Origin of the sequence: Salinicola sp. MH3R3-1 (assembly GCF_001937155.1) — a bacterium.
Lineage (GTDB): Bacteria > Pseudomonadota > Gammaproteobacteria > Pseudomonadales > Halomonadaceae > Salinicola > Salinicola halophyticus.
On sequence record NZ_MSDP01000007.1, the window covers coordinates 1 to 115,343 of the forward strand.

At 61.8% G+C, this 115,343-nt stretch carries 103 protein-coding genes, 1 tRNA gene and 1 other RNA gene; 48 read left to right on the forward strand and 57 right to left on the reverse strand.

Annotated elements, in window-relative coordinates; translation table 11 throughout:
- Both BTW08_RS19110 and BTW08_RS04705 read left to right on the forward strand, forming a co-directional pair.
- Positions 1–288: hypothetical protein (locus tag BTW08_RS19110; protein ID WP_168170635.1), on the forward strand; the 288-nt coding region annotated here is incomplete at its 5' end.
- A 235-nt stretch (positions 289–523) separates the two neighbouring features.
- Positions 524–898, forward strand: coding sequence for a hypothetical protein (locus BTW08_RS04705; protein ID WP_139313578.1), 375 nt, complete (start codon positions 524–526; stop codon positions 896–898).
- 288 nt (positions 899–1,186) lie between these two features.
- Here BTW08_RS04705 and hmpA read toward each other — a convergent pair whose 3' ends face one another.
- Positions 1,187–2,401 carry an NO-inducible flavohemoprotein gene (gene hmpA, locus BTW08_RS04710; RefSeq protein ID WP_075561377.1) on the reverse strand — a complete coding sequence of 405 codons (1,215 nt, stop codon included), beginning with the start codon at positions 2,399–2,401 and terminating at the stop codon, positions 1,187–1,189.
- Positions 2,402–2,512: 111 nt separating this feature from the next.
- Here hmpA and BTW08_RS04715 point away from each other — a divergent pair, with 111 nt between their 5' ends.
- Both BTW08_RS04715 and BTW08_RS04720 read left to right on the forward strand, forming a co-directional pair.
- Entirely contained in the window at positions 2,513–2,959 is a 447-nt protein-coding gene (locus tag BTW08_RS04715) for an Rrf2 family transcriptional regulator (RefSeq protein WP_075561378.1), read from the forward strand.
- 301 nt (positions 2,960–3,260) lie between these two features.
- Positions 3,261–3,713, forward strand: a complete 453-nt coding sequence (locus BTW08_RS04720; protein WP_075561379.1) for a GNAT family N-acetyltransferase — start codon at positions 3,261–3,263, stop codon at positions 3,711–3,713.
- A gap of 227 nt (positions 3,714–3,940) precedes the next feature.
- Here BTW08_RS04720 and BTW08_RS04725 read toward each other — a convergent pair whose 3' ends face one another.
- Both BTW08_RS04725 and BTW08_RS04730 read right to left on the reverse strand, forming a co-directional pair.
- A complete protein-coding gene (locus BTW08_RS04725; RefSeq protein ID WP_075561380.1) occupies positions 3,941–6,547 on the reverse strand; it encodes an AAA family ATPase in 2,607 nt (868 codons plus the stop codon).
- Between the two features lie 576 nt (positions 6,548–7,123).
- The gene (locus BTW08_RS04730; RefSeq protein WP_075561381.1) at positions 7,124–7,522 is read right to left on the reverse strand and encodes a helix-turn-helix domain-containing protein; all 399 of its coding nucleotides are present in this window, start codon (positions 7,520–7,522) and stop codon (positions 7,124–7,126) included.
- Between the two features lie 65 nt (positions 7,523–7,587).
- On the opposite strand from BTW08_RS04730, the gene BTW08_RS04735 reads away from it, so the two are divergent.
- A complete protein-coding gene (locus tag BTW08_RS04735; protein WP_075561382.1) occupies positions 7,588–8,289 on the forward strand; it encodes a cation diffusion facilitator family transporter in 702 nt (233 codons plus the stop codon).
- Between the two features lie 91 nt (positions 8,290–8,380).
- Here the strand turns inward: BTW08_RS04735 and BTW08_RS04740 are convergent, their stop codons facing one another.
- The 5 genes from BTW08_RS04740 to rep form a co-directional block, all read right to left on the reverse strand.
- Positions 8,381–9,058, reverse strand: coding sequence for an RES family NAD+ phosphorylase (locus tag BTW08_RS04740; protein ID WP_075561383.1), 678 nt, complete (start codon positions 9,056–9,058; stop codon positions 8,381–8,383).
- A complete protein-coding gene (locus BTW08_RS04745) occupies positions 9,055–9,456 on the reverse strand; it encodes an MbcA/ParS/Xre antitoxin family protein (RefSeq protein WP_075561384.1) in 402 nt (133 codons plus the stop codon). The genes BTW08_RS04740 and BTW08_RS04745 overlap by 4 nt, the downstream gene beginning before the upstream one ends.
- A gap of 173 nt (positions 9,457–9,629) precedes the next feature.
- Positions 9,630–9,706 (reverse strand) — tRNA-Arg (locus BTW08_RS04750).
- A gap of 210 nt (positions 9,707–9,916) precedes the next feature.
- Positions 9,917–10,759, reverse strand: a complete 843-nt coding sequence (cysE, locus tag BTW08_RS04755; RefSeq protein ID WP_075561385.1) for a serine O-acetyltransferase — start codon at positions 10,757–10,759, stop codon at positions 9,917–9,919.
- Between the two features lie 56 nt (positions 10,760–10,815).
- Positions 10,816–12,864 carry a DNA helicase Rep gene (rep, locus tag BTW08_RS04760; RefSeq protein ID WP_075561386.1) on the reverse strand — a complete coding sequence of 683 codons (2,049 nt, stop codon included), beginning with the start codon at positions 12,862–12,864 and terminating at the stop codon, positions 10,816–10,818.
- A 64-nt stretch (positions 12,865–12,928) separates the two neighbouring features.
- On the opposite strand from rep, the gene BTW08_RS04765 reads away from it, so the two are divergent.
- On the forward strand, positions 12,929–13,390 hold the full coding sequence (locus BTW08_RS04765; RefSeq protein WP_075561387.1) for a GNAT family N-acetyltransferase: 462 nt from the start codon (positions 12,929–12,931) through the stop codon (positions 13,388–13,390).
- A gap of 11 nt (positions 13,391–13,401) precedes the next feature.
- Here BTW08_RS04765 and trmL read toward each other — a convergent pair whose 3' ends face one another.
- The 3 genes from trmL to pyrE all read right to left on the reverse strand — a co-directional run bounded on the left by trmL (position 13,402) and on the right by pyrE (position 15,556).
- Positions 13,402–13,872 (reverse strand): tRNA (uridine(34)/cytosine(34)/5-carboxymethylaminomethyluridine(34)-2'-O)-methyltransferase TrmL, encoded by a 471-nt coding sequence (gene trmL, locus BTW08_RS04770; protein ID WP_075561608.1) that lies wholly within the window; start codon positions 13,870–13,872, stop codon positions 13,402–13,404.
- 216 nt (positions 13,873–14,088) lie between these two features.
- Positions 14,089–14,658 carry a YfaZ family outer membrane protein gene (locus BTW08_RS04775; RefSeq protein ID WP_246837640.1) on the reverse strand — a complete coding sequence of 190 codons (570 nt, stop codon included), beginning with the start codon at positions 14,656–14,658 and terminating at the stop codon, positions 14,089–14,091.
- Positions 14,659–14,851: 193 nt separating this feature from the next.
- Positions 14,852–15,556, reverse strand: a complete 705-nt coding sequence (gene pyrE / locus BTW08_RS04780) for an orotate phosphoribosyltransferase (RefSeq protein ID WP_075561388.1) — start codon at positions 15,554–15,556, stop codon at positions 14,852–14,854.
- Between the two features lie 124 nt (positions 15,557–15,680).
- On the opposite strand from pyrE, the gene BTW08_RS04785 reads away from it, so the two are divergent.
- Positions 15,681–16,448: an exodeoxyribonuclease III gene (locus BTW08_RS04785; RefSeq protein WP_075561389.1), complete on the forward strand. Its 768-nt coding sequence runs from the start codon at positions 15,681–15,683 to the stop codon at positions 16,446–16,448.
- A 132-nt stretch (positions 16,449–16,580) separates the two neighbouring features.
- On the opposite strand, the gene BTW08_RS04790 is transcribed toward BTW08_RS04785, so the two are convergent.
- The 3 genes from BTW08_RS04790 to BTW08_RS04800 form a co-directional block, all read right to left on the reverse strand.
- Entirely contained in the window at positions 16,581–17,306 is a 726-nt protein-coding gene (locus BTW08_RS04790) for a 16S rRNA (uracil(1498)-N(3))-methyltransferase (protein ID WP_075561390.1), read from the reverse strand.
- A gap of 9 nt (positions 17,307–17,315) precedes the next feature.
- The gene (gene secB, locus BTW08_RS04795; RefSeq protein ID WP_075561391.1) at positions 17,316–17,801 is read right to left on the reverse strand and encodes a protein-export chaperone SecB; all 486 of its coding nucleotides are present in this window, start codon (positions 17,799–17,801) and stop codon (positions 17,316–17,318) included.
- Positions 17,802–17,905: 104 nt separating this feature from the next.
- Positions 17,906–18,328 carry a rhodanese-like domain-containing protein gene (locus BTW08_RS04800; RefSeq protein ID WP_075561392.1) on the reverse strand — a complete coding sequence of 141 codons (423 nt, stop codon included), beginning with the start codon at positions 18,326–18,328 and terminating at the stop codon, positions 17,906–17,908.
- Positions 18,329–18,726: 398 nt separating this feature from the next.
- Between BTW08_RS04800 and gpmI the strand changes: the two genes are divergently transcribed.
- From gpmI to BTW08_RS04825, 5 genes are all read left to right on the forward strand, one after another.
- Complete coding sequence (gene gpmI, locus BTW08_RS04805; RefSeq protein WP_075561393.1) at positions 18,727–20,301, forward strand: 2,3-bisphosphoglycerate-independent phosphoglycerate mutase; 1,575 nt, start codon at positions 18,727–18,729, stop codon at positions 20,299–20,301.
- A gap of 45 nt (positions 20,302–20,346) precedes the next feature.
- Entirely contained in the window at positions 20,347–21,525 is a 1,179-nt protein-coding gene (locus BTW08_RS04810; protein WP_246837641.1) for a peptidoglycan DD-metalloendopeptidase family protein, read from the forward strand.
- Positions 21,526–21,678: 153 nt separating this feature from the next.
- On the forward strand, positions 21,679–23,073 hold the full coding sequence (locus BTW08_RS04815) for a S41 family peptidase (protein WP_246837642.1): 1,395 nt from the start codon (positions 21,679–21,681) through the stop codon (positions 23,071–23,073).
- A gap of 75 nt (positions 23,074–23,148) precedes the next feature.
- Positions 23,149–23,439 carry a nucleotidyltransferase family protein gene (locus BTW08_RS04820; RefSeq protein ID WP_075561395.1) on the forward strand — a complete coding sequence of 97 codons (291 nt, stop codon included), beginning with the start codon at positions 23,149–23,151 and terminating at the stop codon, positions 23,437–23,439.
- A complete protein-coding gene (locus BTW08_RS04825) occupies positions 23,420–23,824 on the forward strand; it encodes a DUF86 domain-containing protein (protein WP_246837643.1) in 405 nt (134 codons plus the stop codon). The genes BTW08_RS04820 and BTW08_RS04825 overlap by 20 nt, the downstream gene beginning before the upstream one ends.
- A gap of 20 nt (positions 23,825–23,844) precedes the next feature.
- Here the strand turns inward: BTW08_RS04825 and BTW08_RS04830 are convergent, their stop codons facing one another.
- The 4 genes from BTW08_RS04830 to BTW08_RS04845 form a co-directional block, all read right to left on the reverse strand.
- A complete protein-coding gene (locus BTW08_RS04830) occupies positions 23,845–25,143 on the reverse strand; it encodes a UbiH/UbiF/VisC/COQ6 family ubiquinone biosynthesis hydroxylase (RefSeq protein ID WP_075561397.1) in 1,299 nt (432 codons plus the stop codon).
- Positions 25,144–25,169: 26 nt separating this feature from the next.
- Positions 25,170–26,450, reverse strand: a complete 1,281-nt coding sequence (ubiH, locus tag BTW08_RS04835; protein ID WP_075561398.1) for a 2-octaprenyl-6-methoxyphenyl hydroxylase — start codon at positions 26,448–26,450, stop codon at positions 25,170–25,172.
- A gap of 117 nt (positions 26,451–26,567) precedes the next feature.
- The gene (gene pepP / locus BTW08_RS04840; protein WP_075561399.1) at positions 26,568–27,905 is read right to left on the reverse strand and encodes a Xaa-Pro aminopeptidase; all 1,338 of its coding nucleotides are present in this window, start codon (positions 27,903–27,905) and stop codon (positions 26,568–26,570) included.
- A gap of 181 nt (positions 27,906–28,086) precedes the next feature.
- Positions 28,087–28,704, reverse strand: a complete 618-nt coding sequence (locus tag BTW08_RS04845) for a UPF0149 family protein (protein WP_075561400.1) — start codon at positions 28,702–28,704, stop codon at positions 28,087–28,089.
- Between the two features lie 157 nt (positions 28,705–28,861).
- Between BTW08_RS04845 and BTW08_RS04850 the strand changes: the two genes are divergently transcribed.
- The 3 genes from BTW08_RS04850 (at position 28,862) to BTW08_RS04860 (ending at position 30,120) form a co-directional block, all read left to right on the forward strand.
- A complete protein-coding gene (locus BTW08_RS04850) occupies positions 28,862–29,182 on the forward strand; it encodes a cell division protein ZapA (protein WP_075561401.1) in 321 nt (106 codons plus the stop codon).
- A gap of 62 nt (positions 29,183–29,244) precedes the next feature.
- Positions 29,245–29,428, forward strand: a non-coding RNA gene (gene ssrS, locus BTW08_RS04855) — 6S RNA.
- Positions 29,429–29,484: 56 nt separating this feature from the next.
- A complete protein-coding gene (locus BTW08_RS04860) occupies positions 29,485–30,120 on the forward strand; it encodes a 5-formyltetrahydrofolate cyclo-ligase (RefSeq protein WP_075561610.1) in 636 nt (211 codons plus the stop codon).
- Between the two features lie 472 nt (positions 30,121–30,592).
- Here the strand turns inward: BTW08_RS04860 and ilvA are convergent, their stop codons facing one another.
- Positions 30,593–32,110, reverse strand: coding sequence for a threonine ammonia-lyase, biosynthetic (gene ilvA, locus BTW08_RS04865; protein WP_075561402.1), 1,518 nt, complete (start codon positions 32,108–32,110; stop codon positions 30,593–30,595).
- A 240-nt stretch (positions 32,111–32,350) separates the two neighbouring features.
- Here ilvA and rpiA point away from each other — a divergent pair, with 240 nt between their 5' ends.
- Positions 32,351–33,022: a ribose-5-phosphate isomerase RpiA gene (gene rpiA / locus BTW08_RS04870; protein WP_075561403.1), complete on the forward strand. Its 672-nt coding sequence runs from the start codon at positions 32,351–32,353 to the stop codon at positions 33,020–33,022.
- Positions 33,023–33,062: 40 nt separating this feature from the next.
- On the forward strand, positions 33,063–33,998 hold the full coding sequence (locus BTW08_RS04875) for a histone deacetylase (RefSeq protein ID WP_075561404.1): 936 nt from the start codon (positions 33,063–33,065) through the stop codon (positions 33,996–33,998).
- Here BTW08_RS04875 and BTW08_RS18790 read toward each other — a convergent pair.
- The 3 genes from BTW08_RS18790 to BTW08_RS04885 form a co-directional block, all read right to left on the reverse strand.
- Positions 33,932–34,357, reverse strand: coding sequence for a glycosyl transferase family 90 (locus BTW08_RS18790; RefSeq protein ID WP_083627688.1), 426 nt, complete (start codon positions 34,355–34,357; stop codon positions 33,932–33,934). The two genes, BTW08_RS04875 and BTW08_RS18790, sit on opposite strands and share 67 nt — an antisense overlap.
- A gap of 18 nt (positions 34,358–34,375) precedes the next feature.
- The gene (locus tag BTW08_RS18795; RefSeq protein WP_083627689.1) at positions 34,376–34,990 is read right to left on the reverse strand and encodes a hypothetical protein; all 615 of its coding nucleotides are present in this window, start codon (positions 34,988–34,990) and stop codon (positions 34,376–34,378) included.
- Between the two features lie 190 nt (positions 34,991–35,180).
- Entirely contained in the window at positions 35,181–35,576 is a 396-nt protein-coding gene (locus BTW08_RS04885; RefSeq protein WP_075561405.1) for a helix-turn-helix domain-containing protein, read from the reverse strand.
- Between the two features lie 112 nt (positions 35,577–35,688).
- Between BTW08_RS04885 and BTW08_RS04890 the strand changes: the two genes are divergently transcribed.
- A complete protein-coding gene (locus BTW08_RS04890; RefSeq protein WP_075561406.1) occupies positions 35,689–36,702 on the forward strand; it encodes a zinc-binding alcohol dehydrogenase family protein in 1,014 nt (337 codons plus the stop codon).
- A gap of 4 nt (positions 36,703–36,706) precedes the next feature.
- Here BTW08_RS04890 and waaA read toward each other — a convergent pair whose 3' ends face one another.
- From waaA to BTW08_RS04905, 3 genes are read right to left on the reverse strand one after another with little or no spacing between them, the layout of a single operon-like run.
- Complete coding sequence (gene waaA, locus BTW08_RS04895; RefSeq protein WP_075561407.1) at positions 36,707–38,002, reverse strand: lipid IV(A) 3-deoxy-D-manno-octulosonic acid transferase; 1,296 nt, start codon at positions 38,000–38,002, stop codon at positions 36,707–36,709.
- Between the two features lie 6 nt (positions 38,003–38,008).
- A complete protein-coding gene (gene hldE, locus BTW08_RS04900) occupies positions 38,009–39,439 on the reverse strand; it encodes a bifunctional D-glycero-beta-D-manno-heptose-7-phosphate kinase/D-glycero-beta-D-manno-heptose 1-phosphate adenylyltransferase HldE (RefSeq protein ID WP_075561408.1) in 1,431 nt (476 codons plus the stop codon).
- A complete protein-coding gene (locus BTW08_RS04905) occupies positions 39,436–40,536 on the reverse strand; it encodes a glycosyltransferase family 9 protein (protein WP_075561409.1) in 1,101 nt (366 codons plus the stop codon). The genes hldE and BTW08_RS04905 overlap by 4 nt, the downstream gene beginning before the upstream one ends.
- A gap of 57 nt (positions 40,537–40,593) precedes the next feature.
- Between BTW08_RS04905 and BTW08_RS04910 the strand changes: the two genes are divergently transcribed.
- The gene (locus BTW08_RS04910; RefSeq protein ID WP_075561410.1) at positions 40,594–41,916 is read left to right on the forward strand and encodes a glycosyltransferase family 4 protein; all 1,323 of its coding nucleotides are present in this window, start codon (positions 40,594–40,596) and stop codon (positions 41,914–41,916) included.
- A 6-nt stretch (positions 41,917–41,922) separates the two neighbouring features.
- Here BTW08_RS04910 and BTW08_RS04915 read toward each other — a convergent pair whose 3' ends face one another.
- A complete protein-coding gene (locus BTW08_RS04915) occupies positions 41,923–43,062 on the reverse strand; it encodes a glycosyltransferase family 4 protein (RefSeq protein WP_075561411.1) in 1,140 nt (379 codons plus the stop codon).
- 202 nt (positions 43,063–43,264) lie between these two features.
- Here BTW08_RS04915 and BTW08_RS04920 point away from each other — a divergent pair, with 202 nt between their 5' ends.
- The 6 genes from BTW08_RS04920 (at position 43,265) to BTW08_RS04945 (ending at position 50,903) form a co-directional block, all read left to right on the forward strand.
- Positions 43,265–43,999 (forward strand): 3-deoxy-D-manno-octulosonic acid kinase, encoded by a 735-nt coding sequence (locus BTW08_RS04920; protein WP_075561412.1) that lies wholly within the window; start codon positions 43,265–43,267, stop codon positions 43,997–43,999.
- A gap of 14 nt (positions 44,000–44,013) precedes the next feature.
- Entirely contained in the window at positions 44,014–45,855 is a 1,842-nt protein-coding gene (locus BTW08_RS04925) for a DUF3413 domain-containing protein (RefSeq protein ID WP_075561413.1), read from the forward strand.
- Positions 45,856–46,022: 167 nt separating this feature from the next.
- On the forward strand, positions 46,023–46,826 hold the full coding sequence (locus tag BTW08_RS04930) for a glycosyltransferase family 2 protein (protein ID WP_075561414.1): 804 nt from the start codon (positions 46,023–46,025) through the stop codon (positions 46,824–46,826).
- 4 nt (positions 46,827–46,830) lie between these two features.
- On the forward strand, positions 46,831–47,907 hold the full coding sequence (locus BTW08_RS04935; protein ID WP_075561415.1) for a glycosyltransferase: 1,077 nt from the start codon (positions 46,831–46,833) through the stop codon (positions 47,905–47,907).
- Positions 47,908–48,036: 129 nt separating this feature from the next.
- A complete protein-coding gene (ddlA, locus tag BTW08_RS04940; protein ID WP_075561416.1) occupies positions 48,037–49,134 on the forward strand; it encodes a D-alanine--D-alanine ligase in 1,098 nt (365 codons plus the stop codon).
- Between the two features lie 206 nt (positions 49,135–49,340).
- Positions 49,341–50,903: a sulfatase-like hydrolase/transferase gene (locus BTW08_RS04945; protein ID WP_075561417.1), complete on the forward strand. Its 1,563-nt coding sequence runs from the start codon at positions 49,341–49,343 to the stop codon at positions 50,901–50,903.
- Between the two features lie 67 nt (positions 50,904–50,970).
- On the opposite strand, the gene BTW08_RS04950 is transcribed toward BTW08_RS04945, so the two are convergent.
- The 5 genes from BTW08_RS04950 to rfaD form a co-directional block, all read right to left on the reverse strand.
- Entirely contained in the window at positions 50,971–51,795 is an 825-nt protein-coding gene (locus BTW08_RS04950; RefSeq protein ID WP_075561418.1) for a hypothetical protein, read from the reverse strand.
- A gap of 223 nt (positions 51,796–52,018) precedes the next feature.
- Positions 52,019–53,197: a glycosyltransferase gene (locus BTW08_RS04955; RefSeq protein WP_168170637.1), complete on the reverse strand. Its 1,179-nt coding sequence runs from the start codon at positions 53,195–53,197 to the stop codon at positions 52,019–52,021.
- Positions 53,184–54,077, reverse strand: a complete 894-nt coding sequence (locus BTW08_RS04960; protein ID WP_075561419.1) for a hypothetical protein — start codon at positions 54,075–54,077, stop codon at positions 53,184–53,186. The genes BTW08_RS04955 and BTW08_RS04960 overlap by 14 nt, the downstream gene beginning before the upstream one ends.
- Before the next feature lie 54 nt (positions 54,078–54,131).
- Positions 54,132–55,157: a lipopolysaccharide heptosyltransferase II gene (gene waaF / locus BTW08_RS04965; protein WP_075561420.1), complete on the reverse strand. Its 1,026-nt coding sequence runs from the start codon at positions 55,155–55,157 to the stop codon at positions 54,132–54,134.
- Positions 55,150–56,133, reverse strand: coding sequence for an ADP-glyceromanno-heptose 6-epimerase (gene rfaD / locus BTW08_RS04970; RefSeq protein WP_075561421.1), 984 nt, complete (start codon positions 56,131–56,133; stop codon positions 55,150–55,152). Before rfaD ends, waaF begins: the two co-directional genes overlap by 8 nt.
- Positions 56,134–56,314: 181 nt before the next feature.
- On the opposite strand from rfaD, the gene glyQ reads away from it, so the two are divergent.
- The 4 genes from glyQ to BTW08_RS04990 all read left to right on the forward strand — a co-directional run bounded on the left by glyQ (position 56,315) and on the right by BTW08_RS04990 (position 62,816).
- Positions 56,315–57,277 (forward strand): glycine--tRNA ligase subunit alpha, encoded by a 963-nt coding sequence (gene glyQ / locus BTW08_RS04975; RefSeq protein ID WP_075561612.1) that lies wholly within the window; start codon positions 56,315–56,317, stop codon positions 57,275–57,277.
- A gap of 2 nt (positions 57,278–57,279) precedes the next feature.
- Entirely contained in the window at positions 57,280–59,346 is a 2,067-nt protein-coding gene (gene glyS / locus BTW08_RS04980) for a glycine--tRNA ligase subunit beta (RefSeq protein WP_075561422.1), read from the forward strand.
- A 634-nt stretch (positions 59,347–59,980) separates the two neighbouring features.
- Positions 59,981–60,520 (forward strand): D-glycero-beta-D-manno-heptose 1,7-bisphosphate 7-phosphatase, encoded by a 540-nt coding sequence (gmhB, locus tag BTW08_RS04985; protein ID WP_075561423.1) that lies wholly within the window; start codon positions 59,981–59,983, stop codon positions 60,518–60,520.
- Between the two features lie 229 nt (positions 60,521–60,749).
- Entirely contained in the window at positions 60,750–62,816 is a 2,067-nt protein-coding gene (locus BTW08_RS04990) for an AsmA family protein (RefSeq protein WP_075561424.1), read from the forward strand.
- Between the two features lie 274 nt (positions 62,817–63,090).
- On the opposite strand, the gene BTW08_RS04995 is transcribed toward BTW08_RS04990, so the two are convergent.
- Complete coding sequence (locus BTW08_RS04995) at positions 63,091–63,492, reverse strand: hypothetical protein (RefSeq protein WP_075561425.1); 402 nt, start codon at positions 63,490–63,492, stop codon at positions 63,091–63,093.
- Between the two features lie 218 nt (positions 63,493–63,710).
- On the opposite strand from BTW08_RS04995, the gene BTW08_RS05000 reads away from it, so the two are divergent.
- On the forward strand, positions 63,711–65,231 hold the full coding sequence (locus BTW08_RS05000; protein ID WP_075561426.1) for an aldehyde dehydrogenase family protein: 1,521 nt from the start codon (positions 63,711–63,713) through the stop codon (positions 65,229–65,231).
- A gap of 149 nt (positions 65,232–65,380) precedes the next feature.
- Here BTW08_RS05000 and BTW08_RS05005 read toward each other — a convergent pair whose 3' ends face one another.
- Both BTW08_RS05005 and BTW08_RS05010 read right to left on the reverse strand, forming a co-directional pair.
- Positions 65,381–66,418: a zinc-dependent alcohol dehydrogenase family protein gene (locus BTW08_RS05005; RefSeq protein WP_075561427.1), complete on the reverse strand. Its 1,038-nt coding sequence runs from the start codon at positions 66,416–66,418 to the stop codon at positions 65,381–65,383.
- Positions 66,419–66,506: 88 nt separating this feature from the next.
- A complete protein-coding gene (locus BTW08_RS05010) occupies positions 66,507–66,752 on the reverse strand; it encodes a hypothetical protein (RefSeq protein WP_075561428.1) in 246 nt (81 codons plus the stop codon).
- 147 nt (positions 66,753–66,899) lie between these two features.
- Between BTW08_RS05010 and BTW08_RS05015 the strand changes: the two genes are divergently transcribed.
- Positions 66,900–67,634 carry a Crp/Fnr family transcriptional regulator gene (locus BTW08_RS05015; protein ID WP_075561429.1) on the forward strand — a complete coding sequence of 245 codons (735 nt, stop codon included), beginning with the start codon at positions 66,900–66,902 and terminating at the stop codon, positions 67,632–67,634.
- 65 nt (positions 67,635–67,699) lie between these two features.
- Here the strand turns inward: BTW08_RS05015 and BTW08_RS05020 are convergent, their stop codons facing one another.
- On the reverse strand, positions 67,700–68,680 hold the full coding sequence (locus tag BTW08_RS05020) for a threo-3-hydroxy-L-aspartate ammonia-lyase (RefSeq protein ID WP_075561430.1): 981 nt from the start codon (positions 68,678–68,680) through the stop codon (positions 67,700–67,702).
- A gap of 145 nt (positions 68,681–68,825) precedes the next feature.
- Between BTW08_RS05020 and BTW08_RS05025 the strand changes: the two genes are divergently transcribed.
- Positions 68,826–69,299 carry a GNAT family N-acetyltransferase gene (locus BTW08_RS05025; RefSeq protein ID WP_075561431.1) on the forward strand — a complete coding sequence of 158 codons (474 nt, stop codon included), beginning with the start codon at positions 68,826–68,828 and terminating at the stop codon, positions 69,297–69,299.
- Between the two features lie 100 nt (positions 69,300–69,399).
- On the opposite strand, the gene gabT is transcribed toward BTW08_RS05025, so the two are convergent.
- Positions 69,400–70,677, reverse strand: a complete 1,278-nt coding sequence (gene gabT, locus BTW08_RS05030; RefSeq protein WP_075561432.1) for a 4-aminobutyrate--2-oxoglutarate transaminase — start codon at positions 70,675–70,677, stop codon at positions 69,400–69,402.
- A gap of 89 nt (positions 70,678–70,766) precedes the next feature.
- A complete protein-coding gene (locus BTW08_RS05035; protein WP_075561433.1) occupies positions 70,767–72,188 on the reverse strand; it encodes an APC family permease in 1,422 nt (473 codons plus the stop codon).
- Positions 72,189–72,388: 200 nt separating this feature from the next.
- Here BTW08_RS05035 and BTW08_RS05040 point away from each other — a divergent pair, with 200 nt between their 5' ends.
- The gene (locus tag BTW08_RS05040) at positions 72,389–73,825 is read left to right on the forward strand and encodes a PLP-dependent aminotransferase family protein (protein WP_075561434.1); all 1,437 of its coding nucleotides are present in this window, start codon (positions 72,389–72,391) and stop codon (positions 73,823–73,825) included.
- 18 nt (positions 73,826–73,843) lie between these two features.
- Here BTW08_RS05040 and BTW08_RS05045 read toward each other — a convergent pair whose 3' ends face one another.
- From BTW08_RS05045 to dnaA, 8 genes are all read right to left on the reverse strand, one after another.
- The gene (locus BTW08_RS05045) at positions 73,844–74,998 is read right to left on the reverse strand and encodes an ABC transporter ATP-binding protein (protein ID WP_075561435.1); all 1,155 of its coding nucleotides are present in this window, start codon (positions 74,996–74,998) and stop codon (positions 73,844–73,846) included.
- Positions 74,999–75,005: 7 nt separating this feature from the next.
- Positions 75,006–75,881 carry a carbohydrate ABC transporter permease gene (locus BTW08_RS05050; RefSeq protein ID WP_075561436.1) on the reverse strand — a complete coding sequence of 292 codons (876 nt, stop codon included), beginning with the start codon at positions 75,879–75,881 and terminating at the stop codon, positions 75,006–75,008.
- A complete protein-coding gene (locus BTW08_RS05055; protein WP_075561437.1) occupies positions 75,878–76,783 on the reverse strand; it encodes a sugar ABC transporter permease in 906 nt (301 codons plus the stop codon). The genes BTW08_RS05050 and BTW08_RS05055 overlap by 4 nt, the downstream gene beginning before the upstream one ends.
- Positions 76,784–76,837: 54 nt before the next feature.
- The gene (locus BTW08_RS05060; protein ID WP_075561613.1) at positions 76,838–78,046 is read right to left on the reverse strand and encodes an ABC transporter substrate-binding protein; all 1,209 of its coding nucleotides are present in this window, start codon (positions 78,044–78,046) and stop codon (positions 76,838–76,840) included.
- 604 nt (positions 78,047–78,650) lie between these two features.
- Positions 78,651–81,065, reverse strand: a complete 2,415-nt coding sequence (gene gyrB / locus BTW08_RS05065; protein ID WP_075561438.1) for a DNA topoisomerase (ATP-hydrolyzing) subunit B — start codon at positions 81,063–81,065, stop codon at positions 78,651–78,653.
- Between the two features lie 19 nt (positions 81,066–81,084).
- A complete protein-coding gene (recF, locus tag BTW08_RS05070) occupies positions 81,085–82,170 on the reverse strand; it encodes a DNA replication/repair protein RecF (protein WP_075561439.1) in 1,086 nt (361 codons plus the stop codon).
- Positions 82,171–82,357: 187 nt separating this feature from the next.
- Positions 82,358–83,461 carry a DNA polymerase III subunit beta gene (dnaN, locus tag BTW08_RS05075; RefSeq protein ID WP_075561440.1) on the reverse strand — a complete coding sequence of 368 codons (1,104 nt, stop codon included), beginning with the start codon at positions 83,459–83,461 and terminating at the stop codon, positions 82,358–82,360.
- A 184-nt stretch (positions 83,462–83,645) separates the two neighbouring features.
- Positions 83,646–85,121, reverse strand: coding sequence for a chromosomal replication initiator protein DnaA (gene dnaA, locus BTW08_RS05080; RefSeq protein WP_075561441.1), 1,476 nt, complete (start codon positions 85,119–85,121; stop codon positions 83,646–83,648).
- A 616-nt stretch (positions 85,122–85,737) separates the two neighbouring features.
- Here dnaA and rpmH point away from each other — a divergent pair.
- The 4 genes from rpmH to mnmE all read left to right on the forward strand — a co-directional run bounded on the left by rpmH (position 85,738) and on the right by mnmE (position 89,626).
- Positions 85,738–85,872 (forward strand): 50S ribosomal protein L34, encoded by a 135-nt coding sequence (gene rpmH, locus BTW08_RS05085; protein ID WP_011508608.1) that lies wholly within the window; start codon positions 85,738–85,740, stop codon positions 85,870–85,872.
- An 11-nt stretch (positions 85,873–85,883) separates the two neighbouring features.
- The gene (gene rnpA / locus BTW08_RS05090) at positions 85,884–86,267 is read left to right on the forward strand and encodes a ribonuclease P protein component (protein WP_075561442.1); all 384 of its coding nucleotides are present in this window, start codon (positions 85,884–85,886) and stop codon (positions 86,265–86,267) included.
- A 105-nt stretch (positions 86,268–86,372) separates the two neighbouring features.
- The gene (gene yidC / locus BTW08_RS05095) at positions 86,373–88,070 is read left to right on the forward strand and encodes a membrane protein insertase YidC (RefSeq protein WP_075561443.1); all 1,698 of its coding nucleotides are present in this window, start codon (positions 86,373–86,375) and stop codon (positions 88,068–88,070) included.
- Positions 88,071–88,234: 164 nt separating this feature from the next.
- A complete protein-coding gene (gene mnmE, locus BTW08_RS05100) occupies positions 88,235–89,626 on the forward strand; it encodes a tRNA uridine-5-carboxymethylaminomethyl(34) synthesis GTPase MnmE (RefSeq protein WP_075561444.1) in 1,392 nt (463 codons plus the stop codon).
- A gap of 6 nt (positions 89,627–89,632) precedes the next feature.
- Here the strand turns inward: mnmE and BTW08_RS05105 are convergent, their stop codons facing one another.
- Positions 89,633–89,845: a DUF6356 family protein gene (locus BTW08_RS05105; RefSeq protein WP_075561445.1), complete on the reverse strand. Its 213-nt coding sequence runs from the start codon at positions 89,843–89,845 to the stop codon at positions 89,633–89,635.
- A 113-nt stretch (positions 89,846–89,958) separates the two neighbouring features.
- On the opposite strand from BTW08_RS05105, the gene BTW08_RS05110 reads away from it, so the two are divergent.
- On the forward strand, positions 89,959–90,426 hold the full coding sequence (locus BTW08_RS05110) for an Lrp/AsnC family transcriptional regulator (RefSeq protein ID WP_075561446.1): 468 nt from the start codon (positions 89,959–89,961) through the stop codon (positions 90,424–90,426).
- Positions 90,427–90,489: 63 nt separating this feature from the next.
- Here the strand turns inward: BTW08_RS05110 and BTW08_RS05115 are convergent, their stop codons facing one another.
- Positions 90,490–91,392: a glycosyltransferase family A protein gene (locus BTW08_RS05115; RefSeq protein WP_075561447.1), complete on the reverse strand. Its 903-nt coding sequence runs from the start codon at positions 91,390–91,392 to the stop codon at positions 90,490–90,492.
- Between the two features lie 249 nt (positions 91,393–91,641).
- On the opposite strand from BTW08_RS05115, the gene BTW08_RS05120 reads away from it, so the two are divergent.
- Positions 91,642–93,249 carry a hypothetical protein gene (locus BTW08_RS05120; protein WP_075561448.1) on the forward strand — a complete coding sequence of 536 codons (1,608 nt, stop codon included), beginning with the start codon at positions 91,642–91,644 and terminating at the stop codon, positions 93,247–93,249.
- 101 nt (positions 93,250–93,350) lie between these two features.
- Here BTW08_RS05120 and BTW08_RS05125 read toward each other — a convergent pair whose 3' ends face one another.
- Positions 93,351–94,769, reverse strand: coding sequence for a PLP-dependent aminotransferase family protein (locus BTW08_RS05125; RefSeq protein WP_075561449.1), 1,419 nt, complete (start codon positions 94,767–94,769; stop codon positions 93,351–93,353).
- A 194-nt stretch (positions 94,770–94,963) separates the two neighbouring features.
- Here BTW08_RS05125 and BTW08_RS05130 point away from each other — a divergent pair, with 194 nt between their 5' ends.
- From BTW08_RS05130 to ggpS, 4 genes are all read left to right on the forward strand, one after another.
- The gene (locus BTW08_RS05130; RefSeq protein WP_083627692.1) at positions 94,964–95,224 is read left to right on the forward strand and encodes a DUF1127 domain-containing protein; all 261 of its coding nucleotides are present in this window, start codon (positions 94,964–94,966) and stop codon (positions 95,222–95,224) included.
- Positions 95,225–95,335: 111 nt separating this feature from the next.
- On the forward strand, positions 95,336–96,415 hold the full coding sequence (locus tag BTW08_RS05135) for a biotin/lipoate A/B protein ligase family protein (RefSeq protein ID WP_075561450.1): 1,080 nt from the start codon (positions 95,336–95,338) through the stop codon (positions 96,413–96,415).
- Between the two features lie 208 nt (positions 96,416–96,623).
- Positions 96,624–97,919, forward strand: coding sequence for an MFS transporter (locus BTW08_RS05140; RefSeq protein WP_075561451.1), 1,296 nt, complete (start codon positions 96,624–96,626; stop codon positions 97,917–97,919).
- Positions 97,920–98,019: 100 nt separating this feature from the next.
- On the forward strand, positions 98,020–100,299 hold the full coding sequence (ggpS, locus tag BTW08_RS05145) for a glucosylglycerol-phosphate synthase (RefSeq protein WP_075561452.1): 2,280 nt from the start codon (positions 98,020–98,022) through the stop codon (positions 100,297–100,299).
- Positions 100,300–100,360: 61 nt separating this feature from the next.
- On the opposite strand, the gene rlmJ is transcribed toward ggpS, so the two are convergent.
- The 4 genes from rlmJ to rdgB all read right to left on the reverse strand — a co-directional run bounded on the left by rlmJ (position 100,361) and on the right by rdgB (position 103,930).
- On the reverse strand, positions 100,361–101,212 hold the full coding sequence (rlmJ, locus tag BTW08_RS05150) for a 23S rRNA (adenine(2030)-N(6))-methyltransferase RlmJ (protein ID WP_075561453.1): 852 nt from the start codon (positions 101,210–101,212) through the stop codon (positions 100,361–100,363).
- Positions 101,213–101,322: 110 nt separating this feature from the next.
- Positions 101,323–102,003, reverse strand: coding sequence for an OmpA family protein (locus BTW08_RS19435; protein WP_075561615.1), 681 nt, complete (start codon positions 102,001–102,003; stop codon positions 101,323–101,325).
- 140 nt (positions 102,004–102,143) lie between these two features.
- Positions 102,144–103,319, reverse strand: coding sequence for a radical SAM family heme chaperone HemW (hemW, locus tag BTW08_RS05160; RefSeq protein ID WP_075561454.1), 1,176 nt, complete (start codon positions 103,317–103,319; stop codon positions 102,144–102,146).
- Complete coding sequence (gene rdgB, locus BTW08_RS05165) at positions 103,316–103,930, reverse strand: RdgB/HAM1 family non-canonical purine NTP pyrophosphatase (protein WP_075561455.1); 615 nt, start codon at positions 103,928–103,930, stop codon at positions 103,316–103,318. Before rdgB ends, hemW begins: the two co-directional genes overlap by 4 nt.
- 426 nt (positions 103,931–104,356) lie before the next feature.
- On the opposite strand from rdgB, the gene BTW08_RS05170 reads away from it, so the two are divergent.
- A complete protein-coding gene (locus BTW08_RS05170) occupies positions 104,357–105,034 on the forward strand; it encodes a LuxR C-terminal-related transcriptional regulator (RefSeq protein ID WP_075561456.1) in 678 nt (225 codons plus the stop codon).
- Positions 105,035–105,117: 83 nt separating this feature from the next.
- Here the strand turns inward: BTW08_RS05170 and BTW08_RS05175 are convergent, their stop codons facing one another.
- The 5 genes from BTW08_RS05175 to BTW08_RS05195 all read right to left on the reverse strand — a co-directional run bounded on the left by BTW08_RS05175 (position 105,118) and on the right by BTW08_RS05195 (position 111,696).
- The gene (locus BTW08_RS05175) at positions 105,118–106,680 is read right to left on the reverse strand and encodes a bifunctional aminoglycoside phosphotransferase/ATP-binding protein (RefSeq protein WP_075561457.1); all 1,563 of its coding nucleotides are present in this window, start codon (positions 106,678–106,680) and stop codon (positions 105,118–105,120) included.
- Between the two features lie 31 nt (positions 106,681–106,711).
- Positions 106,712–108,001, reverse strand: a complete 1,290-nt coding sequence (gene hemL, locus BTW08_RS05180; protein ID WP_075561458.1) for a glutamate-1-semialdehyde 2,1-aminomutase — start codon at positions 107,999–108,001, stop codon at positions 106,712–106,714.
- Between the two features lie 21 nt (positions 108,002–108,022).
- On the reverse strand, positions 108,023–108,721 hold the full coding sequence (gene thiE, locus BTW08_RS05185; protein ID WP_139313579.1) for a thiamine phosphate synthase: 699 nt from the start codon (positions 108,719–108,721) through the stop codon (positions 108,023–108,025).
- Between the two features lie 87 nt (positions 108,722–108,808).
- Positions 108,809–109,636 carry a hydroxymethylpyrimidine/phosphomethylpyrimidine kinase gene (locus BTW08_RS05190; RefSeq protein WP_075561616.1) on the reverse strand — a complete coding sequence of 276 codons (828 nt, stop codon included), beginning with the start codon at positions 109,634–109,636 and terminating at the stop codon, positions 108,809–108,811.
- Positions 109,637–109,881: 245 nt separating this feature from the next.
- A complete protein-coding gene (locus BTW08_RS05195) occupies positions 109,882–111,696 on the reverse strand; it encodes a chloride channel protein (protein WP_083627694.1) in 1,815 nt (604 codons plus the stop codon).
- A 252-nt stretch (positions 111,697–111,948) separates the two neighbouring features.
- Here BTW08_RS05195 and erpA point away from each other — a divergent pair, with 252 nt between their 5' ends.
- The 4 genes from erpA (at position 111,949) to BTW08_RS05215 (ending at position 114,930) form a co-directional block, all read left to right on the forward strand.
- A complete protein-coding gene (gene erpA, locus BTW08_RS05200; RefSeq protein WP_075561460.1) occupies positions 111,949–112,302 on the forward strand; it encodes an iron-sulfur cluster insertion protein ErpA in 354 nt (117 codons plus the stop codon).
- A 249-nt stretch (positions 112,303–112,551) separates the two neighbouring features.
- Positions 112,552–113,325: a transporter substrate-binding domain-containing protein gene (locus BTW08_RS05205; RefSeq protein WP_075561461.1), complete on the forward strand. Its 774-nt coding sequence runs from the start codon at positions 112,552–112,554 to the stop codon at positions 113,323–113,325.
- Between the two features lie 148 nt (positions 113,326–113,473).
- The gene (locus BTW08_RS05210; protein WP_075561462.1) at positions 113,474–114,142 is read left to right on the forward strand and encodes an amino acid ABC transporter permease; all 669 of its coding nucleotides are present in this window, start codon (positions 113,474–113,476) and stop codon (positions 114,140–114,142) included.
- Positions 114,139–114,930, forward strand: a complete 792-nt coding sequence (locus BTW08_RS05215; protein WP_075561463.1) for an amino acid ABC transporter ATP-binding protein — start codon at positions 114,139–114,141, stop codon at positions 114,928–114,930. Before BTW08_RS05210 ends, BTW08_RS05215 begins: the two co-directional genes overlap by 4 nt.
- Positions 114,931–115,343 lie beyond the last annotated feature (413 nt).

Genomic DNA, 115,343 nt, shown 5'->3' on the forward strand with positions numbered 1-115,343 from the left:
CACTTCGACCAGCAGAGCGAAGCGCTCAGCATCGAGCAGACCGCGCAGTATCATGCGCTGCCGACTCGCTACAGCGTCGACACCGTCAACGGTGGCCATAGCGCCGCGGCAGACCAGGCTCTGCAGCAGGTCGCCAACACCACCCAACTGGCAACCGACATCGAAGCGTCCCACAGCGACTTGATCGGTGAAGGTCAGAGCGACGCTGCTGCTCAGGCGCTGCAAAACGCCACGCAGACCGTCAGCAATGACAACGGCAACGTCGAAGTGAATTTCGCCAGCCTGTAAGTCTTCGCCTTCGGGCGCAGTCTCACCGCTAGTCGAAAAAGGGAGCCATCGGCTCCCTTTTGGTTTTATATCCTGCAAAAACGAATGGGTTCAGACGCTACAACCACCATCATTCCTGTCGATAGTTTATTTCGCGCCATTCGATTTTTGTTAGACGGCTAACAGATCAATAATGACATCACCGGTTGAGGCCAAGAGCCCAACACCAAAACAGATGATCATTGGAGGCAACACCATGAAAACTCGCATTCTCGCCGCTATCGCCATTGCCGTCGCTCTACCCACCATCGCCCAGGCCAACAGCCTCGTGACCGAACGTCACTTCGACCAGCAAAGCGAAGCGCTCAATATCGAGCAGACCGCGCAGTATCACGCGCTACCGACTCGCTACAGCGTCGATACCGTCAACGGTGGTCATAGCGCGTCTGCAATTCAAGCGTTGGAGAACGTGGCCGATGCCACTCAGTTGGCTACCAATATCCCGGCGAGCCACAACGCCCTGATCGGCCAAGGCCAGAGTGAAGCCGCCGCCCAGGCGCTGCAGAATGCCACACAGAATGGCGGCAACGACCGCGGCAATGTCGAGATGGACTTTGCCAGCAACAGCTAAGCTGCTGATTGACGGAAAATGAGGGCCTGCGGGCCCTTTTTTGTGGCAGATACACGGCTATCGGCGGATCGTGACATTATCCATTCAGCACATGGCTCTTGTTCGCCCTCGAACTCTCTGCTGGTGGGCGGCTTCGTTCGAGACCGAAAGCACAAGAGAATTCGGCCGGGGCCGAACGGCACTCGAGCCGAACGACACCAGGATTAACGACACAGCCCCGATCGGTATCGCCGATCGGGGCTGTATTATAAGGAACTCACGTATCGTCTTTCTCGCGAGATGGCGACCTCAGGTCGCCAGCGGTTGCTGCGGTCCGAAACACTCGTAGCGCCGGTTCTCGGCCGGTACGCCCTGCGCAGCCAATAGCTGATCGACCTGCTGCATCATCACCATCGGGCCGCAAAAATAGTAAGTCGCCTGCCGATCGCCGACCCAGGCCTTCAGATCCTCGGCTTCGATTAGGCCCCGCTTGTCGAAGTCGGTATCCTCGGCACGAGGTTCATCGAAACAGAGGTGAAGCCGGAAATTGGCGTGCTCTGCCGCCAACGCTTCCAGCTCCGGCCCGAAGGGCCGTACGCCGCCGTGCCGCGACGCCTGGACGAAAATGATGGGGCGAGCCGTAGACTTTTTGAGCGCGGCGTGCGCCATGGAGATCAGCGGCGTAACGCCGACACCACCGGCAATGAGTACCAGCGGTTGCGCCTCCGCCTCCGGCAACTGCAGCGTGAACTCGCCACAGGGCGGAGACAGTTCGACCCGATCCCCGACGGCAAGGAAATCGTGAATCCAATTCGACGCATTGCCGGCCGGTACATCTTCGCCCTCGCCCGCCTCGCGTTTGACGCTGATGCGAAAGGCTGCCTCACCGGGCGCGTTGGAAAGGCTGTAATTGCGCATTGAGAGCCGACCATCCGCGGTATGAAGCCGGATCGAGACATACTGCCCCGGCTGGTGTTCGGCCAGCGGCTGACCATCGACGGGTTCGAAATAGATCGATACGATGTTGTCGCTCTCGACCTGGCGCCGGGCCACCACGAACGGCTTGAACCCCGACCAGCCATAGCGTTCGTCCTGCCCGGCGTAGATGTCTTTTTCCCGCTGAATGAAAACATCCGCCAGTTGCCCGTAAGCCGCTGCCCAAGCATCGATGACGTCATCCGTCGCGGCATCTCCCAGCACTTCACGGATCGAGGCCAGCAGATTTTCGCCCACGATGGGATAGTGCTCCGGCTGAATCGTCAGCGAGGTGTGCTTCTGGGCGATGACCTCGATCGCCTGCCCCAGTACGACGGGATTATCGATATGCTGGGCATAGGCGAGAATCGCACCGGCCAGCGCCCGCTGCTGAGTACCGGAACGCTGGTGCGCCGGATTGAAGTAGGTTTTGACCTCGGGATTGTGTTTGAACATCCGGGCATAGAAATGCCGGGTCAAACTCTCTCCGTGGGCCTGTAGCACGGGAACGGTCTGTTTGATAATAGCGGTCTGTGCGGGGGTGAGCATGGCGTACTCCTGGCGGAAAATGCGATCGAGATGGCTCGGGCACCAAAAGGGTATGTAACATACCTTTTTAAATAGGAGTATCATTTACCAAATTTAACTTGTCAAGGTATCATGAAGCTCACTACGCACACCGACTATGCGCTGCGCCTGCTGATCTATCTGGCAGTGAGAAGCGACGAGATGCCCGCCACGGTCCAGGCGGCGGCAACGCATTACGGTATTTCCAGCAATCACCTGGCCAAGGTCGCCCAGACACTGGTGCAACTGGGCTACGTCACCAGCCTGCGCGGTCGTGGTGGTGGATTACGCCTGCAACGACCCGCCGAGGAAATCAACATCGGGGCGCTCGTCCGTCAAACGGAGAATCTGGAACTGCTCGAATGCTTCGGGCCCAACTCCAGCTGCCCCATCGAACCCGGCTGCCGCCTCAAGAACGTATTGTGGAAGGCACAGCAGGCATTTCTGGAAATTCTCGACGGCTATGTCCTGGCGGATCTGGCCGGTAACGAGCAGGAATTACGAATATTGCTGTCGGCGCGACCTGCGCAAAGCCCCTGACGAAGAAAAGCAGGCACATCTTGCATTGAGAAAGCCCCGAAACAACCGTCAAAGAAAACCGCCGCTCAATCAGTGGCGTGAGGGCGGTTTTAGGGTTCTTTAACCACATGTAAATGATTGTTTTCCAAGTATTTTTTATAATGTCGACAATCTAAGTATACCTCCGATATACCTTTCAGCCTCGTAAGCTAACCGTGTGGCTGCTCATCGCACGGCCACTCAGCTACGTTCGTCTATGGGCACTGTGTGCCCCAAAACGATCGCCCATGGGCTTTTCAATCGCTGCCAAGGGTATCGATATATGCCAATTCAAGTAAGAGAAGCTAGCAAGGCGGATATCGGCGAGATCTTCGCCATCCGCACCAGCGTAGCCGAGAACCATCTCTCGCTTGAGCAGCTCGCCGAAATGGGTATCACACTAGAGACCATCGCCGCCATGCTCGACCAGGGCCCTAGTCTCTGGGTTGCGGAGTTTGATCGAGTACCCGTGGGCTTTTCGATGGTTCGCTATGAAACCGGGAGCGTATTTGGTCTTTTCGTCCGAGCCGATTACGAAGGGAGAGGTGTGGGCCGCTTACTTCTTGAGAAAGCCGAGCGCCATCTATTCGCCAAATTCGACGAGATCTGGATGGAAACCGAGATCGGCAGTCGAGCCTATGCATTCTACGAGCGTGCCGGCTGGCTTCCCGTTGAGAAGCGGTGTCGTGGCTTGATGAAGTTCGTCAAAGCCCGATCCGCGGCGGGTGGCCGGTGAGTGACAGTATTCGGTCAAAAGCGGAAATCTCTCTATGGCAACACCTAGCCCCAAGCTGACGTCATCTACTGGATGATGCGTGCTACAGACTCCAAGGCGGTGGGCGTCTCCCATCCCCAAGCCATCTTCTAAAAAACACGACTCTTCCTCGTCACTGGTCCTACGAACTTGTAGCGCCCCGCCTTCTGAGTGACGCGCTGCGGTTGAGTCCATGCTACCGCTCTTCCCTATGCGGCGGTTTTCGTTCGCTTATCGAAATCATTGATCCAATCTCGTAGCTTGCTTGCGTCGGCGATGATCTCGTCGATATCGGGCAGGTGGGTGGGAGTTTCGTCTGGCTGGGAGTGCTCAAAGGCGGAATACTTCGACATTAGATCGTCGATGACGATGCAATCCGCTGGCTCGATGGCTGCCAGTTTCTTGAGTACCCCCATCGTTTTGATCTCGCGGCGGAAGCGCCCAACGATGTTCGCACACAAGTGAACTTCCACTGTGCGCTCCACCAAAATGCGGAAGGGGCTGCAGGCATCCTTCAATGCCATCTGCCTGAGCTTTGGCTCCAGCCGCTTAGCGGCGCCCATCTCACTGATGAGCTGGCCAAGGCCAGGTTTGGGCTTCAGTGAGAACGTGTTGACCAATGACGGTACGCCCGTCTGGTGACCTTCCCGCCCGATCGCAATGACCTTGCAGCGAGCCTTGAAACCTTTCCCGATGCGCTTCTCGTGAGCGTCTTGCAGTAGGGCCAAGAGAGACAAACGATGGGTGAAAACGATGACTTGGCGACTCTCTGCAAGCTCGGCGATCCGCGCGGCCACTGCCTCCTCGAACCGCTGGTCAAGCGATGAGATGGGGTCATCGAATACGATAGGAATGGAACGATCGCTTCCGGTAGCATCGGCTAAGAACGCGGCCAAGGCAATGAGCCGCTGCTCGCCCTCGCTCAACACCTCGCAGTTTTCGACGCGCTGTTTGGGAGCTAGAAGTTCCGCGCAGAACGTGAACCTGCCTTTCCCTTGAGACTTATGTTTCATTACCACGGGCAACCCTTTGCCACCCAACTTCCCCATCTCGGCGTTGAAGCGATCGCAGAAACCTTGGGCCAACTCTGCACTTGCGATCTCGTTGTTCTTCGTTGTTAGCGTTTTCGTTGACGTCAAACGGATGGCCGCATCAAACTTCGCGACCGCAGTCAGGCGCTTGACCTCGGCCTTAATGGCGGAAACGTTTGCAGCTAGCCACTCTTTACCACGTAGGTCGAGCAGCCGCTCCTGACTGGCTCTCCTGCCTTCCACGTCAATTAGCCTAGCAAGCTGATCACGTTCCAGCTCAAGATCTGCGATCCGTTTGGCATGAGCGACGTGCCAAACCGACCAATCCACGCTGGGGACGTCTGCCAAGTCTGACGCTACCTTCAAAGCAGTGGTTCGCGCGTCCACGGCCACTCGCAGTGATTCGCCAACCGCAACGTCCAAGCCAATGGTTTGGCTTACGGTGGCCCACACCTGCTCGTCGGGCACTGACTGCAATGCCTTGACCTGGTCGTTTAGGTACGTTTCGGCGGCCGCTGCATCGGCTTGGAGCTTGTTCTGGATAAACTCGGAGAACCCGAGCATGCGCGCCTTGGCGTCAGCGCCGAGTTCCTGTTGGCACAACACGCACCTCGCTCCTTCTTCGACGTTCGGGTGCTCGTGATCCGGGTAGGCCGAGGCCGTTGAATACGCCTCTGCAGCTACCCATAAGCGGCGCCAAACCTCTTCTCCAACGCCTCTTAGTGGCACCTTGTCGAAGAACGCCATGGCGTGCGTACTAGCGGCCTCTCGCTTGCCGATGGCATCTGCTCGAGCAGCGATGATTGCATTGACTTGGTCGACGGAGGTCGCGGCTTCTCGATCCAGCGCCGATTGCTTGTGCTTGGCGAGCTGATCCAGTTGCTTGACCACCTTGGTATGGAGCACGGACGGGTTGGGCTGTGCCAAGGCCGCCTCCAATGTCACCCGTTCCACGCGTTCCTGATCGGACACGCCGCAAGCCGCGTCAATGGCCGCGTCTTGGGCTTTAAGCTTCAGAAGCTCCCGAAGCGTCGCAGCCGCCTTCGATTGGGACAAATCTGCATTGAGTTGCGGCAGCTGGTTCACCAGCAGATCCGCGCGCTGTCGCAGGTTGGCGCCGACGCGATCGGAAATCTCGATGAGACGCCCCATGAACACCATGGGCCGAGGCATGTGGGTTGCAGATGTCGCTTTGTCACCAAATTCTACGGACGTCGCGGAGTCGAACACAGGGATCGCTTTCAGCTCGGGTAACGGGCCCTTGCCCATGTCCCACGTCAGCTCTGACGCTTGAGACGCTGGCCCTTTTTGATCCATGGCCCTAATTTTCACCGCTGCAGTTGGGTTCTCGGTGGCGTCCAGAAAAACGTGGCCATACATGGGGCCTGCTATGCGCGCCCCGCACAAGTGTTTGGTCAAGCGCGCGTAGCCGGATTTGCCGGATCCGTTGGGGCCATACACGACCGCCAGGTCCGCCTCTCCTAGCTCGAGATGGGCTTGGTCGCCCAACGCGTTGACACCGCGGATGTCGAACAATCGTTCAAGTCGCAGTCCGCCGCGCCCTGGGGTGCCAGCAATTGCGCCGGGTACCAGTGGAGCGGAATCTTGGCTCAACTCCTTTGCGGCTTCTTGCAGGCAGTGATCTGCTAGCGCGTCGATGCCCGTCACGTCTGGCATGCGCCGGTAGGTGATCAGATCATGCGCGGCCGCCCGCAACCAACTGGCTTTGCTGTTCAACCACGCCTCAATCTCAATCGGCGCGGAGTCTTCATTTTGGCTCGTCATTGCTCCCCCCAGAGAAAATTTTCAGGCCAGTGGGCTCAAAGCCTGTCACGGGTTGTTGTTACTATGTTGCACCGCTTTTTGCGGGATTTCCCTGCAGGTCAATCCGGATCTGGGGGTGGGTCTTAAGCCGAGATCCAACTAGCTTGCCATACTCGCCCTTCGATGGCAGTGAGTCGGGTTTTACCGTGTATGACTCACTGGACCGAATGAATTGCATTTAAAATCGAGGGCAGCCCCCTTCCTAAGTCTGCTCTGGGTCGGAACCCGTCAGCCTTCTCAACCCCTGTCAGGAATACCTTTCGTATCAATCTGCCACACTCCGTTTCATTTCTCTATCCAACATCCCCCACCTTTCGTCGGGCTGGTTGCAAAACGCATTATTCCGCATCATTTTTCCGGCCCCATAATCGCCCTGCCGCCCCAGTAGCGGCGCGGCTTGGAGCCACCTGCGACGCTGCATCAAAATCGACCCATTTAGCGCGCAGGCGGGGCGGGGAGTCGACAGCGCGCCGGCAGCTTGCGGCGAGATAAGGGCAGGATGGTGGCCACAGGGACGTGGCCACCCATTCGCCGCTGTTACCGCGACAGCGACTCGATGATTTTGCAGTCGGCCACCGTATCCGCCTGGCAGCATTGCTCGAGCCGGTCGAGTTCCCGTTCCAGCTGCTGTAGATCCTTCAGCCTCGACCTGACCCGCTCCAGTTGCTCGTGGATGATCGAGTCGACCTGTCGGCACGGTGCGTTCTCGTCATCGGCGAGTCCAAGCAGCGATTTCACATCCTCCAGGCTCAGGCCCAAGTGACGCGCGCGCTTGATGAAGATCAGGCGATCTCGCTCACGATCCGTGTAGAGCCGATAACCGCCCTGTGTTCTGGTCACCGGCGAGAGTAGCCCCGCGCTTTCGTAATAGCGGATGGTCACCGCCTTGGTGTCGGTGGCCTTGGCAAGCTGACCTATGGTTATCCGGGTATCCATGATGCTTGACCCTATAGCGGCTAGAACCTTCATGCTATCAGCCAATCATTCGAGGAGGCACTGGCATGGATTCCTGCTGCGAGAACAAGGCTGGCGAGCTGGCGCAATTGCGAGGCGCGCAGGCCAAGGTGCTGTACTGGGTACTCGGTATCAACGGCTCGATGTTCGTGATCGAGTTCGTGGCGGGTTGGCTGATCGGGTCGACGGCGCTATTGGCAGACTCGCTCGATATGTTCGGCGACGCCACCGTCTACATACTGACGCTGTACGCGCTGAACCGAAGTGATCGAACGCGGGCCGGTGCGGCGTTGGTCAAAAGCCTGTTCATGTTCGTCTTTGGTTTGGCGGTCATTGCCGAGGCAGTTCACAAGAGCGTGGTAGGCAGCGTGCCAGAGGCCGGCGCGATGGGGATCATGGGGCTGCTGGCGCTGGCCGCCAACACGGTCTGTTTCATCATGCTGCTGCGCTACCGCTCGGCGGATCTCAATATGCGTTCGACGTGGCTCTGCTCGCGTAACGATCTCATCGCGAATACTAGCGTGGTGCTGGCAGCGGTGGCCGTCGGCATGACCGGCACGGTTTGGCCGGATGTGGTGGTTGGCCTGGCCATCGCTGCGCTCTTCCTGCATTCGGCCTGGCAAGTTTCGACCGAGGCGATTGTCGAATGGCGAGTTACAGGGCAGGCCAAGGCAGATGCTTCTTCGCCGCCTTCTGAAACGGTAAGCACCGGGAATTGCTGTGAATCGAAATCGTCATGCTGTGACTAATGGGGATTCCAACGCGTCACGGAGGGCATCCGATCTGTTGCGAATACCGGGTCGAGACGATGACGGGCGAAAACGACCACTGAATGGAAATCTACTCGATCAGTTTGAGCTCGAGGACATGGCGAATGCGCTCGCCATCCCACTCGTAGCCCAAATGCCGGCCCTGCCGCGTGGCGGACATGACCGGCGGACGTAGCACCGCCGCGCATTCGCCATCGGGGTCGCGCACGCTGGGGTACACGATGCCGTTCCCGCTGGCTTCCCAGACTTGCCGGCCGAACGCCTGCCCTGCGCTCCAATCATCGGGATCTAACAGGGGTGCGGCGCTTGGCTCGCCACGTAGGTCATGCAGCGTGCCAACCAGGTCCGAGAGATAAACTCGCTGCTGTAGCTGCATGGGCGGCTCGCTGGAGTCGTGCAGGAATCGTTCAGCGTGGTAACGCGTCTCGGCGATGGCTGTGGCCTCGCTCAAAGCGCAGTAGTAGACCCCGAAAGCCCCATCGCTGAAACGTGACCCCTGACCCGTGAAGTGGCAAAAAGCTGCCATGACGGGCGTCCAGCCTAGACCGTAGCGGCGATCTTCCTCTCGGACCATGTGAATCGCGCCGGCTTCCTCCCGTAACCGGGTGGAGGTCTGGCCTTCCAGCCGATTGAGAAGATTCCAGTCGCCAGGCGCGGCGACACGCTCGAATAGGTCGATAGGCGGAAACCGGGAAGGCACGACGCGATAGCTTGGCCGCCAATGTACGGTCGAGAGTGGAAACGTCATGCGTGGCTGCCACCGCGTGCGGCATCGAGGTACTGACGCACCACGTAGAGATCGGACACCAACCCGCTACGCAGTCGTTCGAGAGGCGCCTGCCCTGAGAACAGTGGATTGCTGTTCGGCCGGCGCAGCCAGCTATCCGCTGCATCGCTGCGCGGCAAAAGGATCTGCAACGCCTTGTAGATTCCCAGGATCAAAGACATGCGCTCTAGCTGGTTTACGTCCAAGGTGGCCTTGCCGGGCTGCTTCTGCCAGCGGCGATAAGTCGAACCCGGCACGCCAAGCAGCAACGCGGCCTCCTGCTCCTTCAACTGCCAATCTCGAGCGATGTTGGGATAGGTGCGCATGGCCGCCGCGCTCATATCCTGGCGCTGGTCGCGTGACATCTGAGTGATAGCCATATCGCCTCCTCGTGCCATTTGGCGGTTTTTATAGATTATCCGCCACTTGAACACAATTGTCATTATGGAACCATTGCTCGCGCGCCATGCGGCACAATGATCACGGACTGAAACGGCAGGCAAAGAAAAGCCGCCGTTCGAAGCGTTTCGAACGGCGGCTTTCGCAGGATTCTTGGCGCGCCCAGTAGGATTCGAACCTACGACCCCTGCCTTCGGAGGGCAGTACTCTATCCAGCTGAGCTATGGGCGCGTATGACGGGAGTCATGCCGGTTCGCGTCGATGACCTAGGATGGCCCGCAAGCGGCGCGGCCATCCTACCCGCTCGGTCAATGGCTGTCCAGCGGCGGCGGGGCCGCGGCGGATTATACTGAAGCCGCATCAACACGATAACGACAAGTGACCGATAGGGATGAGGGCGACATGAAACCGAGACGTTTTCTGGTGTTTGCAGCCGCTATACTAACGCCCGCAGCCGAGCCGGTTGGTCGTCAGGCCTGTGTGTTTCGACTTCGCCCCGCCTTGATCCCCGTCAAAGCAGTGCTGCATTTCCCGCGATGGCGCATCGCAGCCTGCATCGCCAATGATCCTCGCCGGCACGCCCACCGCCGTGGTGTGCGGCGGTATCGCCTTGAGCACGACCGAGCCCGCACCGATTCGTGCCCCTTCGCCGATCTCGAGATTGCCGAGTATCTTCGCGCCGGCGCCGATCAGCACACCGCGGCGAATTTTGGGATGGCGATCTCCCGTTTCCTTGCCCGTACCACCCAGCGTGACGCCTTGCAGCAGCGAGACTTCATCCTCGATGACGGTAGTTTCGCCGATCACTACGCCGGTGGCGTGATCGATGAACACACCGTTGCCGACCCGTGCCGCGGGGTGGATATCGGTCTGGAACACTTCCGAGCTGCGGCTCTGCAGATAGCGCGCCATCTGCCGGCGGCCGCTCTGCCACAGCACGTGGGCGAAGCGATGCACGGTCAAGGCGTGGAACCCCTTGAGATAGAGCAGCACTTCGGTGACCTGGCGAATCGCCGGATCGCGTTCAATCACTGCGGTCAGATCCTGGCCGATGCCTTCACCGACCGAGGGATCGCCGGCCAGCAGCTCGTCGAACAGCTTGATCAACTGATTGGCCGCCAGATCGGGATGCGCCAGGCGTTGGCCCAGGCGATAGGCCAACCCCGCGCCCAGTGTCGAGCGATTGAGCACCGCGCCCAGCATCAAGGGGGTCAACAGCGGCTCCTGCCGCGAGATCGTCATCGCCTCGTCGCGGGCCTGCTGCCATAGCTCGATCGTGTTCATCGTCTCTCCCTGAAGTGCCTACCCGCGACTGTCGCCACCGGCGCCAAGTGGAATCTCTAGCCTAGCAGCGAACGCAACCCGGCGATGGCGCTCTGGCCGCGTTCCTGCTTCTTCTCCGGGTTTTCCTTGTCGGCGCGCCCTTCCCATTCGAGATCGTCCGCCGGCAGTTCGTCGAGGAAGCGGCTCGGGGTGCAGTCGAGCAGTTCGCCGTAGGCCTTGCGCTGGCGGGCGAGCGTCAACGTGAGCGTGCGTCGGGCACGGGTGATGCCGACATACGCAAGACGCCGTTCCTCTTCCACGGTGCCGGACTCGATCGAGTTACGGTGCGGCAGCAGTTCTTCCTCCAGCCCCATCAGGTAGACATGGGGAAATTCGAGGCCCTTAGAGGCGTGCATGGTCAACAGCTGAACGCGGTCGGAGTCGTCCTCCTCGGCCTGCTGCTCGAGAATGTCGCGCAGCACCAGACGCGAAATGGCCGACTGCACGTCGTCGGTCTCCTCGGAGGCCTCGCCGTCTTCGTCGTCGCGATGCATCGACTTTTCGAGCTGGTCGATCAGCGTCCAGACGTTGGCCATGCGGCGCTCGGCGATGGTCGGCGCGCTGGCGTTTTGATACAGCCAGGCTTCGTAATCCATATCGCGGATCATCTCGCGAATGGCGGCAATGGCATCGCCCTGGTCCATGCGCTTGCGCACGCCGTCGATGAAGTGGGCGAAACGTCCGAGACGCTCGACGGCGCGGGTCGGCAGCACCTGCTCGAGCCCCATTTCCTGGCAGGCCGATAGCAGTGAAGCACCCCGTTCACTGGCATAGTTGGCCAACTTTTCCATGGTGCCGGGGCCGATCTCGCGGCGCGGCACGTTGACGATGCGCAGGAAGGCGTTGTCGTCGTCAGGGTTGATCAACAGCCGCAGGTAGGCCATCGAATCCTTGATCTCGTTGCGGGAGAAAAACGAGGTGCCGCCGGAAAGCTTGTAGGGAATCTGGTGGTGCTGCAGCTTGAGTTCGAGCAGCCGGGCCTGGAAGTTGCCACGGTAGAGCACGGCGAAATCGCGCCACTCGGCGCTCTCCTTGATGCGCCGCGTCAGAATCTCGCCGGCCACGCGTTCGGCCTCGGCCTCTTCATGGCGATTGACGATCACCCGAATCGGATCGCCCGGCCCCATGTCCGACCACAGAGTCTTCTCGTAGACGTGGGGGTTATTGGCGATCAGGGTGTTGGCGGCGCGCAGGATCGTGGCGGTGGAACGGTAGTTCTGCTCCAGCTTGATCACGTTCAAGCGCGGGAAATCCTCGCCGAGGGTCACCAGGTTCTCCGGCCGGGCGCCACGCCAGGCGTAGATAGACTGGTCGTCGTCGCCCACCACGGTGAACGTTGCACGTTCGTCCATCAGCATCTTGACCAGCTGATACTGACTGACGTTGGTGTCCTGATACTCGTCAACCAGCATGTACTGGATCCGCTTGCGCCAGCGCGCCAGCGCCTCGGGATCGGTCTTGAGCAGCACCACCGGCAGCATGATCAAGTCGTCGAAATCGACCGCGTTGTAGGCCTTGAGATGACGGTTGTAAGCTTCGTAGATCCGCGCGGCGTACTGCTGGTCTTCATCTTCGGCGTGAGAAATCGCCGGCCCCGGTAGCACCAGGTCGTTCTTCCACTGGGATATCTGACTCTGCACCCCGTTGATCTGCTCGGCGTCAGTGTCGGCTTCTTTCTGCATCAGGTCCCGCAGCAGCGCCTTGGCATCTTCCGGGTCGAACAGCGAGAATCCCGGCCGGAAACCCAGCGCCTTGAGCTCGCGGCGGATGATATTGAGCCCCAGGTTATGGAAGGTGGAGACGGTGAGCCCGTGACCCTCACGCCCCTTGAGCATCTGCCCGACGCGCTCCTTCATCTCGCGGGCCGCCTTGTTGGTAAAAGTGACGGCGGCGATCTTGCGCGCGCTCATCCCGCACTCCTGAACCAGGTAGGCGATCTTGGTGGTGATCACGCTGGTCTTGCCGGAACCGGCGCCCGCCAGCACCAGGCACGGGCCGTCGATGAAGCGAACGGCTTCCTGCTGACGCGGGTTGAGCTTGGCGAGACGTTGGCGAATATCGGACATGAGGGCAGAATCGCAGAGGTAGAAACGGAGACATCAAAACAACAGAGCGAGAATGATACACCTCATGCGCATCGTAAGAGACGATTTACGCGGTCCCGAAATCGCCGCCATGCTGGAAGCGCATCTCAAGGACTTCGAGCCAAATTCGCCGCCGGAAAGTCGCCACGCGCTGGATCTCGATCGTCTGCGCCGCCCGGAAATCCATTTCTTTAGCGCGTGGGAAGACGGCCAGCTGCTCGGCTGCGGCGCGTTCAAGCGTCTGAACGACGAGCACGCCGAGATCAAATCGATGCGTACCGATCCGGCTCATCTGCGCAAGGGAGTGGCGACAGCTCTGGTGGCCCATCTGATCGAGGAAGCACGGGCAGCGGGATTCGAACGCCTGAGCCTGGAAACCGGATCAGTGGCCCACTTCGCCCCGGCCAGAAAACTTTATGAGGCGTTTGGCTTCGCTTACTGCGAGCCGTTTGGCAGTTACCGCGAAGATCCGTATAGCGTCTATATGACGCGGCGACTGGATAACTGAAGACCCAAAGTCTAGACATCCACCGCGCCGACGAAATCCATCTGACGCCACGCCTCGTAGACGATGAGCGCGCAGGCGTTGGAAAGATTGAGGCTGCGGCTGTCCGCCAGCATGGGAATGCGCAGACGCTGTGCCGGTGGCAGGGCATTCAGCATTTCTTGCGGCAGCCCGCGGGTTTCGGGTCCGAAGACCAGCGCGTCGCCTTCACGATAATGGATATGGTTGTAACCGTGACGGCCGCGGGTCGAGACACCGAAGACGCGTTCCGGCCCTACGGTTTCGAGAAAGGCAGCCCAGTTGGCATGGACCTGGACTCGCGCCCATTCGTGATAGTCGAGCCCGGCGCGGCGCAGACGCTTGTCGTCGAGTTCGAAAGCCATCGGTTCGATGATATGCAGGCGAAATCCGGTATTGGCGCATAGCCGGATGATATTGCCGGTATTGGGCGGGATTTCCGGTTCATAGAGCACGATATCAAGCATGGCGGCCGGCTCGGATGCGGGTAACTCTCGCATCATACGCAATCGGCACAGCTTTCTACAGCGCCCCGCTCTCTACAACGCCCGAGAAGGGCGCCGGCATCTTCTGTAACAACTGGGAGACGGCGCCGCTTTCCACCGCGCCTCTAACCCGGCGCGGTCGTAGCTCGTAGCTCGTAGCTCGTAGCTCGTAGCTCGTAGCTCGTAGCTCAGTAAGGTCTAGAAACCGACGCTGACGCCCAGCACCGGACCGCTATCCAGCGTGCGGCCGTTGTCGTTGTCGAAATCGGTACGCATGTAGCGGTAGCCGCCGTAGACGTAGGTCTGCGAGATGATGTTGACCCGCGCCTGCGCGCCGTATTCGTAGCTCTTTTCCACGTCACCGCTGGTCAGGCCATCCGGCGTGTAGAAACCGTAGGCGCCGATCGAGGTCAACGGAATCGGCGTGTCGACGAACGCGGAACCGCCGAGCCCTAGACCGCCACCGTTACCGTAATAGGTATCCTGGTACTGATAACGACCACCGACGGAGAGATCGATACCCGGCAGCCACGGCGTGAACATCAACGAGCCCGAGTAGGCCTTGGCATTGTGGCCGCTGTCATCGGTATTCAGGTAACCAACCCCGGCCCGCAAGGTGGGAAAGATGGTCTGACTGGCTTCGACACCGAAAGACTCGTCGCCGCCGTTGGCGGAAACGCTCAGCGCCATCGCCTGCTGACTGGCAAAGACGAAGCTCGCCGTGGCAAGGGCAAAGCCCCATGGCTTCATTCCGCGGTTCTTGATCATGATAGGTCTCCCGGCATTCGTGCCAAATCGCGTTGGACTAACGGCGTAAGCGTGGCATAATTTCCGCGTTTATCAAACGGTGTTTTTAAACCATTTGTAACGCCACTCGCCAACGATCTTGCTGCGGCTAATCGTAGCAGGCGCGAGCATCGACCATCAGCGCCGGGAACCGACGGCCGGGTGGAGCGATAGATCAAGGAGTGTTGGTAACGCCGTACCGGTCGCGGTAGGCGCGGATCGCTTCCGCGTGCTGGGCGACGGAAGAGCCGTCTTCGCCGCCGCGGGGTTGGCGGGTTTCCAGGTAGGCAAGCAGTTGATCGAGGTTGACGATGCTCACAACCGGCATATTATACGTCGCCTCGACTTCCTGGATCGCGCTGTGTGGCTTGAGGCCATCGGCGTCCTGGCCCCGTTCCTGACGATCGAGTGCGATCACGACTCCAGCAGCATTGGCACCGGCGTTCTGGATGATCTGCATGACTTCGCGGATCGCCGTCCCGGCGGTGATGACATCATCGATGATCAGGATGTTGCCGCGTAACTCGGCACCGACGATATTGCCGCCCTCGCCGTGAGTCTTGGCTTCCTTGCGGTTGAAAGCAAAGGGCATGTCGCGCTGATGATGGTCGGCCAGTGCAACGGCTGTACTCGCCGCCAGCGGTATACCCTTGTAAGCTGGACCAAATAGTACATCGGCCGCGATGCCGCTGTCGGCAATGGCGCTGGCATAGAACCGTCCCAGGCGGGCCAGGGCACGGCCGGAACGGAACAAACCGGCATTGAAGAAGTAGGGACTGACACGACCGGACTTGAGCGTGAACTCACCGAAGCGCAACACCCCTTCGGCGATGGCGAATTCGATGAACTCCTGTTGATACGGCTGAATCTCGACGCTCACCCCAGGCCTCCCTATTGCCTCATGTTTGATGACGGCCGCTACCGTTTTGATCAAACGCAGCAGTCATTTACCTAAACCTTTCAAGCTCGGGTATCATACACGCGCGACAAAGAAGGAACACTGTATGAAAATCGCCAGCATCAATGTGAACGGAATCCGAGAGGCCGTCGAGCGGGGCTTTCTCGACTGGCTGGCCGAACAGGATGCTGACGTCGTCTGCGTGCAGAACCTGAAGGCCAAGAGCTTCGAGCTCGATGACAGCATTCTCTATCCGGAAGGCTACGAAGGCTACTTCCTGGACGCCGAACAGGATGGCTTTTCCGGGGTCGGGCTCTACTGCCGCAAGATTCCCAAGGCCATCATGTACGGTCTGGGTTTCGAGCAGTGCGACAACGAAGGTCGCTTTCTGCAGGCGGACTACGATCGCTTCAGCATCGCGACGTTCCTGATGCCCGAGGGTGACGATCCGGCCACCAAGCAGACATTCATGACTCAGTATCTCGAGTACTTGAGCAAGATGGCTCGCAAGCGTCGCGAGTACATCATCTGCGGCACCTGGCACATCGCCCACAAGACACTCGATCTCGCCAACTGGACCGACAACCAGACGACACCCGGCTTCAAGCCCGAAGAACGCGCGTGGATGGATCAGGTCTTCGGCCCGACCGGCTTCATCGATACCTTCCGTGAAGTCAATCGGGATGCCGGCCAGTACACCTGGTGGCCCAAGCTGGATCAGGAAGTGTCACGCTCTCGTCAGGAAGGTTGGCGTCTCGACTATCAGATCGTCGGCCCCAACTTCCGTCGCAACGTGAAAGACGCCTGGATCGATACCGACGCGACCTTCAGCGAGTTCGCCCCGCTGATCGTCGAGTACGATCTCGAGCTGTAATCGCCCGACCCAGCCGCACGCCAGCAGCCGTCAGCGATTCACAACGAAAACACCCCGCCAACCGGATAACGGCTGGCGGGGTGTTTTCGTTGCGAGATCGGCAAAAGCCGTCGAGAGCTAGCGACGACCCGTCTACAAATCGCCGAAATGGTACTGCAGCAGCGTCATCGCGACCACGGGGGCGGTTTCGGTGCGCAGAATGCGCGGGCCGAGAGTCAGCGCCTGAAAGCCGGCACGTCGGGCGGCGTCGACTTCAGCATTGCTGAGCCCGCCTTCGGGGCCGATCAATAACGCCGCAGACTCGACTGAATCTGCCTGCTGCCAGCTATCGTCGGTGGCGGGATGCAGCACCAGCCGCAGGCTCTCGTCGCGCTCGCCGAGCCATTCGGACAACGATCGTGGCGGATGAATCACCGGCACGCTGGCGCGCCCGCACTGCTCGCAGGCACTGACCGCGACGCCCTGCCAATGCGCCAGTTTCTTGGCCTCGCGCTCGCCCTTGAGGCGCACGTCACCGTGTTCGACGTAGAGCGGCGTGATCGCGGCCACGCCGAGTTCGACGGATTTCTGGATCGCGTAGTCCATGCGATCGCCCTTGGAGATCGCCTGGCCCAGATGCACGCTCAACGGTGACTCGCCGCCGCCTTCGGTCAGCGTCTCGATCCGGGCAACGACCCGCTTGCGGCCGACCTCGATCAGCGTGGCCTGGGCCTCGTGGCCGTTACCGTCGAACAGCGTCAGTGCTGCGCCCTCGCGCAGGCGCAACACCAGCGAGACGTGGCGAGCCGGCCCGTCGGGCAGAACGATGTCGCCGCCAGCGAAGAAGCTGGCGGCGACATGAATACGCGGTTTGGCCATGGCTCGAATTTACTGCGTGGTTTCGCTGGCCTGGGCGGTGCGCTGCTTCTTCTGGGCGTACATCGCTTCGAAGTTGACCGGCGCCAGCATCAGTGGAGGGAAGCTGCCACGGCTGACCAGGCTGTCGATGCACTCACGCGCGTAGGGAAACAGCACGTTGGGGCAGAACGCGCCCAGGGTGTGGTCGAGCTGATCGCCGGCGAGACCGGAGATGCGGAACAGCCCGGCCTGCTCGACTTCGACCAGAAACGCCGTGGCGCCGTCTTCGTTGTTCGACACCTGCGCCGTCACCTTGACCACGACCTCGTAGAGATCTTCGCCCACCGACTGGCTGGTGGTATCGAGATCCAGACCGACCTTGGGCTTGAACGGCTGCTGGAACACGCTGGGCGCATTGGGTGATTCGAACGAGATGTCCTTGACGTAGATGCGCTGCAGGGAGAACTGCAACTGCGGCTTATCCTGAGAACCCTGCTGATTGTTGTCTTCCGCCATGATGCGTTTCCTGTACGTTCCTGAATGACTAGGAGCGTTCCTGAGTGAATAAGAGCGTTCCTGACTGACTAGCCTGATTGACTATGAGTCTCGATGGCCGGCGCCTAGCGCCGTACCACCGGAAGGCCATCGGCCTGCCACTGCGCCATGCCGCCCTTGAGCTTGTAAACCCGGGAAAATCCGGCCTGGCTGAGCTCGGTGACCGCGGCGGCCGATGTCTGACCCTGCTTGCAGACCACGATGACCGGTGTGTCCTTGTGCTTTTCGATCTGCGGCAGCCGCTCCTTGAGACGCGACTGGGGAATGTTCTTGGCGCCAGCGATGTGGCCCGCCTTGAACTCGTTGCTCTCGCGGATATCGATCACCACACCGTCTTCGCGGTTGATCAGTGACGTGGTCTCGGTGGTGGAGACGCCGGAGGCGCCGCCGCGCTTGGCCTCGAATGCCAGCCATGCCAGCAGCACGACCAGAAAGGCGCTGACCAGCAGCGGATGATTTTCGACGAATTCGAACAACTGATCGATCATGGGTCTGCCGACACTCTAAATCTGGGGCCAATGGGATCGCAAAAACGCCTTATGGCGTGCGACTCCGCCCTTGGCGCGTCTGCATCAAATCGCGTCCGCAACCTGGCATGTGAAGCCTTCGTTGCTCGGGACGCGAGCGGCTGAAATTCCTGGCCCGCTAGCGGGCGCCGGCCATTATACACGAGGCCGCCGTTGAAACGAGGAAGGCGCGGGCGCTCGCGCATTCCAAGGCAGGCGGCTGACCCGACTCACTCGGTGCGCTATCCTTCAGGATTCTGATTCAGAACGCTAGATTCCAGAACGACAGATTCCAGGACGACAGACTTCAGGACGAAGCATTCCGCCGCCGCTGGTTTCGACACGACTCACTCCGTTCATCCGATTTTTCGAGGCTTGTCATGGCAGATACTTCCAGCATCCCGCGTCCCGTCGCACTGTTGATTCTCGATGGCTACGGTCAGAACGACGATACCGCCAATAATGCCGTCGCCGCCGCCGATACCCCGGTGATGGATCGTCTCAAGCGCGATTTCCCCAACACCCTGATTCATACCGATGGCCCTTACGTCGGCCTGCCGGACGGACAGATGGGCAACTCCGAAGTCGGCCACATGAACATCGGCGCCGGGCGGATCGTCTATCAGGACTTCACCCGCGTCACCAAGGCGATCGCCGACGACGCGTTGAAGACGAACGAGGCGCTGACCGCACCCATCGATGACGCCGTCGCCAACCACGGCGCCGTGCATCTGATGGGTCTGCTCTCTCCCGGCGGCGTGCACAGCCACGAGGACCACCTGCTGGCGATGGCGGAACTCGCCGCCAGCCGTGGCGCCAAGCGGATCTACCTCCACGCTTTCACCGACGGCCGCGATACCGCGCCCAAGAGTGCCGGCGCCTCGATCGAGCGAGCCAACGCCAAGCTGGCCGAGCTGGTCGGTGCCGACCATGGCTTCGTCGCGTCGGTGGTGGGTCGTTACTTTGCCATGGACCGCGACAACCGCTGGGATCGTGTCGAGAAGGCCTATCGCGTCGTGCGCTTCGGCGAGGGCGAGTACGTCGCCGACAGTGCCGAAGCCGGGCTGGCAGCGGCGTACGAACGCGGCGAGACCGATGAGTTCGTCGGTGCGACTGCCGTGCGCCCCAACGGCGACAAGATCGTCATGGCCGACGGCGATGCCGCCCTGTTCCTGAATTTCCGCGCCGATCGTGCCCGCGAGCTGACCCGCGCCTTCGTCAATCCGGATTTCGACGACTTCGATCGTGGCGAGCGGATCAAGCTGGCCGGCGAGGGTCTGGTGACGTTGACCCACTACGCCGACGACATCGACACGCCCGCCGCTTTCCCGCCCAACGATCTGGTCAACACCCTGGGGGAGGTCGCGGAGAGTCATGGCCTGACCCAGCTGCGTATTGCCGAGACGGAAAAATACGCCCACGTGACGTTCTTCTTCTCCGGCGGTCGCGAGGCCGAGTTCAAGGGTGAAGATCGCGCCATGATCCCGTCGCCGAAAGACGTCAAGACCTACGACGAGAAGCCGGAGATGAGTGCCTACGAGCTGACCGAGACGTTGGTCAAGGCGATCGAGGCCGGCAAGTACGACCTGATCGTCTGCAACTACGCCAACGGCGATATGGTCGGCCACTCCGGCGACCTGAAAGCGGCCACCAAGGCGATCGAGACGGTAGACGTATGTCTCGGTCGCGTGGTCGAGGCGATCCAGAAGGCCGGCGGCGAATGCCTGGTCACCGCCGATCATGGCAATGCCGAGATGATGGTCGACCCCAAAACCGGCAATCCGCATACCTCTCACACCACCTTCATGGTGCCGCTGGTCTATGTGGCCCGGAGTCAATCCGCCAAGCTCAAGTCGGATGGTCGGCTGTGCGATCTGGCACCGACCCTGCTGCACATGCTGCAGAAGCCCGCGCCCGAAGAGATGACCGGCAATGTGCTGATCGACGATGCGTGACGCTGACTCGCGAGTCGTCACCGTCCACGCGGGAGTCCGTCCAACGTGAGTCGTAGGCAAGTCAGGCGTCTCTCTCGGTGCGGACTCGGTAGCGGTACGATTACATTGTTGCTGGCCGGCAGTCTGCTGCTGGCCGGCCCCGCGCTGGGTCAGGCCAATCCGCAGGAAGCCCGGGCCAGGCTGGACAGCCTGGCGACCGACATCCAGGCGCTGCAGGGCAAGCTGGAAAATACCCAGGCCGCTCGCGGTGATGCCCAGGACGAGCTGGAACAGGTCGAGACGGCGATCGGCCAGACTCACAAACGCCTGGATACTCTCCAGACCGAGCGCCATAAGCTCGATGGCGAAGTCGACAAGCTCCAGCACAAGCGCCAGACCCTGGCAGCCGATCGCGACCAGCAGCGCGAGGCACTGGCACGCCAGTTCGACGCGCTCTATCGTCTCGGCACCACGCCCCAACTGAAGTTGTTACTCAATCAGGACGATCCCGCCGAGGTCGATCGGCTCCAGCACTATCTCAATGCGCTCTCCTCGGCGCGGCGCGAGAAGCTCGAGCAGCTGCGCGCGCTCAACCAGCAGTTGGACGACAATCTGGCGGCGATCGATCAGCGTCGTTCGCGCCTGGACGAGGTACAGACCGATCTCGAGCAGCAGCGCCAACGGCTGGCGTCGAACCTCGAGGAACGTCAGGCGCTGGTGGCCAAGCTCAGCGGTCGTTACGACAGCGAGCAGTCTCGACTCGAGGATCTCAACCAGGACAGGGCTCACGTCGAACGTCTGCTGGATCGTATGCAGAAAGAGCTCGCCAACCTGAAGAAGCCGCCGCCCTCGACCGCGATTCGTCAGACCCGCGGCGGCCTGCCCTGGCCGGTACAAGGGTCGATGCTGTCGAGTTACGGCAGCGGTGACGGGGTCAATCGCAACGGTATTCTGATCGGCGCGCCGGAAGGCACCGCGATCAAGGCGGTGCATGCCGGCCGGGTGGTCTTCGCCAACTGGATGCGTGGCTTCGGCAATCTGCTGATCCTCGATCACGGCGACGGCATTCTGACGCTGTACGCCCACCTTCAGCAGATCGACGTCGACCCCGGACAGCAGGTGGACAACGGCCAGACGGTTGGCGCTGTCGGCAATACCGGCGGCCAGTCGCGCTCGGCACTCTATTTCGAGGTGCGCCAGAACGGCAATCCGATCGACCCGAGCCGCTGGATCGGACGCCGCTGATCGGTCCGGCACTCTGTAACCACCGGTTGCGCTGGATCATCGCCCCGCCGAAACGCTATGCTGGGTTATCAAACGCCGTTCCGTCATCGGAGTGGCAAGGTGTCGGGCTCAGCGGCGCCAACCAATCCTTTCTGCTCGAGTCGCGGAGACCGCATGAATTCAAGTCGTCTGAAGACAAGGCCTCTCGCCAGCACGCTCATCGGCTCGTTGCTGCTCGCGCTAATACCCATCATGGGGTTGGCTCCGGCCGCTCAGGCGCAGACCGACAGCGCTGCTGGCGCGCCCGCTCAGACTCAGGGCGATGCTCTCAGCCAGGCCGAACGGGATGCCGCCAACGGCCTGCCGGTGGAGGACGTCCAGACCTTCGCCGAGGTCTTCGAGCGTATCAAGCGCACCTATGTGGAAAAGGTCGACGACAAGACGCTGCTGCGCAACGCCATGCACGGCATGCTCAGCCAGCTCGATCCGCACTCGGAATATCTCGATGCCGATGCCTTCCAGAACCTGCGTGAAACCACCGAAGGCGAGTTCAGCGGCGTCGGGATCGAGGTTGGCCTGCGCGACGATCAGCTCACCGTCATCGCACCGATCGACGATACTCCGGCCGCCCGCGCCGGCGTTCAGCCGGGCGATCGTATCGTCGCCATCGACGGCACCCCGACCAACAATCTGAGCCTGCAGGAAGCCGTGGATCTGATGCGCGGCGATGCCGGCTCCGATATCGAATTGACGCTGTTGCGAGACGGCGAGCAGGAGCCGCGCGACCTGACACTGACGCGCGAGTCGATCCAGTCCGAGAGCGTGTCCAGTCGTCTCGTCGAGCCCGGCTACGGCTATCTGCGGATCAGCCAGTTCCAGAGCCGCACCGGCGAGCAGACCCGCGATGCGCTGGAATCGTTGACGAAATCGGGACCGCTGCAGGGACTGGTGCTCGATCTGCGCAACAACCCGGGCGGCGTACTTTCCAGCGCCGTCGACGTTGCCGATCAGTTCCTCTCCAGCGGGCTGGTGGTTTACACCAAGGGGCGCCTGCCGGACGACGACATGCGCTTTACCGCGCACGCCGCAACCGTGGCTCCAGACGTGCCGCTGGTGGTGCTGATCAACGGCGGCAGCGCGTCCGCGGCCGAGATCGTCGCCGGCGCGCTGCAGGATCAGGGCCGCGGGGTGCTGATGGGCACGCGCAGCTTCGGCAAGGGCTCGGTGCAGCAGGTGATGCCGCTCGGCAACGGCGACGGTCTCAAGCTCACCACCGCGCGTTACTACACCCCCAGCGGACGCTCGATCCAGGCCGAAGGTATCGCCCCGGACGTTCGCGTGGTCAGGGGGCGGCTGGAAGTGGAAGAGAACAGCGGCCTGCAGCTGCGTGAATCCAGCCTGCGCGGTCATCTGCTGAATGGCGATCCCGCTGCCACCGGCGACAACCCGGATACGCCGGTCGCCGCCGACGATTATCAGCTGAGCGAAGCGCTGAATCTGCTCAAGGCGCTCAATGTGGTGCAGCGGAACCGTTCGGGGGAGCCAGCGCCTCGAGCGCAAGCGGACTGAGTCGAAAGACGGCGCTTTTCATCGGCTCGGGTGCCATGACTGTCCTGGCACTCGGATTGAGAAGGGGTAAACCGGATGAATCGAAAAGAAGTCCTGCGGCGGCTACAAAAGCACCTGCCGACCTTGTCGGCTGAGTTTCAAGTCAAAACACTGGCGCTATTCGGTTCTATCGCGCGTGATCAGGCGACGCCGGAGAGCGATATCGACATTCTGGTAAGCTTCGAGGGTCCGGCAACGTCAGCGCGATACTTCGGCGTTCAGTTCTATCTCGAAGACCTGCTGGAATGCCCGGTCGACCTGGTCACGGAAAAGGCATTGCGGCCGGAATTGAGACCTTTCATCGAACGTGAAGCACTTCATGTCTAATCAACGGCCAGAACGCGAGTGGCGTTTTTACATCGACGACATGCTCAGTTTCGCCGAGAAAATTCTGGCCTATACCGAAGGTCTCGATCAAGACACCTTCGTTTCGAGCGACCTCACCTACGATGCCACTCTTCGCAATCTTGCGCTGATTGGTGAAGCCGCAACTCGCATCCCGGAAGACGTCCGCACTGATCACGCCGAGGTTCCATGGCGGCTGATCATCGCCACTCGCAATCGACTGATACATGCCTATCTGGGCGTGGACAACGACACCGTCTGGAGCATCATTCAGGAAAACATTCCCGAACTCCTGGTCATGCTGGAGCATATCCAGGCCCAGCATCGAGATCCCCCCTCTTGCTGGAACTCAGACACATCGATCTGAATTCATCTCTACGACGCTTATCAACGACACCGCTCGGGCAGATCCCCATATTCGCCCAGCGCCTGACGGATCAGCAGTCGCTTGACCGGCATCAGCCGATCGACACCGGAGAGCCCCCAGTTGCGAATCAGTCGCAGCGCGGGCTGATCACTACCGAATAACCGCTGGAACCCTTGCATGGCGGCGAGCATGGCAGCGTTCTCGCTGCGTCGACGACGTTCGTAACGCGCCAGAATGCGCGAATCACCCGGCTCGGCGCCGCGACGGCGGGCGCGAATCCACTCCTCGGCGAGTACGGCCGCATCCATCAGCCCCAGGTTGACGCCCTGGCCGGCCAGCGGATGCAGACTGTGCGCGGCATCACCGACCAGCGCCAACCCTTCGTCGACGTAGCGCTGAGCATGGCGCTGGGTGATCGGGAAGTGCGGCGCGGCATCGATGACCTCGACGTTGCCCAGCCGGCCATCCAGCCCCTGCGCCAGCTCGATACCCAGCTGCGCCCGGCCCTCGTCGGTTTCGCCCAAGGCCGTAAGGCGCCGAGCCTCGCCGGGCGTGGTCGACCACACGATCGAGCAGTGATCGTCGCGGCCCTCGATGGTCAGCGGCAAAAACGCCAGCGGCCCGGTGGCCAGGAAGGCCTGCCGCGCAATGGCGCCATGGCCGACGGCGGTACGCACGCTGGTCACCATGGCGGCCTGACCGGTGTCGCGCTCGTGAACCGGAATCCCGGCCATCCCGCGCAGCGGAGAATTCGCCCCATCGGCCCCGACGATCAGCGGCGCCCGGCGCTGTTCGCCGTTATCCAGCGTGACCACGGCGCGGCCGGCATCGCGAACGTCTTCGCGGTCAACGTCTTCGCGGTCAACGTCGTTCCCGCACGCCGTTTTCTCACGCACGTAGCTTGTCAGGCGCGCCTCATGCAGCCATTCCACGTTGGGTAGCGCCTGCAATCGCTTAGCCAGTGCCGCCAGCAGCAGGTCGTTCTCGACGATATGTCCCAGCGAATCGACGCCCACGTCTTCGGCATCGAACCGGATTTCGCCGCTGCCTTCGGCATCCCAGACCTGCATACCGCGATAGGCCGCGACGCGACGCGAGGCAAGCCAGGGCCAGACATCGAGTGCCGTCAGAAGCCTGCGGGACGCAGCCGTCAAGGCGCTGACGCGCAGCGCCGGTTTCCCGTGACCCAAGGTGTCAATCTCTTCGGGTGCCGGCGCCGCATCGACGATCGTCACTCGCCAGTTGGCTTCGCCCAGCAGCAGGGCCAAGGTCGAGCCGACCACCCCGCCGCCGACGATCACTACATCGCTGTCATCCATTACGCGTCTTCCCTCCTGGGATTTGCCTAGCGTTCGATTCCCATGGCGCGGCGTGCCAACGTCCGACGCAACGGTCCGAGCGCATTGAGCCCGACCAGCCCGGCGGCGCGGGTGTAGCCGAGTACCGCATGATCGATACCGAACAACCGAATCAGACCGTCGCTGAAGCGCACGATCCGATGGGTGTCGGCCGTGCGGCTGGCTTCGAATGCCGCCAACGTACGGGCATCGCCGGCGGTGCGACCGTTCGCTCGCGCCGTCTCGATGGCGGCCGCGAGATCCATGACGCCACGCAGCGCCAGATTGAAGCCCTGCCCCGCGACGGGATGCAGCGAATGGGCGGCGTTGCCCAGAATGGCCAGATGCGGGCGGATCGTCTCTCGCGCCGTGATCAACGACAGCGGATAGGCGTGCCGCTGGCCCACCCGACGAAAACGCCCGGCACGGTCGCCGAACGCGCGCTGCAGGCGGTCGAGAAACAGACTATCGGGGAGCGCCAGGGCTTCCTCGATGTCGCCCTGCTCATGGGTCCAGACCAACTCCATCCGACGCCCGGTCAGCGGCAATAGCGCCATGGGGCCCTCCTGGGTGAAGCGCTCGAATGCCCAGCCGTCATGCGCCCGACTCATTTCGACGTTGGCGATCAGCGCGGTCTGCTGATAGGGATGATGGTCGCTCTCGATACCCAGACGCTCCTTGAAACCGGAGCGTCCTCCGTCGGCCAGCACCGTCAGGCCCGCCTGGATGATTTCGCCGGTATCGAGCGTGAGGCGATAACCACCGTGCGCGGGCTCGAGCGTCTCGACCCGCGCCGGGCAGTGCCAGTCGATCGGCAGCCGATCGAGCCGCGCGTGCAGCGCTCGCCCCATCCAGGCGTTGGGAATGACGTAGCCCAGCGCCTCGACGCCGAGTTCATCGGCGTGCAGCCGGGTCGCCCCCAGGTGGCCGCGCTCGCTGACATGGATATGCCGGATCGGTGATGCCTGCTCTCGCATCGTCGGCCACACTTTCAACTGCTCGAAATGCCGGCGCGACCCATGGGCGATGGCACTGGCTCGGGCATCGAAGCTGGGCTGATAGGCACCGACCTCGTCGACGCTGGGCAGCGGCTGTGGCTCGATGATCGCGACACGCAACGGCGCTCGCGGCTCACCGTCGGATTCTCGCTCGTCCGCCCGTGCTTGCTCATTCGCCCGTGCTTGCTCGGCTTCTATGAGATCGCCCAGCGCACAGGCGAGGCTGGCGCCCACCAGGCCGCCGCCGATAATTGCCACGTCGACCGTGGTTGGTTGTCGAGTCTGAGCCATCCGTGCCCGCCGCTCCGTTACGATTGGAAATTCAAAAACCCGCCCTTACGCGGCCTACACCGCCTTTACATCATTTACGTAATCTTCGCGCCGTCAACGGCGCCGATCAAAAAACGATCAATCCTGGGCTTTCATCAGTGCTTCGATCGCATCCGCTGCCTTGGGTACCCCTGAGGTCAGTACTTCACCGCCGGATTCCGTCACCACCACGTCGTCCTCGATGCGAATCCCGATGCCGCGATATTGTGGCGGAATATCCTCGGCGTCGGGGATATACAGGCCGGGCTCGACCGTCAGTACCATGCCGGGCTCCAGCGGTCGTGGCTCGCCGTCGACCCTATAGCTGCCGACGTCGTGAACGTCCAGACCGAGCCAGTGCGAGGTCGAGTGCAGATAGAACCGACGGAAACTCTGGGATTCGATGCAAGCTTCCAACTCACCTTCCAGCAAGCCGAGTTCGATCAGCCCGGCTGTAAGATCTCGTACCACGCCTTGGTGAATGGCTTCCAGTGTGGCGCCGGGTTTGACCGCCGCCACGCCCCGCTCTTCTGCCGCCAGCACGATGTCGTAGAGCGCGCGCTGGGCGTCACTGAAACGGCCATTGACCGGAAACGTGCGGGTGATATCCCCGGCGTAGAGATCGAACTCGCCGCCGGCGTCGATCAGGACTAGATCGCCGTCTGCCAGTGGCGCGGCATTTTCGATGTAATGCAGCACGCAGGCGTTGGCACCGCCGCCGACGATGGTGCCGTAGGCCGGCGCCCGCGCCCCGTGCCAGACGAATTCGTGCTCGATCTCCGCCTGCAGCTGATATTCGAAGCGGCCGGGACGGCTGGCGTGCATGGCCCGGCAGTGCGCCAGCGCGCTGATCTGCGCGGCGTGACGCATCAGCGCCAGTTCGGCCTCACTCTTGGTCAGGCGGAGTTCGTGAACCAGGGCGCTGACATCGGCAAACCGGGTAGGCGCGACCGCGCCCCGCCGCGCACGGGCACTCAACTGGGCGCGCACGCCCTCGGCAATGCCCATGGCACCGGCATCGGCCAGCGGCAGATACAGGCTTTGGCGACCATCCAGCAGTTCAGCCAGGCTGGATCGCTGGGTATTGTCGAAAGCCTCATCCATGCCGTAGTCGCTCACGGCCCCTTCGGGGCCGATGCGAATCCCGGTCCAGGCCTCTTTCTCGGGATCCTTCTCCTGGCAGTAGAGAATCGCCTCGCCCGCTTCACGGCCGGGCAACAACAGCAACAGCGCGTCGGGTTCGGGGAATCCGCACAGATAATGGAAGTCGCTGTTCTGACGGAACGTGTATTCGCTGTCGTGATTGCGTGTCTTGAGCGCAGCGCCCGGCAGCAGTACGGCGCTGCCTTCCGGCAATTCGGCCATCAGTCGCTCGCGGCGGGCGGCGAACTCTTCCATCGTGATGGCCGCGAGACGCGGTAACGGCTCGGGTAACATGCCTCTCTCCTTGCGCAGTGCGTCTCGAGACTCGAACGGACGCCTGAAAGTTTGACGATCGTGTCTCTCGTTTTCCGTGGCCTGGTTTTCCGGGGCCTAATTTTCCGGGGCCCGGTTTTCAGGCCTTAGTTTTTCCGAGGTCCTGGTTCTCCGAGACCCAGGCCCCGAAGCACGGGCGGATTCAGTGCAGCGACGGCGGCGTTTCACCGTCGTTGGCGGCCAGGTCGCCGTCTTCGGCCTCGACCTGTTCCACCTGAGGCTCGCCGGGATGCTGCTCGGTATAGAGCAGCATCGCCGCCATCCGGGCGTGCTCGGTCAGCGCGAACAGATCGTTCTCGTTTTCGGGATCGTCGGCGATATCGACATCGATCGCCGAGAGCTGACCGAGATCCTCCAGCGCCTCTTTCAAGGGCGAGGACCAGTTCTCGTAGGTTTCGCCATCCACCTCGTTGACGATCTCGAGAAAGCCCTGCGTCCACTCCTTGAGACCTTGAGCCCGCTCGGAGAGCGAGAACAGCTCATCCGGCAGCATCGGCTCGAAGTTCAGCTCGGCCGCGGACAGCGCATCCAGCGTCTGGCGCCGCCAGCCCAGCAGCACGTCGGCATCGTCACGGCTTTCCGGCTGCTCGACGTTGAGCGCGCGGCAGACTTCCTCGAGCCAGCCTTCGGCGCTGACGTCATGCAGGCCGAGTTCGGCGCACAGGCGGCCGTCGAGGAACGCCGGTGACTGCAGGCTGCCATGCACCAGAAAGACGTTGGCGACGGTGGAAAAATCGAGCTGGTCGTTGATGATCGACATGTCGGCATCCAAGATTGGGGAATCACGAGCGTTGATGTACGTTCAGCGCGACAGGCGCCGCGTTGACCGCCCATAATCGGCTCTCTATAGTGACGGATCAATCGCGATACCCCCATCTTACCGCATCGATCTTCACCGCCCACCCCGGAGCGACACCATGAGCGACACGTCTCGCCCGACGACCGAAGTCACCTTGCTGGGCAAATCCTTCGTGATCGCCTGTCCGCCGGAAGAGCAGGAGCAGCTGAAGCGCTCCGCCCGCTATCTGGATCGCGCCATGCACGGCATCCATTCTCGCGGCAAGGTACTCGGCGCCGAGAAGATCGCGATCATGGCCGCCCTCAACATCACCCACGAACTGCTGACGGCGCTGGATTCACACCGCGCCGGCGAACAGAGCCTGAGTGATCTGAGCGAGAGGCTCGAGCGCGCGCTGGCCAAGGCGGGCGAACCCGGCCAGAAGACGCCGGTATCCTGAAAGCTTTACCCCGTCTCTCAATCCTTCATTGGGCAACGCGAGCCGCTCTGCTACGATAGTGGTGTTTCCTGGAGTGTGCGCCAGTCATAACAGTCCCTCGAGCCTATGCGCAGTACCCAGGGGGCCAAATGCTAGGCAGGCCCGTGTGCATGTCCGCGCGACGGAAAGCCTGAAGGCTTGCCTGCGGCCACCCACCTTGAACCAGTAGGTTCAGGGCCAGAATGACAGCGGCACTCTGGGGAACTCTCTTGTCTTTCAACGAGACCACCGCAACGATCATCACCGAGTTTGCCCAGCCGACCATGACACCGCCGAACGGCGAGTCGGTCGTCAACGGCAGTCTCGATAGACGCGAACTTCGTCGCCAATTGCGCCGACGTCGACGCGCACTGACCCCGCATCAACGACGCAGCGCCTCCCGCGAACTCTGCCGTCGCCTCAAACGTCTGCCCGCGCTGCAACGCGCTCGTCGCGTGGCGCTCTATCTACCCAATGATGGCGAGATCGATCCGCAGCCGCTGATCGACTGGCTGACCTCACGCCGCGCCCACGTCTATCTGCCGGTGCTACGGCCGCTGTCGGATAATCGATTGTGGTTCGTTCGTTATCACGCCGGCACCCGGATGACCCGCAATCGTTTCGGCATTGCCGAGCCGGATACGCGTTTCGGCGCCCATCGTGCCAATCGCCTGCCCGCCTGGGCGCTGGACACGGTGCTGCTGCCGCTGGTGGGATTCGACGATGAAGGGCAACGGATCGGCATGGGCGGCGGCTTCTACGATCGCACTTTTGCCTTTGCCCGCCGTCAGCGCCCGCGGCCACGTCTGATCGGGCTCGCTCACGACTGCCAGAGAGTAGACGCCTTGCCGGTGGCCGACTGGGATGTGCCGCTGGATGCGATCGTCAGCGATCGACGGATCATCCAGCCGCGGCGTTGATCGCCGACTAGGCTCAAAGAGGCAGACCGAGAGCCCAAACGACGACGGCCGGCAGCGTTTCCGCTACCGGCCGTCTCGAGCCACACCCCATTGGCTTTATTCTCTACATCGTCACTCCATGCTACGCCGGCTGTCACCAGCCCGCTGATCCGGAATGCCGACGGGTCTCAAGCGCCTAACAGCGTCTGGGCATAGCCCGTGGCCACGACGCCGACGCCGAAGATCAATACCAATGCCATTACCAAGTCGGGCTTGCGTTTCATGTCGACTCCGCTGCGTTGGGTTCGGCCGCTGCCCCCCGCAGCGACGCGCACGACTATAGGGTCAGGCCAAAATCTTGACAAGAGCGTTTCCGGCCCGGATGACACCTTTTTCGTTACCCGACAGTATCGGCCTTTACACAAAAAGGTTTAAGGCGGATTCAGACCCTTTCGAGGCCTATTTCACGCTTTTGTAGTGACGACACCCGGGGCTAGGCCATGAATAGCCGATACGCCATGTTGTCGGTCTCTTTCCAGTAGCGATAACCGATGCGATCGAAGTGCTCCTCGGCATGGGCGCGGTCGCCATTGGGCATCTGTAGCCCCACCAGCACTCGGCCATAGGCGGCACCGTGGTTGCGATAGTGGAACAGCGAGATGTTCCAGTCCGCCGGCAGATGGGTGAGGAAGTTCATCAGTGCCCCGGGGCGTTCGGGAAATTCGAAACGGTAGACCTCTTCCTCGAAGCGCTCCCTGGGCCGACCACCCCCCAGATGGCGAATATGCAGCTTGGCCAGCTCGTTGTCGGTGAGATCCTCGACCGGATAGTCCGCTTCACGCAACCGGCGGATGACCTCTTCACGATCCTCCCCGCCGGGCTTGACCTGCACACCGACGAAGATGTGCGCGCCGTCGGGGTCGGCGTAGCGATAGTTGAACTCGGTCACCATGCGCCGCCCGATCACCCGGCAGAACTGCTTGAAGCTGCCCGGCCGCTCGGGGATCTGCACCGCCAGGATCGCCTCGCGCTGTTCGCCCAGTTCGGTGCGCTCGGCGACATGCTGCAGACGATCGAAGTTGATGTTGGCGCCGGAATTGATGCACATCAGCGTCTGATCCTGCGCACCAGTCTGCTGGATATACTTTTTCAGCCCCGCCAGCGACAACGCGCCGGAGGTCTCCGCCACCGCCCGCGTGTCGTCGAAGGTGTCCTTCACCGCCGCACACATCTCGTCGGTATTGACCGTGATCACGCCGTCGACGTGATGACGCAGGATCTCGAACGGCGCCTCGCCGATCTGGGCCACCGCGACCCCTTCGGCAAACACCCCGACCTGATCCAGCGTCACCCGCTCCCCGGCTTCGAGCGCCGCCTTGAGACAGGCAGAATCCTCGGCCTCGACACCGAACAGCTTGATCTCCGGGCGTAGATACTTGATGTAGGCGGCGATGCCGGCCAGCAGACCGCCACCGCCGACCGGCACGAAGATCGCATCGAGCGGGCCGGTGTGCTGACGCAAAATCTCCATCGCCACGGTGCCCTGGCCCGCGATCACATCGAAATCGTCGTAGGGCGGGATGTAGGTATAGCCGTGTTCGGCGATCAGCTCCCGGGCGTGGCTCAGCGCCTCGCCGAAGGCATCGCCCCGGAGCACCACCTTGGCGCCCCAGCCGCGTACCGCGGACACCTTGATGTCCGGCGTGACGCGAGGCATCACGATCACCGCCTTGACCCCCATTTGCTTCGCCGCCATCGCCAGGCCCTGGGCGTGGTTGCCGGCGGAGGCGGCGATCACACCCTTGGCCTTCTGCTCTTCGCTCAACTGCGCCATCTTGTTGTAGGCGCCGCGAATCTTGAACGAGAACACCGGCTGCAAGTCTTCGCGCTTGATCAGAATCCGGTTGGAAAAACGGCGGGAGAGCGCGGGCAGCGGGGAAATCGGCGTCTCCCGAGCCGCCTCATAGACGCGGGCCTGGAGGATCTTCTTGACGATGTCTTCGAGTTGCATTCGGGTATGTCCTGGCGAACAGCTGGGGCGCAGCGCTTCCGCCTCGAAACCGGCGGGCACGAGAACGGTGGGTATAGTGGACCCGTATTGTTAGCAGACCCCGGCACCGAGCGTCCAGCGCCATCGGCAGCGCATGCCGCTTGCTTTATAATGACCACCTTCGGTTTCTGTCCGATCACGCGCCCATGCCCGGCTTTCCGACAGAACCTCGATCTTCTCCATCAGCCTGCCGGAACCGACATGACTCAGGACGATCTCAAGCGCGCCGTCGCCGCCGCAGCTCTCGACGACATCGACAATCTGCTGACGCCGGATGCGGTGATCGGCGTGGGCACGGGCTCCACGGCCAACCATTTCATCGACTTGCTGGCCACGCGGCGGCATGATTTCCGCGGCGCGGTGGCGAGCTCGGAAGCCACCGCCGCACGACTGAAATCTCACGGCATCGACGTGTTCGAGCTCAACTACGTCGGCACGGTACCGGTCTATGTCGACGGCGCCGACGAGATCGATTCGAAACTGCGCATGATCAAGGGCGGTGGTGCGGCACTGACCCGCGAGAAGATCCTGGCGGCCTGCGCCGAGCGTTTCATCTGCATCGCCGATGCCAGCAAGCGTGTCGAAGTGCTGGGCGGATTCCCGCTGCCGATCGAGGTGATTCCGATGGCGCGCTCGTACGTCGCCCGCGAGATGGTCAAGCTCGGCATCACGCCGGTCTACCGGGACGGCGTGCTCACCGACAACGGCAACCGCATCCTCGACGGCTACGACAAGCTGTTCGACGAGCCGGAAGCGATGGAAGCGGCACTGGATGCCATCGTCGGCGTGGTCACCAACGGCCTGTTCGCGCGGCGTCCAGCAGATGCCCTGCTGCTCGGCGGCGACAATGGCGTCGAGCGCTTCACGCGCTGAGCGGCGATTGCCCGGTGGCAGACAATGTCGAGCAGATGCCGTGACTCTGCCGATCATTCATCACTCCGGCTACAGCTGCGAGTGGCCCGAACGCCATCCGTTCCCGATGGCGAAATTTCGGGTTCTGCGGGAGCGACTATCGGCGCTGGGCTTCGATGCCCGCGGCGATGTTCGGTGGATAACACCGAGCCCGGCAACCAGCGAAGCGCTGCTGCGCACTCATACCGCAGACTACCTGCAGCGCTTCTATCTGGGCGAAGTCTCGACCACGCGGCGCACGCCGAGCGGCTTCCCCTGGTCGCCGGCGCTGGTCGAGCGCACACTGCTGGAAGTCGGCGGCACGCTGGCCACCGTGGAAGCGGCACTGGAGAGCGGCCTGGCACTCAATAGCGCCGGGGGTACTCATCATGCCTACGCCGATCGCGCCAGCGGCTACTGTCTGCTCAACGATCTGGCGGTCGCGGCACATTGCCTGCTGGCCGAACACCGTCTCGAGCGGATTCTGATCGTCGACTGCGACGTCCATCAGGGCGACGGCACCGCCTGGATCTTTCGTGACGAGCCGAGAGTCTTCACCCTGTCGCTCCACGGCGAGGCCAATTTCCCCTTCGAGAAGCGCCGCAGCGACCGTGACGTCGCGCTCCCGCGCGGTACGGATGACAGCGCCTATATGGCGTGTCTCGAGCGCGAGCTCGACGAGGTTCTGAACGCGTTTCGCCCCCAGTTCGTGCTATTCGACGCCGGCGCCGACGTGCATGAAGGAGATCGACTGGGACATTTCTCGCTGACCACGGATGGACTCTACCGCCGGGACGCTTTCGTGCTGACGCGCTGCCGGCGGTTGGGCATTCCCGTCGCCGGCGTCATCGGCGGCGGCTACGACCGCGATCTCGAGGCGTTGGCGGACCGTCACGCCCAGCTGTTTCTCGCCGCGCTGGCGTTGAATTCCGAGCTCAGAAACGAGGGGCCCGGCTGAGCGGAGAGCTGGCCGGAAAGCTGGAAGTACTTGTGCATGACCAGCAACGAGATCAGTCGTTCACGACGCCCGTCACGAAACTGCGCCACATGCGCGTTGGCATGCCGCACGATGGCTTCGGCCTCCTCCGGGTGCGCAGTGTAGTAGTCCATCTTCGCTTCCAGATCGCTGCAGTCTTCGGCCAATGGCACATAGTGGACGTAGGGCTCGAGCGCGCCCTCCATGAACCAGGTCTCGTAGCGCGGCGGTGGCATCAGGCAGAGCGAGTTCGACGACAGGATCCACTTCAAATTGGTGGCCACGTCCTTGCCCTCGAGACTCAACACGAACTGGTACTGAAGCTGTTCCCCGATCGACAGATACGGCCGGTAATCGGGCTAGTGGCGACGCTTGGCGTGACTCTGGCCGATGTCCATGCGCGGGTGATGACGGAACTGACGCAGCACCGCCGCCCGATGCTCGTGAAAACACTTGCCGCGCCAGACGACACCCGGCTTCTTGTCGGCAAACGGGAGACGATCATTGGCGAAATGGAAGTGGCGCACGCTGTTGAGTTTCAACAGCAGGTTGTTGGCATTGCCGGAGGGCGCCGACTGACCGGAGGGAATCGCGTTCCCCGGCTGCGCTTCGCGACAGATGGGACGACTCTTGACGATCGTCGGCGTCTCGGCCACGCGAGTGACGTCGCCGAACTGGTAGGCAAAGCGTAGATCGGGATCGAAATGGCGCATCACCTGCTTGGCATCGAGAAAATAAGCGCCGCGTTTCTCGTAGCGGAAGTCGCCGATGCGCACGGCTGCCTCGCCGGGGTCGAAAGGACTCGCCAGACGGTTGTAATAGTCGACCCGCGCCAGCAGCGCGGCCATCTCTTCCGCGGGTAGTGACGCCATCAATCGATTCAGACGCTGCCGATAGAAACCGTCGGGTACGAGCAGGCTGGCGATACCGCCTGCGTAAAATCGCAACTTGCGGCTCTTGTAACGAAGGTCCATGGCACGATCCCGAGCGATTGGTGGATGTCGCTGGACGATTGTCGGGGCTATCCATGACAGGCGTCTGACACCTTCGTCCGTCATTCGCGCCGAACGTTCCCTCGATACCGGTCATCGACCGCCACTGATCGACTGACATTACATCGACTGACATTACATCGACTGCCGTTTCATCAGCCGTCTCGCGGCTTCACACCTTGGCTGGGGAGGCGGCCGTGAAGGGCTTTCCCGCGGTGCCGTTGTTGCCGAACAGATCGATGTGCGCGTCGCCCCACGCCTTCAGCGCCATCAGGATCGGCGTCAGTTCCCGTCCCCGCACCGTGAGGCTGTATTCCACCTTGGGCGGAACCTGGGCGTAGACTTCGCGGTGGATCAATCCGTCGGTCTCCAGTTCTCGCAGCTGATTGGTCAACATCCGCTGGGTGATCGTGGCGATGCGCCGACGGAGCTCGTTGAAGCGCAGCGTTTCCTCCTCGAGCAGATACCACAGCACCACGCATTTCCACTTGCCGCTGATGAGGCTGACCGCGGCTTCCACCGAACAGCCCGGCTGGCAGTCGAAACGCGAATAGTGAGTCTTGGCCATCACAGTATCCTTTTTGATACTACCGGCGGTTTTTGTGCGTATTACGCATCGAAGCCCTTACTCTATGATCGAGTCACGAGAGGCACAATCGTCAATCAGAGGAAGAACCGAAATGAAAGCTGTCGCTTACGAGACCCCGGGCGAGATCAACCGCGCCGATTCGCTGATCGATATCGAACGCGAGATGCCCGCGCCTGAAGGCCGCGACCTGCTGGTCGAAATCAAGGCGATATCGGTCAATCCGATCGATACCAAGATCCGCGCGAGCGCATCGCCGGAGCCGGGCGAGTGGAAAGTGCTGGGTTGGGACGCGGCGGGCATCGTCAAGGCGGTTGGCGATGACGTCGACGGCTTCGAACCCGGCGACGAAGTTTGGTATGCCGGCGAACTCACCCGCCCCGGCACCAATAGCGAATTCCATCTGGTGGACGAGCGCCTGGTCGGCCACAAGCCGAAGACGCTGGGGTTCGCCGAAGCCTCGGCTCTGCCGCTGACCACGATAACTGCCTGGGAGATGCTGTTCGATCGGCTGGAGGTCGAGCGTCCGGTCGTCGGCGCCGCCAACGCCATTCTCATCATCGGTGGCGCCGGTGGCGTCGGGTCGATCGCCATTCAACTGCTGCGTGCACTGACCGACATGACCGTCATCGCCACCGCGTCACGCCCGGAGACCCGCGCCTGGGTCGAGAGCCTCGGCGCGCACGCGGTCATCGATCATAGCCAACCGCTCGCCGCTCAGGTCGAACAGCTGGGCCTGGGCGCGCCGGGGTTCGTGTTCTCCACTACCCAGAGCCAGCTCCATCAGGATGAAGTCGTCGAGTTGATGGCGCCGCAGGGTCGATACGGCCTGATCGATGATCCCGAAAACTTCGTCATTAACGATTTCAAGCGCAAGGCCATTTCGGTTCACTGGGAGCTGATGTACACGCGATCGCTGTTCCAGACCCCGGACATGGGGGAACAGGGTGCGTTGCTGAATCGCGTCGCCGGACTGATCGACGACGGCCGCATCCGGACCACCCTGACCGAGACGATGGGTCCGATCAACGCGGCCAATCTCAAGAAGGCGCACACCCTGATCGAAAGTGGCCGCGCCAGAGGCAAGATCGTCCTGGAAGGGTTCTAGAATTCTAATGTTCGGTTGATGCCGCCAGTTGCGCGGTGATCGCTCGGCGAGTCCGGGCGAGCGCCCCGCGATTGGCGGCGACCACCGCCCGCCCCGCTTCACCCAACCGATGACGGCGCTCGTCGTCGCTCAGCAACGCCACGAGCGCCTCGCCCAGCTCCTGGCCGTCTTCGACCTCGACCCGCGCGTCGCTCTGCGCCAGGATGTCGGCGATCTCGCGCAGGTTGTCCAGATACGGACCGCTGACCACCGCGACACCCAGCGCCGCCGGCTCGAGCAGGTTATGCCCCCCGATCGGCGTGAGCGACCCGCCGACGAAAGCGATATCGGCACAGCCGTAGAGCTTCATCAGATCGCCCATGGTGTCGCCCAGCAGCAGTGTCGTTGCATCGGTCAGCGTTGGCCGGGCGCTCAACCGCAGCACCGCCTCGCCAGCGTCGAGACAGCGAGCGTGGACCTCCTCGAAGCGTTGCGGATGGCGCGGTACCAGAATCAGCAGCGCGGTGGGAAGATGACGCCTGAGCAACGCGTGCGCCTCGAGTATCTGTTCGTCTTCTCCCGGATGAATGGAGCCCGCGACCCACACCGGCCGCGCGCCCCAGCTCGTTCGTAGCTGCCGACTGGCCTCACGGGTGGCATCGTCCACATCGAGATCGAACTTCAACGCCCCGGTCACCGCCACCCGCGACGGCAAAGCCCCGAGCGTCTGGAAGCGCTCACTATCGACAGCGGATTTGGCGCCGATCCAGGCGATCGTCTCGAGCATGCCGCGGCTCAATGCCCCAAAGCGTTGATAGAGGCGGAACGCGCCGGCACTCAGGCGCCCGTTGGCGACCACCACCGGTACGTTACGGCGCTGACAGGTGGCCAGCAGATTGGGCCAGAGTTCGGTTTCGGCGATGATAGCCAGACGTGGCTTCAAGCGGGTGATGAATCGCCGCGCGCTGCCGGGAAAATCCAGTGGCAGGAAATGGTGGGAGACGCGGTCGCCGAAGGTCTGGCGCACGCGTTCGGCGCCGGTGGCGGTCATGGTGGTGATGACCAAGTCATGATCGGGATGATCGTCGAGCAGCGCCCGGATCAACGGCGTGGCCGTGACGACTTCGCCCACCGAGGCCGCATGCAGCCAGAGACGGGGGCGATCACCGCTAACCCCAATGAGTCCGAGTCGCTCACGTCGCGGGTGAGTGGGTGCCCACTCACGCCACACCCGCCACCATATGAGGGGCGACAGCAGATAGATCGTCAGCGTATAGAGCCAGCGGGCGAGCCGCGGCGTTACTCCGAGCCGAGAGCGCATCGACGATCAGCGCTCGCGGTCGAGAATGGTGTCGATCATGGTGGTGGTCGACACGCCATCCTCGAAGCCGAGGACCAGAACCTCGCCACCGTTGGCGATCACCGCCTCGCCGCCGGCGATAGCCTCGGGCCGATAGTCGCCGCCCTTGACCAGCCGATCCGGCAGAATCGCCTCGATCAGCCGCGCCGGCGTGTCTTCGCCGAACGGGACGACCCAGTCGACGGCCGCCAATCCGGCTAGCACCTGCGAGCGCCGCGCCAAGGTATTGATCGGCCGCTTGGGGCCCTTGAGCCGCGCCACCGAGGCATCATCGTTGACCGCGACGATCAGCCGATCGCCGAGGCGCTTGGCCTGTTCGAGATAGGCGACGTGACCGGCGTGCAGAATGTCGAAGCAGCCGTTGGTCATCACCACGCGTTCGCCGCGCGCCTGGGCCGCCCGCACGGCCGCGACGAGCGCGCCTTCCTCGATGACGCCGTACTCGGCGAGGCTGTCGCCGTGCAGCGCGGTGTAGAGTTCCGCCACCGACAGCACCGCGGTGCCGGGCTTGGCCACCACCAGGCCGGCGGCCAGGTTGGCCAGCATCACCGCCTCGCCAAAGCCGTGGCCTGCCGCCAGCGCCAGACCCAGCACGCCGATCACGGTGTCGCCGGCGCCGGTCACGTCGAAGACTTCGCGCGCATGCGTCGGCAGATGCAGCGGCGGGTGACCCTCACGAATCAGCGTCATGCCGCGTTCGCTGCGGGTCACCAGCAGCGCTTCGAGTTCCAGATCGGCACGCAGCTGCTCGCCCTTGGCGGCCAGCTGCGCATCATCGTGGCAGGGCCCGACGATCGCCTCGAACTCTGTCAGGTTGGGAGTGATCACGCTGGCGCCGCGATAGCGGCTGAAATCGCCGCCCTTGGGATCGACCAGCACTCGCTTGCCGGCGGCGCGGGCGGCGGCGATCAGCGTCTCGACCCGATTGAGACTGCCCTTGCCGTAGTCGGACAGGATCACCACGTCCGCGTCGCCCAGCGCTGCCTGGACCTTCTCGATCAACGGCGCGGTATCGACGTTCCACAGCGGCGACTCGAAGTCGAGACGGATGAGCTGCTGATTGCGACTCATGACCCGCAGCTTGGTGATCGTCGGCACATCGCCACTGCGCTGGAAGTAAGCAATCACATTGGCCGCTTCCAGCGCGCGCTCCAGATGACCGGCGTTGTCGTCGTCGCCGACAACGCCGGCGAGGCTCGCCCGCCCGCCCAGCGAAGCGATGTTGAGCGCCACGTTGGCCGCCCCGCCCGGACGATCATCGGCATCTTCCACCTTGACCACCGGCACCGGGGCCTCCGGGGAAATGCGCGACGTGCCGCCGTGCCAGTAGCGATCCAGCATCACGTCGCCAACCACCAGCAGGCGGGCGTGCTCCAGTTGCGAAAGGTCGACTTTCATCCTCGTGACTCCAGCGCGTCGTCCTCGCCAGGCGCAGCGGTATCGGCCAGCAGTCGATCCAGGTGCTCGACCACGTCTTCCAGCGTGATCAGCGCCATGGCATCGGCGTGGCGCACCCGCGTGCCCCAGGTGACGGTCTCGACGGATTTGTTCAGGTAGCGGCGTACGGCGTCAGGGTATCGATTGACGACATGGTCTCGCCAGCAATAGGGCGCCGCGCGGTCCGGATTGGTGGTGGCGTAAAGCCCGAGCGTCGGCGTTTTCAGCGCGTTGGCCATGTGGACCGGGCCGGAGTCCGGCGCGATCACGACGCGGGCGCGATCGAGCAGCGCCAGCAAGCCCTTGAGCGAAGTCCGGCCGATGGCATCGATGATTTCGACGTTCGGACACAGGCGTCGAATCTGCTCGCCCATGTCACGCTCCAGGGGGCTACCGCCGCCACTCATGACGGTCTTCAAGCCGTGACGTTGCCAGGCATGTTCGATGACCGCCGCATAACCTTCCGCCGACCAGTTGCGAAAATTGCGCAGACGCGGATTGGCACACGGGCTGATGACCAGATAGGCCTGATCGCCGGTCAACTGACGCGCTTCTTCATAGGCAGCGTCGGGTACCGGCAACGACCAGTCGAGGCGCGTGTCCTCGACACCCAGCAGCCGAGCGAAATCCATGAACGATTCGAGCACATGCGCCCGCGGATGCACCGCCAGCTGGCGATGCGTGAACCAGTGCTGCCAATCCTTGGCCCGCGCCTTGTCGTAACCCACGCGCACGTCGCACTTGAGACCCAGCGACAGCACGCTCGCGCGCAGCGCCTGCTGCATGTGCAGCAGCACGTCGAAGCGAGTGTCCTTGAACTGACGCCATATCTCGCGCATGCCGGCCAGACCGGTGGCCTTGTCATAGATCACCAGATCGACACCATCGAGCCCGCTGAGCAGGCCGTATTCTGCCTTGCCGACGATCCAGGTAATACGGGCCTCGGGCCACCGGCGCTGCAGCGCGCGCACCGTAGGGACCAGATTGCAGACGTCGCCCAGCGCGGAAAGGCGCAGGATGCCGATGTGTCGCGGGCGCTCTGGCAGAGAATGCTTCATGGGCCTGACCGACTTCCCATTGAGTGAAACGCCCATTCTAACGGAAGTTGACCGACGATGACCCGCAGCGCCAGGAACAAGCGGTATAGTGGCCCCGATCAGGAGGTTCGAAGATCAGAATTCGAAGATCCGAAGTCCACGAATGATGACGAGGAAAGTCATATTACCTCCGCCACCGCTTCCGACAGCGACCCCGACATCATCCCCTGTCGTATCGCCCATCTGGTCAGCCTCAAGAATCTGGGTGGGGTCGAGCGTTATTTTTCACGCTTTTTCGACTGTAGCGCTCGACGCGACGACAGCCACGTACTGCTGCAGACCAATGGCATCCATCCTTATCTCGATGACTATTTTCGGGGGCTCGAGAACCGGCTGCATGGCATCAAGGGGCCGAAAGGGCTCAAGTTGCCGGCGCTGGGGAACCTTCGCAGTACCTATCAGCAGCGGTTACTGCGCGAACTGGCGCCCGAGGCCCTGCTGGTCTGGAACAAGATCTCGCGACACCCGCTGACGCTACCCCGGGATATCCCCATCTATCATTTCGAGCGCGGTAGCGCCTGGCTGGCGAAGGATGATCCCAGCTTGAGGCGTTACATCGAGAGGCTCTCCGGCGTGCTGGGGATCTCGCGGGCGGCCCACCGCATTCTGCAGCTCAAGTGGGGCCTCGATCCCGATCTGCCCTCGAAGACGCTCAACAACGCTATCGATCTGCCGGCGCTGGCCTCGGAGCACCCCGAGGGCCGTTTTCGCCTCGGCTTCGCCGGGCGCCTACAGGGACTGAAAGCGCCGATGATCGCCCTCGAGACACTACGGGCGCTCAAGCCACGTTTCCCGGCCGCAGAGCTATGGATCGCCGGTCAGGGGCCGCTCGAACCCGTCCTGAGAGAATGGACACACCGCTGGCAGCTCGAGGAGAGCGTGACGTTCTGTGGCCCGGTGGCAGACATGTCGGGGTTCTACTCGCAGTTGGACGCCTTTGTCTGCCCCTCCTGGCGGGAGCCTTTCGGCAACGTCGTACAAGAGGCCGTGGCCCATGGACTCCCAACCGTGGTGGGCAACATCGATGGCCTGCCGGAATCCATTCTGGACCCACGCAACGGGGCGATTCTCGAACCGACGCGCCCACGCGAAGTGCTGCGGAAGTACGGGGATGCCTGCCTCCTGGGCCCGCGGGAAGTCTACTCACCCGATCAGGATGATCTCGTGCAAGCCAAGGTGCTCGACCCGGAAGCCATTGCCGAGACACTACTGGCCTGGGCCGAGAATCCGCGACTGCGACGCCAGATCGCAACGAGAGCCCGGGAACAGGTGGCACGCGACTACACCCTGGAACGCTACGTCGAGTCGCTGGCCGAATTCTTCAATGCACAACTGCGTTGAGCGAGATCAGTCAGCGGCCGTCAACGTCAGGAAGGAATGCCTCAACTTCTCGTTCTGACAGCGGTAAGAGTAATCACCCACCAACCGCGAGAGCGTCAGCCCCAGGGCTTTGACATCGGACGCTTCCAGCATTCCTTCGAGACGCGCCACCCAGGCCTGGGTATCCCGACTTTCCAGAATCAGGTCGGCGTGGTCGGTTTCGAGCAGCTCCGCAGCGCCAGTCGTCTTGGACAACAATACCGGCGTTCCGCAGGCCATGGCCTCGAGCGAGACGCGGCCGAACTCCCCGATATGGGCCGGCAGCACGAACACATCCAACGCGCCGTAGAGTGTCTCGACGTCACTGACCGTGGTGCGCCAGATAAAGCGCTCGGCAACGCCCGCCTGCTCGGCCTGGCGCTGGTAGGGCGAAAAATCGTCTTTGCCGACCACCAGAAAGCGGCATTTCCCCGCCAGCCGCTGTTCCAACCCGGCAGCCATCTCGACGAAGCCGGCCACGTTGCGTTTGGTGAAGTTGCCGGAGGTAATCAATCCGATCAGCCAGGTCTCGTCGTCGACGCCCAGTTCGCGTCGGCGTGTCTCGCGGCCTACCGATGCGCGTTCGAGATTGAAGACGTCGGGATCATAGCCGGGATAGCTGATCTCGATTCGCGAATCGTCGATGCCGTAGCGCGTGCGAAGATCCTGCGCCATCATGCGCGAGTTGACCGCCACCCGGCGAAACTTGCCGGCCTCGAGTACGTGGTCATGAATGGCCGCCACTTCATGGCCCGCGGGCAAGTCGCGGCCATGAATACGCTGGCTGGCGAGATGCACACAGTTGTGCATGTAGACGACGTCCGGCGTTTCCACGTCACCATGGCTGACCAGCATCGCGGGGGGGTGGCGCCGACACCAGGCCTGCACCCGGCGGTTGAACCAGAAGCGCCGAAAGGGCCCCTTGAACGGCCAGCGTTTCAATCGAATCAACTCGGCACCGGCCGCCTCCGCCAGCTCACGCCGACCGCGCTCGGCGAGAATCACCACCCGATAGCCCAGGGCTTTCAATGCCGCGGCCTGCTCGAAGGCGTTGCGACTGGCGCCGGTGCTTTTTTCCACCTGACGAATGGCGATCACGGCCAGCGGCGCTTGCGAATCTTCAGTCACGAAAGCTTCCTTGATGTTCGATGATGCCCGAATGATCGGCGAGGGCCCGAATGGTCGACGAAGGCGAGCAGCGTGACCCCCCGACATGCGGCGGCAGGTTTGCCCGGTTACAATGCGCCCGGCGGCCAGTCGTCGCCAATCCTGTCTCTCCGCCGGCCGGCGACGTATCAATCCCGCTGCGGCCCAACGTCAAGGACCGGTCATGACGCTTACGACCTACCACCATCGGGACTCGCACATCTTATACGATGATACGCGTCTCGCTCAGCCCGACCTGCCGATTCTGCCGGCGTTCGGTGAGGCCTGGCTCGAGCCGGATGCCTGGGCCGAACGGGGTCTGGTGGTCGGCTCGGCACCGGGCCGCGGGGCGAGCCAGTTTCTCGAGATCGACGAGCACCAATGGGTGCTGCGGCCCTATCGTCGCGGCGGCATGGTGGCCAAAGTCAGTCGGGCCGACTATCTGTGGACCGGGCTCGAGCGCACTCGCGGGTTTCGCGAGATGCGCCTGACGCGCGCCCTGTTCGAACAGGGCCTGCCGGTACCGGCACCGGTGGCGACCCTCGTGGTACGTCACGGCCTGAGCTACCGCGCCGCGCTGATCACCGAGCGCCTGGCGAATAGCCAGGCGCTGGCTGAGCGTCTGGCCGAGGCTTCGCCCGCGCTGCTCGCCGATGTCGGCGCCACCATTCGGCGCTTTCATGATGCGGGCCTCGATCATGTCGATCTCAACGCGCGCAATCTGCTCGTTTCAGCCGACGATAAGATTTGGCTGATAGATTTCGATCGCTGCCGACTACGCCCGCAAGGTGCCTGGCGTCAGCGCAACCTGTCACGGCTCAAGCGCTCCCTGGAGCGTTTCTCGCCTACGGGTGCCCGAGCGTCCTACGATCTCGTCATCGAGGGGTATCATGGCGCGCCCGGCACTCCTTCACGCTAAGGCTCTTCCCGTTCATGCATGACACGCTAAAGCGCCGTTGGCGCAGCACGTTACTCTTTGCCCTGTTTCAACTACCCCTGGCCTGGCTGATCGCGCTGCGTTATTCGCCCTACCTGGCCATGCCGCACGATGCCATGGGGATCGCCTATCTGATCCTGACCTGGATCGGTCACTTCGGCATGCTGATTCTGCTCGGCTGGCTGCCGCTCGCCGTGCTGGCGCTGGTGCTCAAGCCCCGCTGGCTATGGCTGCCGGCGATGCTTCTCGGGGCGCTGGGATTGAGCGCGCTGCTGCTGGATACGGTCGTCTACGCTCAGTATCGCTTCCACGTGAATGCGTTCATGGTGTCGCTGTTCCTGAACGACAAGGACGGCGAGATCTTCAGCTTTGCCGCCTCCACCTGGGTGGCGATCGTAGGTTGCGTGGTCGCCGCACTGGCGCTCGAAGGCTGGATTGCCCGTCGCCTGATCGTGAGTCATCGCGGTCGCCGCCTGCCAGTAGGGCTCGCCTGCGGGATCATCCTGGTGACACTGATCGGCAGCCATGCGCTGCACATCGTGGCCGATGCCCGCTACCAGCGTAGCGTGACCCAGCAGGTGGGTATCTATCCACTGCTGTTCCCGGCCACCGCCAAGGGCTTCATGGAAGACCATGGCTGGCTCGATCCACGCGCTGCCCGTGCCGCGCGAGCCGATACCAACGCCAAGCAGGCGCAGAATCTCGACTGGCCCAAGAATCCGCTGAGCTGCCAGCCCAGCAGCAAGCCCAATGTCATGGTGGTGCTGATCGACTCTTGGCGCGCTGACGAATACGGCCCCAAGAACACGCCGAATCTCTACGCCGCGCTGAACGACAGCGGCCGCCGCTATCTCGATCATTACAGTGGCGGTAACGCCACCCGCAACGGCGCCATGAGCCTGTTCTACGGCCTCACCGGCAACTACTACGCCTATCTGGACGATACCCAGACGCCGCCCCTGCTGATCACCCAGCTGCAGAAGCAGGACTACGCGATGGGCATCTTCTCCTCGGCCAGCCTCGACGGCGTCGGCTTCGATCGCACGATCTTCACCTCGGTCGACCCGCTGCGACTGAGCACGCAGGGCGACTCCCCGGCAGGCCGCGACCGGCAGATGACCGAGGACTGGCTAAGCTGGGTCGATCAGCAGGAGCAGGAAGACGATTCGCCCTGGTTCGGCATGCTGTTCTACGACGCGCCCCACGGCTACGACGTGCCGGACGACGCCGAGCAACCGTATCAGCCTTCGGTGAAAGGGATGGATTATCTCGATCTGGGTCCGGATACCGACCCGACGCCCTATTTCAACCGCCACCGCAATGCGGTGCACTACGACGACGAACTGCTCGGGCGGGTAATCGACGACCTCAAGGCCAAGGGCGAGTGGGACAACACCATGCTGGTGGTCACCGCCGATCACGGCCAGTCCCTCAACGACTTCGGCAAGAACTACTGGGGCCACAACAGCAACTTCGCGTCGCCACAGACCCACGTGCCGATGGTCGTCAACGGCCCCGGCGTCGAGCCCGGGCAGGTCGAGGGCATGACCAGTCACCTCGATGTCATGCCGATGCTGATGCGTCACGCGCTCGGCTGCCGCAATCCGCTCTCCGACTACGCCCAGGGCGAGGATCTGCTCGCGCCGAACATCGACCACCCGTGGGTCCAGTCCAGCAGCTACATCGATTACGGGATTATCGAGCCGGAGCGCATCACCGTGGTCGACGGCACCGGCCAATGGAATATCGTCGATCGGCAGCTAGATCCCATCGAGGACGCCGAGTTCTCCCCGGCGGTGTTCGACGCCATGCAGTGGTTCCGTCAGTTCTACCGATAGCGTTGCCGATGGCACAATGACTGGCGCTACAATGCGCCAGGCGCTGCCAACATTCTGGGCGGGGCGTCGCGATACTCCGCGACGCCCGCTATCGTTTGGCACCGGGTACGACCATTCATCCCCGACCCGCCATCCACGACCATTCATCGACGATCCAGGACTTGCCCATGGCCGCCATTACCGGCGTGGTGATCACGCTCGACGAAGCCGACAACATCGAAGCCTGCCTGGCGTCGCTCGCCCGGGTCTGCGACGAGCTGATCGTGGTCGATTCCGGCTCCCGGGACGACACCGTCGCCCGAGCCGAGGCGCTGGGCGCCCGCGTGATCCATCAGCCGTATCTGGGCGATGGCCCGCAGAAGCGTGTCGGCCCGCAGGCGGCCAGCCATCGCTGGGTGCTGTCGCTGGATGCCGATGAGCGGCTCACCGACGGCGCCGTGGCGGCGATTCAGGCGCTCGATCTGGACGCCGGTGAAAATGGAGAGGCCAGTCACGACGCCTATGCGCTGCGTCGGCGCAACTTCGTCGGCAGCCGCTGGATCCGCCATTGCGGCTGGTATCCGGACTACTGCATCCGGCTGTTCGATCGCGAGCGCTGCGGGTTCTCCGACAGCCGCCAGCACGCCTCCGTCCAGGCGCAGAATACCAAACGGCTCGACGCCGATCTGGAACACTACTCGTTCGCCAATCTCGCCGAGCTTTTCGGCAAGGCCAGCGGACGTTTTTCCAATCGCGCCGCCAAGATCATGTATCTCAAGGGCAAGCGTGCCAACGCCATGTCTCCGGCGCTGCACGGCGCCAACGCCTTCGTACGCAAATACGTGTTCCAGCGCGGCTTTCTCGGCGGGCTCGACGGCATTTCCGTGGCGCTGTCGGCGGCGGTCAACGCCTACCTGAAATACGCCAAGCTGCTCGAACTGCAGCGCGATGCCCAGGTTCGCGAGGCCGAAGACTTCGACCGGATCTGGTGAATCCATGGAAAAACCGACCCTGCATATCCGCCACGTCAATCTGGCCCGCGGCTTTCGCGGCGGCGAGCGCCAGACGCTGCTGCTGATCGAGGCGCTGGCCCGAATCGACGATGACCAGATGACAATAGCGCAGAGCCTCCTCTGTCGGCGCGACTCGCCGATGCGCGAGGCATTGGTCAGTCTCGATATCGGCGTCACGCTGATCGATGCCGATCATGCCCTCGCCGGGCACTCTCATCATGATCGCCATCCTCCGAAGGCGACCCTGACCCATGCCCACGAAGCCAAGGCGGTGCACTGGGCATGGGTCGAACGCCGTCTGCACGGCACGCCCTACCTTCTGACCCGCCGCGTCCCTCAGCCGGTCAAGGACAAGCGCTTCAATCGCTGGACCTATCGCGGCGCAGCGATGGCCGTGGCGATCTCGTCGGTGATCGAGAACCATCTTCGCGAGAGGAACTGGTGTCCCGTCACTCGCATCCCCAGCGTGCTGTCGGGTCAGCCCAGCGATGCGAGCCGGGTCGAGGCGTTGCGCGAGCGTTTTGCCGGACGTCGCGTGATCGGCCATATCGGCGCGCTGGTGGATCGCCATAAGGGGCAGCGGGTGCTGATAGAGGCAGCACGACGGCTGCGCGAGACGCATCCGGATGTCTGCTTCCTGCTGCTCGGCGAAGGCGACGACGGCGCGGCCCTGAAGACCGAGAGCGCGGATCTCGACAACGTGATCTGGGAAGGCTTCCAGCCCAATGTCGGCGACTATCTCGAGATCATGACGCTGTTCGCGTTTCCTTCCCGCAACGAAGGCCTCGGATCGACGCTGCTCGATGCCATGGACCACGGCGTGTCGATCGTGGCTAGTGACGTCGACGGCATCCCCGATCTGATCGAGCACGACGTCAGCGGGCTGCTGGTGCCGCCCGCTGACCCCGATGCGCTGACAGCCGCTCTCACCGCGCTGCTGGAAGATCCGGCGCGCCGGCAGCGATTGGCCACCACTGCCAGTCAGCGCCTGTCGGCGTTCACCCCGGACGCCATGGCCACGGCCTATCGCTGCGTTTATCGGCGGCTCGCCGGCGGCTGATTCTGCGGGCAGGCTCTCCCGGTGGCGCGATACTTGCGCGCCGGGAACGTGGCATCATGACGCCCGAGCGGCATAGAGAGTGATAGCGCCCCAGCGGCGTCGAGATCGTTAGCGAAGTGGAGCAGAACTATGAGCAAGATTCGGGTTGGCGTCATCTGCGGCGGGAAATCGGCGGAGCATGAAGTCTCGTTGCAGTCGGCCAAAAATATCGTCGATGCGCTGGATCGCGAACGTTTCGAGGTCACGGTCATCGGGATCGACAAACAGGGCCAGTGGCATATCAACGATGCCGACAACTTTCTGGTTCATGCCGACGATCCCCGGCGTATCGCCCTCAATCCTTCCGATGGTGACATCGCCCTCGTGCCCGGTCGTGAACAGCGCCAGCTGATCGCCACCGAGACGTCTCAGGGGACCCTGGGCCAGTTGGACGTGGTCTTCCCCATCGTTCACGGCACGCTCGGCGAGGATGGTTCGCTGCAGGGGCTGCTGCGGATGGCCAATCTGCCTTTCGTCGGCTCCGGTGTGCTCGGCTCGGCCGCCGGGATGGACAAGGACGTCGCCAAGCGCCTGCTGCGCGACGCCGGCATACCGGTCGCGCCATTCGTCACCCTGACCCGGCGCACGGCCGTCAGCGCCGATTTCGAGACCCTGAGTGCGAAGCTGGGTACGCCGCTGTTCGTCAAGCCTGCCAATCAGGGTTCATCGGTCGGGGTCAGCCGGGTGGAGAGCGCTGACGAATTCCGCGAGGCACTGACGCTGGCACTGGCGTTCGATCACAAGGTACTGGTCGAGTCGGCCGTGGTCGGCCGCGAGATCGAGTGCGCGGTGCTGGGTAACGACACGCCCGAAGCGAGCGTCTGCGGCGAGATCGTGATCGAAAGCGGATTCTATTCCTACGACACCAAATACATCGACGATGACGCGGCTACGGTTGCCGTCCCCGCCGACATCGACGCCGACGCCGGCGAATCGATCCGCCAGCTGGCGGTGCGGACATTTCAGGTCCTGGAGTGCGCCGGTCTGGCTCGTGTCGATGTCTTTCTCACACCCGAGGGAAAGGTCGTCGTCAACGAGATCAATACCCTGCCGGGCTTCACCCGCATCAGCATGTATCCCAAGCTGTGGCAGGCCAGCGGTCTGACCTACCCGGCTCTGGTGACGCGGCTGATCGAACTGGCCATGGCACGCCACGCCGAGGATCTGGCGCTGAGCCACTCTCGCTGAGGGCTGAGAATTTTGCGCCAGGCGCCGGGGAATTCCCGTCTCAGGCCATGGAATCCCCGAAGCGCAGCCCGAGTCCCGCTACCCGCGCCGGAACTCTCGGGCAACCTGCTTGTCTTGAATTCGTCATGTTAGAGTCATGACGATTGCTCACCCGGTGCCTGGAAGCGGCATCGATAGAACACGACGTTCACGGATCGAAGCCGGTCATGACCATCTCTCGCGACACACGACGTTGGTGTGCACTCACCTACATCGGCCTCTGCATCGGGTACGCCGTCATGGTGATCTGGGTGCTCCCGTGGTGGACACCCCTCGCCATCTCTCTCGTCTGGCTCGCCGCCGGCTACCATTTCCACTGGGGGCACGTCTCGCAGCGCGCCACGCTGCGTAAAACATGGCCGTGGTCGCTGCTGCCATTGGTGCTGTGGTGGGTCTACATCTATCTCGACGACAGCTTCGGCCAGCTCGACCTGGGCGCGGTGATCTTTCATCTGCAGGCCGGCATCGAGGAGAACGGCAGCACCGACCGCCAGATCGCCGGGGTGCTCTATTCCATCGCCGCGATCATCATGCTGTTCGCGGTGACCTGGATGGTGCGTGCCGATCATCGCTGGCGTCTGTGGGAACGCGTACTGAGTCTGTTCCTGCTGGCCTTCAATCCGCTGCTGTTCGGCCTCTCGTTACGCGGCGCCGCGGTGATCGATGACGATGAAGCCTGGCTCAACGATCGCTACCGGCCACCGGAGATCGTCGCCGCGCCGCAGCAACCGCCCAATCTGATCTATCTCTACATGGAGAGCACCGAGCGCACCTACAGCGATACCCAGCGCTTCGGTGACGCCTACGAGGATCTGGCCCAGCTGGGCAAGGAAGGCGTGGTCTTTCATGGCGTCAAGCAGCTCGACAATACCGGCTGGACGATGGCCGGCATGGTTGCCAGTCAGTGCGGGGTACCGCTGATGCCGGCGGGTCTGATGCACGACAACCAGTTCGAACCGCTATCGGACGTGCTCCCCGGCGTCAGCTGTCTCGGTGATCTGCTGCATGAACGCGGCTACGATCTCACCTACATGGGGGGCGCGAGCACCAAGTTCGCCGGCAAGGCAAAATTCTATCGCGGGCACGGTTTCGATACCGTTCTGGGACGTGACGAGCTGGAGGACAAGGCCCCCGCCGACTATCTCAACGACTGGGGACTTTACGACGATACGCTGTTCGGGCTGGCCGAAAAGCGTATCCGGAATCTACATGACAGCCACAAACCCTACGCCTTCTTCGGCCTGACCCTGGCGGCGCACCCTCCGTTCGGCAACCCGTCGCAGTCCTGTATCGACAATCAGGGCCCGTTCGACGGCACCAACATTCTCTATTCGGTCAAATGTACCGGCTGGCTGGTGAAGAATTTCATCGAGCGGCTCCGAAACGAGGGTTTGCTCGACAACACGCTGATCGTGGTGGCCAGTGACCATCTCTCGATGAAAAACTCGGCGTGGGAAGACCTGATCGCTGAAGACCGCGAGAATACGCTGATGATGCTGGGCAATGGTCTGCGCCCGCGGATTGTCGAACGCCCGTCGAGCATGGTCGACGTGCTGCCGACGCTGCTGGTGGCAATGGGTTATACCGTTCCGGATCATCGCGCCGGCCTGGGCGTGTCGCTGTTTTCCTCGTCACCCACGCTGGTCGAGCGCTACTCGCTGGAGGAGATGAACCAGCGCATGCGTAGCGAGAATATCCTTCAGGAGCGGCTCTGGAACGGGGTCAACTGAGGGGATGGAGTCAACTGAAGGAAGCGGGGTCAGCCGAGGGAACGAAGACGACCGGGCGCGGAAGGCGCTAGCGTGGCGCCGGCCAATCGATGGGCCCCAGCTCTTCGCCGGGGTCCAGCTCGCCCGGTTCGGTTTCCGGGGTACAGCGCGTCAACGCCTCGGCGACGCGGGCCAGCGCTGCCTCGCCGCTCGCATCTTTGACCACTCGTTGCCACCACTGCCGGTGCACCGCGCGCACGACGACGGGGATCGACCGTAGTCCCACGCGTTGCGCCATCGCCAGACGATGGAGGCCGCGATTGACCTTGAGCAGCCGACCGTCGCGGGTGACCGCAACACCCAGATCGTCCTTGCCCAGCTCGCTATCGAAGCCGTCGCGGGCCATGGCATCGAGAAACCCCAGATAGGTCTTCAGATATGCCAGGATCGCCTCTTCGGAATCGAGCAGCAGGCCCTGTCGATGCGAGGACCAGGGATTACCCGACTGAAGCCGCGATCGATACTGGCGAAAGCGTTCGGTCTGGGTGAGATCAGCGCGATGGAGATCGAGATCGCTGATGAAGCGGTAGCGCGAACCGCGACGCAGATCGCCACGGCTCTGATCCCAGTCGCCGTCCCAGATGAACGCCGATGAGAACGGGCGTCTACCCCCGACACCCTTGACGTTGAGATCCCGGATCAACTCGCGCGGGTCGACGTGCACGACCAGCGCCGAGCCTAGCCGAGTCTCGACCGAGCGCCGCGGCAGCCCCCGACGTTCGATCCAGCCACCGCCCGCTTTGCCGTCGGCCCAGCGTCGAAACAGTGCTTCCTCCAACGGTACGCCAATGTGGCGCTGAAAAGCGTCACGTAGCTCAGCCTGCCAGCGCGCGCGGCGAACGGCGCCCTCCATTCGGCGATCGACGAGGTCGCTGAAAGCGACCTCGTCAGCGGGCAACCGCGGAGAGGAATGAGGCTGAGAGACGCGCGCCATCGGGAAGCCTACACGTTCGGGTAGTGAAAATGCCGTTATCAAACGCTGTTCGATGAGCATAGCATAGCACATTGATAAGCAGGCTATACAGTTAGTCGCCGATAGCCAACGTCACTTCCCCGTAGCGTCCCGTCCTTCGCGTCTAAGTCGTTGGCAGATCGAGAAACTGCTGCATGATGCGCGTGTCGCGAAAACGCTCGATCAACTCGGGGTCGGCTTCCAATCGAGGCGAATGCGCCAGTCCTTCGCGAATCTTCTGCGAAAGGCCAGATATCGAATTCTCGGCGATCAGTCGCGCCTGATCGTTGATCAGCACGTTGCGCACGCCGCCCGGGCAGTCGACCGCGGCACAAGGCGTGCCACAGATCATGCTTTCGGCCAGCACGATTCCGAAAGCCTCGCTGCGCGAGCTCAGCACGAAGAGCCGGGCGTGTTTCATCCAGGGGTAGGGATTGGGTTGGCTGCCGACGAAATGGATACGCGCGCGAGCCCCGAGTTCATCGACGAGCTGCTCGAGACTTTCACGCTTGGGCCCATCGCCGACAATGACCAGATCTTCCTCGATCGCGGCCTCGAGATAGGCACGAATCAGCCACTCCTGGCGTTTGACATCGGAAAGCCGAGAGACGTGGACAATGAAAGGCCTGGCGGGCAGTTCGACGGGCTCGTCGGCCTGGCGGCGAATGGCCTCGATATCGCACGGATTCATGATGGTCGCCCAGCGGGCGGGGCGAATGCCATGATGGGCGAGCTGCCCTTCCAACTGGGCGCGGACGTTGGGCGTATTGCAGATGATCTGCTTGCCCTCGTAGAGGCGCTTGAGATAAAAGCCCTTTAGCCGGCTTCCGTAGTCGCCGGGCCAGGAGACCGTCACCTGCCACAGGCGCGGATCGCGCCACGACCAGACCGTCTCGAAGGCGCCCTGACCGCGCATGATGACGCGGTCGATGGGACCATGCTCGGCCTCCAGTTTTTCCACGAAGCGATTGAGGTAGTGACCGCCATACCAACCACGCCACAGGAATCCGGAGCCCGGCATGAGGGGCTTCAGAAGTGCTCGCGTTGCCAGATCGTATAGCAACCCGATACCCGTCTTGCGGAAAGACTTGTCGAAATCTACCCGATGGACCGTCACGCCGGCATCCGGCGCCAGCTCGTAGCCGCCCTTGAGCACCAGCACGTGGACCTCGTGACCCTCTCGCGCCAGCACGTTGGCAAGATTCACGGTGACCCGCTCGATGCCGCCGATACTCAGCTTGCGAACAACCAGCAATACCCGTTGGCTCATGTCGTCGTCGCCCGCGTCATCACGTTCTCTCATCATCGATTGGCCGACCAAACATCAGCGGCTTGAGTTCGGGGTAGCGGGCGAGACAATTGGCGAACTGCACATCGTTCCCCCCCTGCTTGATGTTCTCTTCATGCAGCGCGGATTCACCCGCCGCTGGCGTCGGCAGAAAATCGACGTTGCTTGGATTGATTCTGACACAGCGCGTACCGGCCTTGAGCGATGCCATCTTGAACCAGATATCGTCCGCATTGGGCGCCAGCGCCTGAAAGGTTTCAGCGTCGAAGACCATCGCATCCAGTACGCCTGGCGGGTACAGCACGCCTCCGCTGCCGGTCGGCATCAGGGCGAAATTGGGCTGGGTCGCGCCCGCGGCCTGGCGGTTCTTGACCACCCGGTAGGATATTTCACCCGAGCCCGGCGAGCTCTCGCAGAGCATGTGGCCACGATGGCAGACGATACAACCGGGAAAGCGAGCCGCACCGTCCATCAGGCGTCGTGCCCAATCCGCGGGATAGAGCATGTCGTCGTCGGCAGTGATGATCGTCGCTTGCGGATAGGCTTCCAGCGCATGCACCAGTTTGTCATAGGAGCGGTAATCCGCTTCGGTCACCACGATTTTCACCCCACGGCCTTCCAGTCGCCGTAGCGACTTCGGCAGCTCGCCGATCACCTCCTTGTCCCGTCTGGACAAATAGAGATGAACATCGAAAGCATCGATATCCTGCTCGCAGAGCGACTCCAGCGTGGCAAAGACCTGATGGATACGCCGCGGATGGGTGGTCAATGAAATGATGAGCCGATCACCGCTGGTCGGAACGCGGCGGGACGCTCGGGGATTTTTCATTCGATAGTGGAAAAAACGCAGCGCCGAGCGCAATTTTCGCTTTCGCTTGGCAGTCAGTAGCGGCATGGTCATTCTCATTCAGTATGACGGCGGCGAGCCACCGTCGGCCAAGCCTATGAGTTAGCCCTGAATCGACTGCGCGATTCCGGCAGGCGACATCTGTTTGAGGCAGTTGCGATGTCCCAACGGGCAGGTGCGCTCGAAACAGGGCGAGCAGGATAGTGCCAGATAGTGGATATCGGCGTTGCCGGTCAGCGGCGGCGTATAGGCCGGCGAAGAGGAGCCGTAAAGCGCCTGAATCCGCGTGCCGACCGCGGCGGCCACGTGCATCAGTCCCGAGTCGTTGGTGACCACCTGTTCGCAGGCGGCGAGCAGGTCGACGGCGTCCGCCAGTCGGGTCTTGCCGCACAGGTTATGGGCGGATTCCAGGCCGTCGGCGATCACGTCGCCGGCCTCGGTATCCTTGGGCCCACCCAGAACCCATACTGCATAGCCCTTGCCGATCAGCGTCTCGGCCAGTTCGCGAAAATACTCGAGCGGCCACTGCTTGGCCGGGCCATATTCCGCCCCGGGCATCATGCCAATGGCCGGGCGCTCGCCGAGAGACAGCTCGGCGCGCAACTCCGTTTGACGCCCGCGATCGACGCGCAGTCGTGGATACGGAATCTCGAAATCCCCACCCGCGGCCTGTTCGACATCGAGCCCTAGCGCCACGAAACGCTTGACGGTTTGATCCAGCACACCTTTGTCGAGCCGGCGACGATCGTTGAGCAGCACGTAGCGCTGTTCGCCGGTGAAGCCGGTGCGTCGGGGGATGCCGGCCAGAAACGGCACCAGCGCCGACTTCAGCGAACGCGGCAATACGATGGCGCGATCGAAGCGCCCTTTCAACGAGCGTGCGACGTCGCGCCGAGTCTTCCAGCCGAACTCGCCGTGTTTCACGTCCAGTGCAATGGCCTCGTCGACTTCCGGCATGCGCTCGAGAATCGGCAGCGACCAGCCCGGCGCCAGCACGCCGATCCTCGCGCCCGGATGGCGTCGCTTGAGAGTGATGAACAGGCTCTGCGCCATTACCATGTCGCCGACCCAAGACGGGCCGACGACCAGGATTCGTGGTGCCTCGGCACCGACAGCAGCTTCATCCATTCAGCCATTCCAGATAGGCGGAAACGCCTTCGCGCACGGTCTTGAATTCGGCGCGATAGCCCGCCTCGCGCAGGCGACCGATGTCGGCGCGGGTGTAGCTCTGGTAGCGACCCTTGAGTTCATCGGGGAAGTCGATGTACTCGATCTCGACCTTTGCCCCGTCCTTGTCGGAATAGAAATCGATTGCCGTCTCGGCGATCGCCTTGAACGGCTCCGCGCGGCCGGTGCCCAGGTTGAAGATGCCGGAGACCTCGGGGTTGTCCAGAAACCACAGATTGACGTCGACCACGTCGCCGACGTAGACGAAATCGCGGCTCTGCATGCCGGCTTCATAGCCGTCCCAGGCACCGAACAGCTTGGGATTCTCGCCACGCTGGACCTGGCTGTGATGATGGTAGGCGACGCTGGCCATCTTGCCCTTGTGCTGTTCGCGCGGGCCATAGACGTTGAAGTAGCGAAAGCCGACGACCTGGCTGTCGAACTCATCCCAGCGGGCACGCACGTACTGATCGAACAGCAGCTTGGAGTAGCCGTAGACGTTGAGCGGCTTCTCGTGAGCGGGGTCCTCGACGAACACCTCGCTACCGCCATAGGTGGCGGCGGACGAGGCATAGAGAAACGGGATTCGCTTGGCCTGACAGTATTCGAGCAGCACCTTGGAGTACTCGAAGTTATTCTCCAGCATGAAGCGCCCGTCCCACTCGGTAGTATCCGAGCAGGCGCCCTCGTGGAAGATCGCCTCGATCGGTGGCAGTCCGCCGGCTTCGCCGCGCATCTCACCACCCAGTTCCGCCTTCACGCGGGCCAGGAAATCGTCCTTGTCGAGATAGTCACCCAGCGTGCAGTCCGCCAGGTTGACGAATTTGGTGCCGTCGCTGAGATCGTCGACCACCATGACGTCCAGATGGCCGCGTGCGTTGAGTGCCTTGACCAGATTGGCCCCGATGAAGCCGGCCCCGCCCGTGACAACGATCATGTCGTAACTCCTCTTCGATCGACTCGGTTACCGTGAATGGAGACTCCGACCGCGTGCGTCGCCGGACGTTCGATGACAATCCGCCAACGACACGGCCTGATCGTCGACAGTGCCTATAACCGATTGAGCGCTAATTGTATACTTGGCGGCTCACGAATTCATGGGCAACGGTGCGCAGTCAATGACAGACTCGACGGCAGATGCAAAAACCTTTCAGGGGTTGATACTCGCCCTTCAGCAATACTGGGCGGAAAAGGGCTGTGTCGTGCTGCAGCCACTCGACATGGAAGTGGGCGCCGGCACCTTTCATCCGGCCACCTTCCTGCGCTCGATCGGCCCGGAGAGCTGGAACGCAGCCTCTGTCCAGCCGTCGCGCCGGCCCACCGATGGCCGCTACGGGGAGAACCCCAACCGCCTGCAGCACTACTACCAGTTCCAGGTGGTGATGAAGCCCTCCCCCAAGGATCTGCAGGATCTCTATCTCGGATCGCTCGAGCGGCTGGGAATCAACCCGCGGGTTCACGATATCCGTTTCGTCGAGGACAACTGGGAATCGCCGACGCTCGGCGCCTGGGGTCTGGGTTGGGAAGTCTGGCTCAACGGCATGGAAGTGACCCAGTTCACCTACTTCCAGCAGGCCGGCGGGATCGAATGCTTCCCGGTGACCGGCGAGCTGACCTACGGTCTCGAGCGCATCGCCATGTACCTGCAGGACGTCGACAGCGTCTACGACCTGGTGTGGACGATTGCTCCCGATGGCACCCGCATCACCTATGGCGATGTCTACCTGCAGAACGAGCGGGAACAGTCGACCTACAACTTCGAACACGCCGACGTGCCCTATCTGTTCGAAGCCTTCGACCACTGCGAATCCGAGTGCAACAAGCTGCTCGCGGCCAATCTGCCGTTGCCCGCCTACGAACAGGTACTCAAGGCCTCGCATACGTTCAATCTGCTGGATGCACGACATGCGATCTCGGTCACCGAGCGGCAGCGCTACATCCTGAGAGTGCGCACGCTGGCGCGTGAGGTCGCGCACGCCTATTACGCCTCACGTGAAGCCGCCGGATTCCCGCTGGCGCCCGAGGTGCTGCGACGCGAGCTCCTGCAGCAAACTTCAGAAACCACTCAGGGAGACGCATGAGCATGGCAGTCAACACCCTACTGATCGAACTGGGCGTCGAAGAGCTGCCGCCAGGCGCCCTCGCCAACCTGGCGTCCGCCCTGCGTGACGGCGTCGTCAAAGGTCTCGACGACGCCGAGGTTCCCCATGGCGAGGCATATGCCCTCGCCTCCCCGCGGCGTCTGGCCGTGCGCGTTGCGTCGCTCGCCGACAAGCAGCCTGACCGCGAAGTCGAAAAGCGCGGCCCGGCCCTGGCCGCCGCCTTCAAGGATGGCCAGCCCACCAAGGCGGCGGAAGGTTTTGCACGCTCCTGCGGCGTGACGGTGGACGAACTGATTCACCTGGAGACCGACAAGGGCACCTGGCTCGGCTACCGTGAACAGCAGCAGGGAGACAACGTCGAGACGCTGCTGCCGGCAATTCTCAACGCTGCCGTCAACGCCCTGCCGGTTCCCAAGAACATGCGCTGGGGCGCCTCGCGCATCGAATTCTCGCGTCCGGTCCACTGGCTGGTGCTGCTTTACGGCGACCAGATCGTGCCGGCCAGCGTGCTGGGTCTGGAGTCCGGCCGCACGACGCTGGGGCACCGCTTTCATGCCCCGGCGCCGATCGAACTCGCCCACGCCGACGACTATGAAGCCGCACTCGAAAACGCCTACGTGCTGGTGGATCTGGAGCGGCGCCGGGAGCGCATTCGGGAGCAGGTACTGGCCGAGGCCGAAGTTCAAGATGCCCAGGCGGTCATCGACGAGGATCTGCTGGAAGAGGTCAGCGGTCTCGTGGAGTGGCCGGTGGCGCTGACGGGTACATTCGATGAGCGCTTCCTCGAGGTGCCCGCCGAGTGCTTGATCTCCTCGATGAAGGCCAACCAGAAGTATTTCCACCTGCTCGATGCCGATGGCAAGCTCAGGCCGCAGTTCATCACCGTGGCCAACATCGATAGCGAAGATCCGCAACAGGTCATCTACGGCAACGAAAAGGTCATTCGCCCCCGCCTGGCCGACGCGGCGTTCTTCTTCGAGGTCGATCGCAAGCAGACGCTGGAGGCCCGGCGCGAGTCGCTGGCCAACGTCGTATTCCAGCGCGAACTGGGCTCGCTTGCCGACAAGTCCGCCCGCAGTGAAGTCGTCGCCCGGTTCATCGCCGGCAAGATCGACGGCGACTCCCAGGCGGCAGCCCGCGCAGCCCAATTGGCGAAATGCGATCTGGTCACGGAGATGGTGCTCGAGTTTCCCGAGCTGCAGGGCATCATGGGGACCTATTACGCACGTCACGATGGCGAGCCGGAAGCCGTGGCGGAAGCCATTCACGAGCAGTATCTACCGCGCTTCGCCGGCGATGTCATTCCCCAGACATCGACCGGTCAGGCACTCGCGCTGGCCGATCGTCTGGATACGTTGACGGGTATCTTCGGTATCGGTCAGCGCCCCACCGGCGCCAAGGACCCGTTTGCCCTGCGCCGCGCCACCATCGGCGTGCTCAACATCCTGATCAAGGGCGAGCGGGATCTCGACCTGCGCGAGTTGCTGGAACTGGCCGCGTCCCAGCACCGCGACCTGCCCAAGGCCGAAGGCCTGGTCGATGACGTGTTGACCTACATGCTCGATCGCTTTCGCGCCTGGTCGCAGGACGAAGGCTTGCCGGTCGACGTTTATCTGGCGGTACGTGCTCGCCCTGTGACGCGGCCGCTGGATTTCGCCCGCCGTCTGCGCGCCGTGCACCGTTTCAGCCAGCGCGAAGAAGCCGCGGCCTTGGCAGCGGCCAACAAGCGCGTTTCCAATATCCTGGCCAAGCAGCAACACGACGGCAGCACTCAAGTGAAAGGCGACCTCCTCGTTGAGGACGCGGAGATCGCCCTGGCTAACGCCGTGGCCGATTGCCGCGATCAGGTCGAGCCGCTGTTCCAGGAAGCAGACTACGCCCAAGCGCTGGATATTCTTGCCACGCTGCGCGCGCCGGTCGATCGCTTCTTCGACGAAGTGATGGTTGCCACTGACGACTCCGCCGTCCGCGCCAACCGTCTCGCGCTGCTCGCCAGTCTGCAGGCGCTGTTTCTCGAAGTGGCCGACATCGCCGAACTGCAGTCGTAACTCTTGATCGTTTCACGTGAAACATTAGCCCGGCCTTCAGGCCGGGCTTTTTGGTTGTAGTCTTTTATCTGGAGCGGCTAGTCAACGCCACCTCTCTTACCCAGCGGCAATGACGACAAGGGGGTACCGTCAGAGCGATGTTCCACGTGAAACATCGTCCTGATCGAATTAACCCAACCGGGCCACCTACCCGAGCACATCAAGATTTCGGCGTCCAGACCTGATGAACTTGATCTCGGCAGACGATAATCGATGCGGTTATCTCGTTGAACGCGACGGCATGTTTGACGGCTCTCTGCCCGATCTAGATAACTGAGCCATGGGATCTTCTGGTCACGCGGCGATCTCGCCCCATTCTCTTCACGAAGGCCGATATACCCACGGACTTGAGGGGCAATCGCCGCTATCCCATTCCGCTAACGGGCAAGAGTTCGGCCCGCATGACAAGCACAGCCGGTGCAGACAGGCCCACCGATCGACATGTGCAACCTAATTGCTGGATTACCGCTCGCTATTTCGGCAAGCGATTTTTCACGTGGAATATCCGCCTTTGCGCAATCAAGCCTCAAACCAAGTAAAATCGGTTCGTCTTCTGGCCCTTTTCTTTACTCTTTATTTCAGGATCCTTTTTCTGATGACCGGACTCGTCATACTCGACCGTGATGGCGTCATCAACGAAGACTCCGACGCCTATATCAAATCGCTCGACGAATGGCGCCCCCTGCCCCGTTCGATCGAGGCGATAGCCCGCCTATCCCGCGCCGGCTGGCAGGTGGCGATCGCCACCAACCAGTCCGGCATCGGCCGCGGTTATTACGATCTGACTACGCTGCACGACATTCACAGCCATCTCTCGGAGCGTGTTGAACGCGCGGGCGGAAGCATCGCCCTGATCACCTATTGTCCTCATCTACCCGATGACGGCTGCGATTGCCGCAAGCCCAAGCCCGGCATGATCTTCGAAATTCAACAGTCTCTGGGTATCGCGTCGCTCGAACAGAGCTGGATGGTCGGCGACAGCCTCCGGGATATCCAGGCCGGTCAGGCCGCAGGCTGTCTCACCGCGTTGGTCGAAACGGGAAAGGGAGCCGATACTCTAGCCAAGCTTCCTCGGTCCATTCGCCCCGACTGGCTCTGCGCGGACCTTGCCGAATTCGCCGACCGCCTGGTCTAGGCGACGGCCATAGCGAAAACGAGCAGAAGCAAAGAACAAGCGCTCACGTCGCCTTCTAAAATTCCGAGCTGCTCAAGTAAGCCGGCAGCCGAGGGCCCCCGAATTGTTTCACGTGAAACACGCACCTACCGCCTCGTGGGGGATGGCGCTCTGTCCTATGAGGCAAGGCGACGTTCTTCCAGCCCTCGACTATCCTTGAATTCTTCACCACGGAACTTGGGATAGCGTGATGACTCGAGGCAAGAGAGTGGGCGTCTGGATCCTGGCTATTGTCATACTGACGATGGCCGCACTGGTCATCGTGGTCGCGACCTTTGATTGGAATCGGCTCAAGCCGACGATCAACCAGCGCGCCAGCGATGCGCTAAACCGGCAGGTTTCCATAGAAGGCGATCTGAGCGTCGATTGGCAGTGGCCTTCGGGAGACGGCGGCTGGCGGCATTGGTTTCCCTGGCCCGAAGTTCATGCCGAAGATATTCACATTGGTAGCCCTGACGCTATTACCGATGCCGACCTCGTCCGCCTGAAGACACTCGATATCACGCTATCTCCCCTGCCGTTGCTCGGAAAAACTCTCCCCTTGCCAGCTATTGGCTTGAGCGGCGGCGCGGCGAACCTCACTCGTCTCGAGGATGGCCGCAACAATTGGACTTTCGACCTGGGCGGTAATGATCAGAAGGAACAGGCAAAGGAAGACGGCTCGAAAGAGAACGGCTGGACGGTCGATGTAGGGCAAATCGACTTCGATCCCATCGATGTTCATTATCAAGATGCAATATTGGCTGCCAATATAGAGGCAACGGTCCAGCTACTCGGTCAGCCCATCGCATTCAATGAGCTGACTGACGATGATAGCGCCGTCAGCCAGACGGAGGATCGGCAGATCGGCGACTACCGTTTCGGCTGGAAAGCCGAGGGCACCTATCGCGAACAGCCCTTCTCGGGTTCGGGAAAGCTGGGTGGACCCGAAGCGCTGAAGCAGCGGAATATCCCGTATCCCGTTCAGGCCAAACTGGACGCCGGCAATACCCAGGTGGCCGTCAACGGTACGATAACCGACCCGTTATCGCCGAAAACGGTCGATATGGATCTCAGCTTCTCGGGTCAGAACCTGGGCGATCTCTATGGCATCATCGGCGTGACCCTGCCCGACACACCGCCCTATTCCACTCGAGGCCATTTGACCGCCAATCTGAATACCCAGGATGCGCTGTCCTTTCGTTATCGCGACTTCGACGGCCAGATCGGTGATAGCGACATCCACGGTGACCTTACCTATCGCATGGGTGAACCGCGCCCCTCGCTCAAGGGCGAGGTCGTTTCGCGACAGTTGCGCTTCGCCGATCTTGCGCCTCTGATTGGCGCTGATTCGAATGCCGAAAAAGCCGACCGCGGCGAAACCAGCCGTCAGCCGGACGACAAGTTGTTGCCGGTGGAAGAGTTCGATACGGCCAAATGGAAAACCATGGACGCCGACGTCAAGTTCACCGCCAAACGTGTCGAGCACGGTGACTCTCTACCCCTCGAGGACATTTATACCCATGTCACGTTGGAGGACGGGGAGATTCTGCTGGATCCGCTGCGGTTCGGCATGGCAGGAGGCAACCTCAATACCACGTTACGCCTCGACGGCAGTCAAAGCCCGATGCAAAGCCGGGTCGATATGCATATTCGTCATCTGATGCTTAGCCGACTGTTTCCCGACGTGGAGCTGATGAAAAACAGCAGCGGAGAGCTCAACGGGGACGCCACGCTAAGCGGCACGGGGAATTCCGTTGCGAGCATTCTTGGCAGCAGCAACGGCGACCTGCAGATGCTGATCAATGATGGCCTGATCAGCCAGAACCTGATGGAATTAGCCGGCCTCAATGTGGGCAACTACCTGGTCGGTAAACTATTCGGTGACGAGCAGGTTAAAATTAACTGCGCGGCAGCCAACCTCAATGTCAAAGATGGGTTGGCCAAGACTCGCTTCTTCCTGATCGATACGGAAAATGCCCTGGTCAAGATCGATGGCAACATCAACTTCGGTAATGAGGCGCTGGATTTGACCATTGAGCCGGAGAGCAAGGGAGCCCGCGTCTTCACACTACGCTCACCCCTCTACGTCAAAGGGACCTTCAAGAACCCCTCCCCCGGCGTGGACACGGGATCGCTGCTGGCTCGGGGAGCCATTGGTGCATTTCTGGGCACTGTTGCGACTCCTGCCGCGGCCCTGTTGGCGCTGATATCTCCCAGCGCTGACGAGAAGACTCCCTGTAACGATTTCCTGAGTCAGGTCAAGACTGACGGCTAAGCACATGCCAGGATCCCGCAACTCAGGGGAGCTATCGACTCAAGACGGGAAGCGAATGACCTGGATTGTTCCACGTGAAACATCACCCAACAGTGCATGACGTTGGCGGTTGGCATCTCATCGCGTTCTTGAAATCGAAAGCCAGGAATCAAAAAGCCCGACGCGATACCTGGATCGCGTCGGGCTGGAGATGAAGATGTTGGACACTCTTTCGGTGAGTCAGGTCACGTCTTTCTTAGTTCACGTCTTTCTTAGTTCACGAGGGGCGTCGCGACTACCGTGATGCGTTGTCGGCGTACTGCTCACCCAGGGATTCGAGCGCACCGATGATCTTCTCGATTTCCGCATCGAATCGATTTTGCTGCTGGGCATAGAAATGGCGCGTATACGATGCGCCCTTGTGCTTATCCACCAGGTGAGAAAACTGCGCCTCCAGCTGATCGGTGTGAAAGCGCAAACGCTCGGTAAGGAACGCCGCCTGCCCCTGGTGACAAGCCACGTCCATCAGTGCTCTCACCTGGACCGTCAGCAGATATAGCTGCATGACGTTGCGCTCCTGAACTTCTTTCTGCGTGGAGACGCTGTCATCCAGCAGATTGATCGAACTCATCTGGCAGCAGCCGGTGTCGTCGGTCAGCGGGCGATCCTGAACTGCTTTTTCCTGAGTCTGTAACATGGTCAGACCCTCCTCTAGGTCGCTGAACCCTGTCACTCATAGTAACACTGCGATTTATTGTCACCGTTCGCCATTGGTCGAAGTAACGGGTCCCTGCCTATAGAAGATCGCGAAGCCGGATAGGGTCGCCTAAAGCGTAATGGCAGGCGTCCGCCGGGAAGCGCAGATTGGGAGGGGAAATCCAGCGATCGGTCATCGATCCATCAGGAGAAGCCATCATGCATTACGCCAATCCGAACACCTCGGACGCCATCACTCGGTTCGAGAAGCGCTATGACAACTATATCGGCGGCGAGTGGATACCCCCGGCCGAGGGGCGTTATTTCGATAACATCACGCCGGTTACCGGCGAGGTGTTCTGCGAAGTTGCCCGATCGAGCCAGAAGGATATCGATACGGCACTGGACGCCGCCCACAAGGCCGCGCCCGGTTGGGGCAAGACCTCTGTTCAGGAACGCTCGACCCTGCTGCTCAGAATCGCGGACCGGATGGAACAGAACCTGGAAATGCTGGCCGTTGCTGAAACCTGGGATAACGGCAAGGCCGTGCGCGAGACCCTGGCCGCCGACATTCCGCTGGCGATCGACCATTTCCGCTACTTCGCCGGCTGTATTCGGGCCCAGGAGGGCACTACCGCCGAAATCGACGAGAACACGGCTTCCTATCATTTTCACGAACCGCTGGGCGTGGTGGGCCAAATCATTCCCTGGAACTTTCCGATCCTGATGGCGACCTGGAAGCTGGCGCCGGCGCTTGCTGCAGGTAACTGTGTCGTACTCAAGCCTGCCGAGCAGACACCGGTCTCGATCTTCAAGGTGATCGAGATCATCCACGACCTGCTGCCCAAGGGCGTCATCAATATCGTCAACGGCTATGGCGAAGAAGCCGGCCAGGCACTGGCCTCCAGCAAACGTATTGCCAAAATCGCCTTCACCGGCTCCACCCCCGTCGGCTCGCACATCATGAAGTGCGCGGCCGAAAACATCATTCCTTCCACCGTGGAGCTGGGAGGCAAGTCGCCGAACATCTACTTCGAAGACATCATGTCGGCGGAACCCGAGTTCATCGATAAATGCGCTGAAGGCCTGGTGCTGGGCTTTCTCAACCAGGGCGAAGTGTGTACCTGCCCTTCCCGCGCGCTGATTCAGGAGAGCATCTACGACGACTTCATGGCCAAGGTCATCGAGCGGGTCAAGAAGATCAAGCGCGGCCATCCACTGGATACCGAAACCCAGGTGGGCGCTCAGGCATCGCAAGAGCAGTTCGACAAGATCATGTCCTACATGGACGTCGCGCGGGAGGAGGGCGCGGAGTTCCTGTCCGGTGGCAAGCAGGAGTCTCTCGGCGACGATCTTGCACGGGGCTATTACATCCAGCCGACGCTATTGAAAGGCAACAACAAGATGCGGGTGTTCCAGGAGGAGATCTTCGGCCCAGTCGTCTCGGTGACGACGTTCAAGGACGAAGCGGAAGCCCTTGCCATCGCCAACGATACCGAGTTCGGCCTTGGCGCCGGCGTCTGGACTCGCGACATCAATCGCGCCTACCGCATGGGTCGCGGCATTCAGGCTGGGCGCGTGTGGACCAACTGCTACCACCAGTATCCGGCTCATGCGGCCTTCGGTGGCTACAAGAAATCCGGCGTCGGTCGAGAGACCCACAAAATGGCGCTGGAGCACTATCAGCAGACCAAGAACCTGCTGATCAGCTATGACGTCAATCCCATGGGCTTCTTTTAAACCCCTGAAGAAAGCGCTCTGTCGGCATCGGCAGAGCGCTTCATTGATCGTTCGATGAGACAATTTGACAAGCTCATTTCCCGCCGCTGGACACGCGACGTATTTCATCCAGTGACCACGCCTCGTGTGATTCCCATTGCCGCCGCCGCTTACGCATCGATAATGACCTTCAGCGCCTTGGTCTCCGCGGCCCGACCAAAAGTGTCGTAGGCGGTCAGAATCTCGGAAAACTTGAAGTGATGGGTAATCAAACGGGTCGGATCGATCCTGCCCGATTGCACCGTCTTCAATAGCATGGGCGTCGTCACGGCATCGACCAGACGGGTCGTGATCGATATGTTCTGCGCCCAGAGCCTCTCAAGATGGAGATCGACCTTCTGACCATGGACACCGATGTTGGCGATAACGCCGCCGGCAGCAACGATCGCCTCGCAGAGTTCGAAAGTGGCCGGAACACCCACCGCTTCGATAGCCGTGTCGACGCCTTTGTCACCGGTCAGCGCATTGACCTTCTCGACGGCCTTGCCATCGCCGCTGTTGATGGTCCGTGTCGCGCCGAAAGTCAGCGCCATCTCCAACCGGTTGTCATCAAGATCGATCACGATGACCTCGGCCGGGGAATAGAGTTGCGCGGTCAATAGTGTCGCCAGACCAATCGGGCCAGCCCCGACGATCGCTACCGAAGAACCCGGGGCAATCTTGCCGTTAAGCACACCGCATTCGAAGCCGGTCGGCAGAATATCGCTAAGCATGACCATCGCATCGTCATCGGCACCATCAGGAATAGGATAGAGGCTGGTCTCGGCATGCGGGATAAGCACATATTCGGCCTGCGTTCCGTCGATCTGGTTGCCGAGGATCCAGCCGCCAGTGGTGCAGTGGGAGTACATCCCACGACGACAATATTCGCATTTGCCACACGACGAGATGCACGAGATCAGTACGCGGTCGCCTTCATGGAGCGTGGTGACGCCCGCCCCCAATGACGCAATGGTGCCGATGCCTTCATGCCCCAGAATACGACCCGGCGCGCAGGTGGCCACATCGCCTTTGAGGATATGAAGATCCGTACCACAGATGGTGGTCTTGACCATTTTGACGATGACATCGCCTGGATCCCGGAGCTCAGGCATGGGTCGATCTTCAACGCTCTTTTCTCCGGGACCGCCATAAACGAGTGCTTTCATGATCAAGTGCTCCTGTGGTGTGGTGACACCGCTAGCCGCGTTCGCGAAGGGATTTCTTGGTCTGGGCGCATCGAGGCCTGGGACTGTCTTACGCCCTGTTTCGAGGCCTGCGAACGGAATTTCCGCCATCGATGATCCGATTGATCAGATCCGCCACCGCCCGGTGCGTGGCAGCCTCGGATTCGGGGCCACCCGCATTTCCATGCGTCGTTGAGGCGTCCTTGAGAACGCCCATGATTTCGTTTTCGGACAAGACATGACTGTCATTTAACGCCAGCAGCAACGACTCGCAAATTGCCAGCGCGGCCATTCCTGAATAGATGTCGTTTTCCATAGCGTTCTGACTCCTTCCAGGAGACGCACTAGTGCGGATTGTCCGGCAGCGTAGGAAAGAGTCTGTCAAGAATTCGGCTATGCTAAGCTGATCGATATCAGTCAACGGCACGTTTCTCGGCTGTCGATCACAGGGGGCAGAGTCGACGTGTTCAGCATCGAAGACACACCGCTAGTACGAAAGCTGGGCGCCTTTGTGTCCTTATCGGAGGCAGAGCTCCGCGTGCTGGAAACCCTGCACAAGAGACGACGACGCTTTATCGCAGGGCCCGAGCTCGTTCATCAAGGGCAGTCCGATCAAGCAGCCTATATTCTCGCCTCGGGCTGGGCATGTTCTTTCAAGATGCTGAAAGATGGGGGACGACAGATCGTCGATTTTCAGATCCCGGGGGATTTTCTCGGTCTACGCAGCGTATTGCTGCACATCTCGGATCACGGCATCGAGCCCATTACCGATATGGAGGTAACGGAGGTCTCGGCGGCTGATCTACTGGTCGCCTTTGAGCGACATCCTCGCCTAGCCACTGCCATACTCTGGGCCGCCTCTCGCGACGAGGCGATGGTGGTGGAGCATCTGGTGGATATCGGGCGGCGCCATGCGGCCGAGCGCATGGCACATTTCCTGCTGGAGCTCGGAGCCCGGCTTAACCTCGTGGGCATGGGCATCAAGACGGGGTACGCCTGTCCGCTAACGCAGACTCATCTCGCTGATGCCTTGGGACTGACAGCCATCCATGTCAATCGGATACTGCGTCAGCTGCGTGAAAGGGGCCTGGTCACATTCCAGAGCGGCATCGTGACTTTCGACAGTTACAACGAAATGGTAGATTTTGCAGAATTCAATCCGGCTTACCTGAATCAGGGCGGGCCACTACTCAGATAACACCGGTGCCAATCCGAAGGCTTCACGGGGGCGCTGCCGCCCCGTCACGAATCACTGCCCGGCCGTTAGGTTCCGCCTTGCGATGACGAAATCAGCTCGGCAAACCGGATCCAGTCAACGTTTCCTCCAGATAGAATGATTCCGACTCGACGCTCATCGATCGCCACTCGGCCACTGAATGCGGCAGCCGCTGCCAGGCACCCGGTCGGTTCGACGAACTGCTTCATCCGCACGGCCATGAAGCCCATGGCATCAACGAGTTCCGCGTCGGAGACAGTGACGATCTCGTCGACATGCGCCTGGAGTACCGGGAAAGTCAGCGTACCCAGCGCCTGGGTCTGGGCGCCATCGGCGATGGTGCGCGGCGTGTCGATGGAAACGATTTTGCCGCTGGCCAGGCTCCGCTGAGCGTCGTTACCGGCTTCCGGCTCGACGCCGATGATTCGACAGTTCGGATAACGTGCCCTGGCGACCGTGGCACAGCCGGACAATAGCCCGCCGCCACCCAGCGGCACGATCAATGTATCCAGCTCACCGACATCATCGAACAGCTCCTCGGCAACAGTACCCTGCCCCGCCATCACGTGCGGATGATCGAACGGCGGGATCAGCGTCAGCCCTTGGGACTCCGCCAACTCGCGGCCCAACGCCTCGCGATCCTGAGTATAGCGATCATAGAGCACCACTTCGGCGCCATAACCCCGAGTGGCGGCAATCTTGATGGCTGGCGCATCCTCGGGCATGACGATGACGGCACGAATGCCGTGCAGCCTGGCCGAGAGCGCGATCGCCTGGGCATGATTGCCCGAGGAGAACGCGATGACGCCGGCGGCTTTCTGTCTGGTGTCGAACTGGTTGATGGCGTTGTAGCCGCCGCGGAACTTGAACGCGCCGACGCGCTGAAGGTGCTCGGCCTTGAAGTGAAGCGTTGCGCCAGTGCGCGCGTCCGCCGTCGCCGACCGCAGCGCCGGCGTCCAGTGGGCGATTCCTTCGAGCCGTCGATGTGCCGCTACCACGTCATCGTAGTCGATTGCCAGGGTGCTCATGCCGTCATCGTTCTCCCGTTGTCATGGCGTCGTTGTCGCGGTTATCGCGTCCAGCGCTACATTGAAAGCCCTTCAAAATGCTTAAATGAAACACTTGGATAGGGCTTCGATCATGATGGCTGAATGGCCGCGAGGAAAGAGACAGATGGCATCATACGACTGGATGTGGCAGACGGGCCCCGAACTCGATCCTGCCGAACTTTACGCGCTGCTCTCGCTGCGTGAGGCCGTGTTCGTGGTAGAACAGCAGTGCCCCTATCAGGAACTGGATGGTCACGATCTGCACGGTTCGACGCACCATCTGAGCGTACTGGCAGCAGACCATCTCGCGGCGACCCTGCGTCTCAAAGTCCCGGATGAGATCGACCGGCCCGTCTCCATTGGCCGCGTGGTCATCCATCCCGATTACCGCGGCGGCGGGCTCGGTCACGAGCTGTTGCGCGCCGCGCTGACGCGAATCGAATCTCGATGGCCCGGCCGCGACGCCCGGTTGTCCGCCCAGGCGCATCTACAGGGTTATTACGGCCGCCACGGCTTCGAGCCGGTCGGCGAGATCTATGTAGAAGACGGCATCCCCCATATCGACATGCAGCGAGAGTGCGATTCGCAGGGTAAGTAAGCACTCACTTTAACGAAAACGAAAAAGCCGACACTGCAACAGCAGCGTCGGCTTCTTTTCAGCGTATCCGCCCCGCCACGCGGGGCAGAGGCCATTCAGCTCAGGTGCCGAATTCGCTAAGCATCCTCTCGATCAGATCGAGTCCCTCTTCAAGCACCTCGTCACTGATGGTGACCGGCATCAGGAAGCGGATCGTGTTGGCGTAAAGGCCACAGGAGAGCAGGATCAAACCGCGTTCGCGCGCCTCGCGACAGAGCTTGCCTGCCAGCTCGGCATTGGGCACGCCGCTCTTCTTGTCGGTGACCAGATCGAAGGCCGCCATCGCGCCCAGGTTGCGGGCGTTGGCGACACCGGCGTAGTCCTGCTGCCACTTGTCGAAGCGCACTCGGAGCTTCTCGCCCAACGCCTGGCTCTTCTCCAGAATGCGCTCCTCCTCGAACACTTCCAGCACGGCCAGCACCGCGGCACAGGAGACCGGGCTGCCGGTGTAGGTGCCGCCCAGCGAGTTACCACCGGAAGCGTCCATCACCTTGTCAGTGCCCACCACGGCGGAGATCGGCATGCCGTCGGCCATGCTCTTGGCCATGGTGATGATGTCCGGTTCGACGCCGCTATGCTCGATCGCGAACAGCTTGCCGGTCCGCCCGAAGCCGGACTGTACCTCGTCGGCGATGAGCAGGATGCCGTGCTCGTCGCAGATCTCCCGCAGCGCTTTCAGGAAGCTCGCTGGCGCGGCGTGGAAACCGCCCTCGCCCAGCACCGGCTCGATCACGATCGCCGCAGTGTCGTTGACGTTGGCATCCGTCTTCAGCGTCATCTTCAGGTGGCGCAGCGCCTCTTCCTCGCTGACGCCGATGGACGGCACCGGATAGGGCGCACGATAGACCTGGCCCGGCATCGGGCCGAAATCGTTACGATACGGTGCCACCTTGCCGTTCATCGCCATGGTCATGAACGTCCGGCCGTGATAGCCGCCGGTAAAGCAGATCACGCTGGAGCGTCCGGTGGCGGCACGCGCCACCTTGACCGCGTTTTCCAGCGCCTCGGCGCCGGAGTTCGCCAGCATCACCTTGGCGTGGCCGCGCACCGGCGTCACTTCGCTGAGCTTCTGCGCCACCCGCACGTATCCCTCGTACGGCATGACGGTCTGGCAGGTATGCATCACCTTGTCGAGCTGGGCCTTGACCGCTTCGACCACCTTGGGATGACGATGGCCGATGTTAAGCACGCCGATACCCCCGGCGAAGTCGATGAAGCGCTTGCCGTCCTCGTCCCACAGCTCGGCATTCTCGGCGCGAGCAGCGAACTGGCCGGCCGGGCTGGCCGCGCCATTGGCGACGTAGCGCTGCTTGAGTTCGTTGAGTTCTGCATTGGTCATGGATGAACACTCCTCTGACGCGGCATCGGGTGCCGCTAACGTGGGTCGCGCGTCGTCGGGTTCGCAGGCGGCGCGCCATACAATCAAAATCAGGATTTATCGTAGGCAGCCCGAATGAGGCGATCGCCCATCTCTCGACCGTAGTGCTGTCGCGCCCATCCGTACAGTGCCAATCCGGCGATCATCCAGCCACCGAAGATGGACCACTCGATGGGCGTCAGCGCCGACGGGCTGCCTGGCAGGTAGAGACACGTCATGCCCAGCGACAGCAGCACCGCCAGCACGCCGACCAGTTTGCCGGCACCGACATGGTACGGGCGCGGCATGTCCGGCTCGCGATAGCGCAGGATAACGAACGACAGCGCCACGAACAGGTAGGCAAGCACGATGCCCAGGCCGCCGGCATCGACCAGCCATACCAGCGCCGGACGTCCGAAGAATGGCGCCGCGGTAGAGAGCACGCCAATCAGGATGATGGCATGGGTCGGGGTCTTGTAGCGCTGGTGCAGCTTGCCAAGGAAAGCCGGCAACATCCCGGCGTGGGCCAGCGCATAAATGGCCCGCGACCCGCCGATATAGAACGCATTCCAGCTGGTGATGATCCCGGCGATGCCCGCCAGCACCATCAGATTGCCGGCCCAGGATGCATCGAAGACCGCCGTCATCGCGTCCGGCACACTGAGAGAGCTGCCCTGCAGCGCCTCGTTGTCGAGCATCAGGCTGGTGCCGAGAATGATCAGGGTATACCAGCACACCGCCATGATCACCGAGAGGACCAGCACCTTGCCGATATCACGGAACGGCAGATCGATCTCTTCCGCGGCCTGGGGAATCACGTCGAAACCGACGAACAGGAACGGGACCAGCACCAGTACCGCCACGATGCCGCCGAAGGCGCCGTGCTCGCCGCTGGCGAACAGCGGCTGCATGTTGCCGCCGTCGCCGGTGAACAGCGATCCGGTCACGAACATTACCCCCGCCACCAGGATCAGCCCGGTGACGACTTTCTGCAGTAGCGCAGCGGTGGAGATCCCCACGTAATTGACGGCCATCATCGCCAGCGAGCCGAGCACGCCTACCGCGACCCAGGTCGCCTTGACGTCCCAGCCGGCGACGGTCCATAGATCACCGACGGCGTAACCGGGGAACAGATGCTCGACCACCGTCGGCAGCGCCACGGCTTCGAACGACGCAACGCTGACATAGCCCAGCACGATGCTCCAGGTGCAGACGAAAGAGGCAAAGTGGCCGAGCGCTCGATAGCTGTAGACGTGTTCGCCACCCACCTGAGGCATCGCCGACGCCAACTCGGCATAGGTCAAACCCACCAGCAGCACGGCAATGCCGCCAATGACGAAAGCGAGTATCGCGCCCACGCTACCCCCATCGAGAATGGCGCTACCGGTGAGGACGATCCAGCCCCAGCCGATCATGGCGCCGAAAGCCAATGCGAGAACATCGGTACGGGCGAGAACCCGCACGAATTCCGGAGGATGAGGAGCATTCGACATGAGGATTTCTCTTCAGGTTGTTATTGAGAAGGCGAGAGCGTCGTCGATAGACCGGGAACAGCGATCCACCTGTCACGCTACCACTCCGAGCCCTACCCGGGACTAGACCACTTTCCGCTTCGAGTAGACCACCTGCGAGGGCCAGCGCATAATCGACGGATTCCTTTCGCCACCCTTCCGCGTCCCTCACGAGGAGTCGCATGGACGACCGCCACCAGGCGCTGTATCACATCAAGCAGGGTTACCACGCTCAGCCGGTTCACCTGACCAAGCACTGCCGACTCGAGCAGACTCTGCTGACCCTGATCGAGCAGCGATGGCAGGATGGTCAACGACTGCCCGGTCATCGAGCGCTATGCGTCACGCTCGACGTGGCCCGCAACACGTTGGCCGGCGTCATCGAGGGCCTGACCCAGCAGGGGCATCTGATTACCGATCACGGGCGGGGCACCTGGGTTTGCAAGCGCTTACCTCGGCGGGAACGGGAGGCTGTTCCCAGCGGGCCGATTTCTCGCCGCGCACATAAGCTGCTTGGGGATGTCGGTGCCAGTCCGCTGCAGAGCGGCGCCTTCGTGCCGGGCGTGCCCGATATCGTCCATTTTCCGATCGCCCGCTGGCGCCAGCTCTATTCGCGCATCACCGTGCCCCACAATACGCTGCTGCTCTCCTACGCCGCGGGCGGCTACGGGCCGTTGAAGCGCGCCATCGCGGGCTATCTGTCACGGTGGCGGGGCATCGACTGCGAACTCGATCAGATCGTGATTACCGAAGGCGCCCACCACGGCCTTCAGCTGTGCGCCCTGACGCTGGCTGACCACGGCGATCGCGTGGTCATGGATTCCCCCTTCTACTGGGGCGCTCGGAACGTCTTTCACGCTGGCGGACTCGAGATCGAGCACGCCAAGTGGGAACCGCGGGAAGGTTACGTGGGCACGTTGCCAAGCGCTCGCCCCAGACTGCTCTACTTCACCGGATCTCACCATTATCCGTTAGGCATGAAGTCAGTGAGTGCTCACAAACATTCACTGGTTCGACATCTTGAACCGGACTGGATCCTGGAAGACGACTACGAATTCGGCGACGGCTGTCATCGGGAACTGGCGTTCGATACCGTCTCCGACAACCAGATTCTGATCGGCTCGTTCTCCAAGCTGATGTTCCCGGGTCTGCGGCTGGGTTATCTGGTGGTACCGAGAGGGCTGAGTGCCGCGATCAACCGGGTGCGTACCGGCGTCTTTCGCGAAGGAAGGCTACTCGATCAGGCGGTGCTCGCCACCTTCATCGATGATGGCGATCTGGATAGCTGGTGTCAGCGCATGGCCCGCGAGTATCTGCAGCGCCAACAGCAGCTGCAGGGGCTGCTCGCCGGGACACCCGGCATCATCGGCATTTCGCCGCCGGCCGGCAATATCAGTCTGAGTCTGGCGCTCGCCGCGAATCTGGACGACGAGCGTTTATCACAGCATCTGCTGAACCGATACCAGCTGGTCGCCCGGCCGTTGAGCCGAGTGTGCGGCGCGGGCGACCACCGGCGCGGCCTGATTCTGGGCGTCGGCATGGTCGAGGGCGAGGCGCTTGACCGTCAGGGCCTGCGCCTCGCTGCCGGCATTCGCGAGTTCGTCGAGTCGCAACGCTGAGATGGCAACGTCCGGGCCTCAGACCGTCTCCAGAACGTCATCGACGTCGGCAGTACGCTCGTCGCGAATCCGGCCTTCGGTCTCGGGATCGAACACCACCATGCGCGAGACGTCGAAGGCGAATCGCGCCCGCTCGCCCGGACGTAGCGGCGTACCTGGGCGCATGCGGGCGTTGATATGGGCGCCCCCGAGCGACGTCACCACGTAGAGATCGGCGCCGGTCGGCTCGACCAGCTCGACCGGCAGTTCGGCCTCGTGAATGTTGCCCTCACGGTGATTGGCGCTGGCCGGATCGGTGATCGCCTCGGGCCGCAAGCCGATGATGACATCGCGATCGCACCAGTCACGCAGGGCCTGGCGATCGCGCACGATAGGCAGCGTCAGGGTGGTGTCGCCCGCTATCGCCTGCGCTACCGGCACGCCATCGCGCTCGACGATCCGCGCCTCGATCAGATTCATCGACGGCGAGCCCATGAAACCGGCGACGAACAGATTGTTGGGATCGTCGTAGACCGCCTGCGGCGTGCCCAGCTGCTGGAGCTCGCCACCGCGCATGACGGCGATTCTCGACGCCAGCGTCATCGCCTCGATCTGGTCGTGGGTAACGTAGACGATCGTGGTCCCCAGACGCTGATGGAGCTGCTTGATTTCAGTGCGCATGTCGACGCGCAGCTTGGCATCCAGGTTCGACAACGGTTCGTCGAACAGGAAGAGTTGTGGATCGCGCACCAGCGCTCGCCCCATCGCCACGCGCTGGCGCTGCCCGCCGGAAAGCTGCCCCGGCTTGCGATCGAGTAGGTTCTCGATCTGCAGCAGCTTGGCGACTCGGTCGACCGCTTCGCGACGCTCCTTGCGCGGGACCTTGCGCATCTCCAGCCCGAAGCCGATGTTGCCCGCCACCGTCATGCTCGGATAGAGCGCGTAGGACTGGAACACCATGGCAATGTCGCGCCGTGACGGATGCACGTCATTGATACACCGGCCGTCGAGCAGCAGCTCGCCCTCGCTGATCGAATCGAGTCCGGCGATCATGTTCAGGAGCGTCGACTTGCCACAGCCCGACGGCCCCACCAGGACCAGAAAGTCACCCTGCTCGATCGAGATATCGATGCCCTTGAGGACATGGGTCTCGCCGAAGCGCTTGTGAACGTTATTAATATGCAGAAAGCTCATGTGATCCTCAGCCCTTGACCGATCCCGACATCAACCCGCGCAGGAAATACTTGCCCGCGAGGATATAGACGATGAGCGTCGGCACCGCCGCCACCATCGCCGCCGCCATGTTGACGTTATAGGCCTTCACTCCCGTGGAGCTATTGACCAGATTATTGAGTGCCACCGTGATCGGTGCGCTGTCGCCGGAGGCGAACGAGACGCCGAACAGGAAGTCGTTCCAGACGTTGGTGAACTGCCAGATGATCGTGACCACGATGATCGGCACCGACGCCGGCAGCAGAATCCGAAAGAAAATGACGAAGAAGCCGGCGCCATCGAGCTGTGCCGCCCGCACCAGTTCATCCGGAAAGCTGGCGTAGAAGTTGCGAAAGAACAGCGTGGTAAATCCGATTCCGTAGATGATGTGGACCAGCACCAGGCCCCATGTACTGTTGGCCAGATGCAGAACCCCGAGCATGCGGGCCATCGGCAGCAGAATGATCTGAAACGGAATGAAGCAGCTAAACAGTATCAATCCGAAAACGATCTTGTGGCCGCGAAACTTCCACTTGGTCAGCACGTATCCGTTGAAGGCGCCCAGCAGGCCAGAGATCAATACCGCCGGTATCACGATCTTGATGCTGTTGAAGAAGTAGCCGTGCACCCCATTGCACTCGAGACCGATACAGGCGCTGCCCCACGCTTCTCGCCAAGGAGCGAACGTCCATTCGACGGGTAGCGCCAGCATGTTGCCCTGATGGATCTCGTCCAGTGTCTTGAACGACGTGGTCAGCATGACGTAGAGCGGCAGCAGATAGATGACCGCAAACACCAGCAGAATGGCGTAGAGAATGGCACGCGTGGCAGCGCCCTGGCGTGCGGTGGGAAGTGCGGCACTCATGATCGGGGCTCCCGAAGCTCGGAATAGAGATAGGGGATGATCAGCGCCGCGATCACCGCCAGCATGAATACCGCGCTGGCCGCGGCGATGCCCATCTCGTTGCGCGAGAAGGCGTAGGAGTACATGAAGGTCGCCGGCACCGCCGTGGCATTGCCTGGCCCGCCGCCGGTCATCGCCACGATCAGGTCGAAACTCTTGATTGCCAGATGTGCCAGTACCACGATTGCGCTCATGAAGACCGGCCGCAGCTGGGGAATGATGATGCGCGCATAGATCTTCCAGGCCGGCGCGCCGTCGATCTGGGCGGCCTTGATCATCTCGCCGTCGATACCGCGAAGGCCCGCCAGAAACATCGCCATGACGAAGCCCGTCGCCTGCCACACCGCGGCAATCACTACCGTATAGATCGCCATGTTGGAATCGATCAGCCAGTTGAAGCTGAAACTCTGCCAGCCCAGGTCGTGCATGGTCTTTTCCAACCCCAGTCCGGGATTGAGAAACCACTGCCAGGCGGTACCGGTGACGATGAAGGAGAGCGCCATCGGATAGAGATAGATGGTGCGCAGCACGCCCTCGGCACGGATGCGCTGATCGAGCAGTATCGCCAGCACCAGGCCCAGCACGATACAGCTGACGATGTAGAGAAGCCCGAAGACCCAGATATTGTGCAGCGCGATACCCCAGGTCCAGGAGGTCCACAACCGCGACCATTGATGGAGCCCGACCCAGGTGTAATCCGGCATCATGCCGGAATCGCTGAACGAGATGTAGCTGGTCCAGGCGATGAAGCCGTAGACGAAGAACAGGATCAGGACACAGGACGGCGACAGCACCAGCTTGGGCAGCCAGCGCTGAAGCCGTTCCCGCGCTCCACCGTCCCGATCCGGGGAAGCATTGGACATCGGATCACTCTCGATTCGTGAATGAGAAGCCCCGCCAACGGGCGGGGCCGATCATCAGGACGTTGCGCTCTTCACCGCCATCGCCAGCTGCTCGGCGGCGACATCGCTTGGCATGTCACTGTTGACGAAGGAGGAGATGATGTCGAAGACGGCGTTCTTGACCGACGCCGGCGCCGCGTAGCCGTGTGCCAGGCTACCCATCAAGGTGTGGTTCTTCGCGGCCGACTTGACCTGCTCGTAACCGCGCTGAGCGCAGACATCGAGCTTGTCGGCGGAGAGATCCATCCGTGCCGGCACCGAGCCCTTGAACTGGCTGAAGGTGATCTGGAACTCGGGTGAGCCGATGATCTTGGCCATGGTCTGCTGCATTTTCTGCTGTTCGCTGTCATCGGTATCGAACATGATCATCAGATCGCTGTTGAAGGTCACAGCATCCTGCGTGCCCGGGGTGCGGAAGCACATGAAGTCCTTGCCCGGCTCGAGGTTGGCGTTGAGGAACTCACCCTTCGCCCAGTCGCCCATGATCTGGTAGAGCGCCTTGCCGTTGATCACCATCGCCGTGGCCAGGTTCCAGTCGCGGCCGGGCGAGTTGTCGTCCTTGTACTTCAGCAGCTCGCGCAGATGATCGAACGACTGCGTCATGGTGTCGGAATCGAGCGCCTTGGGGTCGAGATTGATCAGTGCCTGGCGATAGAAATCGGCGCCGCCGGTCGCCAGCACCACGTTCTCGAACACCGTGGTGTCCTGCCATGGCTGACCACCGTAGGCCAGACCGGTATAGCCGGCGTCCTTGGCCTTTTTCAACGAGGCAATGAAATCGTCCCAGGTCTTGGGCTGTTCGATGCCCAATTTGTCCATCAGCGATTTATTGGCCCAGACCCAGTTGGTCGAATGGATCTCGAACGGTGCGCCGATCCAGTGGCCTTCGTACTTGGCGAACTCCTGCAGCGGTTGCGGAAAGACTTCATCCCATTTCCCCGCCTTGGCAACGTCATCGAGCGAACTCAAGGCGTCACGCTCGGCCCAGTCCTGCGCGTCGTAACCCAGCACCTGGGCCGCCGTCGGTGGATTGCCCGAGGTGATACGCGAACGGAGAACCGCCATGGCGTTAGTCCCGGCGCCTCCCGCGACCGGCATATTCTTCCAGCCGATATCCTGGTCCGCCAGACTGTCCTTCAATGCGCCAAGCGCCTTGGCCTCGCCCCCCGACGTCCACCAGTTGAGAACTTCGACCTGATTATCCGTCGAAGTATCAGCCGCCATCGTATTCGTGGATAGCGCCAAAGCGAATGGAAGTAACGCAAATCCCAGCCGATTGACGAGGGTTCTGTTGTGATTGCTGTGCATCCCTTAATTCCTCTTCTTGTTGGGGCAACATCTAGTTCTTTTACGAAACGACCCACATCATCTGACGCACCAAGTGGGATAATTGAGACTATTACCTAACTGCATTTACCTAACAATACAACCATGGACGCACACCCATTCGCCCCACGCTCAGTGAAACGACTTGGTGGCGCTAAAAACGCGGTCTGGCGGTAGATAACGCCGGGCTCTACTCCCTAAGTCGCATCGACCAATAGGTAATGTCGCAAGGACGCCTCTACTTGTTCTATCCGTGCGCCAATGGCTGAATAACTGACAATAGATAATGAGTCACTCGTCCTTGGCGACCCATAAAAATCGGCAACGTATAAGAAACTGTGACGCATAAAAACATCGACACATAAAAACATCGACACATAAAAAAGCGGCCCATCCAAAAAGGATGGGCCGCTCTGTTCGCCGAACTTGTCATATCAGGTCGAAGTGGGCTCGACGCAATGATCGTCGCTATCCGGCTCTCGCCCTGTACATCCAGACGTCCCTACACGTCCAGATTGGCCACCAGGGCAAAACGTTCGATGAAGTCGCGCCGCGGTTCGACCTCGTCACCCATCAGCGTATTGAACATCTGATCGGCGGCAACCGCATCCTCGATGGAAACGCGCAACATGCGCCGGAATTGCGGATCCATGGTGGTTTCCCACAACTGATCCGGGTTCATCTCGCCCAGCCCCTTGTAGCGCTGGATACTGAGGCCGCGCTGCGCTTCGAGCATCAACCACTCGAGGGCATCGTAGAAGTTGTCGATCGGCTTCTGGCGCTCGCCGCGGGCAATATAGGCGCCCTCCTCGATCAGGCCGTCCAGGGTTTCGCCCAGATCGGCCAGCGCCCGGTAATCAACACTACGGAAGAAGTCGATACCCCAGATGTAGTCCGTGGTCACGCCGTGGGCGGTCAACGCCACGCTCGGCAGCCACAGGCCGCGTTCGGTATCTTCTTCCAGCTGGAAGGTATAGCGCGGGCCGCCCTCATGGGCGATCAGCGAGTCCATCTCCACCTGCAGCGCGTCGATCCAGGTCTGCATGGTGCCGCGGTCGTCGAGGTTGCTCTCGTCGAGCTTGACGGCATGGACCATCTTGCGCAGCACGGCGTTCGGGTAGACCCGCGACAGACGATCGATGCGCTTCATCACGTCACGGTACTGGTTGACCAGCGACTCCAGATGCTCACCGCCAATCCCCGGGGCATCGGCATTGACGTAGAGCCGACCGCCATCCAGCGCCGTGGCGGTCAGATAGTCGGTCATCGCCTGCTCGTCCTTCAGATACATCTCCTGCTTGCCGCGCTTGATCTTGTAGAGCGGCGGCTGGGCGATGAACACATGACCCCGCTCGATCAGCTCCGGCATCTGGCGGAAGAAGAAAGTCAGCAGCAGCGTGCGGATGTGCGACCCATCGACGTCGGCATCGGTCATGATGATGATCGAGTGGTAGCGCAGCTTGTCCGGGTTGAACTCTTCGCGGCCGATCCCGCAGCCCAGGGCGGTGATCAGCGTGCCAACCTCGGCGGAAGAGAGCATCTTGTCGAAGCGCGCCTTCTCGACGTTGAGGATCTTGCCCTTCAGCGGCAGGATCGCCTGGGTACGCCGATCGCGACCCTGCTTGGCACTGCCGCCGGCCGAATCACCCTCGACCAGATAGAGTTCGGAAAGGCTCGGATCCTTCTCCTGGCAGTCGGCCAGCTTGCCCGGCAGCCCGGCAATATCCAGCGCGCCCTTGCGCCGCGTCATGTCGCGGGCCTTGCGCGCGGCTTCACGCGCCCGCGCCGCATCGATCATCTTGCTGACGATCGCCTTGGCTTCGTTGGGATGCTCGATCAGATAATCGGAGAACTGTCGGCTCAACTCCTGGTCAACGGCCGTCTTGACCTCGGAGGAGACCAGCTTGTCCTTGGTCTGCGAGGAGAACTTGGGGTCCGGGACCTTGACCGAGATGATCGCGGTGAGTCCTTCGCGCGCGTCATCGCCCGCGGTGGCGACCTTGGCCTTCTTCTGGATGTCTTCCGCTTCAATGTAGCTGTTGAGCGTACGTGTCAGCGCCGCGCGGAAACCCGCCATGTGGGTGCCGCCATCGCGCTGCGGAATGTTGTTGGTGTAGCAGAAGACATTCTCGGTGAAGGTGTCGTTCCACTGCATCGCCACTTCCACGGCGATGCCGTCTTCGCGCTGCATCTCGAAGTGGAAGACCGGATTGATGGCGGTGCGGTTGGTATTGAGGTGATCGACGAACGCCTTGAGGCCACCTTCGTAGTGGAACAGCTCTTCGCGGCCGTCGCGCTCGTCGACCAGCCGGATGGCCACGCCGGAGTTCAGAAACGACAGCTCGCGCAGACGCTTGGCGAGGATATCGTAGTGAAATTCGATGTTGGCGAAGGTGTCGCTCGACGGCTTGAAGCTGATCTGGGTACCGGATTTCTCGGTATCGCCGACGATCGCCAGTGGTGCCTGCGGTACGCCGTGCTTGTAGATCTGCTCGTGAACCTGATTGTTGCGCCAGATCACCAGCTTGAGCTGCTCGGAGAGCGCGTTGACCACCGAAATACCGACCCCGTGCAGGCCACCGGAGACCTTGTAGGAGTTATCGTCGAACTTACCCCCGGCGTGCAGCACGGTCATGATCACTTCGGCGGCAGAAACGCCTTCGTCGTGAATGTCCGTGGGAATGCCGCGGCCATCGTCGGAAACGGTGATCGACTCGTCCGGATGGATGACGATCCGGATCTCGCTGCAATGACCGGCCAGCGCTTCGTCGATGGAGTTGTCGACGACTTCGAACACCATGTGGTGCAGCCCGGTGCCGTCATCGGTGTCGCCGATGTACATGCCGGGACGCTTGCGCACCGCGTCCAGTCCCTTGAGAACCTTGATGCTCGATGAATCGTAGGCCTGTTCGCTCATTGCTCACTCCGTGGTGAAATCATTCCGAATGCAGCCGTCCGCCGGCGAGTTGCGACGCCACCACATCCGTGTCTGGCTGCCAGACGTCGGCCAGCGCCTCGCGATCGACGCTGGTGATGAAGACCTGGCAGTTGAGCCGCTCGAGCCATTGGCAGAAGATCCGCCGATGGTCGCCGTCGAGCTCCGCCGGCAGGTCATCGATCAAATAGAGGCAGGTTCGGCCACTCAACTGCTCGAGCAGCTGCCCCTGGGCCAGTTTCAACGCGCTCACGACCAGCTTCTGCTGACCGCGCGACAGCACTTCGACCGCCGCATGGCGTCCGACGCGAATTCGCAGGTCGGCGCGCTGCGGCCCCTGTTGGGTAAAACCCATCTGGCGATCGGTATCGCGTCCAGCTTCGAAGACCTCTAGCAAGGCTCGCTGGCGATCCCAACCCCGCGAGTAGCGCAAGGTCAGATCCGGCAGCGGTAACAGTGCCGCCAGGGTCTCCTCGAAGACCGGCGCGAAGCGCGCCATGTAGTCCTCGCGCAGACTGTCCAGACGCTCGCTCCAGTGCGCCAGTTCGCGCTCCCAGATACGTATCGACTGAGCATCGATTCTATCATGCCTGAGCAGCGCATTCCGATGTTTCAAGGCCCTTCTGACGCGTTTCCAGGCATCCAGAAAGTCGCGTTCGGCGTGGAATACGCCCCAATCGAGAAACTCGCGCCGTGAAGCCGGGGAGCCCTCGAGCAGACGAAAGGCATCGGGGTTGATCAACTGCAGCGGCAGCGCTTCGGCCAACTGGGTTATCCGCGCCGCGCGCTCTCCGTTGACTCGAATGTCGAGTTCGGCGCTATCACGCCGACGACGCACCCCGATCGGCAGCGGCGGATCACCCGCCAACCGGCCGAACAGCGTGGTCTCTTCAGCGTCGTGATCGATCAGCGACTTGAGTTTCTGTGTCCGAAAGGAGCGCGCCATGCCGAGTACATGAATGCCTTCCAGCAGCGACGTCTTGCCGCTACCGTTGGCACCGCTGATCAGATTGATATGCGGCCCCGGCGCCATTTCCAGCGCGCCAAGATTACGCAGGCCTTGGAAACTCAACCGATCAAGCGGCATGGCACATGACAACTCATGGCAAGAGACGAGAGGAAACGCCCGACCACTCGCCCACCGCGGAAGACGTTGGCGAGCGATGATCAGGCGCGGCAAACATCGGCGAACCGGCGGAGCTTATGGGGGTATAAGTGAGCAAGGTTCGCCGATTTTTAACAAAGCATGATCGAGCGCAGCCACGTCCCTGCACTCAAAGGCGCATCGGCATGACGACGTAACGGGCATCACCCCCACCCGGCTCTTCCATCAGCGCGCTGCTGTTGGAGTCCGACAACGTCATCTGCATGCGATCGGCATCCAGCACGTTGAGCACATCGATCAGATAGCCGACGTTGAAACCGATCTCCAGCGCATCGCCGGAATATTCGATGCTGACGTTCTCTTCGGCTTCTTCCTGCTCGGGGTTGTTGGCCATCACCTTGAGGTTGTTCTCCTCGAGGTGCAGGCGCACGCCGCGGTATTTCTCGTTGGAGAGAATCGCGGTACGGGCGAGGTTCTGGCGCAGCTCGCCGCGTTCGGCGATGAAGACCTTGTCGCCACCCTTGGGGATGACCCGGTCGTAGTCCGGGAACTTGCCGTCGACCAGCTTGGAGGTGAAGGTGAATTCGCCGGTATTGGCGCGGATATGGTTGGAGCCCAGCATCAGTTCGACCGGTTCGTCACTGCCGTCGAGCAGTCGGGTCAGTTCCAGCACGCCCTTGCGCGGCACGATCAGCTTGCGCGAGGTTTCCATCTCGATGTCGGCACTGCGTTCACACACCGCCAGACGGTGCCCGTCGGTGGCAACCGTACGTACCAGATGATCGGCCAGCTCCAGCAGCATGCCGTTGAGGTAATAGCGCACGTCCTGCTGCGCCATGGCAAACGACGTCGCATCGATCAGATACTTCAGCGTGCCCCGCGGCAGCGACAGCGTGGTGTCGTTCTGACCGTCTTCGATATTGGGGAACTCGGCCACCGGCAGCGTGGACAGCGTGAAGCGCGAACGCCCGGCGCGCAGCACGACCCGCCCGTCTTCCAGCGAAAAGCTGATGTCCGACTGATCCGGCAGCGACTTGCAGATGTCCATCAGCTTGCGCGCCGGCACGGTCACGGAACCGGGCTCGTCGACCAGCGCCGGCGTCGCGCGGCCGATCAATTCCACCTCGAGATCGGTGCCGGTCAGCGCCAACTGGTTGTCCTGGACTTCGATCAGCACATTGGAGAGAACCGGCAGCGTCTGACGGCGCTCTACCACCCCGGCCACCAGTGTCAGCGGGCGCAGCAGGGCTTCGCGAGAGATGGAAAATTTCATTGGGGCTCCGTAGTTGGAATGAATCTAAGCTGAAGCAATAGTTCCCGGCCGGCTCGATGGACCTGAACGCGAACGATCCCGCATGGGGATCGCCGATGTAAGCTCTCGGACCGCGCCGTCCCATTCTTGCCTCGCCGGACGCCGCCCGCAATCCCTTACGGGCTCGAATTCACGGCGCAGTGGCTCAACTGGTCAACAATCGCATCAGATTCTTGTAGTCCTCGCGAATGTCCGCACTCTCTTCTTTCAGCGCCACGACCTTGCGGCAGGCATGCAGCACGGTCGTGTGATCGCGCCCGCCGAAGGCGTCGCCGATCTCCGGCAGACTGTGATTGGTCAGCTCCTTGGCCAGCGCCATCGCCACCTGACGCGGCCGCGCCACCGAGCGAGAGCGGCGCTTGGAGAGCAGGTCCGCGAGCTTGATCTTGTAGTACTCCGCCACCGTACGCTGGATATTCTCGATACCGACCTGCTTGTCCTGCAGCGCCAGCAGATCCTTGAGCGATTCGCGGATGAAGTCCTGAGTGATCGTCTTGCCCATGAAGTGGGAGTCGGCGATCACCTTCTTGAGCGCGCCTTCCAGTTCGCGCACGTTGGAACGGATCTTCTGGGCGATGAAGAACGCGGCATCGTGGGGAAGATCGACCTTGGCCTGATCGGCCTTTTTCATCAGGATCGCCACACGCGTCTCGAGCTCAGGCGGCTCGATCGCCACCGTCAGGCCCCAGCCGAAGCGGGATTTCAGCCGCTCTTCGACACCGCTAATCTCCTTGGGATAACGGTCCGAGGTCAGGATCATCTGCTGCCCGCCTTCCAGCAGAGCGTTGAACGTATGGAAGAACTCCTCCTGGGAACGCTCCTTGCCGGCAAAGAACTGGATATCGTCGATCAGCAGGGCATCGACGCTGCGGTAGAAACGCTTGAAGTCGTTGATCGCGTTGAGCTGCAGCGCCTTGACCATGTCGGCGACGAAACGCTCGGAGTGAAGATAGACGACCTTGGCGTTGTCGCGAAGCCCAGCCAGATGATTGCCCACCGCGTGCATCAGGTGGGTCTTGCCCAGCCCCACGCCCCCGTAGAGAAACAGCGGGTTGTAGGCACCGCCGGGGTTTTCCGAGACCTGCCGCGAGGCGGCACGCGCCAGCTGGTTCGACTTGCCCTCGACAAACGTTTCGAAGGTGAAGTTCGAATTGAGACCATTGCCGTGCTTGAGCCCACCTTCGACCTGAACCTGGCGCTCTCTGCCTCGCCGGCCGCTCTCTTCGCGGGATCGGTCGAGCTGACGCTCCTCCGCCGCCTCGCTCGAACGCGATTCGGTCTGCACGCTGGGCGCGGCCGCCTGTCGCTGGGACGGACGGCTGGGCGCGGAAACCGGTGCCCCCAGATCCCGCGGCGATACCGCTGCGGCCCGGCGACTGCCGACCGTCAGCTGCACCTTGGGAGGCTTGCTGCTGGACGTGGATTCACGCAACAGTTCATTGATTCGCTTCAGATACTTATCGCTGACCCAGTCACGTACGAAGCGATTGGGGGCGAGAAGACAGAGCTCGTCCATTTCGCCGTCCTCTGCCTGCAGAGGACGAATCCAGGTATTGAATTGCTGAGAGCTCAATTCGTCCTGCAGCGAGTTCAGACATTGTTGCCAGAGAGCGACAGACACACGACCTCACCGAACGTTGGGAAATGGAATCGAAAAAACGGCCGCACATTGTAGCGTCGGCCCGTCAGGTTATCCACACGATGTCGAAATCTCGACCAACTGTGGATAACTGAAGGATAGCAAGGTGACAATCCTGTGGATTCTACGGTATAGGATGGGGAAACATCGACGCAGCGTCGTTCGCCCACGTTTCCCTGAGCGCATTCATCCCCGCACTATACACCGCCTTCACGCACTTTCCCCACAACCTGAAATAAAGCATAACTCATTGTTTTACATGTGCATAAATGAGTTATTAACAACTGTTATCCCCATTGTTAACCACATGGTGTGATTGACAGAGTGGAGAAATCGCGATCTCGCCGCTCGGCCGAGGAATCAAAATCGATCGCTCATCGCGACAACGCCAAGGGCTGCCAGCCGACGAAATCGAGCAGGGCGGGCCGCCATTCGAGCCTGGTCCGGGTGTGGATAATTCACGGAAAAATTGCACCCGAACTACGGATTCACTAGAATTCCCGCTCTTGAGTCGAGTGAGCCCGCTCCCGTTGCGCGTGCCGGGCACCCCGCTTCAACCCGTTTTCTTTAGAAATCAACTAATTGGGAATCAGCAGCTATGAAACGCACCTTCCAGCCCAGCGTTCTGAAGCGTAAGCGCGTCCACGGTTTTCGCGCCCGCATGGCCACCAAGAACGGCCGCCAAGTCCTTGCTCGTCGTCGCGCCAAAGGCCGTAAGCGTCTCAGCGCCTGATCGGACACCGGGTGCCCGATCAGCGTTTTCCCCGGCAGCTGCGTTTGCTGACAGCCGGGGACTACAAGCACGTTTTCGACCACGCTCCCTATAAGGTCCACGGTAAAGGAATACTGGCGTTGGCCCGTCCCAACGCACTGGGCCATCCGCGGATCGGGTTGATCTTCAGCAAGAAGAACGTGCGCCGTGCCGTCGACCGCAATCGCCTCAAGCGTCTTGTGCGCGAGTCCGTTCGCCATCAGCAACATCGTTTACCGGCAGTGGATATCGTCATACTCGCGCGACGAGGATTGCACGAGCAGGATAACGCCAGCGTCTCTCGTCAGCTCAATGGCATGTGGCGGCGTCTGGAAAAATCCGCTCGTCAGACGCAACAGGACGTTTCGTCTTCTTGATCGGACATCCCCGCGTCAAAGGCCGGGGAGCACCGGCAAATGCTGCCGGTCGTCCGCCGATGCCCGGCGCCCACTGACCCATTCCCCTACCGGGCAGACCCCTATATGGATTTGAAACGCCTCCTTTTCGTGATTCCTCTGGCCGTGCTGGCCTATCTGCTGATCATGCAGTGGAATCAGGACTACGGTCAGAACGTCGTGAACAACCCGGCGCCGGAGATGGCGGCTTCATCGGGTGGCAACAATAGCGGTGAAGACGGCGATGTCGGTGCGCTCTCTGCACCTACCGGCAGCGACGGCAAGGCCAAGCCGATTCAGGACGACATGCCCGCCGACGCCGATACCGCGCAAGGCAGCAACCTGATTCAGGTCCAGAGCGATGTGCTCGATCTGCGCATCAATCCCAATGGCGGCGACATCGTCTATGCCGCGCTGTTCGGACATGATCAGGCCCTCGACTCCGACACCCCTTTCGTACTGCTCAGCGACAACAAGGTGCGCAGTTACGTGGCCAAGTCCGGTCTGCAGATCGAAGGCCATTCGGGGCGCATCGCGTTCACTGCCGATCGCAACAGCTACCAGCTCAGCGAAGGTCAGGATTCGATCAACGTCGACCTGCACGGCAGCGTCAACGGCGTCGACATCGTCAAGCGCTTCGTCATCAATCGCGACGACTACGCCGTCAAGGTCGAGTACCGGATCGACAACGAGAGCCAGCAGCCGGTAACGGCACGCTTTATCGGCCAGTTGGCACGCGACCAGAGCCCGGATCCGGCCAGCGGTTCCGGCGTCGGCATGCACTCGTTCCTGGGTGCCGCGTTCTCCTCGCCGGACGAGCACTACAGCAAGGTCAAGTTCGACGATATCCGTGACGGCGACTTCCAGAATCGAGACGTGAAAGGTGGCTGGGTCGCGGTGATTCAGCACTACTTCACCTCGGCGTGGGTGCCGAACCCGGATCAGCAGAATCTCTACTACGGCAATGTCGACAACCGCGACCGTACTGTCGCCGCCTTCGCCGGCCCCAACCAGACGATCGAGCCCGGGCAGCAGACATCGCTCGACGCCACGCTGTTCGTGGGACCGAAGGTGCAGGCGCGCCTCGAAGCGGTAGCTCCGCATCTAGAGCTGACCGTCGATTTCGGCTGGCTGTGGTTCCTGGCCAACCCGCTGTTCTGGCTGCTGACGAAGATCCACGCTCTGATCGGCAACTGGGGCTGGTCCATCGTCCTGCTGACCGTCTGCGTCAAGATCGTGCTGTTCCCGCTCGCCGCCAAGGCCTACAAGTCGATGGCGCGGATGCGCAAGATGGGTCCGGAGATGAAGCGGCTCAAGGAGCAGTACGGCGACGACCGCCAGCGCATGTCGCAGGAGATGATGAAGTTCTACAAGAAGGAGAAGATCAATCCTCTTGGCGGCTGCCTGCCGATGGTCATCCAGATGCCGGTGTTCATCGCGCTCTACTGGATGTTGATGGAGTCGGTCGAGCTGCGCCACGCGCCGTTCATGCTCTGGATTCAGGACCTGTCGGCCAAGGATCCGTACTTCATCCTGCCGATCATCATGGGCGGCACCATGCTGCTCCAGCAGTTCCTGAACCCGACACCGCCGGACCCGATGCAGGCGAAGATCATGAAGATGCTGCCGATCGTCTTCACCTTCTTCTTCCTGTGGTTCCCGGCGGGCCTGGTGATCTACTGGGTCGTGAACAACAGCATCTCGATCCTGCAGCAGTGGTTCATTACCAACAAGGTGATGAAGGACGACGCAGGTGGCGGCAAGGCGGTGAAAGCCAAAGGCTGACGCTCGATCGGAGCCTGCCGCAACGTCCAGACCCTCGCTTCGGCGAGGGTCTGGCGTTTCAGGCCTTGGCGTTTCAGGCTCTGGGTTTCCGCACTGGCATTACACCGAGAGGCCCCGGACAATGCCCGCCAAGCCGGCCACGATATCGATTCTTGGAGAAGCTCATGAACGCCTCGCTCCCCTCTACCGACGCGCCGCTGTACCGCCAGGACACCATCGCCGCCCTGGCGACCCCTCCGGGACGCGGCGGCGTCGGCATCGTGCGTGTCTCCGGGCCCTCGGCGAGCGCCTTGGCGGAAACCATCCTCGGCCACCAGCCGACGCCTCGCTACGCCCACTACGGGCCTTTCCAGGGTGAAGGCAGCGTCATCGACGAGGGCATCGCGCTCTACTTCCCCGGCCCCCACTCGTTCACCGGTGAAGACGTGCTGGAGCTTCAGGGGCACGGCGGGCCGGTGCTGATGGACATGCTGCTGGAGCGCTGTGTGCAACTCGGCGCGCGGCTGGCCCGCCCGGGTGAATTCTCCGAGCGCGCGTTTCTCAACGACAAGCTCGACCTGGCCCAGGCCGAGGCCATCGCCGATCTGATCGACGCCAGCTCCCGCGCCGCGGCTGAAAACGCCCTGCGCTCGTTGCAGGGCGAGTTCTCCCAGCGTGTCTCGCAGCTGGTCGGCGAGCTGATACAGCTGCGCCTCTACGTGGAGGCCGCGATCGATTTTCCCGAGGAAGAGATCGATTTTCTCGCCGACGGCGTGGTCGCCACCAGGCTGGCTACGCTGCGGCAGACACTGGAAGCCGTCCGTGCCGCTGCCAATCAGGGCTCGCTGATGCGCGAGGGAATGAACGTGGTGATCGCGGGGCGGCCCAACGCCGGCAAGTCCAGCCTGCTCAATCGCCTGACCGAGCGCGATAGCGCCATCGTCACCGAGATCGAAGGCACCACTCGCGATGTCTTGCGCGAGCACATCCATCTCGACGGCATGCCGCTGCACGTGATCGATACCGCCGGCCTGCGCGACACCCCGGATGCCGTGGAGAAGATCGGCGTCCAGCGCGCGTGGGCGGAGATCGAGAAGGCGGATCGCGTACTGCTGCTGGTCGACGCGCGCGAAACGGACTCGCTCGATCCTGTCGAGATCTGGCCGGAATTCGTCGAACGGCTACCCGATCCCGGGCGTTTGACACTGGTGCGCAACAAGATCGATCAAAGCGGCGAAGGAAGCGACTTCGATCTATCCACAACTCCTCCGGTGATTCGAATCTCGGCGGAAACCGGAGTGGGTGTGGATAACCTGAAAGCCCACCTCAAGGCCGTGATGGGCTTCGACGCCACCACCGAGGGCCGCTTCTCAGCTCGCCGTCGCCACCTCGACGCGCTGGAACGCGCCGCGCTGGCGTTGGCCAACGGCACCGCGCAGCTCGAAGGCGCCGCTGCCGGCGAACTGCTTGCCGAGGATCTGCGTGACGCCCAGCACTCTCTCAACGAGATCACCGGCGAGTTCACCGCCGACGACCTGCTCGGCGAAATCTTCGGTAGCTTCTGCATCGGCAAGTGAACCGACTCAGGGGCGCCGCTGAAGCCGCGTATGAAGCTGGGTGATGATTCGGCTGGCGGTGGATTCGAACAGGAACGGCAGCACGGCGTGAATCGACGCCGCCAGACCCGCCAGCAGCAGTTGCCCGGCAAAGGCACCGGCGAAGCGCAGGTGTTCGAAGTAGCTTTCCTCCACCGAGGCGGGATGATCGGTAAACAGGCGGGTCAGGCGAAGGGACATGTCTCGGCTCCGGCAGGATCGATGGTCGGTTCTCACCAGCCTATCCAAGTGCGCCGCCGATTTTATCCCGAACTTCCTTCCTGAAACCGAAAATTTGGGATATATATCCCAACATGACACCTGAACTGGATAATTTCGACCACCGCCTTCTCGATGCGCTGCAACAAGACAGCACGCTCTCGGTCGAGGCGTTGTCGGAACGCGTGAATCTCTCCCGCAATGCCTGCTGGCGTCGCGTCAAGGCGCTCGAGTCGCGCGGCGTGATACGCGGGCGGGTCGCGCTGCTCGATCCCGAGCGGGTCGGCTGTGGCCTCACGGTACTGATCCAGATTCGCACCGATCGCCATGATCCGGCGTGGCTGGAAGCCTTCCGAAATGCGGTCGAGACCCTGCCGGAAATCGTCGACGTATGGCGGACCAGTGGCGAACTGGACTACGTGCTGCGCGCTCGTATCGCCGACGTCAAAGCCTATGATCGGCTCTATCAGCGTCTGATCGCTCGGGTGTCGCTGGCCGACGTCTCGGCCTCATTCGTGATGGAAGAGATCAAGAGTACGACGCGCGTGCCGCTTCCCCCCTGATCGATCCACGATGGCTTCGGGATGGCCGCTGTCGCTTCATCAGTTTGAGCCTCGGGAGTGTCTTCAGGCATGCCCCGAGCGCCGGGAAAGACGACGCCGTAGCCGCCGGGACTGCTGACAGACCCAGCTCCATGCCCGCGGCGGCGGGATAGCGGCATCGAGCTGAGGATAAAGGACTTTCAGCGCCTGGAGCTGGCGGCGGTCACGGACCGGACGCTGCTCGACGTAGTGTGTCTTGCCATCGGGACGCTGGCGATACACCGTCCAGTCGTTTTCACCGTGATTGATCACATAGACCGCCATCGCGTCTCTGAAAGGTGCCAGTGGACGTCCTGCCGCCTCGGCGACCTCGGCATAATGGATGTGATTCAAGAAGCGGCTGTAGTAGCGCGATTTGTCGCCTTTCTCCAGTGGCAGCTCATCCGGCTCGAAGTAGATGACCGCGCACGAGCCACAGTAGCGCCAGAAGGGATTTTGCTTTTCGGTACACTCGCGATAATGGCCGGTCGCGGTATTGAACATCCACCCGCGTTCGATCAAATAGCCGCGGCGATTGTCATCACTCAGCACTTTCTCGACCAGCTCCGGATGGATCAGATCGTCGGCATCCAGCGGCATGAAATAGACGCCATCGGTCACCTCCTTGGCAAGTTCATGCCCCAGTCGGCGCTTTTTCTTGTGCTTGTCACTGCGCGGCTTTCCCTGCTCATCCACGGGAGGCGCAAACCCTGCCTGGAGGAAGCGAACGTTCAGCCCCCGGGTATCGATATCCGGAATATCATGACAGGAGATCAGCACTCGGAAATCGTTCCGGGTCTGACGCGCCAGACTATCCAGCGTGCGTGCCAGGTTGTCGCAAACCTGTGTCCAATTCAGCGCGCTGGCACGTGCGCGCAGCGGTATACCGAAGTAAAAACGGATCGGCTGATCCGAGTGATCGGACCCGCCGTGTTCAGGTGCTGACATGTTTCATCCCGGTGTAAGTGGGCCGCCTTGGCGTATTCCAGAGCGCGATGATCGAATAATTCACGGTAACAGTCACGCAGACCGGGGTAAGAGATTGTGGTCGCGATGGAGTGCGCGTACCTGAAGCGCTCGTGATGGCCACTCGTGGCCGACTTCGGTGCCAAGCAAAACGGAAACCGGTGAACGTTTGCCTACGCCGTCAGATACCTTAAGGTGGGCATCGCGGAACATGACAGGGACGATACGACAGTGACGGATTCGGTATTTCTTTTCTCAAGCGCCACCGGGATACCGGATCGCTGGTTCAGCGGCTACTGCTTTGCCGGCCGGGATTTCATTGCGGACGCCGAGGGAGCCCGCCAGTACCGGGAGGCGACCGGTCTCGAGGTACCTTTCGGAGAAGACGGCTGCTACGTCGCCATCGTTCCTCACGGAAATGGTCGGATGATCGGCGCCGACTTCAAGGGCTACAAACATCTGTATTACTACACCCAGGATCGTGTCTGGGCTTTTTCCAACTCCCTGATGGCGCTGGTGAGCCACCTGCGTGAGCAAGGCGTATCGCTCACGGTGGATCGTGCCCAGCTCCGGGCCTGGAGCCACCCCAAGCCTTTCACCGCGCAGCCGGCATCGTTTTCCACGGCAGTCAGCGAGATCCGGATTCTGCCGTCTTTTTACCGTCTCGACCTTGCAGAAGGCCAGTTGAGCCCCGTCGCACGCGAGCTTCCTGAGCCGGGTGCCTATGCCGGCGCGTTGAAGCAGTATCTGGAAATCTGGCTGTCGCGCATCAGCGGCCTGATGCATGAGGGCAGGTTGTCACTGATTGCCGATCTCACCGGCGGGCGCGATTCGCGCGCGCTGCTGAGCTTTTTCCTGGCCGCGCGTGAACGACTGGGCATCGCGCAGGCGACGACGAACCTTTATCTGCGAGCCGATAAAAAGCCGCGGCTGGCCAAAGATCTGGCCATCGCGCAGGCACTGGCCAGGCATTATGATCTGCGACTCAATCAGAAAACGCCCAAGCCGTTGCCGCTGGCGGCTCATCACGCCTACGAGGATTGGAAAGCGCTGTGCCTGGGCATTTATACCCCGGTCTATTTCCCTTACACGCTCAACTCTTCACGCCACATCTATTTCGGCGGCGGGGGTGGCGAGTCTCATCGTCCCTTCTATCCGCTGATCGCGCCGGAACAGTATCTTCGCAGCAAGCAGAAAGGCTTTGCCGAGAAAGCGCTCGTTGCCCGCTGGCAGCAGGACGTGCTCGGGGCAGTCGACACGCTGCAGCGGCGCAACCCGGCTGACATCCATCCGCTGATTCTTCACTACCGGGAGTTTCGCGACCGCTTTCACGTGGGGCGCACGCTGCAGTACTACATCATGTGCGCGCCGCTGGGCAGCCGCTGGCTGATGGCCTGTTCCGACGTCTGTACCCGAGAGCATCTGGAGAGCAACCAGATCCTTTACGACATCATGGCAAACCTGGCTCCCGGCCTTGCCGAGCACCCCTATGACGAAGATTACAAAAGCCCCTCCCCCGACAATCTGGCTCGCGTTACCCGTGTCTCGCTCGACGACGACCTGCCAGTGGGCCGAGTGTTTGGTGGGGAAGCGGAGGCGACGCAGTACACCGGCGAGAGCACGATCAAGCAGTGCATCGCACAGCTACGCGACGATCTGGCGGAACGACGCGCAGATATCCTGGCGGCCGGCATCGAGCTGGCCGAGGTCGAGGAGACCCTGGCCCAGTTGGATGCCGCGGTCGACAAGGGCGGCTTCAATCACTCGAGCGAAGGGCGCCGCGCCGCCTGGCTATTGTTGGCCGGTGAGCTGCACCACCAGATCGGCCGTTATCGATAATGCGACAAGATCGGATGCACCGAATCGTTCGCAAGATGCGTGTCGTCAGCGCCGAACCGGGATCGGGCCGCCCGCAGACCGACGGAGATCCAGCGTCACCCTCAGCCCCCCGCGCTTTCCGGGTCGGAGAGTATTCGCCCTATGCCTCTGATCGCCTGTCGGATCGCGTCGTCGAATAGTGAGTAGTTGATTCTCAGGCAATGCCGATACTTGCCGGTGGCCGAGAACATCACTCCGGGCGCGATGCGGATACCTTCCACCATCAGGCGTTGATTGAGCGCCACCGAGTCGACCCCGGGATCCAGTTCGATCCACAGCATGAATCCGCCCTCGGGATAGCTGACTCGGGTGGAAGCGGGAAACACGTCGACGATAAGATCCAGCGCCGCATTGCGATTGCGCTGGTACTGCGCCCGCATCTTTCTCAGGTGTGGCTCGAAGTGCCCCTCCCGGATGAACTCGGCAACCGCCATCTGCCCTTGCGTGGCGGTGGATCCGGTACCGACGTATTTCATGTGCAAGGCACGTTCGAGATAACGCCCCGGCGCCATCCAGCCGAGACGCAGACCCGGTGCCAGCGTCTTGGAGAACGAGCTGCAGAGCAGCACGCGCCCATCGTCATCGAAGGACTTGATCGTCGGCGGACGCGGGAAGCCATAGGCCAGGTCGCCGTAGACATCGTCTTCGATGATCGCCACGTCGAAGCGTTGCGCCAACGCGTAGAGCGCCCGCTTGCGTTCGATCGACAGCGTATAGCCCAGCGGATTGTTGCAGGTTGGGGTGATCTGGATCGCACGAATCGGCCACTGCTCCAGCGCCAGTTCCAGCGCTTCCAGACTGATCCCGTGTTCGGGGTCGGTGGGTATTTCCATCGCCTTCATGCCGTAGGCCCGTATCGCCTGCAGCGCGCCGTAGAAGCTGGGGGAATCCACGGCGATGATGCCACCGGGCTCGCACACCGCTCGCATGGCGATCGAGATCGCCTCGTGGCAGCCGGTGGTCACGACCAGCTCCTCCGGATGCAGCCGACAGCCGTGGCCGATCGCGAGTCTGGCGATCTGTTCGCGCAACTCCAGGCGACCGTGCAGGGTGTCGTAGTTGAGCCCGACCAGATCCTGACGACGGCTGACCCGCGCAAGCGAGCGCAGCAACGGCTTCAGCGTCGACGCATCGATATCCGGCATACCCCGCCCCAAATGAACGACGTGGGTATCGGGCAAGATGCAGGTCCCCTCGCGCACCTGCTCCCACTGCGATACCTCGACCGGTCGCTGCGCGGTTCGCCCGGCCGGCGGTGGCATCGGCCGCTCCCGCTGGGGCGAGACGAAGTAGCCTGATTTGGGACGCGCCTCGATCAGCTGCGCATCCTCGAGCTGGTGATAGGCCTGCTGAACGGTGGAGAGACTGACGCCGTGGGATGCCGCCAGCGAGCGTACCGACGGCAGGCGATCGGCGGGCTGATAGTAGCCTGCCTCGATACGCTCGCGTAGATGGTCGGCCAGTCGTTCGTAGCGGTGCATGAGGCGTCTCCTTGAAGCTCTGCCTCATTGTGTATGGCAGCTTTCGAGAGAACACGATACAGATTGGAGCGAAATGCGGCATACAGCCGCGTTCCCAGAACATCTGTATCGCAAAACTTTCGAATTCCTGGATCTGTATGGCTGATCCGTCCCGCCGTAGCTTGAACCCATCGTTCAGCGAGCGGGAGTCCGTCATGCGCCTTGCCCTGTTTTCCCCTTTTTCACTAATCGTCGCCCACCGTAAAGGGGCAGCGTCCAGATCGACCGCCATTGCCGGCTCAGATCGTTTACCTGAGCGTCGCCCCTATCGCCCCTATAGCCCCTATCGCCCGAGCCCATGGCAGCGCTGGCGCACACGCCAGCAGCTGGCACGATTGGATGAACGGCAGTTGAAGGATATCGGCCTGACACCAGCCCAGGCTCGACGCGAGAGTCATCGGCCCTTCTGGCGCTAGCTTCCGTACCGGTAAGGTGTCGGTATAGAGCTTCCAAGCTCTGATTCGTCACGTGACTTCGAGCGTGGGGGCTATACTGGCTCCTCGAACAGTGCTGCTCGAGGAGCCGGAATGACGGAGTCGAATGAGGGTCGTGAAACCGTACATCACGGCGAGTACAAGGTGCCGGGCGGGAAACTGCTGGTGGCGGACGTCACGGTACGTGAAGGGCGCTTGGCTTCGGTGCAGCTGTCCGGGGATTTCTTCCTCGAGCCCGACGAGGCGCTGGAGGCGATCAACCGCGCCCTGGTCGGCGCGTCAATCGATGCCGATGCCAATACGTTGATCGCCAGAATTCAATCCGCGCTGCTGCCACAGACCGAAATGGTCGGGCTTTCGGTGCCCGCTATCGCCACCGTCATTCGGCGCGCACTCTCCCGGACTTCGGACTGGCGAGATCATCGCTTCGGCCTGATCCACCGCGCGCCGGAATCACCGCTGCTGCACATGGCGCTGGACGAAGTGCTGACCCGCGAAGTGGCGGCGGCGCGGCGCGGGCCGACCCTGCGCGTGTGGGAATGGGACCGTGCAGCGATCATCATCGGCGTGTTCCAGTCGCTGGCCAACGAAGTCGACGCCGAGGCCGCCGGCCACGCCGGTATCGAGGTCGTGCGTCGTATCAGCGGCGGCGGCGCCATGTTCGTCGAGCCGGGCAACACCATCACCTGGTCGCTGATCGTGCCGGAAACTCTGGTTCAGGGGCTCACCTTCGTCGAAAGCTACGCCTTTCTCGATGAATGGGTAATCCAAGCGCTGGGCGACATGGGCATCACCGCCTGGTACGTGCCGATCAACGACATCACCTCTCCCGGCGGCAAGATCGCCGGCGCCGCCCAGAAGCGGATCAACGGCGCGGTGCTGCATCACGTCACCATGGCCTACGACATCGACGCCGAGAAACTGACCCGCGTGCTGCGGATCGGCCGCGAAAAGCTCTCCGACAAGGGCACCACCAGCGCCGGCAAGCGCGTCGATCCGCTCAAGCGCCAGACGGGTCTCGCGCGTGAGGAGATCATCCAGCGCATGATCGAATCGTTTGCCGCACGTTTCACGCTGGAACCGGATGCGCTGACCGAGAACGAGCGGGATGCAGCGAACATTCTGGCGAACGACAAATTCGCCAGCGAGGCGTGGCTTCGCCGCGTGCCGTGATTCCTTGCAGCGGCATGGCGTTTGGCTGCTAAGCTGAATCGAATCAGCCAATCAGCACCATTCGAGTGCACATGATCGAATAACCTCGATTATGGCTAAGATCATAAAACGATAATATCATCTTATAATAACAACGGTTTTACCGAATTCCAGGGACTTCGGCACGCTTACTGCATGAATGCATTCAAGCCATGGCAAGGAGAAAGCTATGTGGTCGTTGTTACGACCCATTCGTGCGTTGCTGGGCAGCGTGGCGCTGCTGTTGCTCGGCAATGGCCTGATCAACACCCTGCTGACACTGCGCGGCGCCGACGAAGGTTTTTCGACCAGTCTGATCGGCCTCATCATGTCCGGGTACTTCATCGGCTTCATTGGCGGTACCTGGATCAGCGGCCGGCTGATCAAGCGCATGGGGCATATCCGCACCTTTGCGTTCTGTGCCGGGCTCTGCGCCTCGGCGGCCCTGCTTCACCTGATATTCATCAACCCCTGGGTGTGGCTGGGTCTGCGGGTGATCTACGGTCTTTCGTTCATCACGCTGATGACGGTGATCGAAAGCTGGCTCAACAGCCAGGCCGCCAGCCATCAGCGAGGCCGGGTCTTCGCGATCTACATGGTGGTCAACCTGGGCGCGCTGGCCATCGCCCAACAGATCCTGCGCCTGGATAGCCCCGACGGCTTCCTGCTGTTCGCGCTGGCATCGATCCTGATCAGTTGGGCCCTGCTGCCGATCACGATCACCAAACGCAGCCAGCCGGTCATTCCGGCACGACCCAAGAGCAGTCTCAAGGCATTGCTCGGGTTCGCGCCGCTGGCCGTCGCCGCCTCGGCGATGTCCGGTCTTGCCATGGGCGCGTTCTGGACCCTGACGCCGGTCTACGCGCGGAGTGTCGGATTCGATGTCGCCGGCGTCGGCGTGGTGATGAGCTGCGCCATCGTTGGCGGCGCGCTGCTGCAGATACCCATCGGTCGATTCTCCGATACTCACGATCGCCCGCGGGTCATGACCTACGTGGTGATTCTGGCCGCGATCGCTGCCGTCGCCATGCCGTTCGCGCCCAACCAGCTGACCCTGCTCGGGCTATATTTCCTGTGGGGCGGTTTGTCGTTCTCCATCTATCCGATTGCCGTGGCTCAGCTGATCGATCAGTTGCATCCCGACGAAATCGTGGCCGGCTCAGCTGATATGCTGGTGGTTCAGGGAGCCGGGAGCGCCGTCGCGCCGATTCTGGCCGGGGTCATCATGCATAGCGTTGGCGATCAGGGGCTGCCACTCTACATTGCGACAGTCATGGCGCTGCTGGCGGCCTATGCCATCTATCGTCGTCGTCACGTATCGGTGCTGGTCAGCGGGGATACGGCCCATTTCGAACCCATGACACCGACCAGTAGCCAAGCTCTGGAGATGATGTACGACGACGTGCAGAAGGATCTGTTCGCCGACCCCAGTTTCTACGAAGAGCACGAACGCCAGCGAATCGTCGAGATGGCCGGCAGGACCTGACCCTGAATCTGAATCTGGGCCAACGTCACTCGACGAACGCACGAACCGCTCGCGCAGGGAAAATCGCCCCGGTCCACAGAGGCCGGGCAGGAGGAAAAACATGTTACTTGCAACCGATCTCGACGGCACTTTTCTCGGCGGCGATCCCGAAGCCCGCCTCAGCCTCTATCAGACCATCGCCGCGCACCCGGATATCAAGCTCGCCTATATCAGTGGCCGCAGCCTGGAGGCGATTCTGCCGCTGCTGTCGGACCCCACGCTGCCCCAGCCGGACTACATCGTCGCCGACGTGGGCGCCAGCCTCTATTACGGCGACAACCTGCAGTCCATCCAGCCGCTGCAGAACGAGATCGATGCGAGCTGGCCCGGCGAATCTCGCATCGCCAGCGCCATGCAGCGCTTTCCCGATATCGTGCGCCAGGACGAACCGCAGCTACGTCGCTGCTCCTACTACTGCCCGCCCGAGCTCGCCAAGGACCAGGCGCTGACGAAACTGGCCCAGGAGCTGGACTGCGAGATGCTCTACTCGGCCGGCCGCTATCTTGACTTCCTGCCCAAGGGCGTCAACAAGGGCAGCAGCCTGAAGAAGCTGGTCGAATGGATCGAGATCGACGCCGAAGAAGTGCTGGTCGCCGGCGACACCATGAACGATCTCGCCATGCTGACCGCCGGATTCAAGTCCGTGTGCGTCGGCGGTTCGGAACCCGCACTGCTCGAACAGACCCAGAATCAGACTCGCGTGATGCATGCCGAAGAAACCGGCTGTGGCGGCATCATCGAGGCGTTCGCCCATTTCGGCTTTCTCGGCGCCCATGGCGTCGCGGCGGAAAACCGTCGCGACGAGACGCAGACCGGCAAGGCCGAACTGGTGATGGTGTATCACCGGCTTCCTTACGAGGAGTACCGGGTCGACGGCAAGATCCAGCGTCGCCGTCCGACATCGCCCAACGGCATCATCCCGACGTTGCTGAGTTTCTTCGCCAACCAGCGCGGTTCGTGGATTGCGTGGTCGATCTACGAGGAGGATGACGAAGAGGATTTCGTGACTCACACCAGTGTCGACGCCAAGCAGTATCCGCTGCTGACCGCGGCCCGGGTGCCGCTGACCAAGGTCCAGGTCGACACCTTCTACAAGCGCTTCTCCAAGGAGGCCTTCTGGCCGACGCTGCACACCTTCTGGGAGCGGGCGCACTTTCGTGAAGACGACTGGGAAGTCTACTGCGAGGTCAATCGCGCCTTCGCCGAACGCACCGCCGAGGAAGCCGCCGAGGGCGCGCTGATCTGGATTCACGACTACAACCTGTGGATGGTGCCGGCATACCTGCGCGAGATGCGACCGGATCTGCGGATCGCCTTCTTCCACCACACCTATTTCCCGTCGGCGGACGTGTTCAACGTGCTGCCGTGGCGCCGCGAGATCATCGGCAGTCTGCTCCAGTGCGACTACGTCGCCTTCCATATTCCGCGCCAGGTCGAGAACTTCGTCGACGTCGCCCGCGGCGTCGTGCCGCTGACCACGCTCTCCCGGCAGAGCTGCGCGCCGCGCTTTCTGACCTACGGCTGCGCCGTGGGCCTGGAGACGATGACCACCGCAGTCGATACCGGCTCTCGCGTCGTCCGTCTGGGTGCGCACCCGGTCGGATTGGATATCGGCCGGATCCAGAATGCGTTGGAAATGGAGGGTGCCAGCTCGCGCATGGCGGAGCTGAGAGAAGAGTTCAGCGGGGTCAAGCTGATCCTGTCGGTGGAACGCCTCGATTACACCAAGGGGGTTCTCGAGAAACTGCAGGCCTACGAGCTGCTGCTCGACGAGAATCCGGAGCTGCGTGGCAAGGTGACGCTGGTCAGCATCTGCGTGCCCGCGGCCCGGGAAATGACGATCTACAACGAGCTGCAGACGCAGATCGAGCAGACCATCGGCCATATCAACGGGCGCTTCGCCGATGTGGGCTGGACCCCGGTGCAGTTCTATTTCCGCGGTTTCCCGTTCGAGGAAGTCGTGGCCTGGTACGCCATGGCCGACGTGATGTGGATCACCCCGCTGCGCGACGGTCTCAATCTGGTCGCCAAGGAGTTCGCTGCCACCCAGGGTATGACCCAGGGCTGCGGCGTACTGGTGCTGTCGGAATTCGCCGGTGCCGCCGCCGAATTGAAAGGCGCGATTCTGACCAACCCGCACGACCGCCGCGATCTTGCCAGGACCTGCTACCTGGCCCTCAATCTACCGCGGGCCGATGCCGAAGCGCGTCTGCGCCAGCTCAACGATATCGTCAGCTACAACGATATCCGGCGTTGGGGCGACGAATTCATCGCCGCGATCAAGGGCGAGGAACCCGAAGGCACCGAAAGCCCCGCCAACCCGTCAACGAACCTGATCTAGGCATCGCGACGAGTACTGGTTTCGGGGGGCTGTGCAAGCACGGCGGCGCTCGACGCCGCCGTCACGCCTCGCCCGTCCACCATTCGCTATGGTGACTGGCGTCGTCCGCCAGCACCGGGGCCAGTTGGGAGAAGGCCGTGTCGAGGGTCTGATCGAGCTGCCAGGGCGGATTGAGCATCAACAACCCGCTGCCGTACATGCCGCGCTCGGCAGCGGGCTCGCGTAGCTGCAGTTCACTACGCCAGAGCTTGGGAATTCCTGCGTCGCGCAGCGTGGCCAGCATCGTCTGGTGGCGTCCGGCCGGCAGTAGCGGATACCACACCAGCACGACCGCGTGACGGACCTTGCGCACCAGCTGAATCAGCGTGGCGGCAACCTCGTCATATTCCTCTTTTCTCTCGTAGCTGGGATCGATCAGCACGCAAAGTCGTGGCGTGGAAACCGGAACCAGCTTCACCAACCCCTTGAGACCGTCGGCGTGACGGCGTTGCACCGCAGCATCCGCCGGCAATAGCTGATCCGTCAGATGACGATGCTCGCCCGGATGCAGCTCGAACAGGGTCAGCCGATCCTGGGATCGCAGCGTCGATCCCAGCCACCACGGCGAGCCGGGGTAGCGGCTCAACTCGGTGCCGGTCTGCAACGTCTCGAGCGCCGCCAGCCACTCGCCGATCGGCGATTCCACCGGGAAACCGCGGCGACGTTGCCAAAGCCGCTCGACGCCTTGACGGTATTCACCGAGCTTTTGCGTCTCCGCTGCCGCCAACGGATAGAGCCCTCGCCCGGCATGGGTATCGACGAAACTGATCGCCGACACCTTGTGCGTCAGCGCTGCCACGAGCTGGCGCAAACCCAGGTGTTTGTGCACATCGGCGAAGTTGCCGGCGTGGTAGGCGTGCTGATAGGCGAGCATGGGAATCCATCCAATCAAACGGGCGCAACCCGAAGGTTGCGCCCGGAATCGAGATCAAAGCGGCGATCGGCGAACCCGTGGCGGGCCTCGCGATCACGCCATCGATTGCCTCAGGACTGCTGCGTCGGCGTCAGGGTAATCTCGACGCGACGATTCTGCGAGCGACCGGCGTCGGTATCGTTACTGGCGACCGGGTTCGTCTCGCCGTAGCCGACCGCGTTGATGCGCCCGGACTCGACGCCGCCCTGCTCGAGGTAGGTCGCCACCGATTGCGCACGGCGCTCGGAGAGCTTCTGGTTGTAGCTGTCGGAGCCGGTGCTGTCGGTATAACCGCCGACATTGATACGGGTCTCCGGATAGGCGCGCAGCACCGCATTGACGTCGTTGAGCGCCTGACGTGCCGGCGTCTTCAGATCACTGGCATCGACGTCGAAGGTCACGCTGCTCGGCATGTTGAGGATCAGATTGTTGCCGTCGCGCTCGACGCCGATGTCCGTGCCATCGAGGCGGTTGCGCAGCTCTTTCTCCTGCGAATCCATGTAGGCGCCGATCCCGCCACCAGCGGCCGCGCCGGCGGCCGCGCCGATCAACGCGCGATCCCGGGTACTACTGCCGCCATCACCGGTCAACGCGCCGACAACAGCGCCAGCAACGGCACCGATTCCCGCCCCGCTCCAGGTCTTGGTGTTGCCACCACCTTGCTGCTGCTGATTATCGGCACCGCTGGAAGCACAGCCGGTCACGCCGACCGCCATAGCAACCGGAATGGACAACCAGAACGTCTTCTTCATCATCTTCATGCCTAAAGGCTCCTTGCTGGCGACTCGTCACGCCCGCCGCTATCGACGGCAACGCGACGATGGATCCGTTACTACCCGGCTGTCATTCGAGAGTCGAAAGGCTTCGTCTAACGCTCGTCATCGAACTTTCTTCATCGAACTTTTTCGTCGAACAGCGCGAGCAAGTCATTCAAGAATAACAGGCCTTGCGGGGTCGCTTGCAGTCGCGATGGCGACTCCCCCAACAGCCCCTTGCGGCGTGCCGCCTCCAACCGCGGCGTCAGTTCAGACAACGCTCGGCCGGTATGGTTTTGCCAATCGTCGGCATTCACGCCTTCGACCAGACGCAGCGCGTTCATCAGGAATTCCAGCGGCAATGCGCAGGCGTCCACCGGCTGACCACCGGCCACGAAGCCGCGGGGATCATTCAGACGACGCAGGTAGGCTTCGGGCTGACGTGTTTTCCAGCGCCGCTCGATACGCCACTGCCCTGTCGAATCGATGAAAGAGAGCTTGCCATGGGCGCCGGCGCCGATGCCGAGATAGTCGCCGAAGCGCCAGTAGTTGAGATTATGTCGCGCCTGCCGGTCGGGCCGGGCGTAGGCGGAAATTTCGTAGCGCGTCAGCCCCGCGGATTCGATCAGCGCATGGCCGGCGTCCTGGATATCCCATAGCCGTTCTTCATCGGGCAGCGCTGGCGGATGGGAGAAGAATTCGGTGTTCGGTTCCAGTGTCAGCTGATACCACGACAGATGCGTGGGCTCCAGGACCAGGGCCTGTTCGATGTCCCCCAGCGCCGTCTCGAGCGTCTGCCCGGGCAAACCGTGCATCAGGTCCAGATTGACGTTGTCGAAACCGGCGTCACGGGCGCTGCGCATGGCGCGCACCGCCTCTTCGCCACTGTGGATCCGTCCCAGCGCCGCGAGCTGATCCGCCGCGAAGCTCTGCACGCCGATGGATAGCCGGTTGATACCGGCTCGGCGATAGCCCTCGAAGCGGGCCTGCTCCACCGTTCCCGGATTGGCTTCCAGGGTGATCTCGATGTCGGCGGCGAACGTCAGCCGCTGACGCAACCCGTCGAACAGACGTTGATACGCTGCGGCGGAAAACAGGCTCGGCGTGCCGCCGCCGATGAAAATGGAGACGATCTCCCGCCCCTGAACCGCCTCCAGATCATGGTCGAGATCGGCCAGCAACGCCTCGACATAGCGGGTTTCCGGCAGTTCGGCACCACGTCCCACACCGTGCGAGTTGAAATCGCAGTAGGGGCATTTGCGCACGCACCAGGGCACGTGGATGTACAGTGCCAGCGGCGGTAAAGCCCTCATTGATTGAACTGCTCCATCAGCGTCTGCAGCGCACGCCCGCGGTGGCTCAAGCGATTTTTCTCGTCGCCGCTGAGCTCGGCCACGCTCATGCCGCATTCGGGAATCCAGAACAGCGGATCGTAACCGAAACCCCCGCTGCCGCGAGGATAGGCCAGGATGTCGCCTTTCCAGTCGGACTGGACGATCAGTGGCACCGGATCATCGGCATGACGCAGGTAAACCAGCACACACCAGTAACGCGCCGTGCGCTCGCCTTCAGCGACATCCTTGAGTGCGGCCAGCAGCTTGGCATTGTTGGCCTTGTCCTGGGATTCGCCACCTTCGGCCACCCCGGCATAACGCGCCGAGTAGATACCCGGAGCGCCCGACAGCGCATCGACTGCCAGCCCCGAGTCATCGGCCAGCGCCGGTAACCCGCTGGCGCGTGAAGCGGCGCGGGCCTTGAGGATGGCGTTCTCGACGAAGGTCAGCCCTGTCTCTTCGACGCCACTCACGCCGAAATCCGACTGAGGCTGCACGTTCAGACCCAGCGGGCCCAGAAGCTGCTGAAATTCAGCCAGTTTTCCAGGATTGCCACTGGCAATGACCAGATTTTCGCTATCCACACTCATGACGGTTTCCTGACAAAAAGCCCATTCTACGGGCCACGGCGGTTGGGGCAAGCGACCCGCTTCATGGCTCATGAAGTTGCCACTATCGACTGGGGTGAGAAAAGTCATTGCTTTGACTAACCAATATCCCTGCCAAAGATGCAAGGAAGCGTGCTTTTTCTCGCAAAGAAAACGGTGTTCTTTGAGTTTACATTGTAATTTTTCACGCAACAAACTGATTGATAATGACTTTTTTAGAACATTATCGTTATCTTAATTATTTACAGTCTGTCACTTCGTAGAAAACTAGATGCAGTATATTTACAACGGATGGGTTTTATTCACATTATTGAGCTCCCAAAAACACGGGATGCGGTAGGTTTTTCAGCTAGGGGTTGCAACGAAAAAATTAAAACACTAATTAAAATCCTTCGAAGGGATCAGACCATGAACACCGAAAATACCGATATCGTACTTGTTACAGATTGTAACTCACAATCCGTCCTCTTTCTGGACTACATCCATCAGAAAACCGGGTGTCGAGTCTCGGCACTCAGTCCTCAGGAGCGGTTTCCCCTGGCAGAGGGACGCCGAGCTCTCGTACTTCTGGATGGAGACCATGTTCAGGAAAAGGACCTGCTGGCGTGGAACACGCGGGCAGAAGAGAGTGACGCGATCATTCTCTCCGCGTTCAACGTTCGCGATAACAAGCAGGTCATGGAGCTGTTGATCGGCATCCATCTTCGCGGGGTCTTCTACCGCCAGGACAACCTGGAGCTGATCTGCAAAGGAATCGTCCAGTTACTGGGGGGCGAGCTGTGGATATCCCGTCCGCTTTCCGCCATGTTGATCGACTTCTATCGTCGCCAGCAGGTCAATACCTATCGGCCGGTATGCGGCCTGACCCGACGTGAGCTGGAGATCGTCACGCTGCTGGTATCGGGCGCCAGCAATACCGAAATCGCGGAAAAGCTGTTCGTGAGCGAGCATACGGTCAAGTCGCATCTCTACAACCTGTTTCGCAAGATCAACGTCCACAACCGCATCCAGGCCACCAACTGGGCCCGCCAGAACCTGGGCACGATTCCGGTGATGGCCTCGCGCTACGCCAGCGGGCGTCGCTGAAAGCCCCTGACCCTCGTACGTCGCCCTCAGTCGTACCTGATTCCCCCGGAAAGCCATAGTCCAGCGGCTTTCCCGGGGATTTTTCAGTTCAGCCGCATGCGCTCCTGAATCAACGAGGCCAGCGTCAGGTTGGCGTCGGGCGCCGTCGTATCGAGGTGGACCAGATGGGTCGTCTCGTTGCTGGCAAATGACTCGAAGCGCTGCAACTGCTGCTCCAGAATCGAAAGACTCTTCTCCGACGATTCCCCGCTACGTCTGGCACGCTTGACGATACGCGCTCTGAGCGTGGCCTGATCGGCTTCGAAACTGACGATCAGAACCGGTAGCCCGCGCTTTTCGGCCTCGAATCGAAGCCGTTTGCGCTGCTCCAGCAGCAGGCAGGTGGCATCGATACACGCCGGCAGCCCTGCTTCGAGTACCATGCCCGTGAGTTCGGCAAGACGACGGTAGGTCTGGTCGGTGGTTTCCTCGCTGTAGACCTCGGCGGCATCGGCCGGTGCCGACGTGAAATCGAACAGCCGCTTACGCTCGACATCGGAACGAATCCGCACACCACCCAGACGCCGCACGATCTCTTCGGTGAAACGGCTTTTTCCGCTGCCGGAGACACCGACCGCCAGAATCAGGTAGGGAAAGCGAAACTCGCTGTACGCCTGCGCCATGGTCAAATAGCGACGGAACACGTCGATCGGCTCGCCCGCCGGCAGGTCGTCGATGATACCGGCATCGTGATCGCGCACCAGTTCGATCCGTGCCCGCAATAGCGCTCGGTGGCGCTTGTAGAAGTTGAGCAGGCGGACGACCTGATAATCCCCGGAGAGCTCGAGATAACGATTGAGCGCATAGTGCGCGAACTCAGTTTCGCCTCGGGCTTCCAGATCCATGATCAGGAAAGCGAGTTCGCAGGCAACGTCGCACCAGCGCAGGCGCTCGTTGAACTCGATTCCATTGAACAGGATCGCACGCCCTTCGAAGCGCACCGCGTTACCGAGATGGATATCGCCGTGGCTCGCGCGAATGAAACCGTTGCGCCGACGGGTCTCGAGAACCGGCTCGAGCCGAGCGAAACTCTCCAGGCTCAAGGTCTTGACCCGCTCGAGTTCGGCCAGATCCGCAGGCGATTCCAGCAACGACTCGATCAGTTCGAACTCCTCGACCAGCATCTGGCGAATATGCTCGGGAGAGCCGTAGGGGCTGTCGTCATCGACGCGATCGGCCGACTCATGCAGCGCGACGAGCTGATCGATCAGATCGTCGATCAACTCCGCCGACAGTTCGCCGCTGGCCTGTAGCGAACTGAGCAGATGGCGGCTGCTGAACTGGCGCATCTTGACCGCGTATTCGATCGGCGCGCTGTCGTCGTTGACCCGCGGCGCCGTCTCGGATCCCGAGATCGCCACGCTGCCGATATAGAGCGTCGGCGCCACGCGGCGATTCAGCGTGACTTCCTGCTCGCAAAGGCGACGCCGCTTCTCCAGCGTCGAAAAATCGAGGAAGCTGCCGTAATCCAGCGGCTTCTTGATCTTGTAGGCGTACTCGCCCGTCGATACCACCCAGGAGATGGGGGTTTCGAACACCTCGACAGCGCCAATCGGGTGATCGAAACCGTCACCCTCCTTGAGCGCCTGTATCAGCGTTCGGCTCATGCGTCGTCTCCCTGTCAGTCGCGTTCGTGTCTTATAGCTGACGCATGGCGGCGAAGGCACGTTCGCTGGCCATCAAGGTCGTCTGAATATCGTCGTGGGTGTGCGCGCTCGACATGAAACCGGCTTCGAACGCGGACGGTGCCAGGTAGACACCGGATTCCAGCATCCGGGTGAAGAAATCACGAAACGCCTGGGCATCACAGGCCATGGTCTGGCCGAAGTTGTCGACCCGCTGCTGGGCGGTGAAGAAGAGCCCGAACATGCCCCCGGCGCGCTGGGTAATCAATTCGATACCGGCATCGCGGGCCCGCGCCTCGAGTCCTTCGCACAGCGTCTCGACGCGCGTGGAAAGGGCCTCGTGGAAACCCGGCTGGCGCACTTTCTCGAGCAGCGTGATGCCGGCGGCCATGGCCAGCGGATTGCCGGACAGCGTACCGGCCTGATAGACCGGCCCCAGCGGTGAAATCTGTTCCATGATGTCGCGTCTGCCGCCAAAGGCGCCCACCGGCATGCCGCCGCCGACGATCTTGCCCAGGCAGGTCAGGTCCGGGGTGACGCCGTAGTGCGCCTGAGCGCCGCCCAGTGCCACGCGAAATCCGGTCATGACCTCGTCGAAGATCAGCACGCTGCCGTGACTGTTGCAGACCTCGCGCAGCGCCTCCAGAAAACCGGGCTGCGGCGGAATGCAGTTCATGTTGCCGGCCACGGGCTCGACGATGATGCAGGCGATCTGCTCGCCCATGGCTTCGAAGCACTCGTGCACCGCTTCGATGTCGTTATAGGCCAGCGTAATGGTGTGTTCGGCGAGCGAAGCCGGCACGCCGGGCGAACTGGGCTCGCCATGGGTCAGTGCGCCGGAACCCGCCTTGACCAGCAACGAATCCGAATGCCCGTGATAGTTGCCCTCGAATTTGACGATCTTGTCGCGGCCGGTATAGCCCCGGGCCAAACGGATCGCCGACATCGTCGCCTCGGTGCCGGAATTGACCATCCGCACCATATCGATGGAGGGAATGATCTCGCAGATCAGATCGGCCATGGTGGTCTCGATCGCCGTCGGCGTGCCGAAGGAGAGCCCACTATCCAGCCTTTCGCGGACCGCGTTCAATACCTCCGGATCGGCATGTCCGGTGATCATTGGGCCCCATGAGCCTACGTAATCGATATAACGCTTGCCTTCGACGTCGAACAGATAGGCGCCCTGGGCGCGTTCGACGAAGACCGGCGGCTGCGACATGCCCTTGAAGGCACGTACCGGAGAATTGACGCCGCCGGGAATGTGCCGGCAGGCGCGTTCGAACAGTTCGGCGGATGTCGTCATGGTGTTCTCTCCAGCAAAGTTCTACTGCCATCGATCGATGACAGGTTTTCCATCGATGGCGGAATTCGACAAAGCCATCTCGGCGAGACGGGCATTGAGTTCGCCCACCGCTCGGCCGACGTCCGGCTGGCCGAAGATCGCATGGACAACCGCCAGCATCTCGGCGCCCGCCGCTCGGGCCTGGCCGGCGGTGTCGACATCGATTCCGCCGATCGCCACCCGGGGCAACCCGAGGGATTCGGCCTCGGCAAGAATCGACAGCGGTGCCGATGCGGCCCCAGGCTTGGTGCGCGAGGCGAAAAAGCGCCCGAACGCCAGATAGCTGGCGCCGGCCTCGGCGGCCGCACGCGCCAGTGCCACCGAGTCGTGGCAGGTCGCGCCGATGATCGCGTCACGTCCCAGGCGCTCTCTGGCAGAAGCGACCGATACGTCCTCCTGACCCAGGTGTAGCCCGATGATAGTGCCCCAACGTTGTTGCAGGCGTAGCGCCAGTTCGAGATCGTCGTTGACGATCAAGGGTACGCCATGGCGTTCGCAGAGTGCGGCCAGGGCGTCGCCCTGGCGTCGGCGACGAGCGCCATCCGCGGACTTGTCGCGATATTGCAACAGTACGAGCCCCGCTTCCAGTGCCGATTCGCAGGCATCCAGCAGGGTTCTGTCATCCGGCAGCAATCGGCTATCGGTGATCGCGTAAAGCCCCTTGTTCATAAACCCGTGCATAACTCTTGAATAAACCTTGCATGAAGCCTGGTTCGACCCTCCCAGACAGCGCGTTCGGGACGGTCGAGACCGGCGGCATCGAGATCATCATTCCAGCGTGGCATCGAAGTCGGGCGCACGCCAGACCCGGTCAGGCAGATACTGGCCCTGCCCCAGCGCCAAGCCGTTATCCAGCGTATCCCAGGTGAAGCGTTGAGCCTGAGCGCAGGCTGCGGCCAATCCTTCCCCGGCGGCCAGACGGGTCGCCAACGCCGAGGCCAGGGTACAGCCAGAGCCATGATAATGAGCGGGCAGCCGTGGCCATTGCCACTGCCGATTGAGTTCCGGCGTGTGCAGAGTATGCACCACATTGCCTGCGGCCGACTCGCCATCCAGCGGATCCGTGCCGGTCACCAGCACGGCCGCGCAGCCCAGCGACATTATCTCCACCACCCGGGCCACGTCGTCTCCTCCGATAGCAAAAGTCAGACGTGCCAGCTCGTGTCGATTGGGGGTCAAGATATCCACAAGGGGTAACAGTCGGCGACGAATCGGCTCGATCAAATCGACTGTGGATAACTCGGAGCCGTCACCGCCACGAATGACCGGATCGACGATCAACGGCGTACCGGGGCTCATACGGGCGACGTCGATCACCGCCTCCAGCACCTCGAGATTGGGGATCACGCCGACCTTGATGGCCGCGATACGAAAATCGTCGAACAGCGCGCGCGCCGCACGACGAATGTAATCTCCTCGACAGGGTTCGACGCTGATGACCTCGCGGGTCGATTGCACGGTCAACGCGGTGGGTATGGTCACCGGCCAGCCGCCGCAACCTCTCACGGCTTCGGCGTCCGCAACCAATCCGGCGCCGCCACTGGGATCGTGGCCCGCCAGAACCATCACCACGGGCTTGTCGGCATGACGGATCATGGCGCCCACCCCGGAAGTTTCGTCGCCATTCGGGATCGGGTGGCGAGGTAGCCGGTCACTTTTCGCATGGTTGCTCTCCTCGTCGATCGCTGCGGTGTGTTCGTTGCGCTATCCAGTGTGGTAGGCAAGTGTGGTCGGCAGCCCGGTCAGCAACGACACGGCTCGACCTCCGTGGGAGACGCTCGTTGCCGGTGCTTGTGCATAAGCGCCGGTACACAGGCGTCGGTGCTCACGAATAGGAGACGTCAGCGCTTACGTCGATAATAGTTCTCGATCGCCTCGCGAGTGATGATACCGGAAATCTTGCGAATCATCGGCGCCGTGGTGTGCTCCACGTAGAGCGCATCGAGCCCGGATTCGTTGAGCGTGTCGTAGGCCTCGGACAGCGTCGCTTCCAGATGCACCGGCGCCAAATCGAGACGCTGTCCGGGAACTTCCTCGAGATCGATCTGGGCATGCTCCGCGAGCCATGCCTCGTCATGCAGTACCCGCGCCAGGTGAGCGGCCTTCATCGCCAGTGGCGGCTTGTCCTTACCCTCCTGGATGATCACCAGCCAGGTCGGTTTGGAATCGAGCAGCGCCTTGGCCCGATCATGGTCGATGACCCGCGGCGTGCGCACCAGATTGCGCTCCATCACTGCCGGCACCGCGACCCGTGACAATGCCTGCATCAGCGGCTGCTGCAACGGGTGAAGCCCCTGCTGAGTCAGGCTGGAGAGGAAGAATCCCTGGCAGCGGCAGAGCTGGCGAGCGGTGAGCACCGCGACTACCACCGCCAGCATGCCCGGCAGCATGATCGCCGAATTGCGGGTCAGCTCCAGCAGCGCCAGCAGGGCGGCCAACGGCGCCTGCAGCGCCGCACCCATCATCGCCGCCATGCCGAGTACAGCGTACAGATCCGGCGTCGTGACCACGCTCGGCAGCAGCGTCCCGCCGAGCATGCCCATCACCGCGCCCACGGCGGCGCCGGAAACCAGCATCGGCCCGATCACGCCCACCGGCACACCACCCGCCATGCAGAGTCCGGTCAGCGCCAGCTTGACCACCGCCAGCACCAGCAGCACGTCCAGCGCCATCGGCCCGTTGAGCATCTGCTCCAGGCTGTCGTAGCCGATCCCCTGGACCTGGGGATACCACCAGGCGACGGCGCCTGTAAGCAGCCCGATGATCGCCAGACGCAGGGCAAAAGGCAGGCGGCTGATCGAAGGATGCCCCTGGGCCAAGCGCACGAAACCGCCGGCGAGCAGACCCACCACCAGGGCGGTCAGCACGATCCAGGGCAGATCCAGCAGCGAATTGAGCTGAAGTGGCGGTACGCTGAAGGCCGGCTCGGCCCCGTAGACCGCCCAGGAGACCAGCGCCCCCATGGTGGCGGCGAGGATCACCGGCATGAAGCCGGCGATGGTGTACTCCATCATCACCACTTCCATGGCAAAGATGACCCCGGCGATCGGGGTATTGAACGAGGCGGAAATCCCGGCCGCGGTGCCGCAAGCCACCAGTACCCGCAGGCTGTTGTGGGGCAGACGCAGACGCGAGCCGATCCAGCTCGACGCCGCCGAGCCGAGATGGATCGCCGGCCCTTCACGACCGGCCGAGAGTCCACCGATCACCGAAATCACCCCGACCCACCACTGATTGATCCAGTTGCGCAGCGGCATCTTGCCCTGATGATAGGCGAGACGCTCGATGACGTGGCCGATCCCCATCTTCAGCGCGCGACTGGGTTGCGGCCATAGCCACGCCCCGATCAGGGCAACGGCGACCAGCGGCAGACCGGCACGAAACAGCGGCGACAGGGTCTCGAACGCTTCCGGGTCGTCACCGGGGATGAAAAACAGCGCGCCGAATTCCAGCAGCAACCGGAAAACGACCATCACGGTTCCGGTCAGGATGCCGGCAAGAATGCCCAGCAGGCAGAGCTGCGGCATGGCATCGACGCTCGCCAGCTGGCGTCGAAATCGTTCGAGGCTGAGACGTCTGGGGATAAACCGCGGCACGCGTGGCAAAGCGTCCTCCTTGCCCGATCCAAAGCGCTCGTCCAGCCGGGCGATAGCCATGCAGCCCGATACCTGTGCGAGCCACCGGCGACACCGTCCAAGCGGTTGACGAGACAGACATCATACACTGATCCGTAGACACTGATCCGTGACGGCCGCTGGCAGACTCGCGCCGGCCTCGCCAAGGCTAAAGTTGACCCTTTTACTCGGTATTACCGATAATGGACTTCAACGAGGCGGTTTTCACCGCCCATGCCATTTTCGCTAGACCGGCCACTTCGATCGACGGCCGGCACGCACGGGAGCGTGACAATGAGCACAGTGGAGTCTTTCGCTCCGACCCCGATGTTCTTCACCAATGCCGCCGCTACGCGGGTCAAGGCGTTGATTGCCGAAGAGAACAACTCAAGCCTCAAGCTGCGGGTCTATGTCACCGGCGGCGGCTGTTCGGGATTCCAGTACGGCTTCGATCTCGGCGACCAGACCGCCGAGGATGACACCGTGATCGACAACGACGGCGTCAGCCTGGTGGTGGATTCGCTCTCCTACCAGTATCTGGTCGGCTCGACGGTGGATTTCGAGGAAGGCTTGGCCGGGGCCCGTTTCATCATCAAGAACCCCAATGCCCAATCCACCTGTGGCTGCGGCGCCTCGTTCTCGGTCTAGGAACTGGGGCGGTAAACTAGGTTTTGAATCGAAAATTAGCCGAGCGACGAGCAGACAAGGCAAAAACTGAGGAAATAGCGGAGTTTACGCGGTGAGTATTTTGACCGGGCAGGAGCTCCAGTCAGTTTTTAACGCAGTATGGTCGAGCGCAGGCATTTTCGAGCAAAACCTAGGTCGACTTGACGTTCAGTAACAAGATTCCTCAAGGTAGTCGTCGATTGCCCTAATCGATAAAGACGTGAGGAAACCATGAAAAACAACACATCCCTGAGCTACTGGCTCGCCATCCCCGCCCTCGCCCTGTCGCTGGGTGCCTCCAGCCTGGCCAATGCGCAGGACACCACGCTCAAGGCCGTCACCGACCCCAGCTTCGTCCCGTTCGAGATGATGGATCAGGACAGTGGCGAGATGGTCGGCTTCGATATGGACATCCTGCACGAGATCGCCGACCGCGCCGGCTTCAAGGTCGATCTCAATACCATGGATTTCAACGGCATCATCCCCGCGGTGCAGACCGGCAACGTCGATCTGGCGATCGCCGGCATCACCATCACCGACGAACGCCAGCAGATCGTCGATTTCAGCGACCCCTACTACGACTCCGGCCTGCGCATTCTGGTCTCCGACGACAGCGACGTGGGATCCCTCGACGATCTGGAAGGCAAGCGCATCGCGACCAAGATCGGCTCCACCAGCTATGACTACCTGCAGGAGAAGCTGGGCGACGATGCCGAGATCACGCCCTATCCGGGCAGCTCCGACATGTACATGGCACTGATGGGCGGCAGCGCGGACGCGGTTTTCTACGACGCGCCCAACGTCGGCTACTTCGCCCAGACCAAAGGCAAGGACAAGGTCAAGACCGTCGGCCCGCTGTATGAAGGCCAGCAGTACGGCATCGCCTTTGCCAAGGACAGCCAGTGGGTAGAGCCTGCCAACAAGGCGCTGAAGGCCATGCATGACGACGGCACCTACGACGAAATCCACAAGAAATGGTTCGGCGAAGCGGCTGACGCCAAATGACCGACCACGTCTGATCGAGGCCGGCGCTCTCGCGCCGGCCTCGATGTTTGCGGATACCGTGACTGTCCGTTCTTGAAGACGGCAGTTCAGGAAGACCTCATCGCATGGCGGTGAGGTCTTTTGCTCGCGTTGCCAACGGAGACACCCCGTGGAGTTCAACTTCCAGTTCGACTGGCAGGCGGCGATCGATTCGCTGCCTTTCCTGCTCAAGGGTCTGCCCTACACCCTGCTCATCTCTTTCGTCGGCCTGGCCATCGGCTTCGTGGTCGGCATCGTTTTCGGCCTGATGCGGATCGGGCCCACTCGCTGGCTGCGAATTCCCGCCGTGGTCTATATCGAGGTTTTCCGCGGCACGCCGGTGCTGGTCCAGGTGCTATTCATCTTCTACGGCCTGCCCACGCTGCTGGGTGGCCCGATCAACGCGCTGACGGCGGGTATCGCCGCTATCGCCCTCAACGCCGGCGCCTATATCTCGGAGATCGTCCGTGGCGGCGTGCAGTCGATCGAACGCGGCCAACGCGAAGCCGGGCTGTCGCTGGGGCTGTCGCCGCCCCAGACCTTTCGCTACGTGATCTGGCCTCAGGCCCTGCGCCGGATGATTCCGGCGCTCGGCAATCAGGGCATCGTCAGCATCAAGGACACCTCGCTGTTCTCGGTGATCGGGGTCGGCGAGCTGGTCCGCCAGGGCCAGGTCTACATCGCCAATACCTTCACCGCGCTGGAGGTCTACTTCATGATCGCCCTGCTCTACCTGGCGATTACCCTGAGTCTGTCATTGGCTCTGAGTCTGCTCGAACGCAAGGGGTTGGTGGGATGAACGATCGCGTAAGCAACCAGGACACCGCTCAGACGGCCGAGGCATCGCCGATCGTGCGTCTCGACAAGGTCAACAAGCACTTCGGTAGCCTGCACGTGATGCAGGAGATCGACCTCAGCGTGGCCCATGGCGAAGTCGTGGTCATCATCGGTGCCAGCGGCTCGGGGAAATCCACGCTGATTCGCTGCGTCAACGGACTCGAACCCTTCCAGTCCGGGCGCATCGAAGTCGATGGCAAGACCCTGATGCCCAACGGGGCCAGCGGCAAATCGCTGCAGGCCGTACGCACCGAGGTCGGGATGGTGTTCCAGCAGTTCAATCTGTTTCCGCACCTGTCGATCCGCGACAACGTCACGTTGGCACCACGCAAGGTCCGTGGCTGGACGCGCCAGCAGGCCGATGCCACCGCCGACAAGCTGCTCGAGCGGGTCGGCATTTCCGATCAGGCCGACAAGTATCCGACTCAGCTTTCGGGCGGTCAGCAGCAGCGCGTGGCGCTCGCCCGGGCGCTGGCAATGGAACCTCGGCTGATGCTGTTCGACGAGCCGACCTCGGCGCTGGACCCGGAGATGATCGGCGAGGTTCTCGACGCCATGCGCGAGCTGGTGAACGACGGCATGACCATGATGATCGTCACCCACGAGATGGGCTTTGCCCGGGAAGTCGCCGATCGCGTGGTGTTCGTGCACGAAGGCCGGATCGTTGAACAGGGCCCGCCCAATCAACTCTTCGACCAGCCGCAGCATGAGCGCACTCAGGCGTTTCTGGCGCGGGTGCTCAAGCACTAGTCGATAACCGGGTTGTGCGCGGCTTGAGGGCTCCCTTCAAGCCGCCTGCACGCTATCTGCTGCCCGGTGGATAGACTCTCCTGTCGAGTGCCGCGGAGACCTATTTCCAGACCGAGTCACGCTCGCTGTCTGCGCCGCTGCGCTCCTTGCCTCACTTCTCGCTCCCTTGTCCCCGCCACTTTTCTTCAGCGCTGTTTCCCATGTTGATCGCCCTTCCGTTTCATTGGCGGCTGTTTCGGACTCGAACCATTGGCGTTCGAATCGCCGTCTTTCCTGCGGCTGTCTGACTCGTCGTTGATCATCGATTTTGCCGATTCTGAACCGTCCGGCCGAACCCGCGACGTTTATTCCCGCTTGTCGGCATCAAAAAATCCGCCCGGAAAGATCGAAATTTGTCGTTTCAGGTTATCCAG

Bases quoted from the DNA above. Each gene is read 5' to 3' on its own strand.
- BTW08_RS04705 (WP_139313578.1), top strand. From the start codon at position 524: ATGAAAACTCGCATTCTCGCCGCTATCGCCATTGCCGTCGCTCTACCC.
- hmpA (WP_075561377.1), bottom strand. From the start codon at position 2,401: ATGCTCACCCCCGCACAGACCGCTATTATCAAACAGACCGTTCCCGTG.
- BTW08_RS04715 (WP_075561378.1), top strand. From the start codon at position 2,513: ATGAAGCTCACTACGCACACCGACTATGCGCTGCGCCTGCTGATCTAT.
- BTW08_RS04720 (WP_075561379.1), top strand. From the start codon at position 3,261: ATGCCAATTCAAGTAAGAGAAGCTAGCAAGGCGGATATCGGCGAGATC.
- BTW08_RS04725 (WP_075561380.1), bottom strand. From the start codon at position 6,547: ATGACGAGCCAAAATGAAGACTCCGCGCCGATTGAGATTGAGGCGTGG.
- BTW08_RS04730 (WP_075561381.1), bottom strand. From the start codon at position 7,522: ATGGATACCCGGATAACCATAGGTCAGCTTGCCAAGGCCACCGACACC.
- BTW08_RS04735 (WP_075561382.1), top strand. From the start codon at position 7,588: ATGGATTCCTGCTGCGAGAACAAGGCTGGCGAGCTGGCGCAATTGCGA.
- BTW08_RS04740 (WP_075561383.1), bottom strand. From the start codon at position 9,058: ATGACGTTTCCACTCTCGACCGTACATTGGCGGCCAAGCTATCGCGTC.
- BTW08_RS04745 (WP_075561384.1), bottom strand. From the start codon at position 9,456: ATGGCTATCACTCAGATGTCACGCGACCAGCGCCAGGATATGAGCGCG.
- cysE (WP_075561385.1), bottom strand. From the start codon at position 10,759: ATGAACACGATCGAGCTATGGCAGCAGGCCCGCGACGAGGCGATGACG.
- rep (WP_075561386.1), bottom strand. From the start codon at position 12,864: ATGTCCGATATTCGCCAACGTCTCGCCAAGCTCAACCCGCGTCAGCAG.
- BTW08_RS04765 (WP_075561387.1), top strand. From the start codon at position 12,929: ATGCGCATCGTAAGAGACGATTTACGCGGTCCCGAAATCGCCGCCATG.
- trmL (WP_075561608.1), bottom strand. From the start codon at position 13,872: ATGCTTGATATCGTGCTCTATGAACCGGAAATCCCGCCCAATACCGGC.
- BTW08_RS04775 (WP_246837640.1), bottom strand. From the start codon at position 14,658: ATGATCAAGAACCGCGGAATGAAGCCATGGGGCTTTGCCCTTGCCACG.
- BTW08_RS04785 (WP_075561389.1), top strand. From the start codon at position 15,681: ATGAAAATCGCCAGCATCAATGTGAACGGAATCCGAGAGGCCGTCGAG.
- BTW08_RS04790 (WP_075561390.1), bottom strand. From the start codon at position 17,306: ATGGCCAAACCGCGTATTCATGTCGCCGCCAGCTTCTTCGCTGGCGGC.
- secB (WP_075561391.1), bottom strand. From the start codon at position 17,801: ATGGCGGAAGACAACAATCAGCAGGGTTCTCAGGATAAGCCGCAGTTG.
- BTW08_RS04800 (WP_075561392.1), bottom strand. From the start codon at position 18,328: ATGATCGATCAGTTGTTCGAATTCGTCGAAAATCATCCGCTGCTGGTC.
- gpmI (WP_075561393.1), top strand. From the start codon at position 18,727: ATGGCAGATACTTCCAGCATCCCGCGTCCCGTCGCACTGTTGATTCTC.
- BTW08_RS04815 (WP_246837642.1), top strand. From the start codon at position 21,679: ATGAATTCAAGTCGTCTGAAGACAAGGCCTCTCGCCAGCACGCTCATC.
- BTW08_RS04820 (WP_075561395.1), top strand. From the start codon at position 23,149: ATGAATCGAAAAGAAGTCCTGCGGCGGCTACAAAAGCACCTGCCGACC.
- BTW08_RS04830 (WP_075561397.1), bottom strand. From the start codon at position 25,143: ATGGATGACAGCGATGTAGTGATCGTCGGCGGCGGGGTGGTCGGCTCG.
- ubiH (WP_075561398.1), bottom strand. From the start codon at position 26,450: ATGGCTCAGACTCGACAACCAACCACGGTCGACGTGGCAATTATCGGC.
- pepP (WP_075561399.1), bottom strand. From the start codon at position 27,905: ATGTTACCCGAGCCGTTACCGCGTCTCGCGGCCATCACGATGGAAGAG.
- BTW08_RS04845 (WP_075561400.1), bottom strand. From the start codon at position 28,704: ATGTCGATCATCAACGACCAGCTCGATTTTTCCACCGTCGCCAACGTC.
- BTW08_RS04850 (WP_075561401.1), top strand. From the start codon at position 28,862: ATGAGCGACACGTCTCGCCCGACGACCGAAGTCACCTTGCTGGGCAAA.
- BTW08_RS04860 (WP_075561610.1), top strand. From the start codon at position 29,485: ATGACACCGCCGAACGGCGAGTCGGTCGTCAACGGCAGTCTCGATAGA.
- ilvA (WP_075561402.1), bottom strand. From the start codon at position 32,110: ATGCAACTCGAAGACATCGTCAAGAAGATCCTCCAGGCCCGCGTCTAT.
- rpiA (WP_075561403.1), top strand. From the start codon at position 32,351: ATGACTCAGGACGATCTCAAGCGCGCCGTCGCCGCCGCAGCTCTCGAC.
- BTW08_RS18795 (WP_083627689.1), bottom strand. From the start codon at position 34,990: ATGGACCTTCGTTACAAGAGCCGCAAGTTGCGATTTTACGCAGGCGGT.
- BTW08_RS04885 (WP_075561405.1), bottom strand. From the start codon at position 35,576: ATGGCCAAGACTCACTATTCGCGTTTCGACTGCCAGCCGGGCTGTTCG.
- BTW08_RS04890 (WP_075561406.1), top strand. From the start codon at position 35,689: ATGAAAGCTGTCGCTTACGAGACCCCGGGCGAGATCAACCGCGCCGAT.
- waaA (WP_075561407.1), bottom strand. From the start codon at position 38,002: ATGCGCTCTCGGCTCGGAGTAACGCCGCGGCTCGCCCGCTGGCTCTAT.
- hldE (WP_075561408.1), bottom strand. From the start codon at position 39,439: ATGAAAGTCGACCTTTCGCAACTGGAGCACGCCCGCCTGCTGGTGGTT.
- BTW08_RS04905 (WP_075561409.1), bottom strand. From the start codon at position 40,536: ATGAAGCATTCTCTGCCAGAGCGCCCGCGACACATCGGCATCCTGCGC.
- BTW08_RS04910 (WP_075561410.1), top strand. From the start codon at position 40,594: ATGACCCGCAGCGCCAGGAACAAGCGGTATAGTGGCCCCGATCAGGAG.
- BTW08_RS04920 (WP_075561412.1), top strand. From the start codon at position 43,265: ATGACGCTTACGACCTACCACCATCGGGACTCGCACATCTTATACGAT.
- BTW08_RS04925 (WP_075561413.1), top strand. From the start codon at position 44,014: ATGCATGACACGCTAAAGCGCCGTTGGCGCAGCACGTTACTCTTTGCC.
- BTW08_RS04930 (WP_075561414.1), top strand. From the start codon at position 46,023: ATGGCCGCCATTACCGGCGTGGTGATCACGCTCGACGAAGCCGACAAC.
- BTW08_RS04935 (WP_075561415.1), top strand. From the start codon at position 46,831: ATGGAAAAACCGACCCTGCATATCCGCCACGTCAATCTGGCCCGCGGC.
- ddlA (WP_075561416.1), top strand. From the start codon at position 48,037: ATGAGCAAGATTCGGGTTGGCGTCATCTGCGGCGGGAAATCGGCGGAG.
- BTW08_RS04945 (WP_075561417.1), top strand. From the start codon at position 49,341: ATGACCATCTCTCGCGACACACGACGTTGGTGTGCACTCACCTACATC.
- BTW08_RS04950 (WP_075561418.1), bottom strand. From the start codon at position 51,795: ATGGAGGGCGCCGTTCGCCGCGCGCGCTGGCAGGCTGAGCTACGTGAC.
- BTW08_RS04955 (WP_168170637.1), bottom strand. From the start codon at position 53,197: ATGAGAGAACGTGATGACGCGGGCGACGACGACATGAGCCAACGGGTA.
- BTW08_RS04960 (WP_075561419.1), bottom strand. From the start codon at position 54,077: ATGCCGCTACTGACTGCCAAGCGAAAGCGAAAATTGCGCTCGGCGCTG.
- waaF (WP_075561420.1), bottom strand. From the start codon at position 55,157: ATGGATGAAGCTGCTGTCGGTGCCGAGGCACCACGAATCCTGGTCGTC.
- rfaD (WP_075561421.1), bottom strand. From the start codon at position 56,133: ATGATCGTTGTCACGGGCGGGGCCGGCTTCATCGGGGCCAATCTGGTC.
- glyQ (WP_075561612.1), top strand. From the start codon at position 56,315: ATGACAGACTCGACGGCAGATGCAAAAACCTTTCAGGGGTTGATACTC.
- glyS (WP_075561422.1), top strand. From the start codon at position 57,280: ATGGCAGTCAACACCCTACTGATCGAACTGGGCGTCGAAGAGCTGCCG.
- gmhB (WP_075561423.1), top strand. From the start codon at position 59,981: ATGACCGGACTCGTCATACTCGACCGTGATGGCGTCATCAACGAAGAC.
- BTW08_RS04990 (WP_075561424.1), top strand. From the start codon at position 60,750: ATGACTCGAGGCAAGAGAGTGGGCGTCTGGATCCTGGCTATTGTCATA.
- BTW08_RS04995 (WP_075561425.1), bottom strand. From the start codon at position 63,492: ATGTTACAGACTCAGGAAAAAGCAGTTCAGGATCGCCCGCTGACCGAC.
- BTW08_RS05000 (WP_075561426.1), top strand. From the start codon at position 63,711: ATGCATTACGCCAATCCGAACACCTCGGACGCCATCACTCGGTTCGAG.
- BTW08_RS05005 (WP_075561427.1), bottom strand. From the start codon at position 66,418: ATGAAAGCACTCGTTTATGGCGGTCCCGGAGAAAAGAGCGTTGAAGAT.
- BTW08_RS05010 (WP_075561428.1), bottom strand. From the start codon at position 66,752: ATGGAAAACGACATCTATTCAGGAATGGCCGCGCTGGCAATTTGCGAG.
- BTW08_RS05020 (WP_075561430.1), bottom strand. From the start codon at position 68,680: ATGAGCACCCTGGCAATCGACTACGATGACGTGGTAGCGGCACATCGA.
- BTW08_RS05025 (WP_075561431.1), top strand. From the start codon at position 68,826: ATGGCATCATACGACTGGATGTGGCAGACGGGCCCCGAACTCGATCCT.
- gabT (WP_075561432.1), bottom strand. From the start codon at position 70,677: ATGACCAATGCAGAACTCAACGAACTCAAGCAGCGCTACGTCGCCAAT.
- BTW08_RS05035 (WP_075561433.1), bottom strand. From the start codon at position 72,188: ATGTCGAATGCTCCTCATCCTCCGGAATTCGTGCGGGTTCTCGCCCGT.
- BTW08_RS05040 (WP_075561434.1), top strand. From the start codon at position 72,389: ATGGACGACCGCCACCAGGCGCTGTATCACATCAAGCAGGGTTACCAC.
- BTW08_RS05045 (WP_075561435.1), bottom strand. From the start codon at position 74,998: ATGAGCTTTCTGCATATTAATAACGTTCACAAGCGCTTCGGCGAGACC.
- BTW08_RS05050 (WP_075561436.1), bottom strand. From the start codon at position 75,881: ATGAGTGCCGCACTTCCCACCGCACGCCAGGGCGCTGCCACGCGTGCC.
- BTW08_RS05055 (WP_075561437.1), bottom strand. From the start codon at position 76,783: ATGTCCAATGCTTCCCCGGATCGGGACGGTGGAGCGCGGGAACGGCTT.
- BTW08_RS05060 (WP_075561613.1), bottom strand. From the start codon at position 78,046: ATGGCGGCTGATACTTCGACGGATAATCAGGTCGAAGTTCTCAACTGG.
- gyrB (WP_075561438.1), bottom strand. From the start codon at position 81,065: ATGAGCGAACAGGCCTACGATTCATCGAGCATCAAGGTTCTCAAGGGA.
- recF (WP_075561439.1), bottom strand. From the start codon at position 82,170: ATGCCGCTTGATCGGTTGAGTTTCCAAGGCCTGCGTAATCTTGGCGCG.
- dnaN (WP_075561440.1), bottom strand. From the start codon at position 83,461: ATGAAATTTTCCATCTCTCGCGAAGCCCTGCTGCGCCCGCTGACACTG.
- rpmH (WP_011508608.1), top strand. From the start codon at position 85,738: ATGAAACGCACCTTCCAGCCCAGCGTTCTGAAGCGTAAGCGCGTCCAC.
- yidC (WP_075561443.1), top strand. From the start codon at position 86,373: ATGGATTTGAAACGCCTCCTTTTCGTGATTCCTCTGGCCGTGCTGGCC.
- mnmE (WP_075561444.1), top strand. From the start codon at position 88,235: ATGAACGCCTCGCTCCCCTCTACCGACGCGCCGCTGTACCGCCAGGAC.
- BTW08_RS05105 (WP_075561445.1), bottom strand. From the start codon at position 89,845: ATGTCCCTTCGCCTGACCCGCCTGTTTACCGATCATCCCGCCTCGGTG.
- BTW08_RS05110 (WP_075561446.1), top strand. From the start codon at position 89,959: ATGACACCTGAACTGGATAATTTCGACCACCGCCTTCTCGATGCGCTG.
- BTW08_RS05115 (WP_075561447.1), bottom strand. From the start codon at position 91,392: ATGTCAGCACCTGAACACGGCGGGTCCGATCACTCGGATCAGCCGATC.
- BTW08_RS05125 (WP_075561449.1), bottom strand. From the start codon at position 94,769: ATGCACCGCTACGAACGACTGGCCGACCATCTACGCGAGCGTATCGAG.
- BTW08_RS05130 (WP_083627692.1), top strand. From the start codon at position 94,964: ATGCGCCTTGCCCTGTTTTCCCCTTTTTCACTAATCGTCGCCCACCGT.
- BTW08_RS05135 (WP_075561450.1), top strand. From the start codon at position 95,336: ATGACGGAGTCGAATGAGGGTCGTGAAACCGTACATCACGGCGAGTAC.
- BTW08_RS05140 (WP_075561451.1), top strand. From the start codon at position 96,624: ATGTGGTCGTTGTTACGACCCATTCGTGCGTTGCTGGGCAGCGTGGCG.
- ggpS (WP_075561452.1), top strand. From the start codon at position 98,020: ATGTTACTTGCAACCGATCTCGACGGCACTTTTCTCGGCGGCGATCCC.
- rlmJ (WP_075561453.1), bottom strand. From the start codon at position 101,212: ATGCTCGCCTATCAGCACGCCTACCACGCCGGCAACTTCGCCGATGTG.
- BTW08_RS19435 (WP_075561615.1), bottom strand. From the start codon at position 102,003: ATGAAGAAGACGTTCTGGTTGTCCATTCCGGTTGCTATGGCGGTCGGC.
- hemW (WP_075561454.1), bottom strand. From the start codon at position 103,319: ATGAGGGCTTTACCGCCGCTGGCACTGTACATCCACGTGCCCTGGTGC.
- rdgB (WP_075561455.1), bottom strand. From the start codon at position 103,930: ATGAGTGTGGATAGCGAAAATCTGGTCATTGCCAGTGGCAATCCTGGA.
- BTW08_RS05170 (WP_075561456.1), top strand. From the start codon at position 104,357: ATGAACACCGAAAATACCGATATCGTACTTGTTACAGATTGTAACTCA.
- BTW08_RS05175 (WP_075561457.1), bottom strand. From the start codon at position 106,680: ATGAGCCGAACGCTGATACAGGCGCTCAAGGAGGGTGACGGTTTCGAT.
- hemL (WP_075561458.1), bottom strand. From the start codon at position 108,001: ATGACGACATCCGCCGAACTGTTCGAACGCGCCTGCCGGCACATTCCC.
- thiE (WP_139313579.1), bottom strand. From the start codon at position 108,721: ATGCACGGGTTTATGAACAAGGGGCTTTACGCGATCACCGATAGCCGA.
- BTW08_RS05190 (WP_075561616.1), bottom strand. From the start codon at position 109,636: ATGATCCGTCATGCCGACAAGCCCGTGGTGATGGTTCTGGCGGGCCAC.
- BTW08_RS05195 (WP_083627694.1), bottom strand. From the start codon at position 111,696: ATGGCTATCGCCCGGCTGGACGAGCGCTTTGGATCGGGCAAGGAGGAC.
- erpA (WP_075561460.1), top strand. From the start codon at position 111,949: ATGAGCACAGTGGAGTCTTTCGCTCCGACCCCGATGTTCTTCACCAAT.
- BTW08_RS05205 (WP_075561461.1), top strand. From the start codon at position 112,552: ATGAAAAACAACACATCCCTGAGCTACTGGCTCGCCATCCCCGCCCTC.
- BTW08_RS05215 (WP_075561463.1), top strand. From the start codon at position 114,139: ATGAACGATCGCGTAAGCAACCAGGACACCGCTCAGACGGCCGAGGCA.